At 60.8% G+C, this 112790-nt stretch carries 104 protein-coding genes, 1 tRNA gene and 7 pseudogenes (1 of these 112 running past the window's edge); 50 read left to right on the forward strand and 62 right to left on the reverse strand.

The window, feature by feature from the left end; translation table 11 throughout:
* Positions 1 to 225 (forward strand): hypothetical protein (locus AC0L2Z_RS16970; protein ID WP_473628835.1); only part of this gene is annotated, 225 nt, incomplete at its 5' end.
* Between the two features lie 102 nt (positions 226 to 327).
* On the opposite strand, the gene AC0L2Z_RS16975 is transcribed toward AC0L2Z_RS16970, so the two are convergent.
* The 3 genes from AC0L2Z_RS16975 to AC0L2Z_RS16985 form a co-directional block, all read right to left on the reverse strand.
* Positions 328 to 1173, reverse strand: coding sequence for an ATP-dependent DNA ligase (locus AC0L2Z_RS16975; RefSeq protein WP_473628836.1), 846 nt, complete (start codon positions 1171 to 1173; stop codon positions 328 to 330).
* Positions 1174 to 1878: 705 nt separating this feature from the next.
* Positions 1879 to 2127, reverse strand: coding sequence for a hypothetical protein (locus AC0L2Z_RS16980; protein WP_473628837.1), 249 nt, complete (start codon positions 2125 to 2127; stop codon positions 1879 to 1881).
* 101 nt (positions 2128 to 2228) lie between these two features.
* Positions 2229 to 2435 (reverse strand): KTSC domain-containing protein, encoded by a 207-nt coding sequence (locus AC0L2Z_RS16985; RefSeq protein WP_473628838.1) that lies wholly within the window; start codon positions 2433 to 2435, stop codon positions 2229 to 2231.
* Between the two features lie 1450 nt (positions 2436 to 3885).
* On the opposite strand from AC0L2Z_RS16985, the gene AC0L2Z_RS16990 reads away from it, so the two are divergent.
* Positions 3886 to 4311 carry a hypothetical protein gene (locus AC0L2Z_RS16990; RefSeq protein WP_473628839.1) on the forward strand — a complete coding sequence of 142 codons (426 nt, stop codon included), beginning with the start codon at positions 3886 to 3888 and terminating at the stop codon, positions 4309 to 4311.
* A 93-nt stretch (positions 4312 to 4404) separates the two neighbouring features.
* Entirely contained in the window at positions 4405 to 4647 is a 243-nt protein-coding gene (locus AC0L2Z_RS16995; RefSeq protein WP_473628840.1) for a hypothetical protein, read from the forward strand.
* 15 nt (positions 4648 to 4662) lie between these two features.
* Here AC0L2Z_RS16995 and AC0L2Z_RS17000 read toward each other — a convergent pair whose 3' ends face one another.
* The 7 genes and pseudogenes from AC0L2Z_RS17000 to AC0L2Z_RS17030 all read right to left on the reverse strand — a co-directional run bounded on the left by AC0L2Z_RS17000 (position 4663) and on the right by AC0L2Z_RS17030 (position 12811).
* Positions 4663 to 4869, reverse strand: a complete 207-nt coding sequence (locus AC0L2Z_RS17000; protein WP_306454983.1) for a hypothetical protein — start codon at positions 4867 to 4869, stop codon at positions 4663 to 4665.
* A gap of 782 nt (positions 4870 to 5651) precedes the next feature.
* Positions 5652 to 7424: an adenylate/guanylate cyclase domain-containing protein gene (locus AC0L2Z_RS17005; protein ID WP_473628841.1), complete on the reverse strand. Its 1773-nt coding sequence runs from the start codon at positions 7422 to 7424 to the stop codon at positions 5652 to 5654.
* Between the two features lie 340 nt (positions 7425 to 7764).
* On the reverse strand, positions 7765 to 8565 hold the full coding sequence (locus tag AC0L2Z_RS17010; protein WP_128245071.1) for an endonuclease/exonuclease/phosphatase family protein: 801 nt from the start codon (positions 8563 to 8565) through the stop codon (positions 7765 to 7767).
* 153 nt (positions 8566 to 8718) lie between these two features.
* Positions 8719 to 10179 carry a phospholipase D-like domain-containing protein gene (locus AC0L2Z_RS17015; RefSeq protein ID WP_473628842.1) on the reverse strand — a complete coding sequence of 487 codons (1461 nt, stop codon included), beginning with the start codon at positions 10177 to 10179 and terminating at the stop codon, positions 8719 to 8721.
* Positions 10180 to 10321: 142 nt separating this feature from the next.
* Entirely contained in the window at positions 10322 to 10540 is a 219-nt protein-coding gene (locus tag AC0L2Z_RS17020) for a DUF3072 domain-containing protein (protein WP_473628843.1), read from the reverse strand.
* A gap of 122 nt (positions 10541 to 10662) precedes the next feature.
* On the reverse strand, positions 10663 to 11313 hold the full coding sequence (locus AC0L2Z_RS17025) for an ATP-dependent DNA ligase (RefSeq protein ID WP_473628844.1): 651 nt from the start codon (positions 11311 to 11313) through the stop codon (positions 10663 to 10665).
* A 578-nt stretch (positions 11314 to 11891) separates the two neighbouring features.
* Positions 11892 to 12811 (reverse strand): annotated as a pseudogene (locus tag AC0L2Z_RS17030) (helix-turn-helix domain-containing protein).
* Between AC0L2Z_RS17030 and AC0L2Z_RS17035 the strand changes: the two are divergent.
* From AC0L2Z_RS17035 to AC0L2Z_RS17050, 4 genes are all read left to right on the forward strand, one after another.
* The gene (locus AC0L2Z_RS17035) at positions 12731 to 12919 is read left to right on the forward strand and encodes a hypothetical protein (RefSeq protein ID WP_473628885.1); all 189 of its coding nucleotides are present in this window, start codon (positions 12731 to 12733) and stop codon (positions 12917 to 12919) included. The pseudogene AC0L2Z_RS17030 and the gene AC0L2Z_RS17035 overlap by 81 nt on opposite strands.
* Before the next feature lie 331 nt (positions 12920 to 13250).
* Entirely contained in the window at positions 13251 to 13553 is a 303-nt protein-coding gene (locus AC0L2Z_RS17040; protein ID WP_473628845.1) for a hypothetical protein, read from the forward strand.
* An 85-nt stretch (positions 13554 to 13638) separates the two neighbouring features.
* The gene (locus AC0L2Z_RS17045; RefSeq protein WP_023801795.1) at positions 13639 to 13872 is read left to right on the forward strand and encodes a hypothetical protein; all 234 of its coding nucleotides are present in this window, start codon (positions 13639 to 13641) and stop codon (positions 13870 to 13872) included.
* Between the two features lie 700 nt (positions 13873 to 14572).
* Positions 14573 to 16612, forward strand: coding sequence for a family 16 glycosylhydrolase (locus AC0L2Z_RS17050; RefSeq protein ID WP_473628846.1), 2040 nt, complete (start codon positions 14573 to 14575; stop codon positions 16610 to 16612).
* A 71-nt stretch (positions 16613 to 16683) separates the two neighbouring features.
* Here the strand turns inward: AC0L2Z_RS17050 and AC0L2Z_RS17055 are convergent, their stop codons facing one another.
* From AC0L2Z_RS17055 to AC0L2Z_RS17065, 3 genes are all read right to left on the reverse strand, one after another.
* Positions 16684 to 17478, reverse strand: a complete 795-nt coding sequence (locus AC0L2Z_RS17055; protein ID WP_473628847.1) for an ATP-binding protein — start codon at positions 17476 to 17478, stop codon at positions 16684 to 16686.
* Between the two features lie 107 nt (positions 17479 to 17585).
* Entirely contained in the window at positions 17586 to 18110 is a 525-nt protein-coding gene (locus AC0L2Z_RS17060; RefSeq protein WP_287067154.1) for a plastocyanin/azurin family copper-binding protein, read from the reverse strand.
* Positions 18107 to 18520, reverse strand: coding sequence for a DUF5602 domain-containing protein (locus AC0L2Z_RS17065; RefSeq protein WP_473628848.1), 414 nt, complete (start codon positions 18518 to 18520; stop codon positions 18107 to 18109). Before AC0L2Z_RS17065 ends, AC0L2Z_RS17060 begins: the two co-directional genes overlap by 4 nt.
* 431 nt (positions 18521 to 18951) lie before the next feature.
* Between AC0L2Z_RS17065 and AC0L2Z_RS17070 the strand changes: the two genes are divergently transcribed.
* On the forward strand, positions 18952 to 19476 hold the full coding sequence (locus tag AC0L2Z_RS17070) for a PTS sugar transporter subunit IIA (protein ID WP_128170639.1): 525 nt from the start codon (positions 18952 to 18954) through the stop codon (positions 19474 to 19476).
* On the opposite strand, the gene AC0L2Z_RS17075 is transcribed toward AC0L2Z_RS17070, so the two are convergent.
* Positions 19388 to 20107 (reverse strand): Fic family protein, encoded by a 720-nt coding sequence (locus AC0L2Z_RS17075; protein ID WP_287259999.1) that lies wholly within the window; start codon positions 20105 to 20107, stop codon positions 19388 to 19390. The two genes, AC0L2Z_RS17070 and AC0L2Z_RS17075, sit on opposite strands and share 89 nt — an antisense overlap.
* A gap of 214 nt (positions 20108 to 20321) precedes the next feature.
* Between AC0L2Z_RS17075 and AC0L2Z_RS17080 the strand changes: the two are divergent.
* Positions 20322 to 21901 (forward strand): annotated as a pseudogene (locus AC0L2Z_RS17080) (alpha/beta hydrolase).
* A gap of 318 nt (positions 21902 to 22219) precedes the next feature.
* Here the strand turns inward: AC0L2Z_RS17080 and AC0L2Z_RS17085 are convergent.
* From AC0L2Z_RS17085 to AC0L2Z_RS17120, 8 genes are all read right to left on the reverse strand, one after another.
* Complete coding sequence (locus tag AC0L2Z_RS17085; RefSeq protein ID WP_287378052.1) at positions 22220 to 23206, reverse strand: DUF2950 domain-containing protein; 987 nt, start codon at positions 23204 to 23206, stop codon at positions 22220 to 22222.
* A gap of 19 nt (positions 23207 to 23225) precedes the next feature.
* Entirely contained in the window at positions 23226 to 24566 is a 1341-nt protein-coding gene (locus AC0L2Z_RS17090) for a DUF3300 domain-containing protein (protein WP_128170637.1), read from the reverse strand.
* A gap of 452 nt (positions 24567 to 25018) precedes the next feature.
* A complete protein-coding gene (locus AC0L2Z_RS17095; protein ID WP_287260004.1) occupies positions 25019 to 27151 on the reverse strand; it encodes an adenylate/guanylate cyclase domain-containing protein in 2133 nt (710 codons plus the stop codon).
* A gap of 217 nt (positions 27152 to 27368) precedes the next feature.
* On the reverse strand, positions 27369 to 27488 hold the full coding sequence (locus AC0L2Z_RS17100) for a DUF2950 family protein (protein ID WP_287260005.1): 120 nt from the start codon (positions 27486 to 27488) through the stop codon (positions 27369 to 27371).
* On the reverse strand, positions 27485 to 28453 hold the full coding sequence (locus tag AC0L2Z_RS17105) for a formylglycine-generating enzyme family protein (protein WP_473628849.1): 969 nt from the start codon (positions 28451 to 28453) through the stop codon (positions 27485 to 27487). The genes AC0L2Z_RS17100 and AC0L2Z_RS17105 overlap by 4 nt, the downstream gene beginning before the upstream one ends.
* A gap of 17 nt (positions 28454 to 28470) precedes the next feature.
* Complete coding sequence (locus tag AC0L2Z_RS17110; RefSeq protein WP_128170635.1) at positions 28471 to 29472, reverse strand: HAD family hydrolase; 1002 nt, start codon at positions 29470 to 29472, stop codon at positions 28471 to 28473.
* Complete coding sequence (locus tag AC0L2Z_RS17115; RefSeq protein ID WP_128170634.1) at positions 29469 to 30026, reverse strand: hypothetical protein; 558 nt, start codon at positions 30024 to 30026, stop codon at positions 29469 to 29471. The genes AC0L2Z_RS17110 and AC0L2Z_RS17115 overlap by 4 nt, the downstream gene beginning before the upstream one ends.
* A 72-nt stretch (positions 30027 to 30098) precedes the next feature.
* Entirely contained in the window at positions 30099 to 31736 is a 1638-nt protein-coding gene (locus AC0L2Z_RS17120) for an arylsulfatase (RefSeq protein ID WP_128170633.1), read from the reverse strand.
* A 634-nt stretch (positions 31737 to 32370) separates the two neighbouring features.
* Here AC0L2Z_RS17120 and AC0L2Z_RS17125 point away from each other — a divergent pair.
* The 4 genes and pseudogenes from AC0L2Z_RS17125 to AC0L2Z_RS17140 all read left to right on the forward strand — a co-directional run.
* Positions 32371 to 32663: pseudogene (locus AC0L2Z_RS17125) on the forward strand (hypothetical protein); the annotation flags it as partial.
* A 118-nt stretch (positions 32664 to 32781) separates the two neighbouring features.
* Entirely contained in the window at positions 32782 to 34857 is a 2076-nt protein-coding gene (locus AC0L2Z_RS17130) for a mechanosensitive ion channel family protein (protein WP_128170632.1), read from the forward strand.
* A gap of 657 nt (positions 34858 to 35514) precedes the next feature.
* A complete protein-coding gene (locus AC0L2Z_RS17135; protein WP_287320915.1) occupies positions 35515 to 36042 on the forward strand; it encodes a hypothetical protein in 528 nt (175 codons plus the stop codon).
* Positions 36043 to 36476: 434 nt separating this feature from the next.
* Positions 36477 to 37190, forward strand: a pseudogene (locus tag AC0L2Z_RS17140) (mechanosensitive ion channel family protein); the annotation flags it as partial.
* Between the two features lie 70 nt (positions 37191 to 37260).
* On the opposite strand, the gene AC0L2Z_RS17145 reads toward AC0L2Z_RS17140, so the two are convergent.
* The 9 genes from AC0L2Z_RS17145 to AC0L2Z_RS17185 form a co-directional block, all read right to left on the reverse strand.
* Positions 37261 to 37539 carry a HupE/UreJ family protein gene (locus AC0L2Z_RS17145; protein WP_473628850.1) on the reverse strand — a complete coding sequence of 93 codons (279 nt, stop codon included), beginning with the start codon at positions 37537 to 37539 and terminating at the stop codon, positions 37261 to 37263.
* Between the two features lie 35 nt (positions 37540 to 37574).
* Complete coding sequence (locus tag AC0L2Z_RS17150) at positions 37575 to 39131, reverse strand: DUF1254 domain-containing protein (protein WP_287260007.1); 1557 nt, start codon at positions 39129 to 39131, stop codon at positions 37575 to 37577.
* 919 nt (positions 39132 to 40050) lie between these two features.
* On the reverse strand, positions 40051 to 42003 hold the full coding sequence (locus AC0L2Z_RS17155; RefSeq protein WP_473628851.1) for a DUF3604 domain-containing protein: 1953 nt from the start codon (positions 42001 to 42003) through the stop codon (positions 40051 to 40053).
* A 59-nt stretch (positions 42004 to 42062) separates the two neighbouring features.
* Positions 42063 to 43178: a hypothetical protein gene (locus AC0L2Z_RS17160; protein ID WP_287260009.1), complete on the reverse strand. Its 1116-nt coding sequence runs from the start codon at positions 43176 to 43178 to the stop codon at positions 42063 to 42065.
* 21 nt (positions 43179 to 43199) lie between these two features.
* Positions 43200 to 44243 carry a HupE/UreJ family protein gene (locus AC0L2Z_RS17165; protein ID WP_473628852.1) on the reverse strand — a complete coding sequence of 348 codons (1044 nt, stop codon included), beginning with the start codon at positions 44241 to 44243 and terminating at the stop codon, positions 43200 to 43202.
* Positions 44240 to 45148 (reverse strand): peptidyl-prolyl cis-trans isomerase, encoded by a 909-nt coding sequence (locus AC0L2Z_RS17170; RefSeq protein ID WP_287260010.1) that lies wholly within the window; start codon positions 45146 to 45148, stop codon positions 44240 to 44242. The genes AC0L2Z_RS17165 and AC0L2Z_RS17170 overlap by 4 nt, the downstream gene beginning before the upstream one ends.
* Before the next feature lie 219 nt (positions 45149 to 45367).
* Positions 45368 to 46648: an alpha/beta hydrolase gene (locus tag AC0L2Z_RS17175; protein ID WP_287260183.1), complete on the reverse strand. Its 1281-nt coding sequence runs from the start codon at positions 46646 to 46648 to the stop codon at positions 45368 to 45370.
* A gap of 62 nt (positions 46649 to 46710) precedes the next feature.
* Positions 46711 to 47523 carry a porin family protein gene (locus tag AC0L2Z_RS17180; protein ID WP_473628853.1) on the reverse strand — a complete coding sequence of 271 codons (813 nt, stop codon included), beginning with the start codon at positions 47521 to 47523 and terminating at the stop codon, positions 46711 to 46713.
* A gap of 314 nt (positions 47524 to 47837) precedes the next feature.
* A complete protein-coding gene (locus AC0L2Z_RS17185) occupies positions 47838 to 48149 on the reverse strand; it encodes a hypothetical protein (RefSeq protein WP_128169549.1) in 312 nt (103 codons plus the stop codon).
* Positions 48150 to 48513: 364 nt separating this feature from the next.
* On the opposite strand from AC0L2Z_RS17185, the gene AC0L2Z_RS17190 reads away from it, so the two are divergent.
* The 5 genes from AC0L2Z_RS17190 (at position 48514) to AC0L2Z_RS17210 (ending at position 53793) form a co-directional block, all read left to right on the forward strand.
* Entirely contained in the window at positions 48514 to 50229 is a 1716-nt protein-coding gene (locus tag AC0L2Z_RS17190; RefSeq protein ID WP_473628882.1) for a hypothetical protein, read from the forward strand.
* 566 nt (positions 50230 to 50795) lie between these two features.
* Positions 50796 to 51020 carry a hypothetical protein gene (locus AC0L2Z_RS17195; RefSeq protein ID WP_128169547.1) on the forward strand — a complete coding sequence of 75 codons (225 nt, stop codon included), beginning with the start codon at positions 50796 to 50798 and terminating at the stop codon, positions 51018 to 51020.
* A 640-nt stretch (positions 51021 to 51660) separates the two neighbouring features.
* Entirely contained in the window at positions 51661 to 51894 is a 234-nt protein-coding gene (locus AC0L2Z_RS17200; protein WP_023801823.1) for a hypothetical protein, read from the forward strand.
* A gap of 118 nt (positions 51895 to 52012) precedes the next feature.
* Positions 52013 to 52222, forward strand: coding sequence for a hypothetical protein (locus tag AC0L2Z_RS17205; protein WP_023801824.1), 210 nt, complete (start codon positions 52013 to 52015; stop codon positions 52220 to 52222).
* Between the two features lie 419 nt (positions 52223 to 52641).
* A complete protein-coding gene (locus tag AC0L2Z_RS17210; RefSeq protein ID WP_287260015.1) occupies positions 52642 to 53793 on the forward strand; it encodes a hypothetical protein in 1152 nt (383 codons plus the stop codon).
* Here the strand turns inward: AC0L2Z_RS17210 and AC0L2Z_RS17215 are convergent.
* From AC0L2Z_RS17215 to AC0L2Z_RS17240, 6 genes and pseudogenes are all read right to left on the reverse strand, one after another.
* The gene (locus tag AC0L2Z_RS17215; RefSeq protein WP_473628854.1) at positions 53774 to 54334 is read right to left on the reverse strand and encodes a hypothetical protein; all 561 of its coding nucleotides are present in this window, start codon (positions 54332 to 54334) and stop codon (positions 53774 to 53776) included. The two genes, AC0L2Z_RS17210 and AC0L2Z_RS17215, sit on opposite strands and share 20 nt — an antisense overlap.
* Positions 54310 to 54903: a hypothetical protein gene (locus tag AC0L2Z_RS17220; RefSeq protein WP_287174818.1), complete on the reverse strand. Its 594-nt coding sequence runs from the start codon at positions 54901 to 54903 to the stop codon at positions 54310 to 54312. The genes AC0L2Z_RS17215 and AC0L2Z_RS17220 overlap by 25 nt, the downstream gene beginning before the upstream one ends.
* Entirely contained in the window at positions 54900 to 55385 is a 486-nt protein-coding gene (locus AC0L2Z_RS17225) for a hypothetical protein (RefSeq protein WP_128172544.1), read from the reverse strand. The genes AC0L2Z_RS17220 and AC0L2Z_RS17225 overlap by 4 nt, the downstream gene beginning before the upstream one ends.
* A 342-nt stretch (positions 55386 to 55727) precedes the next feature.
* Positions 55728 to 56084 (reverse strand): VOC family protein, encoded by a 357-nt coding sequence (locus AC0L2Z_RS17230; protein ID WP_473628855.1) that lies wholly within the window; start codon positions 56082 to 56084, stop codon positions 55728 to 55730.
* 29 nt (positions 56085 to 56113) lie between these two features.
* A pseudogene (locus AC0L2Z_RS17235) lies at positions 56114 to 56511 on the reverse strand (SRPBCC family protein).
* A gap of 68 nt (positions 56512 to 56579) precedes the next feature.
* Entirely contained in the window at positions 56580 to 57374 is a 795-nt protein-coding gene (locus AC0L2Z_RS17240; protein WP_473628856.1) for a helix-turn-helix domain-containing protein, read from the reverse strand.
* Positions 57375 to 57690: 316 nt separating this feature from the next.
* Between AC0L2Z_RS17240 and AC0L2Z_RS17245 the strand changes: the two genes are divergently transcribed.
* The gene (locus tag AC0L2Z_RS17245) at positions 57691 to 58377 is read left to right on the forward strand and encodes a TerC family protein (protein ID WP_023801832.1); all 687 of its coding nucleotides are present in this window, start codon (positions 57691 to 57693) and stop codon (positions 58375 to 58377) included.
* Between the two features lie 192 nt (positions 58378 to 58569).
* Positions 58570 to 59883: a 30S ribosomal protein S12 methylthiotransferase RimO gene (gene rimO / locus AC0L2Z_RS17250; RefSeq protein ID WP_023801833.1), complete on the forward strand. Its 1314-nt coding sequence runs from the start codon at positions 58570 to 58572 to the stop codon at positions 59881 to 59883.
* 172 nt (positions 59884 to 60055) lie between these two features.
* Here the strand turns inward: rimO and AC0L2Z_RS17255 are convergent, their stop codons facing one another.
* From AC0L2Z_RS17255 to AC0L2Z_RS17290, 8 genes are all read right to left on the reverse strand, one after another.
* Entirely contained in the window at positions 60056 to 61123 is a 1068-nt protein-coding gene (locus AC0L2Z_RS17255; RefSeq protein ID WP_023801834.1) for a BMP family ABC transporter substrate-binding protein, read from the reverse strand.
* Positions 61124 to 61175: 52 nt separating this feature from the next.
* Entirely contained in the window at positions 61176 to 62096 is a 921-nt protein-coding gene (locus AC0L2Z_RS17260; protein WP_128172541.1) for an ABC transporter permease, read from the reverse strand.
* Positions 62096 to 63208 (reverse strand): ABC transporter permease, encoded by a 1113-nt coding sequence (locus tag AC0L2Z_RS17265; protein ID WP_128169542.1) that lies wholly within the window; start codon positions 63206 to 63208, stop codon positions 62096 to 62098. Before AC0L2Z_RS17265 ends, AC0L2Z_RS17260 begins: the two co-directional genes overlap by 1 nt.
* Positions 63205 to 64782, reverse strand: a complete 1578-nt coding sequence (locus AC0L2Z_RS17270) for an ABC transporter ATP-binding protein (protein WP_473628857.1) — start codon at positions 64780 to 64782, stop codon at positions 63205 to 63207. The genes AC0L2Z_RS17265 and AC0L2Z_RS17270 overlap by 4 nt, the downstream gene beginning before the upstream one ends.
* 229 nt (positions 64783 to 65011) lie before the next feature.
* Positions 65012 to 65989 (reverse strand): quinone oxidoreductase family protein, encoded by a 978-nt coding sequence (locus AC0L2Z_RS17275; RefSeq protein WP_473536545.1) that lies wholly within the window; start codon positions 65987 to 65989, stop codon positions 65012 to 65014.
* 34 nt (positions 65990 to 66023) lie between these two features.
* Positions 66024 to 66860, reverse strand: coding sequence for a phosphatidylcholine synthase (gene pcsA / locus AC0L2Z_RS17280; protein ID WP_023801839.1), 837 nt, complete (start codon positions 66858 to 66860; stop codon positions 66024 to 66026).
* Entirely contained in the window at positions 66857 to 67471 is a 615-nt protein-coding gene (locus tag AC0L2Z_RS17285; RefSeq protein WP_023801840.1) for a DUF1326 domain-containing protein, read from the reverse strand. Before AC0L2Z_RS17285 ends, pcsA begins: the two co-directional genes overlap by 4 nt.
* Before the next feature lie 12 nt (positions 67472 to 67483).
* Positions 67484 to 68422, reverse strand: coding sequence for a DUF2182 domain-containing protein (locus tag AC0L2Z_RS17290; RefSeq protein ID WP_287342571.1), 939 nt, complete (start codon positions 68420 to 68422; stop codon positions 67484 to 67486).
* Positions 68423 to 68484: 62 nt separating this feature from the next.
* On the opposite strand from AC0L2Z_RS17290, the gene AC0L2Z_RS17295 reads away from it, so the two are divergent.
* On the forward strand, positions 68485 to 69696 hold the full coding sequence (locus AC0L2Z_RS17295) for a UbiH/UbiF family hydroxylase (protein WP_473536546.1): 1212 nt from the start codon (positions 68485 to 68487) through the stop codon (positions 69694 to 69696).
* 199 nt (positions 69697 to 69895) lie between these two features.
* Positions 69896 to 70219: a heat shock protein HspQ gene (gene hspQ, locus AC0L2Z_RS17300; protein WP_023801843.1), complete on the forward strand. Its 324-nt coding sequence runs from the start codon at positions 69896 to 69898 to the stop codon at positions 70217 to 70219.
* Between the two features lie 121 nt (positions 70220 to 70340).
* Here the strand turns inward: hspQ and AC0L2Z_RS17305 are convergent, their stop codons facing one another.
* A complete protein-coding gene (locus AC0L2Z_RS17305) occupies positions 70341 to 70970 on the reverse strand; it encodes an invasion associated locus B family protein (RefSeq protein ID WP_023801844.1) in 630 nt (209 codons plus the stop codon).
* 232 nt (positions 70971 to 71202) lie between these two features.
* Between AC0L2Z_RS17305 and AC0L2Z_RS17310 the strand changes: the two genes are divergently transcribed.
* The 3 genes from AC0L2Z_RS17310 to AC0L2Z_RS17320 all read left to right on the forward strand — a co-directional run bounded on the left by AC0L2Z_RS17310 (position 71203) and on the right by AC0L2Z_RS17320 (position 76140).
* Positions 71203 to 73017, forward strand: coding sequence for an extracellular solute-binding protein (locus AC0L2Z_RS17310; protein WP_473536548.1), 1815 nt, complete (start codon positions 71203 to 71205; stop codon positions 73015 to 73017).
* Between the two features lie 23 nt (positions 73018 to 73040).
* A complete protein-coding gene (locus AC0L2Z_RS17315) occupies positions 73041 to 73721 on the forward strand; it encodes a DsbA family oxidoreductase (protein WP_473536549.1) in 681 nt (226 codons plus the stop codon).
* Between the two features lie 514 nt (positions 73722 to 74235).
* Complete coding sequence (locus tag AC0L2Z_RS17320) at positions 74236 to 76140, forward strand: ABC transporter ATP-binding protein/permease (protein WP_473628858.1); 1905 nt, start codon at positions 74236 to 74238, stop codon at positions 76138 to 76140.
* A gap of 116 nt (positions 76141 to 76256) precedes the next feature.
* Here the strand turns inward: AC0L2Z_RS17320 and gor are convergent, their stop codons facing one another.
* The 3 genes from gor to rpiA all read right to left on the reverse strand — a co-directional run bounded on the left by gor (position 76257) and on the right by rpiA (position 79071).
* Positions 76257 to 77645 (reverse strand): glutathione-disulfide reductase, encoded by a 1389-nt coding sequence (gor, locus tag AC0L2Z_RS17325; RefSeq protein WP_473628859.1) that lies wholly within the window; start codon positions 77643 to 77645, stop codon positions 76257 to 76259.
* Positions 77646 to 77789: 144 nt separating this feature from the next.
* Positions 77790 to 78356, reverse strand: coding sequence for a DUF2059 domain-containing protein (locus AC0L2Z_RS17330; protein ID WP_023801849.1), 567 nt, complete (start codon positions 78354 to 78356; stop codon positions 77790 to 77792).
* Positions 78343 to 79071, reverse strand: a complete 729-nt coding sequence (gene rpiA, locus AC0L2Z_RS17335) for a ribose-5-phosphate isomerase RpiA (RefSeq protein WP_023801850.1) — start codon at positions 79069 to 79071, stop codon at positions 78343 to 78345. The genes AC0L2Z_RS17330 and rpiA overlap by 14 nt, the downstream gene beginning before the upstream one ends.
* Before the next feature lie 166 nt (positions 79072 to 79237).
* On the opposite strand from rpiA, the gene AC0L2Z_RS17340 reads away from it, so the two are divergent.
* From AC0L2Z_RS17340 to AC0L2Z_RS17370, 7 genes are all read left to right on the forward strand, one after another.
* Complete coding sequence (locus AC0L2Z_RS17340; RefSeq protein WP_023801851.1) at positions 79238 to 79921, forward strand: phosphoglycolate phosphatase; 684 nt, start codon at positions 79238 to 79240, stop codon at positions 79919 to 79921.
* 128 nt (positions 79922 to 80049) lie between these two features.
* Positions 80050 to 80124 (forward strand) — tRNA-Val (locus AC0L2Z_RS17345).
* 446 nt (positions 80125 to 80570) lie between these two features.
* Positions 80571 to 81833, forward strand: coding sequence for an ABC transporter substrate-binding protein (locus AC0L2Z_RS17350; RefSeq protein ID WP_473628860.1), 1263 nt, complete (start codon positions 80571 to 80573; stop codon positions 81831 to 81833).
* Positions 81834 to 81902: 69 nt separating this feature from the next.
* A complete protein-coding gene (locus AC0L2Z_RS17355) occupies positions 81903 to 82970 on the forward strand; it encodes a carbohydrate ABC transporter permease (protein ID WP_128172530.1) in 1068 nt (355 codons plus the stop codon).
* Position 82971: 1 nt separating this feature from the next.
* On the forward strand, positions 82972 to 83847 hold the full coding sequence (locus AC0L2Z_RS17360) for a carbohydrate ABC transporter permease (RefSeq protein ID WP_128172529.1): 876 nt from the start codon (positions 82972 to 82974) through the stop codon (positions 83845 to 83847).
* 127 nt (positions 83848 to 83974) lie between these two features.
* A complete protein-coding gene (locus tag AC0L2Z_RS17365; RefSeq protein WP_023801855.1) occupies positions 83975 to 85060 on the forward strand; it encodes an ABC transporter ATP-binding protein in 1086 nt (361 codons plus the stop codon).
* 129 nt (positions 85061 to 85189) lie between these two features.
* Complete coding sequence (locus AC0L2Z_RS17370; protein WP_473628861.1) at positions 85190 to 85447, forward strand: PepSY domain-containing protein; 258 nt, start codon at positions 85190 to 85192, stop codon at positions 85445 to 85447.
* Between the two features lie 62 nt (positions 85448 to 85509).
* Here AC0L2Z_RS17370 and AC0L2Z_RS17375 read toward each other — a convergent pair whose 3' ends face one another.
* Positions 85510 to 87402, reverse strand: coding sequence for a L,D-transpeptidase family protein (locus AC0L2Z_RS17375; protein ID WP_473628862.1), 1893 nt, complete (start codon positions 87400 to 87402; stop codon positions 85510 to 85512).
* A 227-nt stretch (positions 87403 to 87629) separates the two neighbouring features.
* On the opposite strand from AC0L2Z_RS17375, the pseudogene AC0L2Z_RS17380 reads away from it, so the two are divergent.
* A pseudogene (locus AC0L2Z_RS17380) lies at positions 87630 to 87716 on the forward strand (TetR/AcrR family transcriptional regulator); the annotation flags it as partial.
* 17 nt (positions 87717 to 87733) lie between these two features.
* Here AC0L2Z_RS17380 and AC0L2Z_RS17385 read toward each other — a convergent pair.
* On the reverse strand, positions 87734 to 88645 hold the full coding sequence (locus AC0L2Z_RS17385) for an alpha/beta hydrolase (RefSeq protein ID WP_473628863.1): 912 nt from the start codon (positions 88643 to 88645) through the stop codon (positions 87734 to 87736).
* A gap of 47 nt (positions 88646 to 88692) precedes the next feature.
* On the opposite strand from AC0L2Z_RS17385, the gene AC0L2Z_RS17390 reads away from it, so the two are divergent.
* The gene (locus tag AC0L2Z_RS17390) at positions 88693 to 89145 is read left to right on the forward strand and encodes a MarR family winged helix-turn-helix transcriptional regulator (RefSeq protein WP_091590958.1); all 453 of its coding nucleotides are present in this window, start codon (positions 88693 to 88695) and stop codon (positions 89143 to 89145) included.
* A 5-nt stretch (positions 89146 to 89150) separates the two neighbouring features.
* Here the strand turns inward: AC0L2Z_RS17390 and AC0L2Z_RS17395 are convergent, their stop codons facing one another.
* Positions 89151 to 89762, reverse strand: coding sequence for a pyridoxamine 5'-phosphate oxidase family protein (locus AC0L2Z_RS17395; RefSeq protein WP_473628864.1), 612 nt, complete (start codon positions 89760 to 89762; stop codon positions 89151 to 89153).
* 64 nt (positions 89763 to 89826) lie between these two features.
* Positions 89827 to 90180: a gamma-butyrobetaine hydroxylase family protein gene (locus tag AC0L2Z_RS17400; protein ID WP_473536591.1), complete on the reverse strand. Its 354-nt coding sequence runs from the start codon at positions 90178 to 90180 to the stop codon at positions 89827 to 89829.
* A gap of 196 nt (positions 90181 to 90376) precedes the next feature.
* Between AC0L2Z_RS17400 and moaA the strand changes: the two genes are divergently transcribed.
* From moaA to AC0L2Z_RS17450, 10 genes are all read left to right on the forward strand, one after another.
* Complete coding sequence (moaA, locus tag AC0L2Z_RS17405; protein WP_027151755.1) at positions 90377 to 91372, forward strand: GTP 3',8-cyclase MoaA; 996 nt, start codon at positions 90377 to 90379, stop codon at positions 91370 to 91372.
* 147 nt (positions 91373 to 91519) lie between these two features.
* On the forward strand, positions 91520 to 92440 hold the full coding sequence (locus tag AC0L2Z_RS17410) for a DMT family transporter (RefSeq protein ID WP_027151756.1): 921 nt from the start codon (positions 91520 to 91522) through the stop codon (positions 92438 to 92440).
* Between the two features lie 61 nt (positions 92441 to 92501).
* Positions 92502 to 93011 carry a molybdopterin-guanine dinucleotide biosynthesis protein B gene (mobB, locus tag AC0L2Z_RS17415; RefSeq protein ID WP_473493228.1) on the forward strand — a complete coding sequence of 170 codons (510 nt, stop codon included), beginning with the start codon at positions 92502 to 92504 and terminating at the stop codon, positions 93009 to 93011.
* 214 nt (positions 93012 to 93225) lie between these two features.
* Positions 93226 to 94008, forward strand: coding sequence for an ABC transporter substrate-binding protein (locus AC0L2Z_RS17420; protein ID WP_027151758.1), 783 nt, complete (start codon positions 93226 to 93228; stop codon positions 94006 to 94008).
* 113 nt (positions 94009 to 94121) lie between these two features.
* Positions 94122 to 94835 (forward strand): ABC transporter permease, encoded by a 714-nt coding sequence (locus tag AC0L2Z_RS17425; RefSeq protein ID WP_287220749.1) that lies wholly within the window; start codon positions 94122 to 94124, stop codon positions 94833 to 94835.
* Positions 94832 to 95665, forward strand: a complete 834-nt coding sequence (locus AC0L2Z_RS17430) for an ABC transporter permease (protein WP_128172519.1) — start codon at positions 94832 to 94834, stop codon at positions 95663 to 95665. Before AC0L2Z_RS17425 ends, AC0L2Z_RS17430 begins: the two co-directional genes overlap by 4 nt.
* A 62-nt stretch (positions 95666 to 95727) precedes the next feature.
* Entirely contained in the window at positions 95728 to 96597 is an 870-nt protein-coding gene (locus AC0L2Z_RS17435; protein WP_128172587.1) for an NAD(P)-dependent oxidoreductase, read from the forward strand.
* Positions 96598 to 96605: 8 nt separating this feature from the next.
* Positions 96606 to 97307: a DNA alkylation repair protein gene (locus tag AC0L2Z_RS17440; protein ID WP_128172518.1), complete on the forward strand. Its 702-nt coding sequence runs from the start codon at positions 96606 to 96608 to the stop codon at positions 97305 to 97307.
* A complete protein-coding gene (locus AC0L2Z_RS17445; protein ID WP_473628865.1) occupies positions 97270 to 97848 on the forward strand; it encodes a GNAT family N-acetyltransferase in 579 nt (192 codons plus the stop codon). Before AC0L2Z_RS17440 ends, AC0L2Z_RS17445 begins: the two co-directional genes overlap by 38 nt.
* A 47-nt stretch (positions 97849 to 97895) precedes the next feature.
* Entirely contained in the window at positions 97896 to 98465 is a 570-nt protein-coding gene (locus AC0L2Z_RS17450) for a DUF3299 domain-containing protein (protein WP_473628866.1), read from the forward strand.
* 11 nt (positions 98466 to 98476) lie between these two features.
* On the opposite strand, the gene AC0L2Z_RS17455 is transcribed toward AC0L2Z_RS17450, so the two are convergent.
* From AC0L2Z_RS17455 to AC0L2Z_RS17470, 4 genes are all read right to left on the reverse strand, one after another.
* Positions 98477 to 98968, reverse strand: a complete 492-nt coding sequence (locus AC0L2Z_RS17455; protein WP_006333679.1) for an Lrp/AsnC family transcriptional regulator — start codon at positions 98966 to 98968, stop codon at positions 98477 to 98479.
* A gap of 120 nt (positions 98969 to 99088) precedes the next feature.
* The gene (locus tag AC0L2Z_RS17460; protein ID WP_473628883.1) at positions 99089 to 99781 is read right to left on the reverse strand and encodes a uracil-DNA glycosylase family protein; all 693 of its coding nucleotides are present in this window, start codon (positions 99779 to 99781) and stop codon (positions 99089 to 99091) included.
* Positions 99721 to 100332: a glutathione S-transferase gene (locus AC0L2Z_RS17465; RefSeq protein WP_473628867.1), complete on the reverse strand. Its 612-nt coding sequence runs from the start codon at positions 100330 to 100332 to the stop codon at positions 99721 to 99723. Before AC0L2Z_RS17465 ends, AC0L2Z_RS17460 begins: the two co-directional genes overlap by 61 nt.
* A 139-nt stretch (positions 100333 to 100471) precedes the next feature.
* Entirely contained in the window at positions 100472 to 101095 is a 624-nt protein-coding gene (locus tag AC0L2Z_RS17470) for a thermonuclease family protein (protein ID WP_473628868.1), read from the reverse strand.
* A 75-nt stretch (positions 101096 to 101170) separates the two neighbouring features.
* Between AC0L2Z_RS17470 and AC0L2Z_RS17475 the strand changes: the two genes are divergently transcribed.
* Positions 101171 to 102691: an ATP-binding protein gene (locus AC0L2Z_RS17475; protein ID WP_473628869.1), complete on the forward strand. Its 1521-nt coding sequence runs from the start codon at positions 101171 to 101173 to the stop codon at positions 102689 to 102691.
* A gap of 72 nt (positions 102692 to 102763) precedes the next feature.
* On the opposite strand, the gene AC0L2Z_RS17480 is transcribed toward AC0L2Z_RS17475, so the two are convergent.
* Positions 102764 to 103759: a nicotinate-nucleotide--dimethylbenzimidazole phosphoribosyltransferase gene (locus tag AC0L2Z_RS17480; protein ID WP_473628870.1), complete on the reverse strand. Its 996-nt coding sequence runs from the start codon at positions 103757 to 103759 to the stop codon at positions 102764 to 102766.
* 181 nt (positions 103760 to 103940) lie between these two features.
* Here AC0L2Z_RS17480 and AC0L2Z_RS17485 point away from each other — a divergent pair, with 181 nt between their 5' ends.
* Together AC0L2Z_RS17485 and AC0L2Z_RS17490 are read left to right on the forward strand one after the other, a co-directional pair.
* A complete protein-coding gene (locus AC0L2Z_RS17485) occupies positions 103941 to 104174 on the forward strand; it encodes a DUF1289 domain-containing protein (RefSeq protein WP_027151770.1) in 234 nt (77 codons plus the stop codon).
* Between the two features lie 7 nt (positions 104175 to 104181).
* Positions 104182 to 104886, forward strand: a complete 705-nt coding sequence (locus AC0L2Z_RS17490; RefSeq protein ID WP_473628871.1) for a TIGR02281 family clan AA aspartic protease — start codon at positions 104182 to 104184, stop codon at positions 104884 to 104886.
* Positions 104887 to 104907: 21 nt separating this feature from the next.
* On the opposite strand, the pseudogene AC0L2Z_RS17495 reads toward AC0L2Z_RS17490, so the two are convergent.
* Positions 104908 to 105225, reverse strand: a pseudogene (locus AC0L2Z_RS17495) (SDR family NAD(P)-dependent oxidoreductase); the annotation flags it as partial.
* A gap of 112 nt (positions 105226 to 105337) precedes the next feature.
* Here AC0L2Z_RS17495 and AC0L2Z_RS17500 point away from each other — a divergent pair.
* Complete coding sequence (locus AC0L2Z_RS17500) at positions 105338 to 107527, forward strand: adenylate/guanylate cyclase domain-containing protein (protein ID WP_473628872.1); 2190 nt, start codon at positions 105338 to 105340, stop codon at positions 107525 to 107527.
* Between the two features lie 138 nt (positions 107528 to 107665).
* On the opposite strand, the gene AC0L2Z_RS17505 is transcribed toward AC0L2Z_RS17500, so the two are convergent.
* Positions 107666 to 109264, reverse strand: coding sequence for an ABC transporter substrate-binding protein (locus tag AC0L2Z_RS17505; protein WP_473628873.1), 1599 nt, complete (start codon positions 109262 to 109264; stop codon positions 107666 to 107668).
* A 559-nt stretch (positions 109265 to 109823) separates the two neighbouring features.
* The gene (dusA, locus tag AC0L2Z_RS17510) at positions 109824 to 110819 is read right to left on the reverse strand and encodes a tRNA dihydrouridine(20/20a) synthase DusA (protein ID WP_473628874.1); all 996 of its coding nucleotides are present in this window, start codon (positions 110817 to 110819) and stop codon (positions 109824 to 109826) included.
* 143 nt (positions 110820 to 110962) lie between these two features.
* On the opposite strand from dusA, the gene AC0L2Z_RS17515 reads away from it, so the two are divergent.
* Both AC0L2Z_RS17515 and AC0L2Z_RS17520 read left to right on the forward strand, forming a co-directional pair.
* Complete coding sequence (locus AC0L2Z_RS17515; RefSeq protein ID WP_473628875.1) at positions 110963 to 111595, forward strand: ABC transporter ATP-binding protein; 633 nt, start codon at positions 110963 to 110965, stop codon at positions 111593 to 111595.
* Positions 111596 to 111669: 74 nt separating this feature from the next.
* Positions 111670 to 112119, forward strand: a complete 450-nt coding sequence (locus tag AC0L2Z_RS17520; RefSeq protein WP_473628884.1) for an NAD(P)/FAD-dependent oxidoreductase — start codon at positions 111670 to 111672, stop codon at positions 112117 to 112119.
* 91 nt (positions 112120 to 112210) lie between these two features.
* Here AC0L2Z_RS17520 and AC0L2Z_RS17525 read toward each other — a convergent pair whose 3' ends face one another.
* A protein-coding gene (locus AC0L2Z_RS17525) for an aspartate aminotransferase family protein (protein ID WP_473628876.1) crosses the window boundary here: on the reverse strand, positions 112211 to 112790 show its 3' portion. Its footprint extends 749 nt past the window's final position; the window shows 580 of its 1329 coding nt (coding positions 750-1329); the start codon falls outside the window, past its right edge — the gene reads right to left on this strand; the stop codon is at positions 112211 to 112213.

Here is a 112790-nt window from a genome sequence, read left to right on the forward strand (position 1 = left end):
GTTGGCTTTAGAGTAATTTCGACAAAAGATTTGACGGAAGAATGGGGACCAATTCTGAAGGAACGACTGGCCATGTATCGGCTGCTGCGTGAAGAAGCCCGACAGGCTGGCACCCCAATGGGGCACGATGCATTCCACGAGTCCTACATCCGATTTGTTGACCTCATTCAAGAGCGCAAAATGGGCGGCGTCAGGATTGTGGCTACGAAGTTGCCGCGTGATTGAGGAACGCCGCGCATTACCGACTCTGCTCGCCCGCGCCGACGAGGTGGAGCGGGCTTACATGCCCCCGTTAAATTGATCTAGGCTGATTTATGAGTACACGGCTTAGCTCTCGTCACTAAAACCCAGCAGCGACGCATGACGTATTTTGCTGTGGTCACCGCGAAGATGCTTGATGCGCAGCTTGACGCCAGGCCCGACCCATTGCGTTGCCGGCCGTTTCTTCATGGCCTCGGGCGGCGGCCCAGCGTGTTCCTGGACCCGCTTCCACAGCCGTTCCTTCATGTCGCGATTAATGCTGATGAACGCCGAACCGACATACTTTCCTGTGCCGGGTTCCGCTAAAAGCGCGAAGGCCGCCTTGCCCGGCTCGCGCTCGACGCCGAGCAGTTCGAACTCGTCGACCGTCCAGCTCTTGGTCTTCAGCCAGTTCGTTGTCGGGCCGCTGCGATATTTGCTGTCGGCCCGCTTAGAGACGATCCCCTCAATCCCGGCCTGGTCGACCAGGTAGAAGATCGCTTTGGGGTCGCCGGGTATAGCCTCGCTGAACTGGATCCGGCTGTTCGGCTTGATGATGCCGTAGAGAATTTCGCGGCGCGCCTTGCAGCCGATGTCGCGCAGGTCGTGGCCATTCAGATGCAGAATGTCGAAGGCGCCGAGATACATGGCATAGGGATCGCTGTGGACGGCTTTCTGAAGCGCAGCGAAGTCAGGCAGACCGGCCTCATTGGTGACGACCGCCTCGCCATCGATGATCGCGTTCTCGACCTCAAGCTCCCTCGCGGCTTCCACGATCCCCGCATATTTGCTCGTCCAGTCCGCACCGGTTTTCGTGTAGACGCGGATATCCTCGGGACTGTTGATGACGATCTGGGAGCGGTGGCCGTCGAGCTTGATCTGGTGAAGCCAGTCATCGCCCTCGGGCGGCTTGGTTACCAGCTTGGGCTCCATCGGCGGAATGAACTCGAGCCGGCGGACGCCGGTACTTACAATTTTACGCACTTATTCGAATGTGGAGACGTTCCACGACCAGCGCATCAGCCAAATGGATGAAACCCGCGCCCTACGGAGGGAAGGACGCGGGCTGATCGGGAGGGGACACCGATCTCGCAGCATTGGTTCACAGGAGAAGATGCTGCAGGAGTCGAACGCCCTCCCTGAGCTGGGTGTTCCATACGAAAGTCAAAAAAGCCCGCCGCACCTTTCGGCACGGCGGGCGATCGTCACCAGGCACAGGGTGCGGGGGGGCGGGGTGTGCCCGGATCGGAGGAAATCCTACGCGCGCCGGCTGCGTCGCGTCTACCAACCGGCGGTTGGCACCTTTAGGCACGGCTGGCTTTCGGTTGGCGAGTGTATGGTGGCGCTTTGCCCCTAAGGAGAGTAGGGTTTCCCGGTCGCCCATACCTTCCGGCAATTGAGCGCTTGAGAGCGAGCAACGTGCTTTCGCCTAATCAGGGAGAAGTACGATGCAGCAGCTATATTCCAACCTCGTCACTCATTATGAGAACGCGGTGTCCTTTCAAAACAGAGTTGTAGAGCATGAGCGCCGGTGCGGACATGTCCTCCCGGAAAGCGAAGCGCTGCTAGACATTCTGGCCGAGAATTTGGCCGAAGCCCGTCGCGCCCTTGATCGTGTGACTCACAGTCACCACTAGCTCACCGGCCAAGCGCTTGTTTCGAGGCCAACAGAAGTTCTTCCTCGTCCACCACTCCGGCCATGTAATTGGCCATAATCCGAGAAGCGAGCGTTTCACGTTGCTTTTCAGATTGAGCCCCAACCTTCAGCCGATCGAACACCCGGCCCAATAGGGCCAACTCGGACGAATTGAAAACACCCGAATCCTCTGCTCTTCCACGAAGCGGCATGACAAACCCCCTTGCCCAGAGATTTTGTTCGTGCAGCATTATTATACACCAAAAAACCGCACCCCGTTGCAGAATCGCAGGTGCGAGAAATGACAGAAACTCTCCGTAGGACTTCGACAGGTTCAGGCCATTGAAGCTCGTTATTGAGCATAAACCAGACGGTATCGGAATTGATTGCGGATGTGGTCGTTGAAGAAGCCGCCCTTGGCGAAGGCGGCGCGGAACTCGGCGAAGGTCTCCGGCGGCACGTCCTCAAACTCGTACCGTTTGCCGCTGGCGACGAACCACACCGAGAGGATTCTGCTGTCGGGATCGTATTCCGTTTTGCGTATCGAAGTGGATGGCATGATGGCCGCCCGATGAAAACCTCAACGATCGGAGAGCTCGTCGCGTTCCCTTGTGACTTAGCTCCCGACCAGCGCACGAGGATTTTCTCCGGGCCACCTCGCGCTCGGCATCGCAAAATGCGGCAGGCACGGTCTTCCGGAAGCCAACCGGAATCACGCCAACACATCTACCACCCCGGTTACGCCGATCCGGCCAATCCAACCATCTCTTCGCCGATCTGCCATAGGCGCCCGCCCCCACCGCACCGACCGCAGCCGCCTATCCGGCCTGCGTCCAGGGCTGATCGTTCGGTCCGCCCATACGGCCAGCACTGAAACCCAGTGTTAACGTCGTTCGCGGGTAAGAAGATGCGGCCGCAGCTTCAAAGTGTACGGTACAGGTTGCTGCCAGCAAGGGAGGCGGAAATGAAATTGCTTCGGATTGCGCTCTTGTGCACGGGCATGATCAGCGTAGCAATGCCGGCCGTTCGCGCTGAGGATCAGCTTGTTCCGCCTAACCACATAGAAGCGCCAGAGCCGGCAGTTCATTGCGAGGGCCAGAACTGCCTTCCACCAGCCGATAACCCTGTCGAGGAATGCAAGGGGCAAGATTGCACGCCGGCTCCGCCGGTGGACCCAGGTCCGCAGATTGAACAGGTCGACTGAACCATCAGCCGAACACCCCAACTACGAAGGTGATCGCAGATCCGTGGAGAAGGTTGGATTTCAGGTACTCTCCCTCCGCCATCTGCCGTTGATTTATCTAAGTAATTCATCGATTTGGCAGAGTTACGCACAAAGCTACGGACAGTGATTTGCAGGCCACCGATGAAATTCAGCCCAAGATGGACATATGCTGCTTCGTTAACCCGGACTAGGCTCCCGCAATTGCGACCCTCGATCCGATCTTAGGTTATGCCGTAATCTGGCGAAACCAGTTCCAAGACTGGATTATGAGATTTGACTCTTTGGGGGAGCACTTCTGGCTACTTCCTCTCCAGCGAATCTATTTTCTACATATGGGCAGCGTGATTATCCTCACTGGTTTGCTTATTTTTTGGGTCTTTGTCCTTTCCAATCAAAGCAAATCCCACACGACGAAGCTATATTGTCGCTGTTCAAGGTGACTGGGATCACGACGAAATGAAGCGGGCACGCGCTATGGTGACAGAGGCTTCAATCCCGGCACAGACCAACCAGGAAGAGTAATCTTGCTTGGGCGTGTACTGGAGAGGGACTGGCTTCTCGGCGCGTCTGGGGGGGAACGCCGGAGCTCCTGTGCTCGCCGGGTATTTCGAGCTTTTGGACCGAAGGTCCCCCGCCCTTTCAGCGTCTTGTCTTGCCCTGTTACTGCTGGGCGGAGTGATATTCCTAATTCCCAGCGTGGAAGTGCTAATACTGGCTCTGAGTAGAGTTGGGCGCATCTTCTTCCAGTAGAGAAGGGCCCGCCACATGAGGCCGGCGAAGCGAAGTGAGCTACGACCTACCGCCCGGGAACACGGGAGCCTTCGATCTGCATTTGACAGACTTGGAGTTCGAAGGACTACTGGCTTTCCTTAGATCTCAACAGAGAATAGGCCGAGCCTGGATTTTCGGCTCCCGGCGGTCTGGTCGGCGCCGGTCAAAGGATGTCGTTAAGCCCGCTGATATCGACGTTGCCGTCGAACTCGTGGACGTTCCTGAAGCAGACACGCTACTGGCGATGTTCGATGTCCGGTTCGCTGCCAGCGATTTTTTCGTGCATGGGCACCCGCAATATGGCCTCTCGACTACGGAAGGTCAGGCTGGCTTTGTTCAAATCGAGTTTCCTGGCAAAGAAGGCCCGACCGTCGCGGCGTTCATCACCGCCGACGGCGCCACCCTGATCTTTGAGCGGGCCGGCTTGCTGCCGGGGTAGCTTACGCGATCAGGCTTGACGCTCTGCCCTGCTGCCACGCGATGCTGAGTACGGCTTGGGGGATCATTTGCTTACCCGCGGTGGGAGGGGAACATGACTCCTGAGTTCTTTGGGAGTTGGCTGCTCCAAGTAGCCGTGATGCTTTGCGTCGTTGCGGGATTGGCAATGACCATCGTTGCGGATCGCACTGGATGGAGCTCCATTGGTTTCGTGATGATCGGCTTTGCCAGGCGAGGCCGACACGAGTACATGCGGTCTGTGTCATCGATGGTCGAGAAGATCCTGACCACGTATCTGCGGGAAAAGGGCTACCTGCCGAAAGGCGCAGCAGAATAGCTATGCTCGTCACCGTCAGCCGGGAGGAGTGTAGAGCGGCTCTCTGCATCGATGAACCAGGCACTGGCCATCGAGCGTCGGCACAAACCCTACCGCTGGGATTTCCGACCAGTCGCACGCATTGCTGTACCGGCGGACGTAGAGGGCATAGGTGTTCGGGCCGGTGGTCAGCACCGCCGAGCCATGGCTCTGGATTAGCGCCTGCGTCTGTTGGCAGGTCATGGCGCGGGGTCCGGCCTGGCCTGGGCGAGGGTTGTGAAGGCAAGCATGACCGCTGCCGAGGTCAACGCAATCCGGCGAATGGACATGACGAGACTCCCATGATGAGCCATTTGGTTGACAAACTCGCATGTCGCAGGGCAGCTGTGCAATGGCGGCCTCCAAATCGGAATTTCCGGACTGGAGCAAACCGCCCGCCCCGTGCGAACCGACGGCGTGCCGCTGGAGCCCGCAACCGAGGACGCTCTCAACTCCATCGCGGCTGAAGTGAAAATTGGCCGGGCGGCCGCACACCGCCGGCATCGATGATGATCTGGGAGCGGTAGCCGTCGAATTTGGCTTCATGCATCCACTCATCGCCTTGGGGCGGCTTGGCGACCAAGGTAGGCATCATTGGCGGGAGAAACTTCAAATGCATGCATTGACTCGCAAAACCGCGATTTCAATTAGCATGCGCTTAATTAGTTCCAATTTTAACGAATCGTTGGGACCGCGCTGTCCCAGAATAGGCGGCGCGGTCAAACCCCAACCCGGGATTGCGCAGGCGGCTCCGCCAATCTAGCTCCCCCGCCTCACTGTCGGAGCCGCTTCCACACTCCTCTAGCATTACCAGCAAAGGTTGCATCTACTGTTACGTTATCGGAACTCCTTCGATTAGGCGGAGACGGCCACTCCCTCCGCCAAATGCACCCTGCCCCAACATTCTCCGGGTCGGTCTAAACCGGCCCGCGAATCCCTTAGCTGAGAACTGCGGGCTTTCAAAGGAAAGCTTGCAACCGCGGAGCCTAGCCGTTTGCCGTGGCGTCATTCGCAGCAGGATCTAAATTCGGCCGCTCGATCCCTTGCGTCTCAACATTGTAGACGCGAACGTGCCCTTCGAGGTCTTTGAACTGGCGAGTACCGAGGTCAACGATCGGCATGTTGCCAGGCAAATGGCGCGTCACGGAAAAATCGATAAGGATTTGTCGATCTTCAGCGGACGAACACAGCCTCGATGCCAAGTTCACGACATTGCCAATTGCGGTGTAGTCAGCGCGGGCCTCATAGCCAATTCGACCCACCGTTGCCCACCCCATAGCGAGCCCCATGCCGAAGCCAATCTCAAAACCACGCTGTCGCCACCCAGATATGAGCTCTTGTGTGGAATCCTGCATGTCGACAGCCATGTTTACGGCATGAAGCGCCGGCTCTTCACATGGAACCGGGGCGTTGACGAGAATCATCAATCCATCCGCCGAAAAACTGGTCAGCGTCACCTCATACCGGGCGATGATCGCGCCGAGCGCCTCGTAGTACTCACGCAAGAGCTGCATGATGTCCTCAGGCTCAGCGTGCGCCGAAAATGCGGTGAAGCCACGCAAATCGCAAAAAACAGCGACCACTTCCGCGCGCTGTCCGGCGAGCATTCTCTCGTCGCCAGCCTTTTCTACGAGCTCCGCCACCTGTGGTGCCAGGAAGCGCTTCAAACGCATCATTCGCTCATCGCGGTCCCGCGATATGGCGAGTTCCTCCGCCATTTGGTTGAACCGCGCAGCCAGCCGCTCAAGTTCGTCTCCAGTGACAATGTCGATCCGGTGATCGAACTGTCCGGCACCGATCTTGAGGGCGCCTTCTTCCAGCAATCGGATAGGCCCGCTCATCCGTCTCGCAAGCCAATAGGCGAGTACCGCCGCAAGGACTGTGGCGGCGAGGAACAACCCGCCGGTTCGCCACAATGAAGCGTACAGGGGTGCAAAAGCCTCTGCCTGCGACTGCTCGACAAATACCATCCAACCGGCCGCGGCAACGGGCGCGCCAGCGGTCACAACGCGTTCATTCTCGGCGTTGCGGCTTGCAATCGCAGTGCCGCCCGCGGCGGCGATCGCATCCCGCAATCCGCGCAGGGCCAAAGCTGCTTTCTCGTCGGCGCCTTGCATCACTTTGCTGATCGCGGGGTGAGCGATGAGGTGGCCGGTCTCGTCGACGACGAGTGCCTGGCCGCTGCGGCCTACGCGGACTTCGGAAACGATGAGCCAGATAGCCTTCAGACTGATTTCGGCGATGATCGTGTTTTCTAGGACTGTATCGTCGTAATTCGCCATCGCCATGGTTGCCGACGGTTCGGAACCCTGGCGGTAGGCGACCGGGCCATAGCAGACCTTCGCGGTCTTGGCGCCCACGACAGCGGGATCGCCCGAGCGGTCCGCCCCGCCTTCCGTCCTGTTTGAGCCAACGCGCGAGACGTGCAGCCGTTCTGCGCCGTCGCCGTCGACGAAACTGATGCTGAGAATTCCCGGGACCTGGTGCATCACACGCAGGAAAAGAAGCCGAAGCTGTTTCACGCTGGCATTGGCCGACACGTCCTCGGGGATCGTGGAGCCGAGCGGAATCTTGATGCCGTCAAGAAAGCTCTCAATTTTGTCGGCCGCCGATGTTGCCTCGGACCGCAGCAGGGCACTGAGGATCGCACGCTGGTCGACATAGCTGAACCACCAGTTGCTGATGCCACCGGCAGCCATCGGAAAAATGGCCGCCGCGAACAAGACTAGAAAATACTTCTGAAATAGCGATCGACGCATGGAAGCGGCTTTGAGATTGGAGAAAGGTCTCCCACATGATGCGACCCGACCATAAGTCGCGACAGCTCAGTCCCAGAAAGGTAACCTAAATTCTTGCGTCTGGGTATGGGCTGAGCCGTTCCCACTCATGGTCGAGTCTCGTGCCTTCCATGAGGCTTGGATGGACGTTTCCCTGATCGGGGAGAGTCGCGTATTCATCAGCCAAGTGGAGCACGCCCCCGAAGGCTCGCCAGGCCCAGCGACCTCCTCCGCAACCAAAGCCGCTGGGCCGCCCCGCTCCGTCAGTCCGGCTAGAGCTTCCCTTTGAACCGATCTCCATTCATGGGGCTCGGCAGCTACATCACAGGCGAACGAATCCTATAAGCGGCAGATGATCGGAGGCGACCCGCGAAAGCGGCGTGTCATGGGCTTCGACGGATGAGATCATTCCGTGTCGATTTGCCATGATCCGGTCGAGAGACAGCAGCGGCAGACTCGATGGAAAGGTGGGGACCGCCGGTGGCGCGGGACCGAAAGTCGTGTGCAGCGTATTCAGCGCGGAACGGTTTCCGAGTCGCCATTCGTTCAAATCGCCGAGCAGCAGTGTTGGTTTTTCGTCCGGTCTGTTCATGATTTCGAGCACGACACGGGCCTGTTCGGAGCGCGATCGGCGCAGCAAGCCGAGATGGGCTGCGATAATGCGCAGAGTTCGTTTCTCGTCCAGATCGATTTCGGCAACCAGGGCTCCGCGCGGCTCCAGCCCCGGGAGCTTTATCTGATGGACATTGCGAACGATGCCCCGTTTGAAAAGCAGAACGTTGCCGTGCCAGCCGTGTCCTTTGCCGTTTCCGGACACCGGCACCGGCACCAGGCCTGTTTCCAATTCGAGACGCAGCAGATCCAGAAGGCCGGCACGATCTCCAAAGCGATTGTCCGCTTCCTGCAACGCAATGACATCCGGACCGATTTCCCGGATGACGCGAGCGATTCGTTCGGGATCGAACTTTCTGTCGACGCCCACGCATTTGTGAACGTTGTAAGATGCGACCAGAGTCCCCGCAGGGCGTGTCCCTTCGGACGGCGCAGCCTTCGCCTTCTGCTTCTTTCTGTCGCGAATGGATTTGAGCACACTTGCAGGAAAGCTCTGTCCAGTTCTTTGCATGAGTCTGCTGCTCGTCCTCACTACCTTCAAGACTTAGCTTTGTCTCACTCAAACAGGATCTGCAATCGCTGCTTCCTGCCCTGACGAGATGCGGCGCTCGAAAGGAGCGATGGCTGCGTCGCCCGAATTGCCCCGGGCAGAACGAGAAAGCCTCTAAAGGTAGGGCGATCCCAGCCACAACACTCGGTCGAACAGGCGGACGATGAATGGCCGGGCTCTCAAGGTTTCGATCGTTACAGACGTGGCGGAGGCGATTGCCGATCCGATCCGCGCATCAATCTCCGCGGCAAATCCTGCATCAAGAACCTCTACATCAATCTCAAAATTCAGCCGCAGGGACCGGGCATCAAGATTGGAGGAACCTATATAAGCCCAAACTCCATCGACCGACAGCAGCTTCGAATGATCGAACGAGCCCTGCGTGCGCCATACGCGGCAATAGTGCTTCAGGACCTGATCGAATTGCGCCGTCATCGCCCGGTCTACAAGGAAAAGATTGTTCATCGCCGGTACCACGATGTCGATCTCGACACCTCGCCTGGCCGCGGTCGTCAGCGCGCTGATCAGTTCCCGATCCGGCAGGAAATAGGGCGACATGATGCGGATCGATTTGCGGGCGACGGAAAATGCCCCGATCAGCAAGTTGTGGTTCGTTTCGATGCTGGCATCCGGCCCGGATGCAACCGCCCGCGCCAGCATCGGTTGACCGGGAGCCCCGGGAAGCGTGGCCACTTGCCAGGTGTCGCCTTTCAGGAACTCGCCGCTCACGAAGCGCCAATCTTCGGCGGCAACCGAAAAAAGCTCGGCCACGACCGGCCCGGTGACCTGAAAATGCGTGTCCCTCGCGCTGGAGGAGCCGGCGAACTCGGCTGAGAATCCCTTTCGGATGTTCATCCCTCCGGTGAACGCAATCGTGCCATCGACGACCAGGATCTTCCGGTGCGTTCTGAGGTTGGCGTAGGGAAGACGCAGGCCCATGACAATGTTGCCGTTGAAGAGGTCTGCCGGGATTCCCGCCTCTCGCAGGCGCCCAAGAATGCTGGGGACGGAGTAACGCGCCCCGACGGCATCGATCAGCACGCGAACGCTGACACCCCGCTGGACGGCTCGCGCGAGAGATTCCACGAAAAGCCGCCCGACATCGTCATTGTCGAAGATGTAGGTCTCGAGAAGGACAGTGCGTTGAGCGCCGTCAATCGCTCGGCACATTGCGGCATAGGCCTCGTCACCTGTCTCCAATATCGCAATCGCGTTTCCCGAGGTCAGGGCACGCCGGGCCACCCTGTCGCCCAATGTCTTCAGGCCGGTGAAGCGTTGGCCGTACCGCTCGGCAATCAGTTCCTCGGCGGCAAAGTTGCGCTCATGTTTTGCGGAAGCCGCCTCGCTGGAAAGGGGCCGCATGGCGCTGATCGTGGCACGACGGATGCGGTTTATGCCGGCAACGGCGTAGATGATCGCGCCGAGGAATGGCGACAGGAACATCACGCCGACCCAACCCGTGGCGGCGCGGACGTCTTCCTTCGTCATTATGGCGTGGACGATGCCGATGGCCGCCATCACCACCGAAATGATCGCGAGGACCTGGGGCCAATGAGTCAATAAGGTCTGCAACATCGCCAGGACTATCCAGCGAGCGGTTGCAGAACGCAATGCAACTCATCCCCCGGGGTCAGACCACGGTAACAAACTGGACAGAGCCGCTGTCGGGTTCGATGGAACGGCCCCGTCGCCGGAGGCCAACAGCCACGAGCGGGCACTACAGGCCTAACTTCTCCCGGAGTGCATCGATGCGTTTAGAGGCTTCCGCCTTGCTGAGGCAGTCAGCATAGGCGTCAGGGTCGTCGGCCTGTTCGGCCAAAGTTTTCAAATAGGAGGCTTGTGCGGGGGTCATGGGATCATCTCCGCTGATCCAATCTTCCGGGTCCTTTTCGACATTTGCCGGTGCCTCGATTTTTGGGTTGTGCCGGTCACCCATGATCAATCTCCCTTGATGATCACCACAATGAGAATGATCATGATTTGTTCCGCCAGATTTGGTATGCGCGTCGCGTCCGCCCGCGTAGGCCTCAAATCGGTGAGGACGCCCGTGAGCAGCGATCAGGGCATTGGAGCCGTGCCTGGCTTATAAACGACCCCCAACTCGGGAGTCGGCTTCTTCAAATTTTTGGCCTTCAGCCACGTGCTCGACAGTCCGCTGCTGTAGCGGCTGTCGGCGCGCTTCGAGATAATTCCATTGAGCCCGATCTTCTCGACGGTGCGGAAGAGCGCCAGCGCGCTGCCCTCGAAATGCTCACTGTATTGGATCTTGCCGAGGCCAGGCTCAATCAGTTGCCACAGCGCCTGCTTGCGCTGCAGCAGCGGCAAGGAGCCTAGATCGTGGCCGTCGAGATGGAGGATATCGAACGCGACGAACACCAACCGGCTCGGCTCGTTCCAGATCGCCGCTTCCAGCGCAGGGCAATCGAAAGCGCTCTGCTCGCCGGGAACAATGACTTCGCCGTCGAGAATGGCAGTCCGGCATGGCAGATCGACGGCTAGTGCGATGGGCCAGTATTTCGTGGTCCAGTCGCGGCCGTTCTTGTTGTAAAGACGCACACCGCCATTATCGATGATGATCTGGGTTCGATAGCCGTCGAGATTGGCCTCGTGGACCCAGCCCTCACCTTCAGGCGGCCGCTCGACCTGAGTCGGGATCTGCGGCGGAAGAAACTCCAGCCGGCCGCCAACGACCTTGGCACGCTTACTCAATGACGCCACCTTTGACCGCGCAGCGGCGGCTATCGGCACAGGCAGCACGACATCTCCCCAACATGATGCCTGCCACCTGTGCCGAGCCCCCGCCAAGCCGCCGAGCCCCCGCCAAGCATTGCAAGCATCTACGCACGAAGCCGATCTGTCGTTAGCTTTGCATCCTAATACTTATCCCGGCGTACATATCTTGCTCGGCGAGGCGCTCTTGCACCGTTCCCGACCGGCTAATTGCTGTCCGGGATCGCCGCCAGCCTACGCAGCCCTTTGCTGGTGAGATAATCCGGGCTAGAGCGGTTCGTCATTTCAAGGAACCGCAGAACCGCTCTATCTCTTTGTTTCTTGACTTGGCAAACATACGACTCGCGGTCTCAACAAGCGTCTTATGCTGCGTAGTTGCAATGTATGCTCCGCTGTGATGGGCGGCGACATCGATTGAACAGTCGGTTAATAAAAGGGGATCGGCTATAATTGATGGCGCGGTGAACGCGACACGAAAATATTCTGGTTCATGAGGCGGCTGATCTTCCCCGCCCTGTTTTAAGCCCGCCCCACTTCAACCATTCCCGATCTTGTACTCAGCTTCCGAGCGCTTTGAGCCAATGTTCAAAGGAAGAGGCCTCCTCGTGTCCGGCATGCGAAACAGAGTGGGCGGGGCGCGGTAACACCACGGAGCTTCGGACTTCGCGGGGGCTGTAGCCGAATTCCTTGCTAAAAGCTCGGCTGAAATTAGCCGCTGAACTAAACCCGACGGCTTCGGCAATATTAACAATGCGCCGGCTGTCCGCCGGATTGCTAAGCGCAACATGGGCTGCCAGAAGTCGGCGACTTTGTATGTAGTGGAGAACACCACCGCTCGGTTCGAACAACTGATAAAGACGAGAGCGCGAGACGCCGAGCGCCCGGCACATTGAATCCGGCGTCAGATGAGCCGCATCCAGATTGTTGTGGACGTATCGACGGGCTCGCTCCATCAGCGCGACACTCACCAATTGTTCGGTGGCCGCGGCATGTTCTGCCGGGGGCGAGAGGCAGGCAATGATCATGCTGCGTGTTGCGTGCACGATGCGAGGCAGATCGTCAGCCGTGAGACTGCGCAATCTTGCTTCGATGTTCTTGAGGTAGTCGAGCAAAAGGTCGGCAAAGTTGCCGGACAGAATTGAATTATTCTTTGCGTCCAGAGTTGCCGCCGCATCGGCGAACAAATCACGCGGCAAATAGAGAAAGAGACTTTGGGATTCCGTTGCCCTCCCGCGAAACGGGTAGCCAAGCGATCTAATCTCTGGTTTTCCGCTACGCGGCGATCGACCTCCGTCCACGACCGGCCAGTATGCGGCAAAGCGATATACCAGTGATCGATCGAGCTGGACCGAAGCTTCCCAGCAGAACGCATATAACTATGTGCCGGTGCGCGCTGTTGAACGATCAGCATGCCGCCGAGGTTCCAAGCCGTGTGGTCGGCGGGAAAGCCATCGTCGAGCGATTTGTCATCCGGCAACTTGATCTCGACAAGCGGAGCCATATGCGCCTGCCAAGCGACGAATTGATCTTCTGGCGCCAGTTCGAGCGTCGAAAAGGGCAAAGGTTCGAGCGCCGGCGCAAGTGACGGGGCAGCCTCATTGTAAGGCTGAGCTTCGCGCGGCCAACGACGTCGATCGCGCTCAAGCGCCTGCCTCGCAAGCGCCTTGTCCTGCCTCTTAGCGTCCATCGCGTAGTGCCGTATCCGATTCCGGTATGCCCATCGCCACCGCAATCATGTGGTGTATCACAGCCATCTGGCAAGACCAGCTGAACGCGAGTCCACAGAGGGCTATCACACTGGGTTACAGCAAGAAATGCATTCCGAGATAAGTTTCTGGATGCGACGATAACGACACTCTTCAACGTGGTGCGTATAGAGTCTGGCACGGTGAAAGCGTAGTTGAGGAGGCAACGAAATGAACGCAAACCTCAAAACAGAAGCTCGTCGCAAGATAATTCTTGATGGATATTTTAATAACGAAGCTTTGAAAGATATTGCAGCCAAGGTCGGATGCTCACTGGCGAGTTTGAAAGTCACCGCCAGTAGACTCGGTTGCACACGAACTCCGAAAGAGGCGGCGGAATTTCGGCGAGGATTTCATGTCCCAGAGCAAAAATTGCGGGATTACCGCCAACTTATGATTGCTGGACAGTATAGAGCTCGCGAGTGCGCCCTGATTTTGGGACTATTGAAAGACCAATTATCGGTCAGCGAGTAAACTTATTCCAATCACGCCTCAGCGGTTCATCGACAAAAAAAGTCCGCCGCAAACACTGGCAACAGGCCCTGAAAGGTTCGCACAGATGCTGCGTCGGCGTTTCAATCGCACCTGCCTCAGCCCTCATGATCTGGCTATTTGCGAACGCGTGTTCGATCAGGTTTGCGCAGATGAACACATGGACTCTTCAAGCCGGGATGCCGAGGCCTTAGCGGTGGCGATTGTCGCAATCTTCCGAAACATTACTACCAAGGAGCGCGAACTGCTGGATGAATTGAGGTCTCTTCGTCTCTCAAAGGGCGCAGAGAAGGCGCACTAGCTGGGCGGCTTTCCCTGACGAATTGTTCTAGTCCCGCGTTGGCGATCGCATCTGCATTGCCCCATTGAGTCCCGCCAGAGTGTAGCCACAGCGCTTGCGAAGGAGATGGAAATGGGTTTAGCCCAAGACTTGTCTGATGTTGCGCTCACATTCGATTGTCCGGATTGCTCGCATCCGGCGGTAAGGAAGGGCTCTGCGCTAAGAACGATCGCGCACTTCAGATGCGACGGGTGCAACGCCAAGGTACGGATCACCTATCCGCAGAAGCTAGCGATCTTCGAAAAGTACAGGCTATTAGCCGCCCAAGGGGCATTGCGATAAGACGATCCGGAAACGCGTCGCCAATGGCGGTCACGTGGACCAGATGCAAGAGGTCGATGCCCTGGTGGGTCCCCGCTAAAGAAATAACGGCAGTAGCGCACGTTCCCGCAGCTGCACTCGGCTTTGACGAGCATGTTGTGCCGGGTCGCCTTGCCGAGCGTATCGATCGGATCATGCGCCATGGAGGATTCGCAGTTTCGAGTCCCGGCTACGTCAACCGATTTGCGACTTCTCCCAAATTTCTCGTGAAGCGCTGGGGGATAAGCGCACTGACCCATTTGCGGCGGAATCGGTGTCCATTACCGTTCCGTTAACAAATGAACGATTAAATATTGGTGGGGTCAACCGCGAAAATGTTGCGAGAACGAGGAGCCCATCAATGGCTGCGATTGCCCTTCCTGGCGATTGGACCGAACAGTACAAAGGATCGGAGCTGAACCTCTCCGGGTTCAACCTCTCCTTTTCCGACGAGTTCAATACGCTTGATGTCGTGCCGAACAACGGCACCGGTAAGTGGTTCGCGCCTGTTCACGCCCCCGCGGGGGCCGCAAAGTACATGCCGCCGGTCGGAGAAACCAACCCGTTCTCCGTCTCTGACGGGCTTCTGACGATAACCATGAAGCAGGTGGACGGCGCCTGGCAGTCGGGAACGATGCAAACGGTTAACAGCGCCGGCGAGGGTTTCGCGCAAGAGTACGGGTATTTCGAGATGCGCGCCGCCTTTCACGGCGGAGCGGGAGCGTGGCCGGCCTTCTGGATGCTGTCGCCCGATCAGACTGTGCCACGCGTCGAGGTCGACATCGTTGAAGCGTATGGCGGCGATCCCGATGCTCATCACCAGGCGGTGCACTTGAGCAATAAGGAAAGCCACGCTTGGGAAAGCAACTATACGGGCCTCGACGGTTCGCTGTTCGACGGAGCGTTTCACACGTACGGCGCGAGGATAACGACTGACTGGATCACCACATATTATGACGGCAAAGAGCTGAGCCGCTTTCCAATGAGCGACTTTTTCCGCACGCCGCTCTATATGCTGGTCACGCTAAGCATGTATTCCTCCGAGCAGGCTTCCGGCACGTACGACATGGTCGTCGACTACGTGCGAGCCTATGCTGCGCCGGACGTGATGGAGCAGCACCCGACCGGGACGGATGCGGCGGATATCCTGAACGGCGGCAATTTTGATGACGTTCTGGACGGCGGAGCTGGTGCTGACAAAATGTCCGGCGGTTTCGGCAACGATACCTACCGCGTCGACAACGCATTCGACGTAGTCATCGAGGCTGACGGCGCCGGCATCGATGTGGTCATCACGTCGATGACGTATTCGCTGTCCGGCCAGCAAATAGAGCAGCTCACACTCACCGGCGTTGCCGACATCGACGCGATGGGTAACGAACTCGACAACACGCTGGTCGGCAACGCTGGCAGCAACCTGCTCGACGGCGGAGTCGGAATCGACAAGATGGAGGGCGGCGCAGGCAACGATACCTACTATGTCGACAATGCGCTCGACCGCGTGGTCGAGGGCGATGCGGCGGGCAAAGATTGGGTGTTCAGCTCGAGCACCTATTCACTGCCATCCTATGTCGAAAATCTGACTCTCATCGGCCTTGCCGCTATCGATGGTCGCGGCAATTCTTCCGACAATGAGCTGACCGGGAACAATGGGAACAACACGCTTGTCGGACTTGCCGGCAACGACACCATAAGGGGCGGGGCGGGTAGCGACCGGTTAGCGGGCTATGATGGCGCCGACCTTCTCGATGGCGGGACCGGGGCCGACCAGATGAATGGCGGAGCCGGCAACGATACCTATTATGTGGACAATGTGCTGGACAACGTCATCGACGAAGCGGGCCTCGACCAGATTTTCAGCTTGGTCACGTACTCACTGGCGGTCGATCGCCGGCTGGTAGAAAATCTGCGTCTGACCGGAAACGCCAACGTCGGAGCCACGGGAAATTCCCTCGACAATGTGCTCGACGGCAACGACAGCGACAACAAACTGGACGGCGGCCGAGGCAATGATACCGTGCTTGGGCGGGGTGGCAACGATGCACTAACGGGCGGCCTGGGCATTGACCGGCTTACTGGTGGCGCCGGCAACGATTTCTTCGTTTTCAGCGCGCCGCTCTCAGTGGCCAACCGCGACATCATCACGGATTTCAACCATACGGCCGATACATTCAGGCTCCAGAATTCGATAATGCAGGGGCTTGGAGCCACCGGAGCCCTCGAGCCAGGGTACTTCTTCGCTGGGACTAGCGCGCACGACGCCGACGACCACATCGTCTATGACAAGGTTACGGGTGCGTTGTTTTACGATTCCAACGGAAACGTCGCAGGCGGCGTGACACAGCTCGCGACGCTGACGAACAGGCCGACGCTGCTGGCCGACGATTTTTTCGTGATCTGATCCGACACCTACAGCGGTGCGCGTGAAAAAGAGATCAAGCACCGCTGTAACTTCTTGTTTGCGCATCGCGTCTAAAGGTCCGCTTGGATTGACGGGAACAGAAGGTCGACCGTTGTTCCAATCCCTCGCTCACTCTTTATCCGGATGCGACCACCAACCATTTGCGCCAATGCCTGCACTTGCAACATCCCTATCCCGGTGCCCTTCTCACCCTTCGTCGTGAAGAAAGGATCAAACACGTTTCGCAAGACTTCCGGAGCCATGCCGCAACCATCGTCCTTGACGCGAACGCATGCGTAGGTTTCGGGCCCGGGCAGGTCAGGCGTCGGGGCCGTCTGCACCGATCGCTCTGTGGTGACGCGGATCTCCCCGCCAGTTGGCATCGCATCTCGTGCGTTCATTACGAGATTAAGCACTGCAGAGTCGAACAGCGCCGGGTCGATCAAGCAGTTCGGGATATCGGAACCAAGCTCCAGCTTGACGCGGACATCGGGGCCTGCGCCATATCTCAGGAAAGGCTCAAAAGACCTGAGGAATTCATTCAAATTGCCAGCGTGGATTTCGAGTTCCTGATGTTTTGCGAAGGCCAGTACCAGTGACGTCAGTTCGATACCTCGATCGATTCCCTGCCGCGCTGCAGCAATGTAGGTCCTCACGCTTTCGGGCTCCTCGGCTCTTATTTCGGCAAGCCTCAGGCCGGATCCGATGACTGCCAGGAGGTTTCTGAAATCATGGGCAATACCGCCAGTCATCTCGCCTAAGGCGGCAAGCCGATGTGTGGCACGCTCACGTTGTTGGGCTGCGGCCCGAGCACCGAGAGGCATATCTACCTGACGCTCGTCGCGCTTCGCTCGTGTTTCGGTCATGATGGTCGCCCCTATCGATCATTGACGACAAACAGGAAACTCGGGCTCCCATTCGCATCGTCGTTTGGGTTCTCCTGTTGCTGGTGTCACGCATCCTGCACGCATGCCTAGGCGCGCCGCACGATCCCTTTGGTCATGATGTCTTCGACCATCGGAAAGGCCTTGACGGCCTCTTCCGGTAGGTCTCCCTTCGCTCCGGTTAGCTTCGTCCAGTCATGCGCCTCGGGCTCGCCGACGACGATACGACCGACCATTCCAGCATGCTCATGCGGAATGCAGTAATAATCATAGACCCCCTGCTCGGTGAAAGTAACCGAAAAGCTTTCGTCGGGCAGTAGATAGTCAGAATCCCAAGATTTTGCCGCTTTGGGCATGCGGAGCGGCCGCTCGAAGTTTGTGGGATTGTATGCCGTCGTCGTGTGCGAATTGCCGGGATTGAGATTGGTCCAGCGGATCGTCTGTCCTGGTTTGATCAGAATGCCTATCGGGTCGAACCAGACGTGTGAACCGTCGTCGCGCCCTTGCATCTTGACTTCGATCATCTCGCCACCCAACACGGCCAGAGAAGAGAGGGAAAGGGCGGCGGCGAGCCCGCCGCCAGCCCCCAGTATCTCACGACGCGTCAGTGTCATTTGGCGACCTGTGCCTCGTCAGCCGCCGAAGCATGCCACAGCACGACATGGACATGCGGCTCTTCTACCCCCGGATGGCCGGCATTGTAGTAGACGTCCACATGGTCGACATTGCCGCCGGGTGAAGCGAGGTCGTCAAAACGCTTGTCCGGATTGAGGTCTTTGATCGGCAGCATGTAAATCGTGCTGACAAGCTCGCCATCGTGGTCATAGGCAAGGAATGGTCCGGCAGGCAATGTCGTCGGATCGACGAAAAGTTGGCCCATGCCCGGCAGGAAGTCGGGCAGTTTCACAAGCTTGCTGACCTGTTCGTAAGGAGCGGCTGGCGGAGCTTTGGTGACCTCATTCGCCGCCATGGCGCAAAGCGAACTGCCCACTGTCAAGGCAACTGCGAGGACGAGTCTTTTCATCACGGCACCTCCTGGTTGAAATAAAAATTGCGACGGTTGAAGATCTGGAAGTCCGTCTAAAAATTCGATTTTCACTTTCTGACACGGCATGTTCGCGCCCAGCTAGCAAGCAGGAGACTGTTCTGTTCGTCAAACGAAAATAACTGGCATTTAAAAGCATTATTTCTGTTAGTCAGGCCCGTACCTGTTTTGCTTGATTTTCAAATATCTTCCACTACCTCTGAATTGCTATGAATATTTTCAGCCTCAATTTCCGGCGGGAGCCTAAACGCCTCAAAACGGGCCATTAGCCCGGACGCGAGAGAGTTCGCGTCCGGGACAGCCAGCCTCATCTCCACTCCTTCAGTCCACTGAGAACTCTGTCCTGCTTGACCAGTGCGGCTGAACGCTCATTTGCGATCGCGTCTGGATCGACACGGAGGTTGACCCTGATGATCTCCCCCATCCTGTCAGAAGAAGACATTTCGCTTGATCTTGTGACGAAGGGAAAGCAATCAGCCTTGTCAAGAATTGCGATCAGGATTGCTCGGAGAAATGGGCTTGACGAGCAGATGGTTATCCGTGGTCTTTTCGACCGTGAGTGTCTCGGCTCGACGGGCATCGGTCGTGGCGCCGCGATCCCCCACGCTCTGCTCGGTATGATCTCTTCGCCTGCCGCGTCTTTGACACGTTTGGCTCAGCCTATCGATTTCGACGGCCCGGACGACGATCCCGTCGACCTCATTTACACTATACTTTGGCCGGCCTCTGCCACGTCCGCCTTCCTCCCTGCCCTTTCCCAAATATGCCGGCTGCTTCGGGCATCTCAGGTTCGGGCGCGACTCCGACAGGCACGGACATCCGATGAGGCGTTGGCGATTCTCGAAGCTAAGCCGGTTCCGGCAATTTCCACCAATTTGCATACTTGCTGCTTCGAGCCTGGCGTTCTGGTGTCCAGGCACCTGAGCAATGACTAGTCAGATGGCCCTGCTCGACCAGCGCCTTCAGATGGTCCTTGATCGTGTTGCGGCTCGCGCCGCTGACCCTCGCGGTCTCGGCCACCCTAGCCCGGCCATGCTCACTCGCCAGTTCGAGGATCGGGACCGATGACTCCGGCAGCGCAGCGAGCATGACCTGCTCGCGCTCCATCTTCTTCTCGAGGTGCTGTTTTTGGCTCTGCAAGGCCTGCAGGAAGAACTCCAGCCATGGGTTCCAGTCCGGCGCATCCATCCGGATCGTCCCCTGCGTCCGCCGAAGCGACAGGTAATAACTTTCTTGTTCTGCTCGATCACGCTCTCCAGCGAGCTTGTAGGGCACGTAGGCATAGCCCGCGCGCAGCAGCAGCAGCGTCGTCAGGTGATGCCGCCATGGCCGTTTGTCCACCTGTTTCCATCCAATTGTCGTTCTACGCAACGCTCCTAACAGAGGATGGCCGGAAGGGGCCGTAGCGTAATCCAAGCGCACCTCTGCGCACATTGCTGGCAAGCATCGCACATCGCGGAATCGCAAGATATACAGTAATCGTTTGTTATCCTTGCGCTTTGTGAGTTGTGGCTTTTCTGTTCCAAACTCCGTTTCTAACCTCCACAAACGATGAAGCTCGGCCATCGTGCCGCGCTGCTCAGTCTCCTTTGACACGCGCGGTGAACGGCGAGCGACCGCACCCCTAAAGTTTGGAAAGACTGCTCCAGAACAAAGACTGCTCCAGATTAGTATCGAGTTCGTGGCGTCGCCGTGGTTCCGCGCAGTTGCGGGTTGCGCCGACGCATCTTGCACGGCAAGCTGCTTCGAAGCACTCCAGCGATCGCACGTGGCCGCTCGAATGAGGCTGTTCTGGATCTTCAGGTTCTGGCGTTCCTTCTCAGCCGCTGGCCTGCTGATCGGAACACTGTTCTTTGCGGCCTCGCTCACCCCTACGCTGCTTCCACGCACGTTTGTGACGCAAGGCGTTCTATCCGGATGTTCTTTCGCGGCCGGATATGGGCTTGGCGTGTTCGGGCGCTGGCTGGCCGACTACCTGGAGTTGCCCAAGCCCACGGGCCGCATCTTGCGGGCCATCAAACTCGTCGCTGCGGCCACGTGCATCCTGGTCGCCGTCGCGTTTCTCTGGCAGGCTTCGGAATGGCAAAATTCGATCCGGCAGCTCATGAGGCTCTCGCCGGTAGACACTGCGCACCCCCTGAAGGTCGGTCTGATCGCGTTGCTGACCTTCGTGCTCTTGATCCTCTTGGCGCGATTGTTTCAGGTCACGTTCCTGTTCATCTCGCGAATGCTTGGCCGGATCATGCCGAAACGCGTGTCATACGTGATCGGCATTGCCGCTGCGGCTGGGTTATTCTGGACGGTGGCCAACGGCGTTTTCTTCAGGTTTGCGCTCCATGCCGCGGATTCGTCGTTCCAGGCATTCGATGAACTGATCGAGCCCGAGACCCAACAGCCGGCCGACCCCAGCAAGACCGGAAGCGATACCTCGCTGATCGAGTGGGACGAACTAGGAAGGGCGGGACGGGAGTTCATCGCGACTGGACCGACGAGCAAGGATCTAGGCTCGTTCCTGGGGATGGATGCGCGTGAGCCGATCCGCGTCTATGTCGGATTGCGGTCTGCGGAGACAGCCGAGGAGCGCGCAAAGCTTGCCCTCGAGGAGCTCAAGCGCGTCGGCGGATTCGATCGCTCGGTGCTGATCGTGGTGATGCCGACAGGCACCGGTTGGATAGGCCCTGCTGCAATGGACACCGTCGAATATCTCCACGGCGGCGACGTCGCGAGCGTCGCCATGCAGTATTCGTATCTCACAAGCTGGCTGTCTCTCCTGGTCGAGCCCGGCTATGGCGCCGAGGGAGCTCGCGCCCTGTTTGCGGAAGTCTACGCGTATTGGACCACGCTTCCCAAGGAAAGGCGCCCCAGGCTCTATTTGCATGGGCTGAGCCTTGGCGCCTTGTGCTCCGAGCAATCCGCCGAGTTGTTCGAAGTGATCGGCGACCCGTATCAGGGGGCACTTTGGAGCGGCCCGCCATTTCCGAGCAGGATCTGGCGTTCCGTCACCGACGACCGCGAGCGAGGATCGCCGGCCTGGCTGCCACGCTTCAGGGACGGGTCGTAGTGCGGTTCACGAGCCAGGAGAACGGCCTGGCGATCCCGGACGCACATTGGGGACCGATGCGGATCGTCTATCTTCAATATGCGAGCGACCCGGTGACGTTCTTCGACTACCGGTCCCTGTACCGACAGCCGGAATGGTTGGCGGGACCGCGCGGTTCCGACGTGTCTCCCGAGCTCAAATGGTATCCGGTCGTGACGCTTCTCCAGCTCACCGTCGACATGGCGATGGCCACAACGGCCCCGATGGGGTACGGGCATGTCTTGCGCCGGAGCATTACATCGATGCCTGGATCGAAGTGACTGACGTTCGGGGACGGACCGCGGAGCAGATCAACCGGCTGAAGCTGGAATTTTTGCGACGGCGGTGAAGGGGCGCGGCTGGCGAAGGCCAGCGCCTGGACGTATGCCGTTCACGACCATCCCGGGCGTTGAAGGCGGTGAGGCCTCACGGCACGGCAGCGAAAAACAAGAACACTGCGAAGATGACCAAGTGTACTATGCCCTGAAGCACTGTGGTCAGGCCGGTACCAAAGTGATCACGCTGACGATAAGCGTCAGAAACCAGCAGGACCTGGTGCCGATCGACTCGAAAATAACCCGGCTTTTGATCCATTTCTCTCAGTCGCCCACGACTTGCCACGTATCGTCCGGATTGAAGCGGTCGATGTATTTGACGATCTGCTCGGTGGTTGGCCCGAGATCGGCCTCGTAGACGACGCCGTGCTGGTTGACGGCGAAGGTTTTTGCGCCTGTCTCGCCATATTTGGCCGGCCAGGCGATAAGGCCGAAGCCGGCGATCATGTTGCCGTTGATGACGTAGTCGTAGGCGCCGCCGGCGATCTGATCGCCCTGGCCGGTCAGGATCTTGTATTTGTAGCCGAAATAGCCTTCGCCCTTGGCCGCGTCCTGAAGTTCGGCCTGATCGATATTGCCGCCGGCCGGACTCTCACCGTTGATGTCGTCGGTCGGCCAGTAGAGCCCGTCGGTCATGCCTTCAGTACTGATAAGCTTCTGCGCGAACTCCTCCACGCCGTCCGCGTCGCGGTCCTGAGCCGCATAGTCCTCCTGCGCATCGACATAAGCGCGCATCGTCTCGATCGCGGTGAGCTCGTTCTCGCCGACATACCGGTTCACGATCTCTTCGAGCCCGGCATAGGTGTCGAAAGCCCACTTGCCATCCTCGCCCTTGACGATCGGAAAAGGCAGCGGCCACAGCTTGTCGCCGATCTGCAGCGTGCGGCGGTCGCCCTCGCCATCGAGGACAAGCTGCTTGGCCACACCCTCCTTGATCGCCGCCAGCGTCTCGTCCGCGTTCTCGTCGGCCTTCAGCTTTTCCGCATCGAGGCCGAGTAGGGCCGCAACCGCACCGTTGCCGGCGTCGTTGAGCGCCTGCTTGAATGCTTCGACCGCTGCCTCGGGCGTATCGAAGACAGGCGGCTCGGCGGCGGCCGCAAAGGCGGTGATCTCCGGCGCATCCGGCGCATCCTGTGCAGCGGCTGGCTGCGAGACGGCGATGCCCACTGCAAGCGCCACCGCGCAGACAGAGCGGAGAAGGATCGTATGCAAAACTCCCGTGTGACGGGTGGTGCTGAACATCTGTGTCATAATCCTGTCCTCCGTTCCGTTAACGCCCGCGTCCGCCGCCGCCGCGCTTGATCTGCTTGTGGCCGCCACCGCCGCGCTGGCCGCCGCCCATCGACTTGTGGCCACGGTTGGAGCTGACCTTGGTCGCCTTGCCGCGATCGACGTTGCCAAGCCCCGACGGTTTCTTCGGCCGGTTGTCGACCCTTGCCGCAGGTTTTGGCTTGCCAGCCGGACGGTTCACCTTGGCCGGCTTCGCCGCCGGGCGGTTGGCGGTAGGCCTGGCCGCAGGTTTCTGGATGTTGGCGGGCTTGGCGGGGCGGGTCACGTTGGCGGGCTTGGCCTTCAGCCCGTCGAGCGTGCTCTTGCGCACGTCTCTCGTTCCCGCCGTCTTGCCCGGCGCCCTGTTGGCGAGGCTGTCGTTCTTCTTGATGTCGCGGGCGCGGTCGCGGATGGCGTTGTCGCCATTCTTCTCGATCCTGTTCTTGATGTTGTTCTGGTCGAACTTGTTCAACTGATCGCGGTCGATCTTGATCTTGCTGCGATCGACATTCTTCCAGTCGACGTCGTTGATGTTGATATTGCCGTTGAAGTCGCGGTTGTTGAAACAGTTGTTGCAGTCGATATCGATGTCGTTGCCGTTCCAGCCTCCACCCCATACCCCCCAGTCGTCCCAGTCGACGGCGGCGGCCCAGATGGCGCCCGTCACCGCCCCGGCGAAGAAGGTCGCGCCCGGATACACATAATAGGGGTAAGGATCGGGATAATAGCGGATCGGTTCCCACACGTAATCCGGCTCATAAAACATCTGCGGCGGATATTGCGGGACGTAGATCACTTCGGGGCTCGCCGACTTGATGACGAAATTGTCGTTCTCCTTGACCACCTGGATCTTGTCGTCGGTCTTGATGACGCCCTTGGCGACCGCCTCGTCGCGCAGCTGCTGGATGGCAACCAGCACGTCCTTCTGCTGGTAGGCGATGGCGTCGCCGAGCGTCTGCGTCCATTCGAGGTCGTCGCTCATCATCTTGACGATGCCGGGATAATTGAGCAGCGACACCACGGAGCCGTCCCAGCTGTCCTTGGGTTTCAGGCTCTTGTCCTTCTCGTAGCGGTCGAGGAAGCGCGCCGCCTCGACGATCTGCAGCGGATAAAGCGCAGCCGCAGTGATCACCGCGATCAGCTCGTCCGGATAGAGCGCAATCCGCGCAACCAGGACCTCCATCTCGTCGGCGCTCAACGGCTCCGGCGAGGCCGCCGCATCGCCGGATGCGTCAGCCGCCGCGACCTGTTCTTGTGCAAGGACAGGATGCGCCGAACCAAACCCGGCAAGCAGCAGCGCCAGCGCCGCAGCGCCGATCTTCAACAAGTCATTGCCCGTCATGCTCGATCCTCCCTGTCGGTCTCTGTCCGGGCAGCCTTTGCGCCGAAAGGCCGGCACCAACGAGGACGCCTGTCCGCAGGCTGAAACGATGCGCCAATAGACCCTGCTGCACCAGCGACTCTATGTAATTTACGTCGAACGCGAGCAGCCAAATGCGGGCGACCGCACAATTGGCGGTGAGCGGAAAACTGCATCTCGCCGGTGCCTACTCTGGATCCAATGCTCGACATATTGCGCCGATAAAAGATGTCCCGCAGAATACTCGGAGCGTCGAGAAGGCTGGTTCGAAGCCGCCTCAAGCGTCTGGTCGAGACCGCCCGTGTGCTCCCGGCGGGATAAGTCGCCACACCGCATAGGGCTTGTAAAACGGATCGAGATGGATGTGCTGAATTTTGCCGTGCCAAGTGAAGCGGCGGCCGGTGACCATGTCCTCCACTTCGATCGAGGCGACTCTACAACCTCAAGAGCCACGCCTCTACTTTCCCTTTGCCCTTGACTTCTATAGCGCCGCGCGGCTCGAAAACGAACTGGTCCTTAAGCCGCTCGTAGACGGCCCGCGTCACCTGAACCGCGTCGGGAATGCTACCTGATTCCATGCGGCTCGCGAGATTCACCGTGTCACCCCACAGGTCGTAGATGTACTTGCTCTTGCCGATGACGCCGGCCACCACCGGCCCGCTGTTGACGCCAACCCTGAGCTTCATCGGGACGTTGTGCTCCATGGCGTGCTCGCGGGTAATGTGGACCATGCGGATGGCCATGCGCACCATGCGCTCGGCGTGGTTGGCGACCGGCGCGGGCAGGCCGCACACCGCCATATAGGCATCGCCCACAGTCTTGATCTTCTCGATGCCGAGATCGTTGGCCGCGGCATCGAAGCGCGTGAACAGCCCGTTGAGAAACGTCACGACCTCCTGCGGCGGCATCTCCGATGTGAGAGCGGTGAAACCGACAAGATCGGCGAAGGCCACCGTGACCTCCGCGAAGCCGTCGGCGATCCTCTCCTCGCCGCCCCGCAGCCGGTTGGCGATCGGCGCCGGCAGGACGTTCAGCAGCAGCTCCTCATTCTCGCGGTTTTTGTTCTCGATGACGACATTCTTTTCACGCAGTTCCTCGACCATTCCGTTGAAAGCTGCGCACAGCTGGCCAATCTCGTCGCGCGTGCGCACTGGCACGCTCGCGCGATAGTCGCCGGCAGCGAAGCGTTTTACCCCGGCCGTGAGCTCGCGCAGCGGTCCGAGCAACGCGCGCGACAGCCAGGCGGCGGTGGCGGCCACCGCCAGCAGCGCCAGGCCGCCGACGATCAGTAGATCCCGGCGCAGCCGGGCGATCGGTGCAAAAGCCTCGGCGCTGTCGATCTTGGCGACGAGGGCCCACTTGACGCCGGGAATCGCCAGCGGCCCCCACGAAGCGAGCGTCGGGACACCACGGTATCCGATGATCTCGCCGGTACCCTCGACACCGGCCAGTGCCGCCTGAGTGGCCTTGGTGTCGATGCGCTGATGCAGCACCGGCGTCCCGTAACGCTGAATGGCGTCGAGCTCCTCGTCGCCGGCGCCGACGGACTTTAGTTCGGCGAAATAGCCCTTCCGGTTCTCGTAGAACGCCCGCGGGCCGGAGCGCACCAGATGATCGGGCCCTACGAGATAGGCCTCACCCGTTTCGCCGAATCCTTCCTGCCGCCAGCGGCGACCGCCGGTGACGACGTCGTCGATCTCCTCGTTCGACAATTGCGCCACCAGCACGCCGATGACGACGCCCCGGTCAATGACAGGAGCCCCCATGAAGGCAATCGGCGCGCCGCCAGAGGGCGCATAAGGAGCGAAATCCTCGAGACAGACGGCCGATCGGTCGGCGCTCTCCGCGCAGCGGGCGACGACGGCGGCGGCGTTGGAGCGGCGGTACGGACCGAACTGGAGCGACGTGGTGAAGTCGGCCTCCTTCTGGACGGTGTAGATCAGGCGACCGGATTTGGGATCGGCGATCATGAAATCGAAAAAGCCGACGGTCTTAGCCGCGGCGCGCATCAATGGATGATAAACGGCGTGCAGCCCGCTGTAGTCGCTCCCGTCGCCGGCATCGTCCAGAAGCTTGCGCCGCTCCGCCGGGTTTGGATTTTCCACAATGTAGTGATACTGCAGATGGTAGGGGGCGCCACCGACCGGCAGGTAGTCCGACAGGGCTGGTTCCCTGCCCAGGATACGCGTCATCTGGGGGATGACGTTCGCGGCGTACCAGTCGCCGACCTTCTTCTGCAGTTCGGGCGGCACGCCCGCCCGGTCGAGTTGGTCGACTGCAATCCGGAACTCGCGCGTCGCATCGACCACCATCTTGGAGGTGGCGAGCAGGCGCAGATCGGCCTGTATCGTACGGAAGTAGGTTTCAACCTGGCGCGTCTTGGTCTGGCGGGCGGCCGTGAGCTGGTCGAAGACTGCCTTTTCGAGAGCATTCTGTGCGCGGAAGTAACCGAGCACCCCGGTCACCAGCACCGCGATAGCGCCGAGCAGGACGAGGGTTGTAAACAGCTTCGCCGCCAAGCCCCAGCGCGCGGGTCGAAACGATCCAGCCGCCTCCATAGAAGACATCAGTTAACTCGCTAGCCCGCCGCGGCAGAAATGACATCTGCAGCGCGAACAGGGAATGTGAGCATGGCGCTGCCAGAAAAATAAAGAACAAGGCGCTTCATGTCAGATCGCATTGGAGACCTCTTCTGCCACAGCACAGCGTTTTACCGGTCGACTCGAAAATAATCCGGTTTTCGATACATTGATATTAGCGTTGGCAGATGGAACGCGGTTTTCCTCAATCGGGCACCACTTCCCAGATGTCGCCGGGATTGAAGCGATCGATATGTTTTACAATCGCCTCGGTAGCCGGGCCGAGATCGGTCTCGTGCCGGGCCTTTTTGGCAGTGTTTGTCACGTTTTGCGTGCAATGCAGCGGAACCCCACATGGCACGTCGACGTGTCGATCGGCTGCGCCATCCGCGCGGCCGGGCGGTAGCGCCGGCAATAGTTGGGCGCGCAAAGATGCGATCCGCCTTTCATCACCTTGCGCGGGATTCTGATCTGCGGCTGCCGTGGATCGAGGCTGTCGTCCCGTTTGGCACCGCGGGGGTTGTCAACCGTGCAGCACGGGTTGTCGATCTTGCCGTGTTCCTGGTACCAGTCCGTGGTCCACTGCCAGACATTGCCAGCCATGTCGTAGAGGCCGTAGCCGTTGGCGGCAAAGGAGGCGACGGGTGACGTCCCCTCGTAGCCGTCCTCGCAGAGATTCTGCCATGGGAACTCGCCTTGCCAGGTATTGGCCATGTGTCGGCCATCGGGCGCCATTTCATCGCCCCAGACAAATTCGGCCGCGTCGAGCCCGCCACGCGCCGCGAATTCCCACTCGGCCTCGGTGGGCAATTGCTTGCCCGCCCACGATGCGTAGGCTTCGGCATCCTCAAAGTTCACATGCACGACCGGATGGTCGGCCAGCCGCTTGATCGAACTCGCCGGGCCGCGCGGATGGCGCCAATTGGCGCCGCGGACATAGACCCACCAATTGTAGTGATCGCGAAGATCGACACGCTGTTTGGCCTTGCTGAACACCACGGACGATGGCGCCAGCATGTCCGGCTTCGCTCCGGGATAATCGTCGGGATTTACGGGACGTTCGGCCGAGGTGACGTAACCAGTTGCGTCGACGAAGCGAGCGAACTCGCGGTTGGTGACGGTGCAGACGTCCATCCAGAAGCCGCCCACTGTCACGCTATGCGCCGGGGCTTCTTCGGGATAGTGCTTGTCCGATCCCATGAGGAATGTACCGCCGGGAATCCAGACCATGTTCAGGAATGGCTCTTCGACCTGTGTAGATTGAGCCCGGCGTTCCACAACTTGACGCATCGTCTTGCTCCGAATCCTTACTTCTTGAAGGCGAACACCCGGTTCCAATCCTTCTTCATATCGACAACCGTCCAACCAGAATCGGCTGCAGCGTCGAGGCCCTTGTCGAGGCGGCCGATGTGCGACTCGCGGTCGTAGGCCCATTCGCGCTCCGCGTCTGTATGATGGACATACAGGCAGAAGCGCGGGGCTGGTCCGGCGCAGGTCCATTGCAGCATCTGCAGATCGCCGTCGGAATTGCCGAAGGCCGCGATCGGCCGCCGCCCAATATGCTTTTGGATGGCCACCGGCTTGCCCGCCTTGTCGTCAATGAAATCAACTTCCGGCAGCTTGTTGAGAACAATCTGGTCCCCTTTCAACTCGAATTTCATTTTGCCGCTGCTGCCGATTACCTGCTCGGGCGGAATGCCATAAACCTGCTCGCTGAATACTCGCACGAACTCGATGCCGCCGCCCGAGGCTACGAATGTCTTGAAACCGTTGGCGCGCAAATAGTCCAGCAGCTCCAACATCGGCTGGTAGATCATCTCCGTGTAGGGTTTGCCTGTCTTCGGATGCTTTGCGCTCGCAAACCAGTCGCGGACGATCTGTTCGAACTCGTCGGTCGTCATACCGGAATGCGCGGCCATCACGATCTCCAGGATCGCGTGTTCTCCGCCAGCTAGCGCCGCTTTCACATCGCCCTTCAACAGCGAGGCAAAGGGCTCCTGCGTGTTCCATTCGGGATGTTGGGGAGCGAGCGCCTTGACCCGGTCGAGCGCGAACAGAAGCTGAAAATACATGGGCTGTTCGCCCCACAGCGTTCCGTCATTGTCGAACACCGCGATGCGTTCGGGGACGGGCACGAAATCCGCCGACCCTTCCTTGGTCACGCTTTCGACGAACCGCACGATGGATTGCTTCGCCTCGCCTTCGTTCCATGACGCGAGTACTTCCGCGCCTTGCGCGGAAGGCGCAATCGCCATCAACAGAAAAAGGGGCAGCAAATAGCGCCTGGCGGCGCGAGCGAGAACGGTCATGGCTTGACACCTTTGCTTTCTGAAATTTGAGCGGGACGGTGTTCGAACAGCAGCGTCCAGAGCCTGCCTTCGCCGAGGGCGACATTCAGTTCCCTGGACGCCAAATAGGGGATCAATATCAGCAGCATGATCAGGCTTGTCGCCAGCGTCTGAGGCAGCTTGGCGCCTCCGAACTCAGCGAGCGAGGCGGCGACCGATCGCCCATGAATCAAACCGACGACGACTTCCTCGAGGACCGAGAGAACGAGAAGCAGGATCAGATAGAGCAAGGCCTTGTAGGCTATAACGTAGGCGATTCTGCCTCCTCCACGCCGGTCTCCCAAGCGGATCATCTGTCCGAGCATTATGAACTTCGCCAGGATCAGTGCCTTGATGGCCGCCAGACCTGATGGCAGATAGCCGATGCCCTCCTCGCCAAGGATCGCTGCCTTGTAGAGAATGAGCGCACCAAAGCAGACGAATAGATACAAGGACAGGAGCGCGTACTCGCGCAGTTCGTTCTTTGCCCGCTGAGCAATGGTCTCGGTCGAGGAATTGTTGTTCGCGACTGCCATTGATCTGCTTCCGAGTTAGCTTGGGGGCCGCGCCTGCCGATAGTGCGAGCGCGGCCTGTTCAGAGCGAAGACTCAGTTTCTGCCACCCTCCTGCAGTTTCGCCAGGACCTGGTCGAGCGCGAAGCTGCCGGGCCTCTGCCGCGGCGGGAACTCGACATAGGTCTGCAGGTGTTTGGCGACATAAGCCTGCGCCGGCACGAGCGCGAAGGCGTGCTCGACACGCCATCTGTCATATTCCCCAGCGTCCGTCTGCGCCCGTTCGAACGGGTCACCCTTGATGTCGAAGAGCTTCGGGAACCGCAGCGGAATCAGCGGATTCTCCCACACGGCAAGCCCCTCCTCGCGCTGCTCGAGGAAGACCATCTTCCAGCGTTCGTAACGCAAGCCGGCGAGATTGCCGTCATCGGTCCAGTAGAAGTATTCGTGGCGCTTGCCTTCGCCTTCGCCAGCCAGCACATCGCGTTGATTGTAGCCATCCAGATGCACCTTGAAGCTCTTGCCAGCGGCTTCGTATCCGCTCAACAGCTTAGCCGTCACGTCCGGTTCGCCTGCGGCGGCGACGAGCGTCGGCACGAAGTCTTCATGTGACGTTATGTGATTGATTTCGGTTCCGGGCTTGATGACGCCGGGCCAGCGCATCATGCACGGCACGCGGTAGCCACCTTCCCAGTTTGTGTTCTTCTCGCCTTTGAAGGGCGTGGTGCCGCCGTCCGGCCACGAGAAAACCTCCGCGCCGTTGTCGGTCGTCCAAAGGACGATGGTGTTGTCGGCGATGCCGAGGTCATCGAGCTTGCCCAGAAGCTGGCCGACCATGCCGTCCATCTCCACCATGGCGTCCGCATAGATGCCCAAGCCGGTCTTGCCCTTCGAGGCCTGCTTGAGAAACGTGTAGATGTGGGTCCGGGTCGAATTGAACCAGCAGAAGAACGGCTTCCCGTCGGCGTTCGAGCGGTCGATGAAGTTGAGCGCGCTGCCGAGGAACTCTTCGTCTACGGTTTCCATGCGCTTCTTCGTCAGCGGACCGGTGTCCTCGATCTCCTGTTTGCCCACCCGCCCGAAACGCGGATCCTCGGTAGGATCGTCGGTTGCACTGGCCTTGCATTTCATCACGCCGCGTGGACCGAACTTGGCCTTGAACTCGGGGTTCTTCGGGTAGTCGGGATGCTCCGGCTCGTCCTCGGCATTGAGGTGATAGAGATTGCCGAAAAACTCATCGAAGCCGTGAACGGTGGGCAGATGCTCGTTGCGGTCGCCGAGATGGTTCTTGCCGAACTGGCCGGTCACATAGCCCTGCGGCTTGAGCAGTTCCGCAAGTGTCGGGTCCTTCTCCGACAGCCCTTCCTTGGCACCCGGCAGGCCTACCTTCAGCAGGCCGGTGCGGAAGCAGGATTGGCCCGTGATGAATGCGGCGCGCCCGGCTGTGCAGGACTGCTGGGCGTAGTGGTCGGTAAAGATCGCCCCCTCGCTGGCGATACGATCGATGTTCGGCGTGCGATAGCCCATCATGCCCCGGTTGTAGGCGCTGAGGTTCCAATAACCGACGTCATCGCCGAAAATGACGAGGATGTTGGGTTTTGCACCGGCTGCTTGAGCTTTCGCGCTCGTGGCTATTCCGGATGCGACAGCTGAAATGGCGAGCACAGATCCTCCGGTCAGCAAAATGTCGCGCCGGTTCGGTTGTCGGTCTGGATTCGCTTGCCTATCACTCATCTGACGTCCTCCTTGATTGTACCGCTTTTCCAAAATGAGCCGGGTTTTCGGTTCCTTGGCGAGAAAAACATGCTCCGCGTTCTGTCGACGAGACGAAACTCGTGGCAGGACGCTTCAACCATGCCTTCGACAAAATCGTCCTTCGTGAGGTTTGCCTATTGCCGCTCGGGGCGGAAGGTAATTAACGGTAACCTACTGGCAGAATCCGCTCGGTTGCATCGAAAGCGGGCTATCCAGGATACGGCTAGCTCGATGGGACAAATGGCAGTAGGGAGATCCAATTCCCGGCGCCGATATACCGCGCAATGGCCTTGGGTCGGATCGGGAAGACATTGCGGGTTCTTTGAGGACCGCTGCCACAAGCGTGTCAATCCTCGGCCATCGGCGGATACAGCTTCACCAAGCAACAGTCCGACTGCGTAACTTACATACCGATACTGGCACCATCAAAAAGACTATGCGCATTCTAGCGCATAAGGGATGGCGCTATGGCAGCAAACGGCAAAACTCCTGGCAGGGAGCAGTGATATTCGGCGGCAAGCGACGCCTGCCAAATGCCGAATTTGCGATCCGCAAATGAGGCATTCCGCGACAGTAGGGTGTGGACGGTCGACACCGACGTCTCCTTCAGTGAAGCGACGGCGCAGCCTGGGTGGATGCCACGGCCGGTCGTCGCTGAAACTATTCGGTCAGGCCCGAAGTCTATTCTGGCCGGTGGGGCTCGTCGGCGCCGGCGAAGCCGACATCGACTGGATGTCGCCGTGGCGATCGGCTATCGTTTCAGCGATCGCGTCTCATCGGTCATCGGGTACCGGGCATTGGGCGTCGACTACAGCAACGACGACGGTTTCCTCGATGTCGCAGCAAGGTCCGATTCTGGGACTCGTTGTCCGGTTTTTGTGGCACAAGGAGTCCGATGGATTTTGACTTCGCCCTTAGCTTGCAGCCACTCTGCCCGGAGACGTAGCATGCAGCCAGAACAGTTGCCCATAAAAGGGCGAGGAGCCAATATGTGCAGCTGCGGCATTCAAAACTCGAGGCACTCATGAATTACAAGCTACGGCTCGGGTTCTTGCCAGTTATCGTCGTGCTCTTGCTAGCGCTCTTGCAGGGAACTTCGCTAGCTCAACAGCCCTCCCCAGACCTTCCGCCCGAAAAGGCAAAGCAGTTCCTCGAGCTTTTGTCCGATCCGCAACTAAAGGCGTGGCTCGAGGGAAAGATTCCAGCGGCCACGTACGAGCCCGGCCTGTCCATTTCCGAGGACATCTTGAGCTTGGAGGCGGGTATTCGTGCCCGTATCGGTGCGCTCGGCGCCGCGATCCCGCGCCTGCCGGAAGAACTGTCGCGCGCCGCCAAAATTGTCTCGCGTGACGTGAACTCCGGCAGGCCAGGGCTGGTCATGGGCATCCTGGCGGTCTTGATCGCGGTCGGTTTCGGAGCCGAGTGGGCGGTGCGACGAGCGCTCGCCAGGACGAGGAGCGCGGTTGCTCAGGAAGACGCCGGACAAGCGATCCTCTTCGAGACTGTCGCCCTGCTGACTTTTGCGCTCGCCAGCGCCGGTTCGTTCTTGGCACTCGGATGGCCACCCCTGCTCCGCAGGATCATTCTGACCCTGCTTCTTGCGTTCATAGCGTTCCGTATCGTTCGCGCGGCAGCCCGATTGCTGTTTGCGTTCGGCGGTGCGACGAGCGCTCCCTCGGACAGGCCGACTCCGCTTTTCGAAAGCGAAGCTTCGACCCGTTTCTGGCGGTGGCGAGTCAGCCTTGTGGCCGGGTTCCTGTTGTTCGGCTGGGCGATTGCCAGCCTCATGCCTGGCCTGGGCTTCTCTCCCGAGGCTGCAGAGCTCGCCGCCTTCCTGTTCGGGCTTGGCATTCTGGCAACCGCAATCGACGTCGTCTGGCACCGGCCCGACGTGCGAGGTTCTCTGGTCAAGCAATCGTTTCTCACCTTGTTCCTGATCGTGCTATGGGGGGCTTGGGTCGCCGGCCTGCTCGGCGTCCTGTGGCTTGGGATTTTCGCCCTGGTGCTGCCGACAGCCTTGCGCGGGGTCGGCGCCGCGGCACAGGCCTTCGCCGGCAGGTCGAAGCGCAGCGGCGCGATGGGCGTCGTATTCAACGTGCTCATTGTCAGGGGCGCCAGGGCGGCGGTCATTGCCGCGGCGGTCGCATGGCTCGCCCATATCTGGCGGCTCAGGGCCGCAACTTTCGCCGGCAGCGAGACCGGCGGCTTCCTGATAGCCGGGCTGCTCAACGGCATCATCATTTTGCTCATCGCCGACATGCTTTGGCAACTGTCGAAGGCATTGATCGAATATCGGATGAACCTCGCGCCGACGGATGGGAACAGCGCCGATGAACTGGCTCGCAGCGGACGGCTTCGCACGCTGTTGCCGATTTTTCGCAACGCCCTTGCCGTGTTCATAGTCGCCGTCACCATTCTGACCGTCCTCGCTGGGCTCGGCGTGCAGATTGCGCCGCTGATTGCGGGTGCCGGAATTTTCGGCGTCGCCATCGGCTTCGGCTCGCAGACCCTGGTCAAAGATGTGCTGAGCGGCGTCTTCTACATGATGGACGACGCCTTCCGGGTCGGTGAATACATCCAGAGCGGCAGCTACAAAGGCACGGTCGAATCCTTCAGCCTGCGTTCGGTGCGTCTGCGGCATCATCGCGGCCCCGTCTACACCGTCCCATTCGGTGAGCTCGGGGCGGTCCAGAACATGAGCAGGGATTGGGTGCTCGACAAGATGATGATCAACGTTACCTACGATTCCGACGTGGATCTGGCGCGCAAGCTCATCAAGAAGATCGGCCAGGAACTGGCAGCCGATCCTGAATTTGCGACCGACACGATCGAACCGCTCAAGATGCAGGGCATCGACAGTTTCGGGGACTATGCGATCGTTCTGAGGATGAAGTTGATGACGAAGCCCGGGACCCAATTCGGCATCAAGCGGCGCGCACTCATGATGATCAAGGCGGCATTCGCGGAAAACGGTATCAAGATCGCGGTTCCCACCGTTCACGTCGAGGGTGGCGGGGAGACTGCGGCGGCTGCTCATCAGGCAACCCAAACCCTGAAAAAGAGCAAGGCCCCCTTGGAGGCGGTGAGGGACAGGCCATAGAGCTGCGCGGTCCTGTCCACGTCATCCGAACTCGGCCTGACCTCTCTGAGAAAGGCATCGATGTTGACCGTGTACGTGGCTCAGATTTCAGGACGTGGGATTGTCGCCTCGACGCGGCGAACGAAGACGAAGCTAGAGCGCGGCTGGCAGACAGGACAATTCGGCGGGACCTGATTGTGTTTCCAAAACCAAGATCGTCCCCTTTGGAACGGCGTCTCGCAGCTTGCCCCCGATCTATCGGAGCCCTTCAAGAGCAAAGGTATTGCCGATCTCGAGGACGGCACCCTTATCATTCGGGCAAAGTTCACGGCGAAACCGGGCAAGCAATTCGCGATCTGCCGGGCGGCACTGAAGGCGGTTCACAACGCATTCCGAGAGAACGGAATTCGGGCCGTGCCAAAGCCGACCAAAGGACAATGGCTATCGCGTGACAGTCCCATGCCGTCGTCGATGGCGTCGAGGACTGAACGGTCCGCAGTGCGCTGGCCAGCATTAGCCCGTAGATTACAGTTATTTACGTTGCCTGACGTGAGCCGATCGGCCAGGGTCACTCACAGCGCGTAATATCGCCTCGTCCCGCAAGAGAACAGCAGCCTCTGAGCAATCGAAATTGGGCGCCCATAGCCAGAAACAATCCTGCACACAAGGGGAACATCAATGCGAAAATTCATGACACTCATCGCGGCAACGTCAGTAGCACTTTCGTCTGCGATGGCAGCCTACGCACAAGATCAAAACCCCCTTCCCAAGGCCAGCGATGTGCTTGTCCGACAAGGGAACGACATCGAGGGCTGGACGGTCTATGCCAATCAAACCCGCGGAGATTGCTTGATCGTGCGCCAAGATGGGCCAAGTGCGGTGCAAATGGGCGTTACCGCAAATCAGGAGGTCGGGTATCTTGGCGTGTTCACCAAGGAGGACATCGGCCTTCAGAACGGGAAGACGTCAGATATCTTCGTCTCTATCGACGGCCAACTCTTTAAGGGTGTCGCCACTAGCACGAGCGGCGAACTCAAGGGCGGATATTCTGGCGGCTACATCTTGACAGACGATCCGAAATTCAAGCGCGCCGTGGCGAAGAGATATAAAATGACCGTGTTTCCGGAAACCAAGGGGGCCTTTGTCGTCGATCTGAAGGGGACTTACAAGGCAATGGCAATGGGCCGCAAGTGCCTCACGCAGTGACCCCGCTCTGACCAGTCATTTGCCTTTCATGGGTCCGGAACGCGAGGTTGGCGTTTGAAACAGAATTGGCAATTCTGTTTCACCCGACGCCTAGTTGAGCACCGGGCGCGGGTGTATTTCTTGGGTGGGGCGGAGCACCGTGGTCCGCCGATCTGCGGGCAGAAGATAGGTGCAATTCCAACGCCGTCTTGAGCGTCGCAGGGTGGAAGGCCGTCGTCGGCCTCGTCGATCAGAACCGGCAGGAAGCGCCAAAAGCTGCCGTAGCGCCAGCGCGCAGGCGACCCTCGCCACGCACCCGGCAACTGGACGACGGCATAGGGTAGATGGCACTAGCCGTCAAGTTTTCGGAGGAAATCGATTATTCGAGACGCGGCTTCCTCCGGCTGCTCCAAGGGTAGGAGATGCGCCGCCCCGGGGACGTTGACGAGCGTCCCCTTGCCTTGTTCATAGCCGCGGTCACCGTGCTAACGATCCTCGCCGGGCTCGGCGTGAAGATACTCCCGCTGATTGCCGGCGCCGGCATCTTCGGCATTGCCATCGGCTTCGGCTCGCAGACCCTGGTCAAGGACGTGCTGAGCGGCGTGTTCTACATGATGGACGACGCCTTCCGAGTCGGTGAATACATCCAGAGCGGCAGCTATAAAGGCACGGTCGAATCCTTCAGCCTGCGTTCGGTGCGTCTGCGTCATCATCGCGGCCCCGTCTATACCGTACCGTTCGGTGAGCTCGGGGCGGTCCAGAACATGAGCAGGGATTGGGTGATCAACAAGATGATGATCAACATTACCTATGATTCCGACGTGGACCTGGCGCGCAAGCTCATCAAGAAGATCGGCCAGGAGCTGGCGGCAGACCCGGAATTTGCGGCCGACACGATTGAGCCGCTCAAGATGCAGGGCATCGACAGTTTTGGGGAATACGCGATCGTTCTGAGGATAAAGTTGACGACGAGGCCCGGGACCCAATTCGGCATCAAGCGGCGCGCATACATGATGATCAAGGCGGCATTCGCGGAAAACGGTATCAAGATGGCGGTTCCCACCGTTCACGTCGAGGGTGGCGGGGAGACTGCGGCGGCTGCTCATCAGGCAACCCAAACCCTGAAAAAGAGCAAGGCCCCCTTGGAGGCGGTGAGGGACAGGCCATAGAGCTGCGCGGTCCTGTCCACGTCATCCGAACTCGGCCTGACCTCTCTGAGAAAGGCATCGATGCGAGCATTCACCACGGGTCAGAGCCTTCGTGTGGGTCGGATCGCTGCTCGGATTTCATTGTACCCTTGGGGTCGCCCCACGCCCGCTCCATGAACATTGAATCAAGGCGCTCAATGCTCCAGAACGCTGCGGTCGTCCCGATGACATAGGCTGAGACGACAACCGCCTGCCGCGGCAATTCATAAACGCGCTGGACTAGATGGATGGCGACCAGCACGACGGCAATAAACATCAGCTGGCCAAGTTCGACGCCGACGTTGAATGAGAAGAGCGCCAGCGGGACCATGGGATCCGCGCCCCATGGCCAACCGTACCCACTTGTCAGGGGAGGAGTTCGATCTCGCCCGGCTTCCAGGTCTTGTCGAACCACGGCTGCAGCGGACCATAGAGGCGAAGAAGAACGTTCCAGCCCTTGCCGGGAACTGTCTGGACCCAGTTGGCCTCATGGCCTTCCGGCGCCGTCGGGCCGAACCAGACATCGACCGAGGAGTCCGCGTTGATCACGATGTCTTTCTTGTCGCTGCCGATGCTAGGGAATTGCTGGTCCGTCTGCAGCATCGAACGCGTCTGATTGTCATACAAGACGAACGACCAGAAATTCTTTGCCGGAATGTTTGGCGGCAGATGCACCTTATAGGTCTTGCCGCCATCGAACGGCTTGCCGTCCTTGTCGGTGGTGGCGCCTGCGTACTGCGAACCGATACCGACGCGCTTTATCGCCATGGCCGGCGTGATGCCCGTCGCATAGTAGTGGAACAGGACACGCGCATCCAGATAGCGCACGCCGGGCTGCAGAAGAAACTCGTAGCTGCCGCCGACAAAGCCGGTGAACCAGGCACTGTCCGGATAGTAGTAGGCATCCTTCATGCGGGTCTTGAAGGTGATGGTGCGCGCCGTCGCGTTGCCGACGGCTACGGCTTCGGTGAGGATCTTTTTCATCCGCTCGTCCGGCGCGAAGGGTTTGCCTTTTACGATGCCGATGGCGGCGAGTTGTCCCAACACTTCCGGGTGATAGGACTCCTCCGGCTCGTACTGGACGATGCCGTTCACTTCCTCGTAGAAATGAAAATCATTGGCATGGATGGTGTTGAACTCCTTGCCGGAAGAATTGATGATCTTCATCGGCGGCGGGTTGTCAGCTTCCGAAAGAGGATAAACCTTGGCGAATTTCCTGGTGTTTTCGACAGCAGTGGCGGTGCTGCCGTTCTCGAGGAAGCCGCGCCAGAAGAACAGGTTTCCGTAGGTTGACGTCTTAAACACGAAATACCCTTCGGGTATCTCGCCTTGGTAACCCGGCGGCAAAAGCAGGTATTTTCCGCCCTTGCCCTTGTCCGGTCCGGCATTGCCGACATCGCCGACATATTGGAACCAGTGGTTGTCGATCATGCCCAGGATATTGGGCGGTGTCTCGATGACCAGCGGGCCAGCCTTGGTGTCCAGCCACATGAGATTGTAGATGCTTTCGGTGTTGGCCGTCAGGAACAGCGAATGCGAGTCCGCCAGGTTTTCGAACACCAGGATGGTCTGGTTGTTGTCGGCTCCCTGGCTGGCAAATCCAACCCGCATAGCTTCGACGGATGCACCAGGCATGGCGTTGAGAAAAGCATCGACGCCGCGCATGAAATCGAGATTGTCGTAGATCTTCTCCGAAGTGGCGTCATCCGGGAAGCCATCGAAAAAATTCAGTTTGCCAATCCTGGTGTCCACACTTTCCGGCGTGACGATGGAATCCGGTATCGGCGTCGTCATCTTCATCTTCGGCGCTTCGGCGGAAGCGGTGCTCATGTCGATCAGTACCGCCGCGGCGGTGGCGCAAAGCAGTCTCGTCGTGCGTGCAGCGGTCGCAGTAGAGCCGGCCAATTTCAGGTAGTGTTTCATGGCTTTTCATCCTTCACAGCGGTTCAGGCCGCGGGGCGGCCGGTCTTCTCATTTTTTCGGGAACAGAAGCGTCCGGTCCATCAACCGACGGATCGGGAACCGACGCGCTGCGCTGAAAATGCTTTTCTTGCCTTTTGGCCGATACTCGCTGGCATTGCGCCACGTTATTCAAAGCAACCTAGGCTCGGCATTCGTGCCGTGCCAGCCGCAGTATGTAAATTACGTGGAGCAACCCGTAATTGACGAAAAAACGAGGCGCGGGCGGTCGAAAACCTCAACACGCGGGGGTACGGTGATCCGGGCGGATGCCTCCGCAGTAAGGAAGTTCAATCCCCTGCGCGGAAAGACTGTCGTGCCCAAGTCCACCGGATCGCGGACGGCATACCGGTGGCGCTCGTTCCCAAGGCCAGCGCTGGAGCACGCGTTTGCCTTGGATGGTCGGGCGATTTCCTAACTATGCGACTGCCTGGGCCCCCTGCTGGCTCAAATCACCATCGACGAAGTCCGATTCACGCTTTCCGGCTGCCTCCGCCTCGTCGTCGGCGGTCGGTCGTGCCCTGGCCATCGCCCGGCACGCGGTGGAGTTGGATCCCGGCAAATGTGTGCGCTCTGCACGCCGAAATGTCCGCTCTATCAGCAAGGAATTCAGGGCGAGAGCCGTCGCGACAACTGGCGGCGAGAGCTCCAGGGCCCAGACAAGATGTTCGACGGGACGCGGGATGACGTCAGCCTTCGCGGAGATCACAGCGTCGGTCACAGATGACAATGTCCGCAAGATTAACGAGGTCGCCTGGCGCGAAAGCTGCTCTCGAAGCCAAGTCATCATTTGAACCAAAGCCGTGTTTGAGCCTTCTTGTCTTGGCAGGCGGCGCACGATCCGCCTGCCCCAACACCAGCCAAGCAAAATCCGGCGTTTCCTTTAGCCGGCCGGATTGTACCAGATCGGCGAGGTGTACGCGCGCTCCTGCATCTCCATCGTCGCTTCCGGCGGCATTTTTACGCCGAAATATTTGGCGTCGTAGGCCGTCCAGCGCGGCGTCGGGATTTCCAGCACGCGGCCGTAATAGAACGCCCGCTGGGCCGGATCGAACTCGGGATCAACCCAGACGGCGATCAGTTCCGGCGCACCTATCGTGTTGGTCCAGGTGGCATTGGCGACATCGACAGTGTTCCCGACCGAAGGCACCTTGCCGTCAGCGCCCGGCCTGCGATCGCCCGACCACGCAACGTTGTAGACCTTCTCCTGCACCTTTCCGGCAGCATCCAGCCACCCCTTGACGATCTGGTAGCGATCGAGGTTGGCGCCGATCGGATCCTTCAGCGCTGCAACCAGGAAGGTCGGCGCCTTGCCTTCCGGCGCGGCAGTGAGATCGCCGCCCATCGGTACGCCCTTCGTATAGCCGATGAGAGCAGGGCTGCGGGTATTGGCGTCGGCTTCAACGAAATCGAAGCCGCCGAAGAGCCGCACCAGCATCCGCGATCCGGTCGTGGCATAAGTCTCCCGGCGTGCCATCGCGTCGAAGATCGCCTCGCGGGTGTTCTCGGTCGCCCAGACCGCCGCGTAGCCGGAAGCGGTCTGCTCCCAGCCCATAATGGTCGCCTTCTCGGTCTTGACGAACGGGTGCGTGGCGCGGGCCGGCCCCGGCTCGCTGCTGGATGTCTTGCCAAAGAAATTGTCCTCCTCGACGGCAGCCAGCCCGGTGTGCGCGTCGGTCGAGCCGACCATGCCGAACTTGTAGGGGTTCACCCCGAGCTCCTGCTCCAGCTTGAGCCCATTCTTCAGCGCCGAGCGCGCATATTCGAACTCCAGCATATCGGGCGTCTTTACGACGGTCAGGTCGAGATTGCCCTTGTCCCAGCGCTCGAAGTTGGCGAATTCGTCATTTGGCGACAGGAAGGGGTGCGTTTCGCCGTCGCCCTTGATCTGTGAAGCCTCGTAGAGACGCTCCCACTTGGCACGCGTCTCGGCATATTCGCGGTCTATCGGCTTGTCGACGCCCGGCTCGATCATCGGGAACATGCGGCCATTGGAAAGGTTGCCATTATGGGCGATGGCGAGCACGTCGCCGCCGGTTTTCTCCTCATAGTCCGCCATCCACTTCCACAGATCGCGGGGATTGTCGCTGCCCGGTGCGAGCACGGTGAAGGGCACGGTCTGGCGGGCGAGATCGCCATTGTCGCGGAAGATGACGTTGCGATGCAGGTTGTTGCCGCCCGTGTTGGAGGTCCATTCGTAGCCGATCACAGCAGTGAAGCGGCCCGGATCGTTCGCCTCCTCCGCCGCGTCAATGGTCTCCTGCCATGCCGAGCGATAGGGGGCGGAGTCGGGCGAATAAAGCAGCGGCCCGGTGAGTTGCCCTGCCCCGAAGGCAGTGATGAGCTCGATCGCGGCAGCGGCGCCCTGGCCGGACTGGATCATGTCGTACCACCGTCGTCCCTTGGGGTCCGCCAAGATATCAGACTTGCCGGCCAACAGGTCGTTGAAGAACCCCATATTGTCGGAATGGTCGGTGACGACCAGGAAATCGAGCGGTCGAGACAGCTTGGTGAGCTGTCCCGAGGAGGCCATGATCTCCTCACCCTTGCCGAAGCGATAGGCATCGCGCGGTCCAAGGCGCGCACCAAAGGCGCCGGCATCGAAGGAGAAAGATGTGTGGGTGTGCGTGTCGCCGAACAGCGGCCTCGTCGGGAAGTTTCGTCCGGCCCAGGGAGAATAGGCCCGCTTGGCCGGATAGAGCTGGTCGGCGGTTTGCTTGTCCAAGGAACCGGAATCCAGCACGGAATCCTGCGCTGCAGCGGGCAGCGCGCCTGTCAGGCTCGCAGCTACAAGAGCGGCGACTGAAACAAACTGCAAAAGTCCGAGCGTTCTCATCATAGTCCTCCTCCAACTGTTTGGTGCATGCCGAAGCCAATTATTCCGAGGAAAACTGCTCATCGGAGACCACCGGACCGCGTGAACACGGCCTTGGAACTCCCGCCTTCATCAGCCCTTGAAAGGTACATAGCGATCGCGAAATGCGATGCGTCGTCCAGACCAACGCCCGCATTCAGAATTTCACGCAGCCTGGGCACGAAACGAACCACTTTCCAATCGGACAGGTCATTTGCGACATTCCCGGCAAGCTCGGGGTGATGCGCGAGCAGGCGACCGTAAGCTTCGATGATCGCTGACCGCAGTTCGACTGCCCCGCCCGTCCCCTGTACCGACAGTGCTTTCACGATTTCGACCAGCTCTGCATGACTTCGGACCGGCTCGACGAAGTATTCTTCCGCGAGCTGCGTCACCCCGTCCGCGCCGGTCATCTCGATGAGCGCAGTGGCGTAGGCACCGAGGTTGATCGTCAGCCCATACTTTGCCGCGGTCTTTAGTTTTCCGCGAACGAAGGCGATGTCGTCCGGGCGGTCCGACATGCCGAGCATGAGGATGTAGAGCCCATGCCATTCGACATGAAACAAATCGTTGACGATTCGAAAGATGTCGTCGCGCGCAACTCTTGTCTTGAGATCGCGCAGCGTTGCGTAAGGCGCGCGCGCGACCTCGAGGAAGGCCAGTTCGGCGAGCCTGCGATCTTCGTGCCGGAGGTAAGTAGCGAAGAACACCGCGCGTTCGGCCAGCGTCTTCGAGCTCTTGTTCCATTGCGCCACCTGGCGCATTACATTTTGATACTCGCGCCCCGCCATGCCAAGCGCCCTCCACGCCCCGCCGGGGCCGTTCTGGACAAGAATAACCTGGAGAGCCGGATACAGCTGGAGGGCGCGGGCCGTCGTCGAATCGAGGAACAGAGGGATGGCGCTGCCGTCGTAGCGTCCCTTGAATGTTTCCAGCACCACGTAGGAGAAAGGTCTTGCCGGATTCTCGCGCGCGAAGACCGCCGTGCCGCTCGCGACGACCTGGTCGGCATTCGTCACCTTGGGATAGGGCATACAGAGCACACAAGCATGCACCGGCGTCGCGGTCAGTAGGAACGCCGCGGCAATCATGCACATCAGCGATGCCAGTGCTGCGCTTGTCAGCCCGGTTCGCCGATCCCTGCGCGAGGTGTTCATATGCCGCCCTTCCCGACAATCTCAAAAGGTCGCCACACGTTCGATCACCCAGAACATTGCAATCGTGCCGATAGCGTATGGCGGCACGAGATCCAGCCAGGCCGGCAGCGATCGCCTGCGGACCTGGATCAGTGTGACAAGCGCAAGTACGGCTCCGACAAAAAGAAGCTGTCCGACTTCCACTCCGAGGTTGAAGAACAGTAGCGCAACGGGAATCTGTCCCGCCGGCAGTCCAATCTCGCTAAGGGCGCCGGCAAAACCGAAGCCATGGAGAAGCCCGAAAGCAAATGCTACCAGCCAGGGTGCTCGAGCGGCTAAACTTCTGCGCCCCTGCCGTACGTGGACGATCTCGACTGCGACGAACGCGATCGACAACGCAATCACCGCCTCGACCGGCGGCGAGGGTACGCTAACAAAGCCGAGCGTCGCCAGCGCCAGCGTGATGCTGTGCGCAACGGTAAAGGCGGTGACCGTCTTGACGAGCCGCCACGAGCCCTCGGTGATGATGAGCAGGGCAAGCACGAAAAGCAGATGATCGAAGCCTGACAGAATGTGCTCGACGCCAAGTTTGAAATAAGTGGCGGCCGTAAACCAGCGGCTTGGAGTTGCAGGAACCGTCGCTTCCGGGGCGCCGGGCGTCAGCCGCTCGATCCACACGTCGCCGCTGGCGAACTCAACGCGCACGAGCGCATCGGTCATCGTGTTTTGCAGGCCGTCAATCGATACCACCTGGCCTTCCAACGGCTCGACCGCGCGCATCTGCCAGGTCTGCACCATTGCGTCGCCGGTCGGGCGCGAGACGACCGGCGTGAGGTTCTCGACCTTGCCCGAGAATGCTGCCGACAGCGCCAGACGCGCGTCACCCTGCATCGGTGTCTTGAACAGCACGCTGAACTCGTTCGGCGCCTCTTCCTGAACGCTGAGGTAGGCTGGGCGCACCTCGTGCGCCGAGGCAACCTGCGAGAACAGCATGGCGATGGCCGCTGTCAGCACGACCAGCCGAACGCACCCCGTCGCGGCGCGGGCACCTCGGACGAGTGCAGACCATTTGGTCAGCGGGTTCATTGCGTGGCCACTTTCGGTGCGGGCTCGGGCCCCAATACCGCTTTCGTGGTGTCGTCCAGCTCGACGCCAAACTTGTTGCGCAGCGCGATCAGATAATCGCGGCTGACCTCGGTCTGCTTCGCAGAGCGCCACTCAGAAAGGACCGCATCCCTGACCGTCTCGAAGGGCTTCAGGGTGGTCGCTGTACGCTGCGTGACGAGCACCAGATGAAAGCCATAGCCGGATTTCGTCGGCCCCTGCCATCCGCCGGCTTCGAGTGCAAACACCGCGCGCGCAAAATCGGCACCGAACATTCCGGACAGTGCCAACTCGTCGGTATCGGCGAAGCTGTCGCCGAACAGCAGCCGGTCGCCCGCGGTCGAACCGTCCTCTGTATTCGCTGACAGCGCACCCAGCGCGGCGGTCGCGTCCGCCGCGGCATCCTTGCGATGCTCCGGGTTGAAGTAGACCTGCCTGAACGAGAGTTTTCCGGGCGTCTCGAAGGGTGCAGGGTTGGCCGCATGGAACTGCCGCAGTTCCGCTTCGGTCGGCTCGGCAAGCTGGGCGGTGTCCTCAACAAGGAATTTCAGCTTTTGCGCCAGGCGGCGGCGGATGATGGTGTCGTCCTTGTCGAGGCCTATCTCCTGCGCTTCGCGCGCCATCACTTTCTCATTCAGCAGATCGTCGACGAGACCCTTGAGCTCATCGGCGGTTGGCTCACGCAGCCATTGGCTCGACCAAGTCTGCTTGAGCCAGCGCACGTCGCCTTCACCGATCCGGATCGGCTCGGCGGCTGTCGCTTCGGTTTGCCTGTCGTTCAGCCAGGAATAGCCGCCAAACAGGATCGCACCGATGACAGCAAAATGTAGCAGAGGCTCCCTGAGCAATATCATACGCTTTCCTGCGCCCCCTGCCGTCGCATCCATGGTTCGGTCCAGGACGACAGCAACTCGCATCAGAGCCCTTCGAGTGTGATACCTCGACGACTACTTCTTTCGCTCTGCATGGATGGTAGGCCCAAAAATCCGGGGCGGAATGTAATTTACGTGGGCAAGCACGTAACAGGGCAACAACAAAGCCGCAGCCGAGCGTTTGAGGAGTCGTGCGCCAACCTCGAAATTACTCCGCGCAGGCCAACCGAGGGCCTACTTCTTGCAACCTTTTGTGGCGGAGCCAACGCATTCCTTGCCAGCACTCGATTTCTGGTTGGCCTGGGAACCCGTCAAGGCGCCGATGTGATTGCCCAAATTTTCCCTGCTGTTTTGATCGACCGCTGCAACAGGTGCCGCAATCACCAACCCTGCCGCGCTGCCCGCCGCTGCCGCCACACCGGTCGTTGCGTGAATGATGGTATCGCCCAGGCCTATCCTGTTGTCGGTCAACGTCTGGCCGCCGGCCATACGCGCCCCAATCAGTTGAACGACCTGCGGTGACGAGGCGAACTTGCCGTGATGCAAAGGATCGCCGGATTTGACTTTCGTCAGATCGATGACGGTTATGTTGTTGCTGGCGAGATCTTCCTTGTATGGAGCTTGTTCCGGATCAATCGATCCGAGCCGGGGGATGTCGCCCCAGACCCGTCGCGAAACTTTGAGCGCGCGATCGTCCTGCGAGACAAAGAGGGTGAACTGCGGGTGCTGTTTGCCCATGTCGGCAATCTGAGTGCGAAAAACATCGACGTCGACGTCTGGCGCGGCCAGCATGACGTTCTTGAACTTCGCCGGAAGGCCGCCATTGCGGATGGCCATCTGGCGCAAGCCTTCCAACGCAAGCCAGTTGCCCATCGAATGGGCGAGGATCGAAACTTCCTTTATCTGGGGATCGCGTGCAAGATATTGGAACAGCAGTTCAAGCGCATTTCGCGTGTAGTTGGTGCTTTCACGATCGTAGCCATAAGCCAGCGCACTGCCTCGGGAGGGCCATGTGACCAGGATCGGGACGCTCTGCGTGTCGGTGTCCTTCGCGATCTGCGCAAAACGGTAGACCGCGTCTTCAAAGCGATTGTTGAATCCGTGAATGAAGACGAGGACGCTGTGATCCGGGCTCTTCCTGACAGAGGCGCTAAGCCACCCCTTCGCTGTCTCGAGCGTCAATTCCTGGGCCTGCACGACGGCAAAATCGGTCGCCGGGTTTGACGGCAGCTTCTTGGGCCATGCGACCTCTCCAACCTTGCGGACCGAAGGCGGAGGGATCGAAACCGTGATTTCCGCGAACGAGGGGGCCAGTCCGCGCTCGCCCGTATACATTTGTGCCGGATTGGAGGAACGACTGCGTGTCGTTGCGACCAGCATCTCCACCTTGCTGGAGGAAGGCGAGGTATCGGCCACGGGCAGCAGCACATTCGTCGGACGGGACGCGCACCCCGACAGCAGGCCAACCAACGCCGACGCCAACAAGACGTTGCTGATACGCCTGACTTGGGACAGGCTCACGAAACAGTTTCCCAAACTCTTCTCCCGTTTCGAAGTCGTCTCAGGCGCAGAGCCAATCAGAACCGGAACCTGGCGCCGATGATTGGTCCCTGCATTGCTATGTCAAACACAAATCCGTCGTCGTCGTAGTCCACGGCAAGGTAGCGATAGCCCGCTTCCAGCGTGACCGAATCACTGTACCGGTATTGAAGCGTGCCCTGCACTTGCCAATCGAGGTCGGCGCCAAGGCCGAAGCCACCGACATCCGCCTCGCCATGGAGTCCGAATCCGTTACCAAGAGCGACATCGCCGGCCACGCCAATAATGGGGTCGACCCAAGTCTGGCTGCCGCTGGCCTCTCTTACGGCGAGAGGGCCAGTAACGGTCAGATCCGCATAGAGGTGCCAAAGCCGTCCGCCGGCTAGAACGTCCAAGGTCGCGGTGCCATTGTCGAAGACCCGATAGGAGCCGCCGAAGGTCCACACCACCGTGTTCATGTTCGCTTCGGCCGAAAAAAGAGCCAACGGGCCGGGCGACGTGCCGTCGGCCTCGAGGCCCAGGTAGATGAAGTCGGTGAACAGAGCGTAGCGGCCATTGCGCGCCTCACCGGCAAGCATGACCGGCGGGGGAGACCAATCGATGTGGTCAAAGATCTGGCCGAAATCGACGTCGATATCGACCGGCGGCAGGCCCCTGACGCCGACCCTGCCCTTCATTCCTGCCATCCAGAAATAGGGTTCTGCGGTGAAGGTCCAGGCCGGCGCGGCTTCAGCAGGCATGGGCGCGGCTTCAGGAAGTTGCGTCGCAGCATCCGCAGCGATCGCCGGCACTGCAACCAGCGCTGCCGCTGTTCCAGCCGAAGCCAACACGAGAGCTCGGATGATTCCCATATCGAAGTCCCTCAAATTCCGTCTTTTACTTCATGTCCGATGCGATCGTCTTGCACCCGCAGTGACAATATATATCTATTCGCGCCGCTCAGCTAATGGATATCGGTTGCCGATCGTCTTTCATGTCGACAGCGGTTCATTTATTGCTGTCACGGATGGACAGTGCCGGGCCTACTTCGGGAACAGCAGTCCCGTGCGCAATCGAGCCCGTCGGGTCCGCTAGGGCTTACCGTGACGACAAGCCGGGCCGGAAGCACGGCTGCTATAGTTTGTAGAGCTCGATTGCCAGACAGAAATTCCAAGCCGGCCCCCGCTTAGTTCTGGCGTGGCGGCCAAGGCGTGAAATGCGGTTTCCTGCCGGCATCCGCGTGCAGCACCGCTCCGACTTCCCCAACCAACCGATCCACCAGTCCCTGCCATTCGGCTCGTCTGGACTCGCGGAATGCCGGCGGGACCATGTCGATCCTCGAGAGTGCAAGCTCCGCTTCAGCAAGTTCCTCGCACATATCCTGAAAACCCTCACTTCGGCCCATCAGCCGATGGATCGCCAATTCAAATTGCGGAAACCGACGCACCGCCGCCGAGACCGCTCTTTTTTTATCAGCTGGTTCGTCGTCCATCCTCATGGCGCAGATTCGTGTTTTCCCTGGACCACCGTAACCTATCGCATGGAGGCGGCTGTGGAATGTAAGTTACGTGGGCGACAGGGTAATTTCTCAACATCCATAGCGAGCTTGGTCGGCACCAAGCCTGTAAAATCGCAAATTCAAACTGCGCTGCCGGCGAGGCCGCCTAACTCTTTGATCCGTTGTCATCCGCCGGCGCATTGCGCGAACCGTCGCCGTCGTCCCAGCGTTATCCGTTCAGACTACTGGGAGTATTGCAAGAACAGGCTCGCGGATATAAATTGCGCAGCGAGGGTAACCGCCGAAAAATGAAATATAACTGGGAGTGGTCACCCCCAGAACGTCAGGTGAGGGAACCAACGTGATCCGGGCGGAACCAGCCGTAGGGAGGGAGCATAGGCTCGCCCCAGAGGATTGTCGTGCCCAGCTTGCCCGGATCCTCAACAGCGCGGACTTCGATGCAACCGGTCGCGAGCGCCGCTTCCTCAGCCATGTGGTGGAGGAGACGCTGGCGGGTCGCGGTGATCGTATCAAGGCCTATTCGATCGCAGTCGAAGTGTTCGGACGCGATATGTCTTTCGACCCGCAGACGGATCCGATCGTCCGCATCGAGGCTGGCCACCTCCGGCGCGGGCTCGAGCGTTACTACCTGACTGCCGGACAGGACGATCCTATTCTCATCACGATCGCGAAAGGCGGTTACGTTCCAACGTTCTCGGTGCGATCGCCCCTCGAGACCATTGAGCCGGCCTTGCCGCTCAATCGGGCAGAGAAAGTCCCGCCCCCTGCTCGATGGATGAAGGCATCATGGCTGACGGTGGCTCTTGCGGCAATCGTCGCGGCATTGGCTGTTCTGGCATTGGGATTGGCGAGGAGCGACGTTCGCCCGACTTCGCCTGAGATCCCGCGACTGCTGGTCGAGACGTTTGACGACCTTTCAGGAACGGAAGCCTCCAAGGCCATCGCCAGTGGATTGAGGCAGGAAGTCGTCAGCCAGCTTTCCAAGTTCAAGGATATCGTGGTCGTGGAGTCGGCCGCAAAGGGGGAGGATCCATCGATCTCGCCGGCACGATTTGTCCTGGCCGGAAGCGTGAACCTGTCGACCGATGCCTTCCGGCTTCGGGTCCGGCTGCTCAACCGGGCGGACAACTCGGTTCTGTGGGCAGAAAGCTATGATGGCGGGCTGAAAGTGGCGCAGCTTGTGGAGGTCCAGACGGACATCGCGCGTAATGTGTCATCGAGCCTGGCCCAGGCATATGGCGTCATCTTCCAGGCAGACGCCAATCTCCACGTCGTCAATCCGCCCGACGATTGGGCCGCCTACTCTTGCACGCTTTCTTTTTACGCATATCGGGTCGGTGTCGATGCAGAAAGCCGGTCATCGGTACGCGCGTGCCTTGAGACGGCGGTGGACCGCTTTCCGACCTACGCCACCGCTTGGGGTCTTCTCTCGCTGATCTACATAGATGACTACCGATTCGAGTTTTCAGCCGACCCCGCTGAGTCCGCCGCTGCGCTCGATCGCGCCTTGGCGGCGGCAAGGCGATCTGTGGGGCTTGATCCTGTCAACATCCGGGGACGCCAGGCGGAAATGGTTGCGCTCTATTTCCACAAGGAGATCGATGCCGCATTGAAAGTGGGCAAGCAGACTTTGACCATCAACCCGAACGACACCGAGTTTATGGGCGAATATGGAGAGCGCCTGGCGGTTTCTGGAAATTGGCATGACGGATGCCAGTTGATCGCGGAGGCGCGTCAGAAGAACCCGGGGCCAGGCTACTATGACGTGGATCTGGCCCTTTGCTCGTATTTCAGCGGGGATTATCCTCAGGCAGCTATGTGGATCAACAAATCGCCATTTCCGTCGAATCCGATCTATCATTTGCTTGCCGCTGCCGTTTTCGGTGAGGGAGGCTACAAAATCGCGGCTGATCGCGAGGTCGCATGGCTGAACCAAAATCAACCTGATTTGGTGAAGAACATGCGCCAGGTGGTTTCGGCGCGGTTGGCCCGTCCGCAAGATGTCGAGTTGTTCCTCGGCTCGCTAAGAAAAGCGGGCCTTGGCGTCGCAGACGACTAAGAGGTCAGCGGCGCCCGCCCCTCACCTGCCCTGCGTCGAAGCCGGCATCAAAAACAACGAGATCTGGATGGACGGAAGTGTTCGTTCGAATGATGCTATTGCGTTGTCTTGAGCGCAGATTTTGCTCAGCCAGCACAGCGCCTCCTCTTAAGCCCGCTGGTCTTGGCCCGGCGGCCTGCTGACAGTCCCCCAGTAGAGCTGCCGGGCCACTCGAACTTGCTCAATGGAAGGCGCGGACTTCCAGGATTAGAACCAACAAGCACACCAGAGGCATCATCTTTGGTGAGTTGCTGCATCATTGTGCACTTGCCAATGAAGAACGCAAAAAAGCCCCGCCGCTCCATTTGCGAAGCGGCGGGGCCCCCACTCGCCCCCCATCAATGCCCATGCATTGCGGTGCCAGACATGTTGACCCATTGCGGCGCACCTTATGCCACGACGGCCTGTCGCAGTTGCGAGGGCTGTATCGAGCCGGTCGATGGAGTATCGACTTTTTTGCCGCAAAAGCCTTCCCGCCGGAACGCTTGCTCGTCTGGATGGTTGGTTGGGATGCAGGAGATGCAGGCGTGGCCAAGAAGCTGTCAATCGCGCAAACGTTGCGACGAACCTCCGACCAACTGAAGAGGATCCGCAAACATGTCGCCAATGGCGGTCATGTGGACCAGATGCAAGAGGTCGACGCCCTGGTGGGCCTCGCCAAAGAAGTGGCCGACCGGCAGTTGGCCGGGTTTGAAAGCCCGGCAGATGAAAACGATGGCCCTGTGCAAGACGATGACGATGCAAAGGACTGAGCGTTGTCGACCGGCTCGTGACATTCCGCGATAACGGAATTACTTGATTTGCCAAAATCGGTACTATCCAACGGCGGCGGACCCCCAATCCGCCTGGCCGGCGCCGTCGAGCGTTCTTACCCCACGCCCCCCAAGCGGCGCCGGCCGCTCGGCTGCGCACCCTCGTGTCCGGCCCCGAGGGCATGCTTTTGGGCAACATGCATTGGACCAGGAGACGCGCGGGTTTGACGGGTTTTTTCTGCAACTTGCGGCGATCTGTACACGCGCCACGCAATCGGCAGATTTCCATCGCTCTCGGCGGCCTTTAATACCCGATCTGCGATATCGCAGCGGATAATGGGATCGTCTGTTAGATGATCCATTGAATTCTGTGGATTCTGTTTGAAAAACATCTCCGCCCCCGCGCTTGGCGCTGAGAATGCTCAACGGATACCGCTTTGAACAGTCGTCAAATGACGACCACAGACGGATTTATACGCCATCCCACGACGCACGTTGGCGTAATTGCGTGGAGGCGAGATGCGGATCCTGCCGGTGGTCGGTGCAACAGAAGCTTGCAGCCGGGAACAACCACTCGACCGTTCGCGTTTGTGCAAAGGCCCGCTTCTTTTGCACGGGCAGCGAGCCTCGAAGGTTCGCAATGCCGCACCGGCGTTTCAATCGCACCCGCCTCAGCCCTCACGATCTGGCTATTTGTGAACGCGTGTACGATCAGGTTTGCGCAGATGAACACATCGACCCTTTGAGCCGGGATGCCGAAGCCTTGGCGGTGATGATTGTCGCAATCTTCCGAAACATTACGACCAGTGAGCGCGAACTGCTGGAGGAGGTCAGGTCGCTTCGTCGTTCAAAGGGCGCAGAACAGGCGCGCTAGCTTGGCGGCTTTCCCTGACGAATCTTTCCAGTCCCGCTTTGGCACAGCCGGATTGGCATCGTAATTGCCTTTTGAGTCTCGCCACAGCGTAGCCACAGCGCTTGCGAAGGAGATGGAAATGGGTTTGGCCGAAGACCTGTCTGATGTTGCCCTCACATTCGCTTGTCCGGATTGCTCGCATCCGGCGGTAAGGAAGGGCTCTGCGCTGAAAACCATCGCCCACTTCAGATGCGACGGGTGCAACGCCAAGGTGCGGATCACTTATCCGCAGAAACTGGCGATCTTCGAAAAGCACAAGCTATTGACTGCGCACGGGGCATGGCAATAACTCAACGCAGTTAAGAGCCAGGTTCGATTTCCACGTGATTCCAAAGGGTTTTGGCGAATTGATGAATTGATTTGGACGATGACGGGATCCCCGATCGCCCGGAAACAACTTGGCCGAGCATGGCTGCGCCATGAACGGATTTGACGGACGCCAAATGCCATGATTGAACCGCAGCTGCCATCGCCTGCAAGGCGGATGAGGTGAACTTGCGATACCTCCGATCGTATTCAACCCCAGGTGGTTTGAATTTGATCGCAACGGTCTGAAGGCGGACCGTTTGGTGAAACAAAAATCCAGGATCGGACTACGAAACCGACGCGATGACCACGGCAATTGAGGACATATATCGGCCGCTTGCTTTAACCGCGAGATTGCTTGTCCAGTACTGGCCGCAGCTATTGCTTGTCGGCTGCCTGGGTATGATCGCTCGTGGTCTGCTGCTTCAGGGCGCCGTGACGATCGGCCTCCAATTCCCGCTAGGCGGAATGGTCATGCTGTCGCTGGTGGTCCTCGCCAAGCTTACGGTGCTGGTCATGATGTTCGTGGTGCTCCGGCCGCATATGCCGGCGGTGGCGGCACTGAGGCAAAAAGCCAAAAAGGCAGTGGACGAAACAAAGCGCGAGCCGGTCCTGGCGATTACCGCCGCTGCGATCCTGCCGTTCTTCGCCTATTATGCCGCCTGGGGTTTTCTTGGCGATACGGTTCGCGAATATTCGCGCATGGCGCTCGCCCAGGCCGATTTCGGCAAGAGCGTCGACATCTTCGCCATTCTTCAGTCAAGCGGCGTGGCACTGTCGATCGTCATCTGCTGGCTGGTGCGTTTTGCCGCCAAGCGACTGGATGCGCGGGCGTCTCATCCCTACTGGCGGCTGCTGATCGTAGCGACGGACGCAACCTGGGTCTTCATCGGCCTCTACGCGCTCGGCGTATGGAAGGACCAGTTGATCCGCTGGCTTGGCGCAGGCGCCGCGCTGCAACAGCTCAGCCTCGATTTGCTTGCGCCGGTAAGTCAGGCGGTCGCAGCCGGCCAGTTCGTTCCCGTTGAATTCCGGCCGCTTCCCTTCGGCGAGCAGCTTCAGAATCTATTCTTTTTCGCGTTGCTGCCGATTGTCTGGCTGGTGATGGCGGCGATCATCAACGGCTATGAGCTTTCCGCGCCGGCCGCTCCCGGTCCTGCGCCATCCCGAGCGAGCTCCTGGCAGAAGTGGCTGAAGGATTTCGCGTCTCACTTCGTTGGCGGTTACCGCAGCCGCTATTCGCCGGTCTGGACTTGCGTCAAACTGACGCTCAGTGCCGGCCTGGCCACGCTTGTCGCCTTCGTCATCGCCTATCAGGCCATCTCGTGGGCCGGCGCCTGGACATGGTATGGCCTGACCAGGCTGATCGGAGCGCACGATCTCGGGACCTGGCAGATCTTCGCCGATGCCATCAGCCTGTTCATCGGCAGCCCTAGCGACCTCGACGGAGGAATCCTGCTCGATCCGGTCCGGGTCGCGCTGCTTGCAGCCGTGCTCGAGACCGCGGTCGCCATGGCTGGCGAAGCGAATGGCGTCAGGTCCGCGGCTCGCTGACGCTGAGATAACTCGGCAGCCCCGAGTAGAGGGCGATCGACAGCCTGAGGCCGCTCGCCGCAGGTGGGATCGAAAAACTGGCAGCCATCCGTGCCGGTTTGCCGGGCTCCGTCGCGGCGAATGCCATGCCGCCGCACAGGGACCGTTGCTCGTGCTCCGGATACTGTTTCCTGACCACCGGATCGGCAAACAGGGTTGGCCGCCATTCGCGACTGCTGCCATCGGAAAGCCGCACCTCGCAAGGTACCGAGCCGAGCGCTTTCGGGTCAGCAGCGAGAGCTTCGAATTCGGCAAGCACGACGGCGCTGCCCGCGCTGCCTGCCAGTCTGGTGAAGCGTGTCACGGTCCAGCTGGCGCCGGCATAATCGACCGGCTGCCCCAAGCTCGCAGATAGCGGCTGGCGCAGATGTTGGGAGCGCCAGTCCTTGATGCTTCCCCACGTCTGCACGGCCAGCGCGGCAGGCAGTGCGACCACCAGCGCCATCATGCTCAGCCAGTAGCCTCGGCGCGTTGACGTCACCTTTGCGGGAGAACTGTCCATGGCGGCCTTTCTTCGTTGCGGCGGATGGTGATCGCCGGCTCGATGTCTTTGCCCGAAATGTTCGTGGCGATGCGGATCTCGTCGTCGAGCGGCAGCAATTTTGTGGGTGCGACCACGACGGTGCCGTCGGCGACGGCATCCTCCGGCACTTCGAACACCAGAAGGACCCGGCGTGGCAGCCCGGGCTGGTAGACATCGCCCGGCATCATTTCGATCGTCGCCCACAAGCGGTCGGTCAGGACATAACGGATGCCGCTGCGGCTCAGCCACTCGCCCGATGTGAGTCCCAGGGTCTCGAATTTCGCCTCGGCCTCGCCTTCGACCACAACCCATACGCCGGAACTCGTGTAGGTCTTTGACTTGCCGAAGGTCTCGACGTTGAGAACACGCGCCACCCTGGCGCTGTCCAGCGAAAGCGCGAAGGCGCGGGCCTCCACACGCTTGTTCATCCCGCCCGAAGCGACTATCGGCGATGTAATGTCGCTGTACAGCGGGCGCGTGTGCTGCATGCCGTAGAGCACGGCGGCAGCCAACAGCAGCGCCAGCGCCGAACGCAGCATGCGCATCATGGCGCCTTCTCCACCGGCAGGTCGACCGTCGCAACCGGATCACGGTCGAACCACCCGCTTGCGCCGTAGACATTGTCGCGCAGCTTGTAGATCTGGCCGGTGACGGTGATCGTCACCTTGTCGGGCACGGGCACACCGGCCGGCCACTCCCAGGCCATGGTCAGGCGTTCCGGCATGTTGGGATTGAAATATCCCGCCAAATACTTGTCACGATCGAGATAACCCGTTGGCATCGGCAGCTTTTGCGCCGGCGCGCTGAGCGTGACGACGCGATGGAGCACGTTGTTGGGGGTGGCGGAACGGTTCACCACATCCATGTCCACCATCACAAGCTGCACGGGCCGCGATGGGGGAACGCCTGTCGGCGGCACGGTTCCGACACGTGCCGTTCGCAAGGTCACAAACCAGCGACCGGCATCGATTTGCTGGCCTGCCTGCACAACCGGCACCTTTGGCGGATGGGCAGCTTCGTAGAGCGTCATTGAAAACGAGATTGCCGATGCGGCCAGCCCGCCCAGGCCTGCAATCAAAAAAGCATACAGCCTTTGCCGTATTGTCGTTCGTGTCGGTTCCGTCATGCGCCGTGCGGTATGCGATGGTCCTCAGGCCAGCCTTATACGATGCGAGATCAATTTGTTACAACAGCAGCGGCAGGCATCTCCAAGGGGTTCAGCGCAGGGACACCAGCCGCGCAATCGGATCGTTGGTGGCTCGCCCGGTCAGTGTTCAATCCCCGCTCCTGGCGCCGAGCGCGGCCCGCCTAAACCATTCGCCCCCAAACCATTCGAGAGGCACCGGACTCGGCTCGGCGCCCCTCACCTTCTTCACTTGTCCGACCACACGGCCAGCTCGTAGCCGTCCGGATCGGAGAAATGGAAGCGGCGGCCGCCCGGGAAGAAATAGGCGGGCTTGACGATCTTTCCGCCGGCCTCCTCGACATGGCGCTGGGTCTCGTCGAGCTTGTCGGCATAAAGGATCACCAGCGGTCCGCCTGCCGCCTTGCCCTGGCCACCCAGAGCGAAGCCGCCGGTCAGGCGGCCGTCGTTGAACTCGCAATAGCTCGGCCCGTAGTCCTTGAAGGACCAGCCGAACGCCTTTCCATAGAAGTCGCGCGAGCGCGCGATGTCGCCGACGGAAAACTCGACATAATCGATGCGCTTGTCGTTGCTGGATTTGGCCATGATCTTCTCCTTTCGCGGTTTTTGGATGCTCAGCGCTCGAGCATTGCCTTCAGGCTGTTGAGGTCGCGCTGCACGGCCTCGGCGTCGGCAGCGAATATCTCCTCCGTCATGTCCGGCGTCCTCAACAGCACGAACATGACCTCCGCGCCGGTCCCGTTAGGAACCACGCGCACCGCATTGCGGGTTTCCTTGTCATCGGCAAAGACGATGTGATCGAGGACGCCGTATTCGTTCGGCCGGGAGAAGCGGATGCGGATGGCCCGGCCGTCGGGGTCCTCCGCGGTCCATTCCTCGCCCGATCTTTCGAAGCGCCTGCCGAGGCCTGCCGCCCAGCGCTGGAATTCTCAGGGATGGAGGCGAAGTCATAGACTTCGCGCCAGTCCCGGTCGATGGACACGGTGATGATGCGGGATTTGTAGATCGTCATATCTGCCTCCTTTCAACGAAGGCAGACTAGGCCGCGTTGGCGGTGGCGTATTGAACGAAACGGCCAGCTCAGGCGCCGAGCTGCCGCAGAACCGTCGCCGGCGAGAAGCCCGACAGGCGCCGCACCTCGCGCGTCAGATGCGCCTGGTCGGAATAGCCCGCCTCGAACGCCAGACCGGCCAAACGCGGCTCGGTGGACTGCCGCGCCAGGTTCAGGAACCGCTGGAAGCGGAGGATGCGGTCGAGCGTCTTCGGGCCATAGCCGAAAGCCTCCTGGCAGCGGCGGCGAAGCGTTCGCGGGCTGACGCCGAGCCGGTCGAGGATCACCGCCATGCCCGGACCGGCGGATTCGGTTTTCAGCGCGTTGAACGCAAATCCCGTGTCCGCAGGCGGCGGCTCGACATCCGGCGCAAGCCTGCAGAGTGCCGCTTGCATCGCCCGCATCCGCTCTATCGTCGAGGACGCCTCGCCAATTTTTTCGGCGATTTCGCGCGCAAGCGCTCCCCAGAAGTGGCTGAGCGCCACCCGGCCGCCGACGATTTCCGACATCGGCAGGCCGAGCCATCGGCTTGCCGCACCCGGTCGGAAGCGGGCGCCGATCACCGTAGAGCCAGGTGTCAGAATAGAGAGGGCAACGGCCACGTCGGGGCCCGCCACGACCAGATGGCCGTCGATCCAGGTGATGTCGACGCAGCCGTCGGGGACCACGGCCGACAGGCTCGCCGCGTCCGGGCGCAATGTATTGGACCAGGCACACTGGAAATGCCCTTCGAGTGCGGCCGCAGGATCGAACTCGCGGTACTCCCCGATTGCCCCGGAAAGGATTGGTGCCCGGGAAGGGACGGGTGTGTTGTCGGACGTCACGAGCCTCTCCTGTGAGGAACTTTAGGCATCGTACCCTTCGGTCCCCGAAATCTATTGCGCTGGCGGCGGGCTTCAACCCTGTCCTCTGTGCTCCAACCCTCGTTTGGGGCCTGCACTGTGAGCGGGCGTCTGCGGTGCAATGCGTCTTGACGACCGGGGCGCTGTTCGATTGGCAGCTTTCACCGGCTGCTGGAGATGTCGCCCTCGGTAGGCAGTTTGCCGTCTTTATCGCCATGGAGCCTTGACGCACGGGAACCATACACGTTAGGGCGTCCGGGCACGAACGATTGGCGACCAAGCAAGGAAATTCCAGCTGATGGAAATTTTTACCGCCGCCGGCCTCGCGGCCCTGCTCCAGGTCATTGCCATCGACCTTGTGCTTGCCGGCGACAATGCCATCGTCATCGGCCTTGCTGCGGCGGGCCTGCCGTCGGATCAGCGCAAGAAGGCGATTCTCGTCGGCATTGCGGCGGCCACCGTGCTTCGCATCTTCTTCGCTCTGATCACCCAGTGGCTTCTCACCATCGGCCCCATTCTCCTCATAGCCGGCGGCCTGCTGCTGCTTTGGGTGTGCTGGAAGATGTGGCGCGAGTTGCGTGTCAGCTACGAGCAGGAACATGACGCGACGGAAGCGTTGTCGAATGTCGATTATGACAAAAGCGGGACGATTGGCGGCAAGGGGCCGCGCAAGACCTTCGCTCAGGCAGCCTGGCAGATCGTCATTGCCGACGTTTCGATGTCTCTCGACAACGTCCTTGCAGTCGCCGGCGCGGCGATGGACCATCCGACGGTCCTGATCATCGGCTTGGCGCTGTCGATTGCGCTGATGGGCTTCGCCGCTTCGTTTGTCGCTCGCCTCCTGCATAAGTACCGCTGGATCGCCTATATCGGCCTGGTGATCATTTTCTATGTCGCCGTGAAGATGCTTCTGGATGGTGCTGTGCAGCAGTGGCCCGAACAGTTTGCGTTCCTGGCGCCCTGGTTCGGGCCGGGCGGCCATTGAAACCTGAGCAGTGCCGGTCTTAGCGTGCAGGCCCGCCCGAGGCGCCAAGCCATTCCTCGGTTTGCCTGATTGCGGAACTATGCTATTGCGCCGTGCGAATTGAGCTTCTGCGAAAGTTCAAAAGATCAACATGCATCGAGACTTCCGGGCCGGGCCTAAGGGTTTCCGGCCCGCGTCCATTGGAAACCGCAAATGTCTGCCCCTCGCGTCAGTTTCGTCAGCCTTGGATGCCCCAAAGCCCTCGTGGACTCGGAGCGCATCATCACGCGCCTGCGCGCCGAGGGCTATGAGATCGCGCGCAAGCATGACGGCGCCGATCTGGTCGTCGTCAACACCTGCGGCTTTCTCGATTCGGCTCGCGATGAATCGCTCAATGCCATCGGCTCCGCCCTTTCGGAGAACGGCAGGGTCATCGTCACCGGCTGTCTCGGCGCCGAACCGGACGTCATCCGCGAAAAACATCCCAACGTTCTCGCCATCACCGGTCCGCAGGCCTACGAGAGCGTGATGGCTGCGGTGCATGAGGCCGCGCCCCCGAGCCACGATCCCTATGTCGACCTTTTGCCGCCGCAAGGCGTCAAGCTCACGCCGCGCCACTATGCCTATCTCAAGATTTCGGAGGGCTGCAACAACCGCTGCACGTTCTGCATCATCCCGGCGTTGCGCGGCGATCTCGTTTCGCGGCCGGCGGCCGACGTGCTGCGCGAGGCCGAGAAACTGGCCAAGGCCGGCGTCAAGGAAATCCTGGTGATCTCGCAGGACACCAGCGCCTACGGCATCGACATCAAATACCAGACCAGCATGTTCGGCGATCGCGAAGTGCGAGCCAAATTCCTCGATCTGTCGGAGGAACTCGGCAAGCTCGGCGTCTGGGTACGCATGCACTACGTCTATCCCTACCCGCATGTCGCCGATGTCATCCCGCTGATGGCCGAAGGAACGATCCTTCCCTACCTCGACATTCCTTTCCAGCACGCCTCGCCGCGAGTGCTGAAGAACATGCGTCGGCCCGCCCATGGCGAAAAGACGCTCGACCGCATTCGCGGCTGGCGCGAAATCTGTCCGGATCTGGCGATCCGCTCCACCTTCATCGTCGGCTTCCCCGGCGAGACGGACGACGATTTCGAGATGCTGCTCGACTGGCTGGACGAAGCCAGGATCGACCGCGCCGGCTGCTTCAAATACGAGCCGGTCAGGGGCGCCCGCTCCAACGACCTCGGCCTCGAACAGGTACCGCAGGAGATCAAGGAGGCGCGCTGGCACCGTTTCATGCAGCGCCAGCAGAAGATCTCGGCAACGCAACTCGCCAGGAAGGTCGGCAAGCGTCTGCCAGTGCTGATCGACGAGGCGCATGGCACCTCGGCGAAGGGCCGCACCAGATACGACGCACCCGAAATCGACGGCTCGGTGCATATCCAGTCGCGGCGTCCGTTGCGCGCCGGCGATGTCGTCACCGTCAAGATCGACCGTGCCGACGCCTACGATCTTTACGGCTCAGCGGTCTGACCGCATCTCGCCCTACGGCGCCGCGTCCTTTCGGGCGGCAAAGGACGCCGCATAACATAACACCTGATTTTGCGCATGACCCTTCCCGAAATCGATCCCTATTTCGGGCTCTTGCTAAACGAAAGGGCGCCGCGCGGCGCCCTTCCTGTCAAGATTTTGGCCCATCTTGCGCTTACTGCGGCAGCTTGTCGTCGACGCCCTTGACGTAGAAGTTCATGCCGAGCAGCGTCGGGTCGTCGGCGACTTCGCCTTCCTTCAGCCACGGCGTGCCGTCCTGCTTGGCGATCGGGCCGGTGAACGGGTTCCATCCTTCGACGATCTTCTTCTCGGTGGCTTCCGCCATCGCCTTCACGTCGTCGGGCATGTTGGTGTAAGGGGCCATTTTAACGGCGCCGTCCTTGATGCCCAGCCAGACATTGCCGGGTTTCCATGTGCCGTCGAGCGCGGCCTTCACCCGGCCGATATAGTACGGGCCCCAATCGTCGACGATCGAGGTCAACTGCGCCTTGGGGGCGAACTTGATCATGTCCGAAGACTGGCCGAAGCCCTGCAGTCCGCGCTCTTCGGCGACTTGCAGGGCAGCGGTCGAGTCGGTGTGCTGGACGATGATGTCGGCGCCCTGGTCGAACAGAGCCTTGGCGGCATCGGCTTCCTTGCCCGGATCGAACCATGAATTGATCCAGACGATCTTCGCCTTGAAATCCGGCTTGATCGACTGGGCGCCGAGCATGAAGGAATTGATACCCATCACCACTTCGGGAATCGGGAACGAAACGATGTAGCCGGCGACGCCCGACTTCGATTGCTTGGCGGCGATCTGGCCGAGGATGTAGCGGCCTTCGTAGAAGCGTGCGTTGTAGATGCCGAGATTTTCTGATGTCTTGTAGCCGGTCGCGTGTTCGAACATCACGTCGGGGAATTTCTTGGCGACCTTCACTTCGGGGTCCATGAAGCCGAAGGACGTACCGAAAATGATCTTGCATCCTTCGCGCGCCAGGCGCTCGAAGGCACGATCGGCATCGGGACCCTCGGAGACGTTCTCCAGATAAGCGGTCTCGACCTTGTCGCCGAGCGCCTTCTCCACGTCCAGGCGGCCCTGGTCATGCTGGTACGAATAGCCGAAATCACCGATCGGGCCGGTATAGACCCAACAGGCTTTCAGCTTTTCCTGCGCTTCGGCGGTCGCCGCCAGCGACAATGCCGCCGCCGCGGTCATCAGCGCAATAAGCAGTTTTTTCATCGTGTTACCTCTCTGAGTTAAGCCTTGGAGCTTCCCGTTTGTCTTTTTATCGTCAGCGATCCGGAACGAATGGCTGCCCCAAGGAAGCCGGTGTGTTCATCATCGTCAAACGCTTGTTGCGCGAGATTAGAACGAGAACCACGATGGTTGCCAGATAGGGCAACGAAGAAAGCAGTTGCGAGGGAACCGGAATGCCGAAAGCCTGTGCATGAAGCTGGCCGATCCAGACCGCGCCGAAGATATAGGCGCCCGCCAGCACCCGCCATGGCCGCCATGATGCGAACACGACCAGCGCCAGCGCAATCCAGCCGCGCCCGGCGGTCATGTTCTCCACCCATTGCGGCGTATAGACCAGCGACAGGTGGCCCCCGGCAAGGCCCGCACAGGCGCCGCCGAAGATCACTGCCAGATAGCGGTAGCGGATGACCTTGATGCCAAGTGCATGGGCCGATGTGTGGCTGTCGCCGATCGAGCGCAGCGTCAGTCCGGTGCGGGTCTTGAACAGGAACCACATGACGGCGGCGGTCAATGCAATCGAGATGTAGAAGATCGGGTCCTGGCCGAACAGCAACCTGCCGACGATGGGCATCGCTGTCAGGCCGGGAATGTCGAGGTTTGGCAGCCTCGCGCCGGGCTGGCCGACAAAGCTGGTGCCCATCATGCCGGAAAGCCCCAGGCCGAGCAGTGTCAGCGACAGGCCGGTCGCAACCTGGTTGGTGGCCAGCGACAAGGTCATGACGGCGAACAGCAGTGAAAACACCGCACCCAGGGCGATCGCCGCCAACAACCCGATCCATGGCGATCCGGTGAGATAGCCGGCGCCGAAACCGCCGACCGCCCCCATGATCATCATGCCTTCGACGCCGAGATTGAGCACGCCGGAACGTTCGACCACCAGCTCGCCAATCGCCGCGATCAGCAAAGGCGTCGCCGCGGTTGCGATGGTCAAAAGAATGTTGACGGTGATGTCCATCAGCGGGCCTCCTCCAGCTTCGGCGCGGCTTCAAGCGTCGGCGCAGCCAGGCCGATCAGACGAATGCGGTAGTGAATGAGCGTGTCGCAGCCGAGCACGAAGAACAGGAGCATGCCCTGGAACACGCGCGCCACCTTGTCGGAGATGCCGAGCGCGCTTTGCACCGCCTCGCCGCCAAGATAAGTCAGCGCCAGCACCAGGCCCGCCGCGACAATGCCTAATGGATTGAGCCGGCCGAGGAACGCCACGATGATGGCGGCAAAGCCGTAGCCGGGCGAAATCACCGGCTGCAGCTGGCCGATGGCGCCGGAGACTTCCGAGATGCCGGCAAGTCCGGCCAGTGCCCCCGACAGCATGAAGGCGAAGAACACCATCCGGTGGATGCCGAAGCCGGCGAAGCGCCCTGCCCTGGGGCTTGAGCCGAGCACGCGGACCTCAAAGCCTTTCAGCATGCGGCTCATCAGGATCCAGACCAGCACCGCCGCGACCAGCGCGAACACGAAACCCCAATTGGCGCGGCCGGAGGCCGGCATCAATTCCGGCAATATCGCCGAGTCGTTGAACTGTATCGTCTGCGGGAAATTGAAACCCTTCGGATCGCGCCACGGCCCGCGCACCAGCCAGTCGAGGAACAGCTGCGCGACATAGACCAGCATCAGGCTGGTCAGGATCTCGTTGGTGTTGAAGCGCGCCTTGAGCAGGGCGGGAATGGCGGCGTAGGCGGCACCGCCGACCATGCCGAACAGCAGCATCAGCGGCAGCACCAGCGGCCCTTCAAACTGCGGAAACAGCACCGGAATGCTCGATCCGACGATGCCGCCCAGGATGAACTGGCCTTCCGCGCCGATGTTCCAGATGTTGGCTCTGTAGCAAACCGACAGGCCGACCCCGATCAGGATGAGCGGTGCCGCCTTGATCGCCAGCTCATGCAGCTGCCAGACCTGACTGACAGGCTCGAGGAAATAGATTTGGAACGCCTTCAAGGGATTGACGCCAAGCAGCGCGAACAGGATGGCGCCGGCAATGATCGTCAGCACGAATGCAATGAAGGGCGACAGCGCCGAGAACAGCATCGAGCGCTGCGGCCGTTTGACGAGTTCGAGGCGCATCATGACGTCTCCAGAGCGTGTTCGGCGTGGCCCGGCTCGGCCCCGCCCATCAGCAGTCCGATCTTTTCGAACGTCGCCTCGGCGATCGGCAAAGGCTTCGACAACTCGCCATTGTGCATCACCGCGATCGCGTCGGATATCTCGAACAATTCGTCGAGATCCTGGCTGATGACCAGCACTGCCGAGCCGCTGCGCGCCAATTCGATAAGCGTCTGCCTGATATGGGCGGCCGCACCGGCGTCGACGCCCCAGGTCGGCTGATTGACGACCATGACGCTTGGCCTGCGGTCGAGTTCGCGGCCGACGATGAATTTCTGCAGGTTGCCGCCTGAAAGCGCTGCCGCCTCCGGGTCCGCAGAGCTCTTGCGCACATCCATCGCCTTGATGATGCGTTGGGCAGCTGCATAGATCGCATCGCTTTTGACCATTCCGCCGGCGCCGACAAAAACCTTGCCGTCGGTGGCATGGCGCGACAGCAGCAGGTTTTCCGAAAGCTTCATGCGCGGTGCTGCACCGTGGCCGAGCCGCTCTTCCGGCACGAAGGCAGCGCCCATCAGCCGTCTGCCGGTGATGCTGAGGTGGCCGGCGTCCTTGCCGCGGATACGCACCGAGGCGGCATCCTGCTGCGGCACCTCACCGGAAACGGATTCGAAGAACTCGCCCTGGCCGTTGCCGGCGACGCCTGCAATGCCGATCACTTCGCCGGCGCGTACGGCCAGGTTGATGTTTCTGAGCGGGATCGAGAACGGCGTTGCGGGCTTGCGGCTGAGCGCGCGGATTTCAAGCAGCGGCTGCGCAGTCTCGATACCCTGGGCCGGCGCGCGCACCACGGCTTGCACGTCGTTGCCGACCATCATGCGCGCCAGCGATGCCGCGGTTTCCTTGCGCGGATTGCAATGGCCAACGACCTTGCCGTGGCGCAGCACGGTAGCGCGGTCGCAGATACGCTTGACCTCTTCCAGCCGGTGCGAAATGTAGAGGATGGACTTTCCTTCCGAGCGCAGCCGTTCGAGCGTCTCGAACAGCTTGTCGGCTTCCTGCGGCGTCAGCACCGAGGTCGGCTCGTCGAGGATGATGAGCTGCGGCGTCTGCAGCAGACAGCGGATGATCTCGATACGCTGGCGCTCACCGACCGAGAGGTCGCCGACCAGCGATTGCGGATCGAGCGGCAGGCCGTAGCTATAGGAAAGCGCCCTCGCCTTCGCGGCGATCGTGCTGATCGGCGAACCGTCGTCCAGCGACAGCGCGATGTTCTCGGCCGCCGTCAGTGCCTCGAACAGCGAAAAATGCTGGAACACCATGCCGATGCCAAGCTTCTTCGCAAAGCCGGGATTGGTGATCGTGACCGCCTGGCCGTTCCAGAAAATCTCGCCCGAATTGGGCTCCAGCGTTCCGAACAGCATTTTGACGAGCGTCGACTTGCCGGCGCCGTTCTCGCCGAGCAACGCATGGATTTCGCCTTTTGCGACGATGAGATCGATATGGTCGCACGCTGTCAGTGTGCCGAACGTCTTGGTAAGGCCACGAACCTCAAGCAGGTTGGCGTCGTCCTGATTTGCACTCACAGTGCCTCCCATCTGGTTTGCCAGATATGTTCTGTGTTCCCGCAGGCATGGTATGCGTGGCCTGCTGTCATCGCAAAGCGGCACCCGTCTTGAAAGAGCTTCAAGAATTTCAGCGGAAACCTAACGCATCGGCCGGAAAATCGAAATCGATTTTCGGAAAGCACGATGCGCAGATTCAAAATGTCAGAGCGTGCTTTTGTGCGTCCAAGTGGACGCAGGTCGCTCCAAGCGATGGCAAGGCTCAGGGGACAAAAATGGTTGTCCCGGTCGTCCTGCGGCCTTCGAGGTCGGAATGCGCCCTGCCGGCGTCCTGGAGCGCGTAGCGCTGATTGATCTTGATCTTGACCGCGCCGCTGAGCACGATTTCGAACAGCGCGGCGGCGGACGCCTCCAGGTCTTCGCGCCTGGCGTTGTAGACGAACAGTGTTGGACGGGTTGCAAACAGCGAACCTTTCTGCGCCAGCAAGGACATGCTGAACGGCGGGACCGGTCCCGACGATTGGCCGAAGCTGGCGAACATGCCGAGCGGCTTCAGGCAGTCGAGCGAAGCCGGAAAGGTGTCGTTGCCGACCGAATCATAGACGACGTCGCACTTCTTGCCGCCGGTGATGGCGAGGACGCCGGCGACGAAGTCCTGCTCGCGGTAGTTGATGACGTGGTCGAAGCCATGCGCCTTGGCGAGCTCGATCTTGTCGGCGGAGCTGGCGGTGCCGATCACGGTTGCGCCGAGATGCTTGGCCCATTGGCCGAGGATCAGCCCGACGCCGCCGGCCGCCGCGTGAAACAGGATCGTGTCGCCCGCCTTCACCTTGAAAGTACGGCGCAGCAGGTATTCCGCCGTCATCCCTTTCAGCATCATGGCCGCCGCCTGTTCGTCGCTGATACCGTCCGGCACCTTGACGACGCGATCGGCCGCGATCACGCGCTGCTCGGCATAGGCGCCAGTCGTCACGGCGTAGGCGATGCGATCGCCCGGCTTCAGCCAGTCGACGTCCGCGCCCACTTCCACCACCACCCCGGCCGCCTCGCCGCCGGGTATCAGCGGGAAACCGCCTGGCGGCGGGTAAAGGCCGGAGCGATGATAGACGTCGATGAAATTGAGGCCGATCGCCGTGTGCCTGACCAGGATTTGCCCCGAGCCGGGTTGGCCCGGATCGGCGTCCTCATAGGTCAGGACCTCCGGACCGCCATGGGCGTGGATGCGTATTGCTTTGGACATTGATGAGGCTCTCTTGGGACCAGACTCTATGGGATCAGGTTTTCTTGGCGCCGAGCGTTGGAAAGAGCTGCATGATACCGCCGATGCATGCGAGGTAAAGTCCGGTGACCGTGATGCCGATCTTGGTGAAGACACTCACCTGCTCGCCCAGGACGCCGATCTGGTCGTAGAAGGCGGCAAGAGCTGCTTGCGCCAGCGCCAGCGCTCCGAAAGCGCACCATAGCAGCGTCATGCCAAGGTTGATCGGCCGCAGCCGCGCCACCCGCACCGGGTGGATGAAATTGATCGGAACAAAGGTCAGGATGCCGGCCACCACGACCACGGCGAAGGAAACCCATTGTCCCGGCTCGATGACGAACAGCGTGAACACCACCATGTTCCAGACCACGGGAAACCCCTTGAAGAAATTCTCCTTGGTCTTCATCCCGGTGTCGGCATAGTAGATCGCGCTCGACACGACGATGATCGCCGCCGACAGGAACGACAGGCCCTCGCCCATGAAGCCGCGCTGGTAAAGCGCGAAGGCCGGTATCAGCACATAGGTGACGTAATCGATGATGTTGTCGAGGAGTTCGCCCGACCACGTTGGCAGGATTTCCTTGACCTCGAGCTTCCTTGCGATCGGCCCGTCGATGCCGTCGACGAACAGCGCCAGCCCCAGCCACCAGAACATCGCCGTCCAGCGCTGCTCGCTCGCCGCCACCAGCGACAGGAACGCCAGGAACGAGCCTGATGCGGTCAGCAGATGCACCGAAAACGCGCGCGCCTGCGGCCATGTGACTTTCTTCTTCGGCCTCGGAATCTTGTCGGCGATTTTCCTGGCCGTGATTTTTCCGGCCGTGATTTTTCTGGCCGTTGTTTTTTTGCTCACGGGCCCCGCCAGTCCAGCTTGCAGATTTCGGCCGAGCGGCCGGCAAAATTCCAGTTGCGGCCGAAGGCCCGCATCTTGCTCTTGTCGGACCTGGCGACGATGATTTCCGGTGCGATCCAGTACTCCGAATTGCTGATCACCGTATCCTTGTCGCGGTCCTTGCCGGAAATCGGCGTTACGGCTCCATCGATGATCTTCGGGATCTGGAAGATTCGGGTCCTGTCGCGCGTCTCATAGGTGATCGGCGCCTGCTCGACGCCGAGGAACTTTCCGACCAGGATGGAGAGCAGCGAGGTGGTCCCGCCAGCCTTGCCGGTGAAAATCCTGGTCAGCGCCTTTACCGCGTAGACTGAGGCGCGCTTGTCGATGAACAGTCCGGCGGTCCAGTTGCCGCGGCTCATATAGCCGGGGATTTCCATGACCAGCCCAAGATTGAGGCCGGAAAGCTCGACCTCGCCGAAATGGCCGGCGTCGATGCGGAACCCCGCCCAGGTCTGACAATAGCCCTCGGTCGGCGGATGACTGCCGAGAGAGAGCACGCAAGGACAAAAAACCGTGCAATTGCAGGAGAGCACCAACTCTCCTTTCATTGCCCAGCCTTGATCCGCCATAGAATTCTCTCCCTATGCCGAGACTACTAGCAGGGCGGTTGCCCAGACAAGCAGTATCGCACCGGCGACCCGGGTTGGCAGCCTGCCCGCCGTCTGTTTTTCGATCAAGGTGAACAGGCCGATCAACGCCAACCAGAACACGTTCATCACACCGACGGCGAACATCACCAGCATCAGCGCCCAGCAGCAGCCGAGGCACCAGACGCCCTGCTCCATGCCGAGCCGGAAAATGCGGCCGGGCCTCGCGCTCCAGTTCGAAAACAGGATCGAGAACGGGCTTTTGCATTTTGTCAGGCAGGCTTCCTTCAGGCCGCTGAACTGATAGAGGCCAGCAACCAGAAGCGCAGCCGCTCCTGTCGCTCCGACCACCGGATCGAGCATCTGCACAGATGAGGCGAAGGCGTGAACGATGAGCGTCAGCGCCGCAAACACTGCCGACGCAGCCAACCACACGCTGAGGTAACCGGCGACCAGGATCAGCGGATGGACGACCGCTTCGCCCTTGATCCGCGCGGTATCGGCAATCTCGCAATAGGTGCGGATCATCGGTGCCGCCGAAGGCAGCATGGTGGCGACCGCCATCAGGAACCACATGACGATGAGCGCTCCGGCCTGCGCGCCGACGCCGCCGTCGAGCGGCGCAGGTGCAAGACAAAGGCTGAAGAAGCGCTCGAGAAGATCCGGCAGCGGCAGCCCCGGCAGGTGCCTGAGCATCGTGTCGCCGGGTGCATCCACGCCCGGAACCCGGCTTTCGGCGCCACGTATGGCCATGGCGCCAAGCAGCAGCCATGCCAGGACGACGGCTGCGCCCAAAACGATGTTCACCGCCAGTCGAGGATTGCGCGAGACGCTCGCCGCTGCGCGGCCGAAACGGTCGAGATGACTGAAATCATGGTCTTCGGCGGTCATGGCAGTCGAATGGGCCGAATCGCCGCGTTGATCAAGCCGCATGATCTGATCTATATGCTCCTCAGGTCGGACCGACCGCCTCGCATCGCAACCGGGAAGCCGAATTGGACCGTCGGGAAACAGCACGGATACTGGTGGCCGGCAGTGGCCCGGCAGGGCTGATTGCAGCGCTTGGTTTCGCAGACGCCGGCTTTCCCGTGACGCTCGTCGGACCCGAGGCAAATGGCCAGGACGGCCGCACGACGGCCCTGATGAACCCGGCCCTGAAGATCCTCGAGCGGTTGGGCGTCCTCGATGCGGTGAGGTCCCAGGCCGCACCGCTGAGGGTGATGCGCATCGTCGATGCAACCAGCCGGCTGATCCGCAGCCCGGTGGTCATTTTCCGCGCCAGCGAAATCGGCGAGCAGCAGTTCGGGCTGAATTTACCCAATAGTGCGCTCAACCCCGCACTTGCCCGTGTTGTTGCCGCCCATTCCGGCATCGAATGGCGAAAAGCGATGGTGGAGACCTGGCGCCTGGACGGCGACCATGCGCATGCGATCCTGCCTGACGGCAGCGAGATCACGGCATCGCTGGCCGTCGCTGCCGATGGCCGTTTGTCGCCGGCCCGCGAGGCTGCCGGCATCTCGACGTCGGCGCGGTCCTATCCGCAGGCGGCATTGGTTCTCAATTTCGGCCACCGCAGCGACCACTCTTTCACGTCGACCGAGTTCCACACCGAGACCGGCCCGTTCACCCAGGTTCCCCTGCCCGGCAACCGGTCCAGCCTTGTCTGGGTGGTAGAGCCGGAAACGGCGAAGGAACTCGCCGCACTGGACGACGCGGCGCTTTCGATGCGCGTCGAACAGCGGATGCAATCGATGCTGGGCCGGGTTTCCGTCGAACCCGGCCGGCAGATCTACCAGCTTTCCGGCGTGACGCCGCGGTGCTTCGCGCGCAACCGGGTCGCACTTGTCGGCGAAGCCGCCCATGTGTTTCCGCCGATCGGCGCACAAGGTCTCAACCTTGGTATCAGGGATATCGATGATCTGATTGGAATTGCTTGCAAAAACAGGGATGACCCGGGCGCCGTCAAGGCCCTCGCAGCCTATGATTTCAAGCGCCGGCCCGACATCCTGGCGCGCAGCAATGCGGTCAACCTGCTCAACAAATCGCTGCTCTCGCAGATGCTGCCGGCACAGATGGCGCGCAGTGCTGGCCTTGGCGTGCTCGGCGGATTCGCGCCGCTCCGCGCCTTTTTCATGCGCGAGGGGCTGCGGCCCGGCAGTGGTTTTGCAGCGCTCGCCGGCGGCTTAAGGAAACAGATCCGGCGCTAGCACAGGGCGGGCTGGCCCGTAGTTGGCGTGGCGTCAAGCGTTCGGCATTGAAATCATGCGGCGTCTGCGTCAAATAGGTCAGGTATCAGCCATAAGTCGGGCTCGATTTTTTGAAGCGTAACGCGTAAATTCAAGGTCTTAGGGAGTCTTTGCGCATTCCAAGGACGCGGCACTCTAGGACTTAGTGGTGAGTACCATGATGAAAACAGCCAAATTTTCGATCGGACAGGTGGTCCGCCACCGGCTGTTTCCGTTCCGCGGCATCATTTTCGATGTCGACCCGCAATTCGCCAACACCGACGAATGGTACGAGGCGATCCCGGCGGATGTGCGGCCGCGCAAGGACCAGCCCTTCTACCACTTGCTCGCCGAGAATTCGGAAACGGAATACATCGCCTATGTGTCTGAGCAGAACCTGCTCGAGGACCGGTCTGGTGAACCGGTGCGGCATCCGGAGATCGGCGAGATGTTCGACAAGAGGCCGGACGGACGCTACGAGCCGAGACGCCAGTCAAGACATTGAGCTGACGAAAATCGCGGGGACCTGACGCGATTGCGGGCCTAGAAATGGCCGGACGGAACAAAAAAGCGGGGCATGACCCCGCTTTTTGTTGGCTTGAGAAATTGTCTTGTTTGCTCAGGAATCAGTTGGCGGTCTTCGCCTTGTCCTGTTCTTCCTTGAGCTTCTTGGCGAAGTCCTGGTTGTTCTTGGCAACGAAATCCTGAAGCTTCTTCTGCCGATCCTCGATGTCCGACTGCTGCAGCGGCGGCCCGTCGAAGGCGCCGCTGAAGCCGGTCAGAGCGACCTTGATCGGGTTCGGCTGGTTCTGGAAATTGACTGAGGTCAGCGTCAGGTTCGAACCCTTCTTGAAGGAACTGATGAGCTGATCGGTCAGCGGCACTTCCGCCACGCAGCGGTCGGGGAAGCAGATCACATAGTCGAGCTTCTGCGCCTTCGCGGTGTCGATCTGGAGGCCAATGCCGGGAGGAATCAGGCGACCGCTCGGAACCGTCACCTGGAACACCTTGCGGTTTACCTTGCCCTTCAATTCGATCAGGCTGACGCCGGTGACGAGCTGGCCGTTGCCGGCGGTGGTGATGTTCTGGACATTGCAGATGTCGACGTCTTCCTGCTTGGTGCAGGCTTTGAACCAGCCCTGCGGAATCTGCTGTTGCTGCTGCGCAAGAGCAGCGGGAAGCTGTGCGCCCAAAAAGCCGACCACGCCAGCGGCCATGACCGACAGGCGGTACGCGTTGCTGTTCAGGCTCGTCATATCGTGCACTTCCTCTCAAATGATCCCGGGACCGGCTTCTTCGCGCCGTGTGGTCCAGCTAACTGTTGTCGAAATGAGGCAACAGAATGACTTCGAACGGCGTGTTACACTGCAAGCGGTGCCGAATCCAGCCCGATGCCCGCAATTCTTGAGCTGGCGATTAGCCGGGAGGCGGTCGGCTCATGTTAGGGTGCGCTCCGAATCATCAAGCCGACCCGGTAAGGAGACGGTCATGGGCCGCGTTCTTGTTTGGCTGATCGCCGCGATTATCACCCTTTCGCCCCAGCCGGCCTTGTCGGAGCCGAAACACGCGATCGCCATGCAGGGCGAGCCGGCGCTGCCGGCCGACTATGCGCATTTCAACTACGTCAATCCCGATGCGCCGAAGGGCGGCAGCATCACCTATTGCGTCGTTGGCAGCTTCGACAATCTCAACCCGTTCATCCTGAAGAGCCTGCGCACGACGGCACGCGGCATGATCGACAGGATTTTCGGCAATCTCGTCTTCGAGCCGTTGATGCAGCGCAACGACGATGAGGCCTTCAGTCTTTACGGCCTGCTTGCCGACACTGCCGACATTGATCCGGAGCGCAAGAGCATCGAATTCCACCTCGATCCGAGGGCCAAATGGTCTGATGGTCAACCGGTGACTGCGGAAGACGTGCTGTTCACCTACGACGTCTTTACCGAGAAAGGCCGGCCACCCTACAGCGCCCGCATGAGCATGGTCGCCAAACTGGAAAAGACCGGCGACCGCAGCGTGCGCTTTAGATTCAACGACAAGGCTAATCGCGAGACTCCGTTGGTTATCGCGATGACGCCGATCGTGCCGAAGCACGCTTTCGACAAGGCGACCTTCGACAGGACCACGCTGAAACCGGTGATCGGCAGCGGCCCCTACACCGTGGCGCATGTGGCGCCTGGCCAGCGCATCGTGTTCAAGCGCAACCCGAATTATTGGGGCAAGGACATCCCCGCCAAGCGCGGTTTCGACAATTACGACCAGATCACCATCGAATATTTCCTCAACGCCAACGCCAAGCTGGAAGCTTTTAAGAAAGGCATCTGCGCCATCGCTGACGACAGCGATCCGGTCAAGCGCGAGCGAGATCTCGACTTCCCGGCCTTCCACAAGGGCGACGTGATCGCCGAAACGTTCGACACCGGCATCCCGCCAGTGGTGACGGGGTTCCTGTTCAACACGCGGCTGCAGAAGTTTTCCAATCCGGTGGTTCGACGCGCGCTCGGCATGCTCTACGACTTCGAATGGGCCAACAAGAACTTGTTTGGCGGCAAGTACATGCGCACCATGAGCTATTGGCAGAATTCCGAGTTGTCGGCACTCGGCCATCCGGCCGACGACAGGGAAAAGGCGCTCCTGGCGCCCTACCCGGGTCGTGTGCCAGCCGATGTCATGGACGGCACCTGGCGGCCACCTGTCACCGACGGCTCGGGCCAGGACCGCAAGGTGCTGAAAGCCGCCTTCGACATATTCAAGGGCGCGGGCTATGCCTTGCAGGATGGAGTGATGCTCGATCCCGAGGAGAAACCCTTCGGCTTCGAGATCCTGACCGCCTCCCAGAACGAGGAGCGCCTTGCCGCCATCTACCAGCGCACGCTTGCGAAGATCGGCATCGATGTCACCATCCGCAGCCTTGACGGCGACCAGATCCAGTCACGTAAGCAACGTTTCAATTTCGAGGTGCTGATCGGCGCCAGCGGCTTCGAGAACTCGCTGTCGCCGGGCATCGAGCAGTTCGGGCGCTGGGGATCGGCTGCCGCCAATGCCGAAGGGTCGTTCAACCTTGCCGGCGTCGCCGATCCGGCGATTGATGCAGCACTTGAGGCGATTGTCGACGCCCGCAGCCGCGAAGATTATGTTGCCGCCGTCCGGGTCCTCGACAGGTTGTTGATCTCCGGCCACTACATGGTTCCGATGCAGCACAACACGCAGCAATGGCTCGCCTACTGGAGCTATCTGGAACATCCGCGAAAGACCCCCATATCCGGTTATCGACTGCCGACATGGTGGCGCAAGCCGAAGTGACCTCTTCGGAACAGGAGATCAAGATGAGCGACGAGAAGTCGATTACCGTCGATGTGGTCTCCGACGTCGTCTGCCCCTGGTGCTTCATCGGCCAGAAGCGGCTCGACAAGGCGATCGCCGCGGCAAACGAGGTCAAGGTGCATATTCGCTGGCGGCCGTTCCAGCTCGACCCAACCATCCCGCCCGAAGGCAAGGATCGCCGCGAATACATGATGGCCAAGTTCGGCAGCGACGAACGCGTCAGCGAGATCCACGCCCGCATCGAGCCATTGGGCGAAGCCGAGGGCATCAACTTCGCCTTCGCCGCCATAAAGGTCGCGCCCAACACGCTGGACGCGCACCGCGTCATCCGCTGGGCTGGTGCCGCCGGCGAGGTCATGCAGAACCGGCTGGTGCGACGTCTGTTCCAGTTGAATTTCGAGGAAGGCGCCAATCTCGGCGATCATGTCGTGCTGATCAACGCCGCCCGCGAGGCCGGCATGGATGCGTCCGTCGTCGAGACGCTTTTGCCGACGGACGCCGATGTCGAGGCGGTGCGCACCGAAATCGCCACCGCATCGAGCATGGGTATCACGGGAGTGCCGTGCTTTCTGCTTGAGGGCAAGTATGCGGTGATGGGCGCGCAAGACGTTGACACGCTCACCGACGCCATTCGCCAGGTTGCGGCGGCGAAGGCGCGGGGCGAGTTGGAGAAAGCGAACTGATGGACGTCCTTCCATAGGCGCCTTTGGCGACATTGCCAAAGCAGCCACGCCCTCCGGGCCAACGCCCTCCGGTCACTTTCCGGCTGCCGCCAGGTCGATATGGCAACAAGGATGACGGCGCGCTTTGCGTCGATTCGTCTTCCGCAGCATAAAAATCGGCCGATCGATCACGCTCTTCCCATAACAAAACTGTGCAAAAAGCTTTCCCTTGGGGAAGATGCTGACGCTTGCACACGTGAATCAGCAACTCATTGATATTAGACGGATAATCTGCGTCGAGGGCGACCTCGCAAGGCGTTGCCGCTGTTGCTTAATGGCAACGGCCAGGGGTTCATCCTCCACAAGCCCGAGAAAAGATAATTGAAAATGATCAATTGGTGTTACTGTCTGTAACAAAACTAAAAGAGGGTTGGGCGGGATTGTGATTCGGGTCGGTAGACCAGGGCGACATTCAATATCGGAAAAATGGCTCCGCGGTGCCGCAAGGCCGCCGCTCCTGACACCAGTTTCCTCGATGCGCAGCTTCTGGGGACTGATGCGGGCCTACTGGTTCTCGGACCGCTGGGTGGAGGCCTGGACGCTGACGCTGGTCATCGCCCTGTTTACCGCGCTCTCCAGCAAGGCTGGCGTCTGGTTCGCCGAAGCATCCGGGGAACTGGTCAACTCGATTGCCTTCTACCACGATGCCGCGAACACCACGCCGCTCGCATCCCTGCTCACCAACGCCGGCGTGCTCATCCTTCTGGTCGTGCTCAAGGACGCGGGCTTTACCGGCATCCGCACTTTTGTTTCCGCGACGCTGCATCGCAAATGGCGCGCTTGGCTGGACAGCCGTTTCAACGCAGCGCTTCTCGACACCAATCACACGCATTTCCATGCTCAGCACGGTTCCTCCGGCGCTGCTGCCCCCGACAACATCGACCAGCGTGTCCAGGAATCGATCAAGGACATGACCGGCGGAGCCATCGGCCTCGCCATCGGGGTGATGGCTGTCGCCACATCGCTTTATTTCGTCGGCCGGAAACTGCTTGAAACCTCGGCAGAGGTGAAAGGGCTGGAGTTCCTCGGCAGCTATGGCAGCGCGGTCTTGGCTTTCCTGGCGGTCGCCATTTACGTGCCGCTGAACACCTGGATCGCGGTGAAGCTCGGCAGGTTGCTGGAACGGATCAACATCCGGATGCAGCAATCCGAAGGCAGTTATCGCGGCGAGCTGACCACGTTCCTGCGCCGCAGTTTCCATGTCGCCGCCTCTCAGGGCGAGAATGTGCAAAAGACGATGCACGAACGGCTTTATGTCGACATCGACCGCACCTGGGCAAGGCTGAACATCGTCCACACCAGCTATCGTTCTTTCGAGCTGGTCTACACTTTCATCGGCGCCCGCATTGTCGCCTATGCGCCGGGCCTGGTGCCCTATATCCACAACCGTTTCGACCTCAAGGGCTACATAACGGGCTCCGAGATGGTCAACTCACTCATCAATCAATGTTCGTGGTTCATCCATGTCATGCCTTCCATTGCGGCGCTGCGCGCCAACAGCCTACGCGTGACCGAACTCGCCAACGCGATCGAAAACGTCCAACACCCGCAGGAATTCTACAGTCTCACCGGCTGTTCCGATTTCCGCTACGACCGTCAGAACCCGGTTTTCGGCTTGACCATCCAGAAACTCGAGCTGGCCCACCAGGGCGAGGACGCCACCCCCTTCCTGAGTGCTGCGAATTTGCGCTTCCGGCGTGGCGAGTGGACGTTCCTGAAGGGCGAATCCGGCTGCGGCAAGACATCGCTGATCAAGGCGATCAACGGCCTGTGGCCCTATGGCCGCGGCTCCATCGTCTTCCCGGAAGGGGTCGAAAGTTTCTATGCCGCCCAGGAGGTCAAGCTGCAGCAGGTCTCGCTGAAGCAACTGGTCTGCCTGCCCGGTTCAGAGCGCGATCACACCGACACGCAGGTTGCATCGGCTCTGCACAAAGCCGGCCTTGGCGATTTCATCGAACACATGACCGATGAAAGCCGTGACGGAATGAGCTGGGACCAGGTGCTTTCGGGCGGCCAGAAACAGAAGCTGGTTGTCGCTCGTATCGTGCTGCAGCAGCCGGGGCTGCTGTTCCTCGACGAAGCGACCGGGGCGCTCGATCCGGAAGGGAAGATTGCCTTCCATCAAGCGATCAAGGACAATTGTCCAGATGTCATGGTGATCTCGATCATGCACGAGGCCGTGCCGCCAAGGTCGCTTTCAGGCGCCGAATTCTACCACAGCATCGTTGCCATCGCGGACGGCGTCGCGACCAAAAAGCCGCTGGCGCCGAGCCTGCCGGTCGAGCTCACCACCATTCTCGCGCACCCCAGGCCAGTCGAGGAAACAAGGCCGGTCGAGGAAAGATGGCTGCGCTTCCCTCGCCGCATCAGGCAGAAATAGCGGCGAACAGAATATCGTTGCACAGTGTCGCATCGGATTGGTGATCTGCGGTCGAGTGGCGCTGCACCATTGCCTTGGTGCATAGATGCACCATTGGTGACGATACGGGCAAAACGTCAGGCGCGCTCGCCGTCCCTCACCCGGTAGGTCGGCTTGTACATGGTGACGAGTTCTTCCGCCGCAGTCGGGTGCACGGCCATCGTGCGATCGAAGTCATCCTTGGTCAGCCCGGCCTTCAGCGGAATGCCGAGAAGCTGTGCCATCTCGCCGGCATCAGGCCCGAGGATATGGGCGCCGAGCACCTTTTTCGAGGCGCCGTCGACCACCAGCTTCATCAGCATCTTTTCGTCGCGGCCCGACAGCGTGTTGCGCATCGGCCGGAAGCTGGCGCGGTAGACCTCAACGTCGGAAAAACGCTTTATGGCCTCGTCTTCCGACAGGCCGACCGTGCCGATCTCGGGCTGCGAGAACACCGCGGTGGCGATCGTTTCATGGTCGGGCGAGGTCGGGTTGTCCTTGAAGGCGGTCTCGACGAAACACATCGCCTCATGGATCGCCACCGGCGTCAGTTGCACGCGGTTGGTGACGTCGCCGATCGCCCAGATGTTGTCGATGCTGGTGCGCGAATATTGGTCCACATGGATAGCGCCGGTCCTGGTTATCTCGATGCCGACGCCCTCAATCCCCATGTTTTCGGTATTGGGCAGACGGCCGATGGCGAGCATGACCTGATCGACCGTCAGCACCTTGCCACCGGTGACGACAGCGTCGAGGCGCCCGTCGGGACGCTTCCTGACCCATTCGGACACGGCATGGCAGAGGATTTTTATCCCCTTCTTTTCCATCGTCTCGTGCAGCATGCGCCTGAGATCCATGTCGAAGCGAGAGAGGATCTCCTTGCCGCGATAGACCAGCGTTGTGTCGACGCCGAGGCCGTGAAAGATGTTGGCGAATTCGACGGCAATATAGCCGCCGCCCTCGATCATGATCGCGTCAGGCAATTCCTTGAGATCGAAGGCCTCGTTGGAAAAGATACAATGCTCATGGCCGGGCAGAGCCGGGTGCGGTGCCGGGCGGCCGCCGGTGGCGATGAGAATCTGGTCGGCGGTGACGGTGCGGTCCTCGCCGAGAAGATGCACCGCATGCGGATCGACCAGCATGGCGCGTGACTGAAACGTCTCGCCGCCGGCGCCTTGGACATTTTTCCTGTAGATAGCTTCCAGCCGGCTGATCTCGCGATCCTTGTTGGCAACCAGTGTCTGCCAGTCGAAGCTCGCCTGCGGCACGGTCCAGCCGTAACCGGCGGCGTCGGCAAAGTGCTCGGGAAATTGCGAGGCATAGACATAGAGCTTTTTCGGCACGCAGCCGCGGATGACGCAGGTGCCGCCATAGCGGTATTCCTCGGCGATGCCGACGCGCTTGCCGAGTGCCGCCGCCACGCGCGCCGCCCTCACCCCGCCGGAGCCGCCGCCGATGACGAAAAGATCGTAGTCATAGACGGCCATGGCGCGGCTCCTTGCCCTTCAAAATGTCTGAGACAGGTAGGCTGCAAACCGCCAAAAGAAAAGCCCGGACGCCGCGCATCCTGTCGGACGCGCAACGGAGGCGGGCTTTCCGGTCCAGCAGCGATGACGCCGCCGGAAACAGGCTCAGTTCTTCGGTGCTTCCGGCTGCGTGCCATCAGCAGGAGCCGCGGCATTTGACGGTGCTGTGGCCTTTGCCGCCGCGGCCAGCGTTTCGCCGACCTGCTGGGCGAGGTCGCGAGCGAGGCCGTTCTGCCATATCTCGGCGGCCTTGAGCAGCTCACGCGTCACGGCCTGGCCGCTGTCGAGCAGTTTCTTGCCGGTATCGGAATTGTAGAAAGCGGCGATTTCGGTAAGCTCTTTTTCGGAAAATACCTTGGCATAGGCCAGGGCCGCTTCCTTCTCGAGATCGGCGCGGCGCGAGGCCAGCGCCAGAGCCTTTTCGCTAACCGTTCTGCCGATCAGCTCCTGCATGTCCGGGTTCTTTTGGATAAGCTGCTGCTGAAGCGCGGCGGCGGCCTGCGGCAGGATGTTGTCGAACGGGTCCGTCGCGTCGATCGCCGCGACTGCGGCGCGGGCTGCCTTAAGATGCCCTTCGCTGACGTCCTGCGAGAACGCCGGCGATGAAAACGCAAAGACGGCTGAAGCTGCCAGAATTGCAGAAAAACGGCGAACCCGGTTATGCAACATCATGATCGATAGAACTCCCTGGTTTTCGGGCGGCATGGACGGTTTGGACGCCGTCGCCGGCTATGATGGCCGCTGATGCCAGCCCGATGAAAAGACCATGCTCGACCACGCCCGGAATGGCATGGAGAGCATTCGAAAGCGCTCTTGTATCCGGAATGCGGCCAAAAGATGCATCGAGGATAAAATGGCCGCCGTCTGTAACAAAAGGCTGGCTTCCCGTCATCCTCAATGTGACGGGGCCGGAAAGGCCGAGCCTTCCGGCTGCCGCGGCGACGGCGATTTCCGTGGCACGCAGGCCGAACGGGTTGACCTCGATCGGCAGTGGAAAACGGCCGAGCGTCTCGACCATCTTCGAACGGTCGGCGATGACGATCATGCGGGCGGAAGCCGCCGCCACGATCTTTTCGCGAAGCAGCGCACCGCCGCCGCCCTTGATCAATGTCAGCTCCGGATCGATCTCGTCGGCGCCGTCGATGGTAAGGTCGAGCTCGGGCGTTTCTTCCAGCGTCGACAGTGGCACGCCAAGCTCGCCGCAGAGGATAGCGGTGCGCTCCGAGGTCGGCACGCCGATAATGGTAAGGCCGGTGGCGACCTTTTCGGCGAGCAGCCGCACGAACTCGTCGGCCGTCGAGCCGGTGCCGATGCCAAGCCGCATGCCATCGCTGACATGGGCAAGTGCCGCCCGCGCGGCCTCGACCTTCAGTTGCCTCGCATCCATGCTTTGCCCCGGATTTCGCTTGTTTCGGCGCTCCTAGCATCTTTGCCCGTCCGGTCAAAGACTTTGCCCTGTGGATTGACGCCCTGTGGATTGAGTTGGCACGGCTTGCCTGGATGGGCTGCAGCGGCTATCGCCTGCGGGCAGCGCAATCGTCACAGGACATGCCATGACCCGACCGATCATCGTGTTCGACCTCGACGGGACGCTGGTCGACACAGCGCCGGACCTGCTCGACAGCCTCAACCACAGCCTTGCCGCCAGCGAACTCGCAGCCGTCGACGAGGCCGGCTTCAAGCGCTTCGTCGGCCATGGCGGCCGGGTGATGATCGAGCGCGCGCACGCAGCGCAGCAGAGATCGCTGGTGGTAGAGGAACACGACCGATTGCTAAAGCTGTTCCTCGATCACTACACCGACAACATCCCGGGCAAATCGCTCCCCTACCCCGGCGTCGTCGAGACGATCGCGCGATTCGAGGCGGCTGGCTATCTCCTGGCCGTCTGCACGAACAAATACGAAGCCAACTCGGTGGCGCTGATCGAGGCGCTCGGCCTGGCGAAGCATTTCGCGGCGATTTGCGGTCAGGACACGTTTGCGTTCCGCAAGCCCGACCCGCGCCATCTGACCGAAACCATCGTGCTCGCCGGCGGCGATCCGCACCGCGCGCTGATGGTCGGTGATTCGCAGACCGACATCGATACGGCGAAGGCGGCCGGCATTCCCGTGGTGGCGGTGGATTTCGGCTACACCGACCGCCATGTGCGCGAATTCGAACCGTCGGCGGTGATCTCGCATTTCGATGCGCTGACGCTTGGTCTGGCCGAACGCCTGATTGCCGCTGCCGGGCACTGAGCGCGACGGCGACCGGACCGCTCCCGGCGTGGTTGCATTCGGTCTTCGTCGGAACGCCAGCACATCGCCTTGACTTCCCCGGCCGGCCTCCCTTATATCGCGGCGCGCTTGGCCTTCGGGCAACGAGCGGGCGATTAGCTCAGCGGGAGAGCACACCCTTCACACGGGTGGGGTCGCAGGTTCAATCCCTGCATCGCCCACCAATACCCGCTTCCGGTACAAAGCTACCATCCGCTTCGGAGCCGCCTACGCTTCGCACTTCCGCCTCATCGCCAGGTTTGCCATGACTTGGTCATACGACTCGCCAGGCAGCCGGGGACACATCCCAAGGCGCTCGTTACCCTTGGAATCGCTCAAGCTGCACATTGAACGCGGCCGGGAGAAAGTTGACGGACGATAAAATCGTCCTAGGTGAACTGCTATCTCAGTGGCCCGGGAACTGACGAGGGGAAATCGCCGTCGACCTCCTGCTCCGACCAGGTGAAACTGCGCAATTGCAAATGCGTCCGGCTTCCGCGAACATTGCTGGGCCCCATCAAGGGCCCGTAGCGGCCGACCCGAAACTGAGCGCTGGCTTCCCGGCCCGCTGTCTTGGCGGCCTCGCCTTGGATCCAGCCAGCGTCCTTAAGTCAAAAGGGAGGAATATCAGATGAAACTGACAAAACACCTCACCGGTGTGGTGATCGCGTCGACCTGTCTGTGTGCACCCGCGCTGGCGCAGACCAAGTTGACCATGTGGTATCACGGCGCCGGCAATGAGGTGGAGTCGCGAATCCTCAACCAGATCATTTCCGACTTCAACACCAGCCAGTCCGACTGGACGGTGACCATCGAGAGCTTCCCCGAGAAGAGCTACAACGATTCCGTCGCGGCGGCGGCCCTGGCGGGCAACCTGCCCGACATCCTGGATGTGGACGGGCCGGTCATGCCCAATTGGGCCTGGGCCGGCTATCTGCAGCCGCTGCCGATCGACGAGAGCGAGTTCGCCGACTTCCTGCCCGGCACCAAGGGCGTGTGGGACGGCAAGCTCTATTCGGTCGGTCTGTGGGATGCGGCGGTGGCGCTTTTTGCACGCCAATCGACGCTGGACGAGCTGGGCTTGCGCACCCCGACCCTCGACAAGCCCTGGTCGAGAGAGGAATTCATGGCTGCGCTCGAGGCCGCCAAGGCATCCGGCAAGTTTGAATTTGCCCTTGATCTCGGCATGAACGACCAGGCCGAGTGGTATTCCTACGCCTTCTCGCCGTTCCTGCAGAGCTTCGGCGGAGACATTGTCGACCGTTCGATCTACAAGACCGCGGAAGGCGCGCTGAACGGCGAGGCTGCGCAGGCCTTTGGCAAGTGGTGGCAATCATTGTTCAGCGGAGGCTATGCGCCTGGCACCAGCGAGGACCCGGCCGATCAGCAGACCGGTTTCATCGGCGGCAAGTTCGCCTTCCAGTGGAACGGCAACTGGCGCGCGGTGGCGACGATGGAAGCCGTGGATGACGTTGTCTTCCTTCCAGCCCCCGATTTCGGCGCCGGCAACAAGATCGGCGCGGGATCCTGGCAATTCGGCGTGTCGGCCAAGTCAAAGCATCCGGAAGGCGCTGCCGAGTTCATCAAGTTCGCCGCGCAGGACAAATACCTGGCCGCCTTCTCCGACGGCATCGGCCTGATCCCGCCGACGCCATCGGCGGCGCAGATGACGAAGAACTACAAGGATGGCGGCCCGCTCGCGGTGTTCTTCGACCTCTCCAAGGCACAAGCCCTGGTGCGCCCGGTCACCCCGGGCTACGTGGTCCAGGCCAAGGTCTTCACCAAGGCACTGGCCGATATCGCCAATGGCGCCGACGTGGCCGACACGCTTGACGCGGCGGTCGACGAGATCGACGCCGACATCGAAAGCAATGGTGGCTACGGTCACCGCTAGTTCTGTCGCGCCGGGGTCCTCGCCAGCCGCGGACTCCACCCTCTCTGGCTTGCTGGGCGGATACCGCGAATGGCGTCGAAACTGACCCTGTCGAACCGGGCGGGCTGGACATTCGTCCTGCCGGGCTTCGCACTCATCTTCACATTCATCGTGCTGCCGTTTTTCTTCGCGATCGGGCTGTCATTGACAAATCAGCGGCTGCTGTCACCAAACCCCACCCAGTTCGTCGGGTTGGAAAACTATCGGCAGCTCCTCGGCCTTGCGGTGGTGACCCTCGAGCCAGAGCGCAACGATGCTGGCGAAATGATCCGAAACGAGGCCGGCGAAATCCAGTATCCCCGCCTGCGCGAGATCACCCGTAGCGACGACTATCCTCAGTATCGCGGCATGCGCGAGTGGTTTCGCTGGCAGTCCGGCGAGAACGTCATGGTCGTCATCGCCAACGACGTTGTGTTCATGAAGGCGCTGGTAAACACCTTCCTGTTCGTTTTGGTCGTGGCGCCGGTACAGGGCAGCCTCGCGCTGATGCTTGCTTTGCTGATCAACCACAAGGTCAGGGGCATCAACCTGTTCCGGACCATCTACTTCATGCCGGTGGTGGTCTCCATCGTCGTGGTCTCGCTCCTCTGGCGGTTCATCTATGACGGCCAGAACGGGCTGTTGAACAGCATCCTCCAGGCCCTCACCTTCGGCCTCTTCCAGCCCGTCGACTGGCTCGGCAATCCCTCGACGGCGCTGTCCGCAGTCATGGCCATGTCGATCTGGCAGGCCGTCGGCTTCCACATGGTCATCTGGCTAGCGGGGTTGCAGACGATCAGCCCCACGCTCTACGAGGCCGCCGCCATCGAGGGGGCTTCGAGATGGCAGACCTTCCGCTATGTCACCTGGCCGGGCCTGCGCAACACCGCCGTGCTTGTCCTTGTCGTGATCACCATGCAGGGCTTCGCGCTTTTCGCCCAGATCGACGTGATGACCAATGGCGGTCCGCTCGACAGCACCCAGACCCTCGTCTTCCAGGCGGTCGAGCGCGGCTACGGCAAGCAGGACATCTCCGGCGGCTCGACCATCTCGGTCATCCTGTTCGCGATCGTGCTGGCGATCTCACTCATCCAGCGCTGGCTGACACGGGAGCGTTAGGATGGCCTTCGATCCCGACAATTACGGCCTCAGGCTGTTCGTCCGCTATCTGGTGCTGTGCTTGATCGCGCTGATCTTCGTCTTTCCGCTCGTGTTCATGATCAACTCGAGCTTCAAGCCGGACAGTCAGCTTCTCGCGGACACTTCCAGCCTGCGTGCATTCCTGCCCGTCGGGGACATCAGCCTCAACAACTATTTCGGTGCGTTTCGGCGGGCGCCTGTCGGCCTGTTCGTCCTAAACTCGGTTCTGGTCACCGGGGTGACCGTCCTTCTCTCGCTGCTGATCTGTTCGCTGGCCGCGTTCTCCTTTGCTTTCCTGCGGTGGAAGGGGCGCGATGTCCTGCTCTCGATCGTCATCGCGACGCTGATCATCCCTTTCGAGACCATCGCTATCCCGCTCCTGCTCCTGGTCTCGAAACTGCCCTGGATCGGGCTTGATGGGCTGCATTGGGGCTGGCTCAATACCTACCGGGTGCAGATCATCCCGTGGATCGCCGACGGACTGACGATCTTCCTGTTCGTGCAGTATTTCAAAGGGCTGCCGGGCGAACTGATTGAGGCAAGCCGGGTGGAGGGCGCGAATTGGTGGCAGGTCTACTATCGCGTCGTCATGCCGCTTTCAGGGCCGGTACTGGCGACTGCCGCCATCCTGAAATTCCTCGTCATGTACAACCAATATCTCTGGCCGCTGATCGTGGTGCAGCAGGAAGGCTATCGCCCGGTCATGGTCGGCCTCGGCTACTTCTTTCAACTCAACGTCGCCTGGGGCGAAGTCATGGCTTATCTCACCCTTATCACCGTCCCGGTGCTGGTCTTCTACCTGTTGCTGCAGCGCGCCTTCATCGCGTCGATCGCCTCGACCGGCGTGAAGGGCTGACTGCATGGCTCTCGCGCTCAAACGCAGTGGATCTGGGACGGCCGGTCAGCCCCATTCCTCAAGGCCGACCAATCGATCGGAGACCCCGAATTGCCGCACATGAATCAGAAAACGGGAGCCATCGCTCATGGCTGAGGTCTCACTCAAGGGCGTCAAGAAATCCTTCGGTCGCGTCGAAATCATCAAAGGCGTCGATATCCACATCAACGACGGCGAGTTCGTCGTCTTTGTTGGACCGTCGGGCTGCGGGAAGTCCACGTTGCTGCGCATGATCGCCGGACTCGAGGACATAACCGAAGGCACCCTCGAGATCGGAGGCCGGGTGGTCAACCAGCTGCAGCCCAAGCAACGCGGTGTTGCGATGGTGTTCCAGAGCTATGCCATCTTTCCGCACATGACCGTGCGCGAGAACATCGCGTTCGGCCTTACGATCGCGGGCGCTTCCAGGCAGGAAAAGCAGCAGAAGGTGGCCGAGGCCGCACGCATCCTGCAAATGGAACATTTGCTCGACCGCCGGCCAAGTCAGCTTTCGGGCGGCCAGCGCCAGCGCGTCGCCATCGGGCGCGCAATCACCCGGAAACCGGCCGTATTCCTGTTTGACGAGCCGCTCTCCAACCTCGACGCCGCACTGCGCATGGACATGCGCATGGAAATCGGCCGGCTGCGCAGGCAACTGGGCACAACGATGATCTATGTCACCCACGACCAGGTCGAGGCGATGACGCTGGCTGACAGGATCGTCGTGCTGAAGGACGGTCAAGTCATGCAGATCGGAGCGCCGATGGAGCTCTATCACGAGCCGGCCAACAGGTTCGTAGCCGGCTTTCTGGGAGCCCCGTCGATGAATTTCCTGAACGTCGACGTCCTCGCCCTCGATGGCGAAGCGGCAATGGTTGGCAACCAATCCCTGGAGCCGATCAGGGTAGCGACCAGAAGGCGCGCCTTCCGGAAAGACGGCAAGGCCATCCTGGGTGTCCGTCCGCAGTACCTGCGGCCGGTGCAATCTGGAAAAGGCTTGCTGCATGGCATCGTGGCACATGCCGAGCGATTGGGCAGCGAGACGGTCGTCGACCTGACCCTTCGCGATAACAGCGAACTCATTGCGGCCTTCAATGAAGACAAGGTCTTTGAACCGGGTGACGCTCTGGAGCTCACGTTCGACACGGCCTTGGCCCACCTCTTCCCCGACGAAGGTGAGTTGCAGACGCATTAGCATGAGCCAACGACAACAAGATGCGTCGGCGCAATTCACGGGTGTCCATTCCGGAACCCGGAACAAACCTGCCCGGAACAAACCTGCATGGCCGCGAGTTTCTACTTTTGCGAGAAGCGAGGGAAAGCCATGTTCAGACTTGTTTTGGCGACAGGCGTCGTAGTTCTCCTTTTCGGTGAACCGGCCCTTGCCGCAGACGGAAGTCCGTTGCCGCCGCAGAATGCCAGGAAACTGTCGGAAATAATCGCCAAGGTCGAGCACCGCGACGACTTCCGCTACGTCGACGAGGTCGCCTGGGACAGCGGCGCCTACACCGTTACTTATTACACGACCGACAAGGCGAAGGTCGAAATCACCTACGATCCGGTAACAGCCGAGCCCAAATAGATCGCCGCATCCCTTGGCGGCGCGGCCGGTTCCTGCGCCCGCTCTCCCCTGCGTTAGCGTCCTCAGATCGCCGGCGAGCGCACGGCTTCCGTGCTGTCGAGTGCCTGCTGCAGCCGCGTGTCGCGGTCGTAGACGTCGCTGAAATATTCGACTTTGCCGGACATATCAGGCCAGGCGGTGAAATAGGCGACATAGACCGGGATCCTGCGCGCTACCTTCTCCGTCGCATGTCCGTGCTTCAGCTTCTCCGCGATGTCGTCGACCGAGGTGCCGAGCACGGCCGCCGCCATGCCGCGCGGATCCTGCAGGCGAACGCAGCCATGGCTGAGCGCGCGCATGTCACGCTGGAAAAACGTCTTTTGCGGCGTGTCGTGCATGTAGATGGCGTGCTTGTTGGGGAACAGGATCTTCAGTTCGCCCAGGGCATTGGCCTCGCTCGGCAGCTGGCGCACGCCATAAGGTATCTTCGCGCCATAGGCGCCCCAATTGACCGAGGAGGAGGGAATGCGTTTGCCGCGCGCGTTGACCACTTCGTAGCCGGCGCGGTCGAGATAGCCGGGATCCCTGCGCAGCCGGGGCAGCATCTCGTTGACGAGGATCGACTGCGGCACGCCCCAATAGGGGTGGAAGTCGACCTGCTCGAGCTGGTCGTAGAAGAAGGAAGTCTGGTTGGTGGTCTTGCCGATGACGACGCGGGTCTTCAGCTTCTCCTCGCCATTCTCGATGTAGCTCGCCGTAAATGCCGGCTGGTTGATGAAGACACGCGGGCTGCCGAGATCGGATGGCAGCCAGCGCAACTCTTCCAGCGCGACATGCACCTTTTGAATCTTGTCGGCCTTGGACGTCCCGACCAGCGCCGCGACGGTGCGCGGACCGATGACGCCGTCGCCCTTCATGCCAGCCTTTTTCTGCACCGCCTTGATGACCGGCACCAGTTCCGGGGCATAGACCTCGCTGGTGGCGAGCCTGGCCAATATCTCGCCATAGGCGCCGCCCATCTCGTCGTCGAGATTGCGCGCGATCTTCGCCAGAAGCTTCGGTAGTTCGGGGCTGGTCTCCCCCGGCTTCAGCAACAGCTTGGGATCGACGACGATCTCGTCGTCGGCGCTGGCCTGAAGTGATTCCAGTTCGACGCGCAGCGCCTGATATTCGGCGTTCTGCGGATGCCGCGATTCGAGATAGGTGCGCACTTGCTGGGTGCGTGTCAGCGTTTTCAGCACGCCTTCCATGTCGAGCGGCTTGACCGGGAAATCATAGTAGCCGGTGATGCGATTGGGATCGACGCGGCCGCTTTGCGCGTCGTGGACATAGCGCAAGACGCGCGCTGACAGCGCCATCTCGAAGCGGACGAGTTCCTTCAGCCGCGCATCGGCGCTGCCGGTCGATGCGCCGGCGGCAGGCACTTCAACCGTATAGTCGGCCGGCGTGAGGCCATAGCTCGTCGCCTCGCCAAGCACCCGCACCGCATCTTGCGCGCGGCTGTTGGCATTGGCTGCCGTCACCCAGATGAAATCCGGATTGGCCGCGTAATAGGCGACGAGCGCCTTGGCGATGTCCTTCTCGGCGTAGAGCTCGTAATCGTCCAGTCCGGCAATCGCTTCGCGGAAGGCAGCGCCGGTGGCGGAAGATGGCTGGAATGCGGCGTCCTGTGGCATTGCCGGCTCCGGCGCTGCCGTCAGCGTCGAGAAGTCGACGCGCACGAGCGGATCGCTCTTGTAGGTGTAATAGGACGGGCTGCGGATCCGAGAGGCAGCGGGTGCTGCTGCATATGGCTTGTATTTCGGCCTCTGCCTTGATGGCGGCAGGGGGTAATCACCTCGCGGCGAATGCCTGACACCACCGCCGAAGAGCCTCTCGAAAAACCCTTGCGCGTCTGCCTGCGGCACGCCGAAGGCCAGCATTGCCGTGACCGCCGCAAGCGGCATCACGGTTGCTTTGTTTCCGAGGAATTTCATGGAATCACCCGATCCGGCTGCAACCGGCTCCCGTTCCGCATCGCTGACGGTCTCGCCACCGCATCATGGATGTAGGGCGCGACTACACCGATTCATACTGATTTCGTTAAGCTTTCATAAATTTCAGGAGGTCTGTTGCAGAACAGTTTCACAACGCTGGCAACCGAAGCGAATTGGGTCCGCTCCGGTTCCAGCAAATAGCGCTCAGTTCGGCGTTGGCGCCGCCGGCGATGGGAATCAACTCGACCAGCCCCTACGCCGCATTCGGCTGCAAGGAAGCGCTCTTCCTCGAAGCGGTCGATCTCTGCACGCAGGTCGAAGCCGTCGCTGTTTAATGCAGCGATACCGGCTCCCGGTGTTCGGCAACGAAGCCGACCGCACGCTCGACCACGCCCTTGTCGGCGAGGATGCGGCGGTGGCCGAGCCCGTCGGCCCAGTACAGCCGCACATGGTCGCCGGCCCCGGCATAGAGCCTTGCATGGTCAGCGGACACCTCGCGGTCGTCCGGCGCATGGATGACCAGCGTTGGCACCGGCGTGCCGGCAAGCTGGCGGTCGCCGGTGAATTCGTGCAGCGGCCGGCCGGCGATGCGTTCGACCCGGTCGGCCATGGCGGCCTGCGAGCGTGGGCCGACACTGAGCATGCGGCTGAAATCGTTGAAGATCGCCGGCAGCGAACTCGGTGCCGCGATCAGCACCAGCCGCTCGGCCGCCAGCGGCGGAACGTCCTTGACCGAACCGACGACGGCATTGGCGGCCACGGCACCGCCGAAGGAATGGCCGACGACCGCCACGAACGGGCCGAACCATTCGCCAGCGAGTCGGGCGGCCTCTACAGCGCTGACCAATGTGAGCCGGCGTCCCTGCGATTGGCCGTGGCCCGGCAGGTCGAGCGAGACAACCTTGTAGCCGGCGCCTCGATAGGCTTCGATCAGCGTGCGCATATATTCGGTGCGCGAACGCCAGCCATGGATGACGAGCACCGTGCCGGCGGCCCGCCTGCCCGGCTCTGGCCTGAATTCATGCACCATGACGCAGCCGTTTTTGGTCTTCAGCCGATGATGGCGCGCCTCGGCCATGAAGCCGGCGGCGCGGTCGACGGCGCGTCGCTCGCCGTCGCTGAGAATTTTGGCGTTCGGCGTGCGGCAGAACAGTTCGAATGCCGCGCGCCCGGTAAGGCGGGGAGCCACATGTTCGGCGGCGGCAAACACGCCCCGGATGACCTTCAATCCAAATGATGCCATAGTGGCGATCCATCCATTCGTTCAAGCATGAACATAATAGTTCAAACATGAACATTAAACAAGAGCTGCCCTGGGACAACCCGCGTTTTCGCAACTGGGTCGCGGTGGCGCGCGCCTGCCATGTCCTGGAGCGCACGCTGGCAGTGAAGCTTGCGCCGCTGGACCTGAAGCCGGCGCAGCTCGACGTGCTGATGAATCTTTACCGCCATCCCGGCATGTCGCAGCACGATCTCGCCCGCCGGCTGCTGGTCGGCCGTTCCAACATCACCATGCTTTTGCCGCAACTCGAGACACGCGGCCTGCTGCGCCGCGAAGGCGATCAGAAGGACAAGCGCGTGCTGCGCCTGACCCTGACCGAAGCCGGCACGGAACTGCTGATGCAGGCGCTGAAGGTTCATATGGCGCTGATCGAGAAAGCGATGAGCCAGTCGACGCCGGAGCAATGCGACATGATCGGCGAGCAGATGCGCAAAATTGCCGACGTGCTCAAGGAAGCGTGACCCGCTCACCACATCGACTTTTTCGCGCGCTCCGGCCATTCCCTGTCGTAAGCCTCGCCGTCGATGCCTTTCCGGCTGGTTATTTCCAGGATTTTTCCGGGTGTCGGCAGCGACTTCGGGTCGACATGCCTCGCCGGGTTCCACAGTTCCGATCGGACAATGGCGCGGGCGCACTGGAAATAGACCGAATCGACATCGATGACCGTGACCGAACGCGCCGGTCGGCCGTCGACGCTGAACGAGGCGCACAGCGCGGCATCCGTGGTGATGTGGGCGCGGCCGTTGACGCGCAGCGTCGTGCCGCAGCCTGGGACCAGGAACAACAGGCCGACGCGCGGATCGCGAATGATGTTTTTTAGCGAATCGGCACGGTTGTTGCCGCGCCGGTCCGGCATCATCAGGGTTTTCGGATCATGGATGCGGACGAAGCCGGCGAAATCGCCGCGCGGCGAACAATCCAGCCCTTCCGGCCCGCTGGTCGCGATCGCGGCAAAAGGCGAGGCCTCGATGAAGGCGGCGTATTCGGGAATCACATGGTCGAGCTCCTTGACCAGCGAGGTCTCGCCGGGCAGGCCATAGAGTGCTTCGAGCTGTTCGACCGTGGTGATGATGGACATGCTTCGTCTCCGAGTATCCGCAGCCGCTACTCCAAATCGGTGACGCTTTGACGACGGGCCGGAGCTACCGATCGCGGCTCAGCCCCTTCTCTTCCAGCTCGGCGAGATAGGCGGCCCAGCGTGCGTCCTTCTCACGGCCCAGCGTATGCAGGTAGTTCCAGGTGAAGATGCCGGTATCGTGGAAATCGTCGAAGGTGATGCGGACGGCATAGTTGCCGACCGGTTCGATCTTCAGGATGGCAACGTTGCGCTTGCCGGGAACGGTCACGCGCTGTTCGGGCGAATGGCCCTGCACTTCGGCGGATGGCGAGGCTACCCGCAAAAGCTCCGCCGGCAGCTCGAACGGCTGATGGCCAGGGAACGTCACGGTTAGCAGCCTGCGGTCCTTCGAGACCCTGAGTTCCTTCGGCGCCGTCATGGTGATAGGTTCCGCATCATCTGTCCTTTCCCTACGCCGCTTCGCGCAGCGGGAAAAGGCCGCTTCGAAACTTCCGACACGATCTGTCGGCGCGATGTTGCCCAGGATCGAAACTTCTTGTCTTGAATGGCAGGTTGGATCGTATCACATAGCCATATATAACGATGCCGTTCGCAACCACGGGAAACGGACCAGCATGGACATGATCGATCCTTTTGGTCGCACGATCAGCTATCTGCGCGTTTCGGTCACCGACCGCTGCGACTTCCGCTGCACCTATTGCATGGCCGAGGACATGGCGTTCCTTCCCAAGAAGGATTTGCTGTCGCTGGAAGAACTCGACCGGCTATGCACGGTTTTCATCGAAAAGGGCGTCAGGAAACTGCGTCTTACCGGCGGCGAGCCGCTGGTGCGCAAGAACATCATGCATCTTGTGCGTCAGATTTCGCGTCATCTCGAAAGCGGCGCTCTGGAAGAATTGACGCTGACCACCAACGGCTCGCAGCTTTCGCGCTTTGCCGCTGAACTCGCCGATTGCGGGGTCAAGCGCATCAACGTCTCGCTGGACACGCTGGACCCGGAAAAATTCCGTCAGATTACCCGCTGGGGCAATCTCGACAAGGTCATGGATGGCATCGACGCCGCGCAGGCAGCGGGACTGAAGGTGAAGCTCAATGCGGTGGCGCTGAAGGATTTCAATGACGCCGAACTGCCCGAGATGCTGCGCTGGGCGCACGGCCGCGGCATGGAGTTGACTGTCATCGAAACCATGCCGATGGGCGAGATCGACGCCGACCGCACCGACCAGTATCTGCCGCTGTCGCTGCTGCGCGCAGCACTCGAGCGGCAGTTCACGCTGACCGACATCCCCTACAAGACCGGTGGCCCGGCCCGCTACGTCCACGTCGCCGAGACCGGTGGCAGGCTCGGCTTCATCACGCCGATGACGCATAATTTTTGCGAAAGCTGCAACCGCGTCCGGCTGACCTGCACCGGCACGCTCTATATGTGCCTCGGCCAGGAAGATGCCGCCGACCTGCGCGCACCGTTGCGTGCATCCGAAGGCAACGAACTGGTCGCCGACGCCATCGACGAAGCCATTGGCCGCAAGCCGAAGGGCCATGATTTCATCATCGACCGCCGCACCAACCGTCCGTCGGTATCGCGGCACATGAGCGTCACCGGCGGCTGATTTTCCTGGTCGCACCGCCGAAATAAATCCTGCCGCTCTTGCGAGGAGGTTGTAACGAGCCGCCGAAGGCCGTGGACCAGCCCTTTGACGTTGCTGTCTTGCCGCCGGCTGGTAGAGGCTTGATGCAGGACCACAGTGGTAACGCCTTTGCTTTTTTCCCCAAATCTTCGCGGTGCACTGTTCATGGTGGTGGCGATGAGTGGTTTCACCCTCAACGACGCGATCACCAAAGTCGCGTCGGAATCCATGAACATGGCGCAGGTCATGCTGATCCGCGGCGCCTTCGCTTCGCTTTTCGTAGGCCTGCTTGCCTGGCAACGCGGTGCGCTTGCCCTGCCCGGCTCGATGCTGCAGCCGATGGTGGCGATACGCGTGATCGGCGAAGCCGGCGCTACCGCGTCGTTTCTCATCGCCCTTGCCCATCTGCCGATTGCCAATGTCTCGGCCGTGCTGCAGGCGCTGCCGCTGGCGGTGACGATGGGCGCAGCACTTGTGTTCAAGGAAGGCGTCGGCTGGCGGCGCTGGCTGGCTATCGCCATCGGCTTTGCCGGCGTGCTGATCATCGTGCGGCCCGGCTTCGAGGGGTTCAGCATCTATTCGCTGCTGGCGCTGGCCTGTGTCGCCTGTTGTGCGGTGCGTGACCTCGCCACCAAGCGGATACCGCAAGCCATTCCGACATTGCTGGTGTCGACCACCACGGCACTCGCCATGACAATGCTCGGCGCGGCGCTGCTTTTGCCGATGGGCGGGTGGACACCGATGACGGGGGAAAGCACGGCGTTCCTGGCATTGGCGGCAGTGCTCGTGGTCATCGGCTACCAGTTCATCATCATGGCGATGCGGGTGGGCGACATCTCGTTCATCGCGCCGTTCCGCTACACGGCCCTGCTCTGGTCGATCCTGCTTGGCCTGTTCATCTTCGGCGACGTTCCCGACCTGCCGATGATCCTCGGCGCCAGCATCATCGTCTGCTCCGGCCTCTACGCACTTTACCGCGAACGGATCGTCGGCCGGCGCAAGACAGCCGCCGAAAGCGCTGGACCTGATATGGCGCCGGACGGCATATAGGCTTGCCGTTCGCCACGAGTGACCTTGTCCGTGTCGAGGGTCTGTTGCAGAGCATGAAGCTATGATGAGACGCGTCTTCGGTATCACCGGCTGGAAGAATTCCGGCAAGACGACACTGACCGAAAAGCTGGTCGCCGAACTCGTCCGGCGTGGCTGGAAAGTCTCGACGGTAAAACACGCCCATCATGCCTTCGACATCGACAAACCGGGGGCGGACAGTTTTCGCCATAGGCAGGCCGGGGCCACTGAAGTCGCCATCGTGTCGGACAGGCGCTGGGCGCTGATGCACGAATTGCGCGGCGAGGACGAGCCGACGCTGGATGCGATCCTGTCGCGGCTCGGCACCGCCGACATCGTGCTGGTCGAAGGCTACAAGCGCGAGGCGCACAGCAAGATCGAGACGCGGCGGATGGAGGCCAAGGACTGGGCACCGCTTTCGGCAAATGATCCGCACATCGTCGCCATCGCCGCCGACTTCGCCATAGCCGACGAAAGCCTGCCTGTCTTCGATCTCGACGACACCAGATCGATAGCCGACTTCATCGAGCGCGCGACAGGTTTGACGCGCTGAGGGTACTGCCGAAGAAGCATCGGCCGCCCCCTGTTTCCCCGTTGCTATACCTGCCGCAGCGTCAGCATTGTCCGGCAATGCGAAACCCGCAAGCAACGGTTTTACAGTTGCTTTTTCTTGGGAAAGAATGGGAGTATCGCGCCAGCGGGCGGTCAACAGAACCGCCCACAGAGCCGTTCGGAACGACGGCCGGGGACATACAGAGAGGATTATCATGCGTACTGCACTGCGTATAGCGCTCGCCGCATCGGCGGCGCTGCTGACATTGGGCGTTGCCCAGGCTCAAGAGAAAACCTTGAGGATCGGCTCGGAGGGAGCCTATCCGCCGTTCAACAACCTGACCGCTGATGGCCAGCTCGTGGGCTTCGACATCGATATCGCCAAGGCGCTTTGCGACGAGATGAAGGTGACGTGCACTTTCGTCGCGCAGGATTGGGACGGCATCATCCCGGCGCTTCAGGCCGGCAAGTTCGACGCCATCGTCGCCTCGATGTCGATCACGCCGGAGCGTGCCGAGAAGGTCGACTTCACCAACAAATACTACAACACGCCGCCGGCCATCGCCGCGCCCAAGGACAGCGATATCAAAGGCGTGACCAAAGAGGACCTGGCCGGCAAGACGATCGGCGTGCAGGCGTCCACCACCCACTTCAATTATTCAACCAAGACTTATGCCGACAGCACAATCAAGCCGTACCCGACCGCGCAGGAATACCAGCTCGATCTCGCCAATGGCCGCGTTGATGCGGTCAACGACGACATCACTGTCATCGAAGGCTGGCTTGCCACGCCGGACGGCGCCTGCTGCAAGCTGATCGGCGCGATCACGCCCGACATCGAGATCCATGGTCCGGGCGCCGGCATCGCGGTACGCAAGGGCGATACCGCGTTGGTCAATCAGTTCAATAAGGCGATCGACGCCATCCGCGCCAACGGAAAGTACAAGGAAATCAACGACAAGTACTTCAAGTACGACGTCTACGGCGGCGAGTCCTGATCCTTCCGGGTTGACGGCGAACGGCGGGACATCCCCGCCGTTTGCGCAAGACGCGGCGCGCCAGGGCTGACGCCGCGCTCTCAAAAAAAGCATAGAGGAGAACAGGCAGGCGGATGCAAAGCGTTTGGACGCTGCTCAGTTGGGGACCCGAAGGCTGGCTCGACGACATCGCCTATGGTGTTTTCATCACCGTTTCGCTTGCAGCCGCGACCCTGCCTCTCGGTCTGGTGATCGGCTTTCTGGTTGCGCTGGCCAAGCAATCCAACGAGCCGTCGCTGCGGCTGGCCGGCAATATCTACACCACGATCTTTCGTGGATTGCCTGAGTTGCTGACCCTGTTCATCATCTTTTACGGCGCGCAAATCGGCATTCAGCAATTGATGCGCCTGTATGACCCGACCGCCGCGGTCGAAGTGAATGCTTTTGTTTCCGGCATGATCGCGCTCGGCGTCGTCTTCTCGTCCTACGCCAGCGAGGTCTTCCTCTCGGCATTCCGCGCCATCCCGAAGGGACAGTATGAGGGCGGCTATTCGGTTGGCCTGTCTGGCTGGCACACGATGCGCCTTGTGGTGCTGCCGCAGCTTATCCGTATCGCACTGCCGGGTCTTGCCAATCTGTGGCTCATCCTTCTCAAGGATACCGCCCTGGTTTCCGCCATCGGTCTTACCGACATATTGCGGCAAGCGGGCGTCGCCGCCCGCGTCACCAAGCACGCCTTCCTGTTTTTCGGTGTTGCCGCGCTTATTTATCTGCTCCTCGCCATCATATCGTCCTTCGGCATCAATGCGATCGAACGTGCGGTCGGCCGCCAGCAGGTGCAGCGATGAGTGCGGCAGCAGCCGACGTGGCGAGGAAGGTCGAAAAACCGCCAGCAATCCCGCACGGCTGGCCGCGCCAACGTATTCTCGGCTACGCGCTGGTCTGTATGTGGATAGCTTTTCTCGCCGGGATTGCTGCGTACCTCATTGTCGCCTGGAACGGCGAGCTTTTCGCGAAGTATGCGCCATCCTATGTGACAGGACTAGGTGTGACGCTTTTGCTGGTCGCCATCTCGATCGTGCTTGGCGCGGTCCTGTCGGTGCCGATCGCCTATGCCCGCATGTCGAAAAACCGGTTTCTTTCAGGTCTTGCCTACGCCTATGTCTATTTCTTCCGCGGCACGCCGCTGCTGGCCCAGACCTTCCTTGTCTATTACGGCGTAGGCTCGTTCCGGCCGCAGCTCGATATGATTGGCCTCTGGGGTTTTTTCCGGGAGGCGTTCAACTGCGCAATCTTCGCCTTCTCGCTCAATACTGCCGCCTATCAGGCTGAAATCCTGCGCGGCGCGATCGAGAGCGTGCCCAGAGGCCAGTGGGAGGGCGCCGCCTCGCTCGGCCTGCACAAATTGCAGACGATGTGGAAGATCATCCTGCCGCAGGCACTGATCGTGGCGCTGCGTCCCTACGGCAATGAGATCATCCTGATGATCAAGGGCTCGGCGATCGTAGCCATCATCACCGTCTATGATCTGATGGGCATCACGAAGCTCACCTATTCGCGCACTTTCGACTTCCAGTCCTATGTCTGGGCGGCGATCATCTATCTGATCATTGTCGAGATACTCCGCCACGCGGTCGAGTGGATAGAACGGCGCATTACCATACATCTGCACCGCTGACTCCCATAGCTTTGCCTGATCCGCTAAGAAGGCCGGAAACAGGATTGAAGGGATTCGAAAACATGGCATCGGTGGCATTTCTCGGTCTTGGCGTCATGGGCTATCCAATGGCCGGACATCTCCGGAACAAGGGCGGCCACGACGTCACCGTCTACAACCGCACCAAGGCAAAGGCCGAGCAATGGGTTGCCCAGCATGGCGGCAGTGTTGCCGGCACGCCGGCTGAGGCCGCCGACGGCAAGGATTTTGTCTTTTGCTGCGTTGGCAATGACGACGATTTGCGCGCGGTGACGATCGGAGCCGAGGGTGCGTTCCAGTCGATGAAGAAGGGAGCCATCTTCATTGACAACACCACGGCCTCGGCTGAAGTCGCGCGCGAACTGGCGGAGAAGGCGCAAGTTCGCGGTTTTTCGTTCCTCGACGCACCGGTCTCCGGCGGTCAGGCCGGCGCCGAAAACGGCATCCTGACCGTCATGGTCGGCGGCGAGCAGAAAGCCTTCGAGCAGGCGAAGCCTGTCATCGATGCCTATGCCCGCATGGTCGGGCTGATGGGCCCGGCCGGCTCCGGCCAACTCACCAAGATGATCAACCAGATCTGCATCGCCGGCCTTGTCCAAGGGCTGGCCGAAGGCATTCATTTCGGCAAGAAGGCCGGGCTCGACATCGAAAAGGTCATCGAGGTGATCTCCAAGGGCGCGGCCGGCTCATGGCAGATGGAGAACCGCCACAAGACGATGAATGCCGGCAAATATGATTTCGGCTTCGCAGTCGACTGGATGCGCAAGGATCTCGGCATCTGCCTGGCGGAGGCCGACCGCAACGGCACCAAGCTGCCGGTGACGGCACTTGTCGACCAGTTCTACAAGGATGTGCAGGGGATGGGCGGCAAACGCTGGGACACGTCTTCGCTGCTGGCGCGACTGGAGAAGTAGGTTTTGTCGTGGCCGAGCTTTCGCCTCAATCCAGCGCCGGGGAGATTGTCGCCCATCTGCGCTCGATCGGCTCGCAGGAGAATCGCCTTGGCATGCTGCGCTACGGCATCAAGATCGAACGTGCGCTCGGTATTTCGCATGGCGTGCAGCGACAGATTGCCAAGAAGATCAAGCGCGACCATGAACGTGCCTTCGAACTATGGCAGTCAGGCATCATGGAAGCGCAGTTCATCGCTTCCGTCACAGCCGATCCGAAGCGGTTTTCTGCTGCGGATGCAAGACGATGGGCGGCGACTTTCGACTCGTGGGATATCGTCGACGGCGTCTCCGATCTCTTTGTCGATACGGATTGCTGGAAGGAACTGATAGAAGAGTTCGCGGCCGACGAACGCGAGTTCGTTCGACGCACGGCTTTTGCCATGATGGCCTGGTCGGTGGTCCACCGGAAGAAGGAGCCAGAGGCGACCTTCCTCGACTTCCTGCCGATCATCGAAGCGCACGCCAGCGATGCCCGCAATTTTGTGAAGAAGGCAGTGAACTGGGCGCTTCGCTCTATCGGCAAGCGATCGGTGAATTTGCACCGCGCCGCCCTCGCCTTGGCGCAGAAGCTGGCCGGTTCGACGGACAAGACGGCGCGCTGGATCGGCAAGGACGCTGCACGGGAGCTTTCCGATGCCAAGACGCTCGAGCGGCTCGCCAGGAAAGGCTGACCGGAGCCAGATCCGCTTTACTGAGGTGACGCGATCCACGCGCGCCGATTTCGAGAACCTGTTCGAGCAGCCTGGCGGCCCGAAATATTGCTGGTGCATGGCCTGGCGACAGCTCGAAAACCGCGAGCACGCGTCAAACGACGCGAGGAGACGGGCCATGCTGGCGCTTGTCGACGCCGGCACGCCGGTCGGTATCGTCGCCCATGCCGAAGGCAAGATCGTCGGCTGGTGCTCCGTGGCGCCACGCGAGACCTATCGCAAGCTGTCGCAGGAGCAGGACGACAGCGAGGCGGGCGTATGGTCGATCGTCTGCTTCTATGTGCCGAGGGCGTCGCGCGGCCGTGGACTGGCAAGCGCCCTGCTCGACGCGGCCATCGATCACGCTTTCGCCAACGGCGCCAGGACCATCGAGGCCTATCCGGTCGACCAGGCGTCGCCGAGTTACCGCTTCATGGGCTTTCGAGAGATGTTCGTGGCCCGCGGATTCCACGAGATCGGCATGGCCGGCTCGCGCCGGCATGTGGTGCGGCTCGAACGTTGACGCTGTCGGCGACGGCAGCTTTACTCCTGTCAAATGGAGAGCACACGGTGAGCAATCGTTTCAAATCGAGAGCGGCGCTGGCGGCCGTGCTGATTTCCATAGTGGCGGGCACCGCTTCCGCCGAAACCGCGCGCATATTCTGGAAGGACCTGCGCCCGGCGACCCAACCCGCTGCCGAAAGTGTCGGATTGCCGATGGGCGCGGCAAAAATGCCTGACCGCGGCGAGACGCTGTCTGTCAATTTGCGAGACAAGGCCGTCCAACTGGCGGGCTACGCGCTGCCGCTCGATCGGGACGGCGATCTAGTCTATCAGTTCCTGCTGGTGCCGTGGACAGGTGCGTGCAGCCACATGCCGGCGCCGCCGCCCAATCAGATCGTCCTCGTCACGCCCGCCCGCCCCTACAGGATGTCGCAAGCCTATCAGCCGGTTGCCGTGACCGGCGCGCTGGAGCCGGGCATGGAGAAAAGTCAGCTGTTCATCCTCGACGGTGTCAGCGTGATCCAGTCGGGTTACACCGTGCGCAAGGCGGAGGTGACGGATGTCGATCTCGTGCCGGACACGATCACGCTGCCGGCAAACTCGCCGTGGAGTTTCCTCAACAAAAAGAAGAACTAAGCAACAACTCCTCAGGCAGCGTTGGCGCCCGATTCCTTGTCCAGGACCATGTAGTCGAGCGGCATTTCGGTCGTGTATTTGATCTGCTCCATGGCAAACGACGACGAGACGTCGCGGATCTCGATCTTGGCGATCAGCCGCTTGTAGAAGGCGTCGTAAGCAGCGATGTCGGGCACCACCACGCGCAAGAGATAGTCGACGTCGCCGCTCATCCGGTAGAACTCGACCACTTCCGGAAATTCCTGGATGACCTCCGAAAAGCGGCGCAGCCACTCATGGCTGTGCGAATTGGTGCGGATCGACACGAACACGGTGACGCGCACATTGACCTTTTCATGATCGAGGATGGCGACGCGCCGCTTGATGACGCCTTCCTCCTCGAGCTTCTGGATGCGCCGCCAGCAGGGCGTGGTCGACAGTCCGACTTTCTTGGCGACATCGGCGACCGCGAGCGTCGCGTCCTCCTGCAAGAGGCGGAGGATTTTTCTGTCAAGGCGGTCCATTTGGGTGCTCCCACGGGGATAGATCAGGAATAGATTGGCTATAGTCCTTCTTATTTGGGCCATTCACAAGAAAGAAATTCTGTCAGATGGCGCAAAAGCGAGTGATTTCTTGCTTACGCGTCAGCCGAGGCGATAGCGGATTTCCGATCTCAGAAACGGCAGCAAATCCATTTCAAACCACGAATTGCGCTTCAGCCAGCCGGTGTTGCGCCACGATGGATGCGGTAGCGGCAGCACTTTCGGGGTGCTGGGCGCATCCCAGATGGTGCGCCAATCCATCACCGTCTCCGTCAGCGAGGGCCGGCGCGCAGCGCCCATGTGCCAGGATTGCGCATAGAGGCCGATCGTCAGCACCAGGTCGATGCGCGGCATCAGCGCCATCAGCGGCGCACGCCAGGCCGCTGCACATTCGCGGCGCGGCGGCAGGTCGCCGCCCTTGGCATCCTGGCCGGGAAAGCAAAAGCCCATCGGCACGATGGCGAATTTTGTCGTGTCGTAGAATTCTTCGCTGCTGACCCCCAGCCAGTCCCGCAACCGATCGCCGGAAGCGTCGGTGAACGGCATGCCTGACATATGCACCTTGGTGCCCGGTGCCTGGCTGGCAATCAGGATGCGGGCGCTCGACGACGGCCTGAGCACAGGGCGCGGCTCATGCGGCAGCGGCTGGCCGACCGGGTTTTCGACGCAGATTCGGCAGGCGCGTACCCTCGCCGCGAAGTTTTCCAGGTCTCGATCATGCCTGGGGCTCATCCTCAGGCGGCGGCGCTCGGCCGGCTGGAGATCGCCTGATGCCAGCGCAGCACGTTGACACAGTCTTCCGGCACCTTGATGCGCGCCGGCTTCATGAAGTCGATGGCAATCAGCCCGGTGATGTCGGCGATCGAATAGGCGTCGCCGGCAACGAATTCGCGGTTCGCCAGCTCGTCGTCGAGGAGTTTCAGGAATGCAACGGCTTTCGGCTTGTTGGCCTCTCCCCATTCGGGAATTTGCGGGATCTCCCATTCCTTCATCGCCGGATGGACGTGTCGGAACGCGGCGCTGACGCAATTAAGCAAGTTGAGCTCCATCCGTCTCTGCCACATCTCGACCAGCGCTTTGCCGAGCGCGCCGCGGCCGAACAACGCCGGTTCCGGGTGCAGTTCCTCGAAATAGCGGCAGATGGCGACGGATTCGGTGATGACGGTGCCGTCGTCGAGTTCGAGCACCGGCAGGCGCTGCAACGGGTTGCGCGAACTGACCGGCTGTTCTCTGTGCTCCAGCGCGCCCATGTCGACGGGCACCAGCGGAACCTCAAGCCGCTTTTCGGCGAGGAAGACGCGAACCCGCCGTGGATTGGGCGCCCGGCCGCCGTCAAAGAGTTTCATCCCATCCTCCTTTCGCCTCGGCCCGACAACCGGAATCGATTGCCGGAAAGCACGACGCGAAGATTCAAAAATCTCAGCGCATGGCTTGTGCGTCCGACTGGACGCACGTCGCTCTGTTGCAACACTATAGGATTGACCATCACCAGAAGCGAAAAATTTCTCGTAAGCCATCGCCGATCGAAGCCAAGCGACCGTGCTTTCTTTCGACCACTTCGTGATTGCGGCTCTCGCGCCAATCGTGCGGCTCGTCGAAAGTGCCGGCCCAGATGCCAGCCTTGCCTGATCGGGCAGCGGCCTCCTCGGTTTCAAAATCGCCATAGGCAACTGCCCAGCCGGCCTCGACCTGGGCGCGGTTGAGATCCCTGCCGCCGGCGTTGCAATCGCCGAGCAGCCGGCGGTATCGGTCGCGCTGCCAGCCGGTGCAGGAGACGGGTTTGCCTGCTATCAGACGTACTAGCGACTGCCGCGCTAGCTTGCCGCAGGGATAGCCGGCGCCGTCCTTGCGGCAGATCTGCGAATATTCTGGCGCATCAATGCCGCGCATGCGGATGCGCTCGGTACCGAGCGTGATCGTATCGCCGTCATTGACGACGGCGGCACCCTCAGCCTTGCGCGTCTCGATCCGATCAAGGCGCGCCGCCAGAAGGATCAGCAGACCGAGGACAAGCACGGCCAGTGCATAGTCCACCAGCCGGCGCCAAAGGCTTCGCGGCTGCGGCGGGACGTATCGCAGTCCCGGCCGCCGCGACCACGAACGGCTCATATGGCAAACCGTTGGTTAATCATTCGAACGTAGCTTAACAATTTGAAACCGCTGCCCGCATAAATTGAAGTCTCCATGCCCTCGCAACGTTCGACCACAGCGGACAAGTTTATTGTGGACCGCCGGAAACCCCATCGCAACAGCGATGTGGCGCGCGCGGTGCGCAAGACGCGCGACCGTCTTTCGCAGCAGGCCGGAAATCCTGATTTCGACCGCGAGCTGTTGAAACTGCACGCCCGTGCGATGATAGGCGGCGCGATCATAGTTCCGCTTCTCGTCCTGGCGACCGCCGCGACCGGTCTGTTTGCTGGCGTCGGCAAGGCAATTGGCGTCTGGGCGCTTCTTATACTCATCTGCTACGCCATCGTCGTGTTCATGGCGAGGCGCGTCGACCGAACGGAAGCTGCCGAACTCAACCCGCTGCAAACGCACCGTGATTTCCTGATAGGCCATTTCCTTTGCGGCCTGGGCTGGGCCTGGTTTGCCTGGCTCGGTTGCGACACCTGCCAGGTCGACCGGTTCCAGTTGATCAAGGCGGTGGTGCTGCTGCTTGCCATGGCGGCGACGGCGATCACGGCGTCATCGTTGCGCGACGCGTTGCTGGCGACTTTCGCCGTTCCGGTGGCCGCCTATGCCTATGCCGGCGCCAGGCAGTGGATGCCGGTCGAGTTGATCATGGCCGGGTTGCTGATTGTCTCGCTGCCCTTCTTCGCCTATGTGGCGCGCCGCCTCAATCGCTCGTCCTTGATGCTGCTCTCGTTCCGCTCCGAAAAGGACGCGCTGATTGCCGAATTGGACACGGCGAAATCGATGTCGGACGAAGCGCGCCGACGGGCGGAGGACGCCAACCTGGCAAAGTCGCGGTTTTTGGCCTCGATGAGTCATGAGTTGCGGACGCCGCTCAACGCCATTCTCGGTTTCTCCGAGGTGATGGCGAACGAAGTGCTCGGACCGATGAGCAATCCGACCTATCGCGACTATGCTCGCGACGTCCATGACTCTGGCCAGCACCTGCTCGACCTGATCAACGAAATCCTCGACCTGTCGCGCATCGAAGCGGGCCGCTACCAGCTCAACGAAGAGCCGATGATGCTGCTTTCCGTCGTCGAGGATTGCTGTCACATGATGGAGCTGAAGGCGCGCAACAAGGACATCCGCATCGTCCAGGATTTCGAAAACGCCTTGCCGCGCCTGTTCGCTGACGAACGCGCGGTGCGCCAGATCGCGCTCAATCTTTTGTCGAACGCCATCAAGTTCACCGGAACTGGCGGCGAGATCCGCGTGCGCGTCGGCTGGACGGCGGGCGGCGGCCAATACCTCTCCGTCAAAGACAATGGGCCCGGCATTCCGGAAGACGAGATTCCGGTCGTGCTGTCCGCCTTCGGCCAGGGCTCCATCGCCATCAAGAGCGCCGAGCAAGGCACCGGGCTTGGCCTGCCGATCGTCCAAAGCCTGCTCGCCATGCATGGCGGCGAGTTCGAACTCCATTCCAAACTGCGCGAAGGCACCGAGGCGATCGCCATCTTTCCGTTGAGCCGGGTGATGGAGGAATTGCCGGCGCTGCCGACCAGGGCCGTTGCTGCGCGCCGGCGATAGACGCTTAATGCATGTCGCCGCAAAACAACAACCTGAGGCGCGTCGCATGAGGCGGGTCGAACGCGACGCGCTTTAATGCAGCGCCGCTGCCATGCCCGAGGCGGTGAGCGCAGCGGCTTTGACCAGGCCGGCCGCAAGTGCCGCCCCTGCCCCCTCGCCGTGGCTGACGCCGAGATCAAGCAGCGGGCGCAAGCCGAGCCGCTCGGCGGCCCGAGCATGCGCAGGCTCTGGCGACAGGCTGGCAAGCAGGCAATGATCGAGCGCAGTGGCGTCTGCGGCATGCAGCGCCGCCGCAGCGGCTGTCGCCACCAACCCATCGAGCAGGACGGGGATCTTCTGCGTCCGGGCGGCGAGGATGGCGCCGGCAATCGCTGCGAACTCACGGCCGCCAACCCGGCGCAACGCTTCCAGCGGGTCCCTGAGACCTGTGCCGTGGAAGGCTAGCGCGGCATCGACCACTTCCGCCTTGCGCACCCGCATCGATGCATCGGCGCCCGATCCGGATCCGACCCAATCTGCGCCACTGCCGCCGAACAGTGCGGCAAGCAAGGCCGCGGCGACGGTGGAATTGCCGACGCCGAGGTCGCCAAGGCAAAGCAGATCGGCGCCGCCGGCGATCGCCTCCATGCCGAAGGCCATGGTGGCGGCACAGCCGCGTTCGTCAAGTGCCGCCTCCTCGGTGATGTCGGCGGTTGGAATGTGCAGCGCAAGATCGAACACTTTCAGCCCGAGATTATTGGCGATGCAGATCTGGTTGATCGCCGCACCGCCGGCCGCGCAAAGCTCGACGGCGTTCGCCGTGGCAGCGACGGGCCGTGGCGAAATGCCGTGACGAGCGACGCCGTGATTGCCGGCGAAGATCGCCACCAGAGGCCGGTTCACTGCCGGCGGCGCGCGGCCGCTCCAGGCGGCCAGCCAGGCCGCGATGTCCTCGATGCGGCCGAGCGAACCCTTGGGTTTGTCGGCCGTGGCGAACAGCGCACGGACGCGGGCTTCGGCTGCCGCGTCGGCCTGCGGCAGGGTCGCCAGAAGATTGCGAAAATCGTCGAAGGGCAGCGCGCTGGTCATGTCGTCGATGATCGTTCCCGGAGTTGGTGAGCGGCATAGCCGCCTTGCTCGGCCGGCACAACTGCCTGCATTGACGCGAACGCGGCTGCCGGCGGCGCATTCCGGAGGTCTTGCATTGGCCTTGCCGTTACACCATGTGGAAGCGAGACAAGGGATTCCTTGGGAATCCTGAGAGATAAACATGACGGCCATCGAATCCCCATGCGTCCTGGTCTGTTCGATCGATATGAAAACCGGCTTCTGCTTCGGCTGCGGCCGTACGCGCGAGGAAATCGGCGCCTGGATCGAGATGACCCCTGAAATCCGCCGCAGCGTGATGGCCGAGCTGCCGGCCCGGCTGGAAACGGTTGAACGCAGACCGCGCCGCGAAACCCGCCGCACCCGCCTCGCGCGCGAACGCGACGCTCTCTCGTGAGCCACATATGAACCGGGTTTTCTGGGTTTTGATGATCCTGATCGGGGTAGGCGTTGTCCTGCTCATGCTCAATGATCCCGCCGGCAGCACATTCGGCGTCGAGAATTACGATTTCAGCCGGCTGATCTGGCTTGCCGCACTGGTTGCACTCATCGCCGCCGGCTTACTCAGATCAGGCAGACCCTTGGGCACGATGGCCCGCAGCATGGGTGCCTGGGCCGTCATCGTGCTCGCACTGATCGCCGGCTACCAGTATCGTTATGAATTGCAGGATTTCGCCAGCCGGGTAACGGCCGGCCTTGTTCCCGGCAGTCCGCTGGCGTTGGGCCTTGAGGACGGCCACGCCACGGTGACCCTGGACAAGGCCGGCAATGGCCATTTCGAAGCACGAATCATGGTCAACGGCACGCCGGTCCGGGCCGTGGTCGATACCGGCGCAACCAGCACCGTGCTGACCGCGCAGGACGCGCAAGCGGCCGGCTTCAATCCAGCCGCTCTCAATTTCACCATCCCGGTTTCGACCGCCAACGGCATGGCGCGCGCCGCCGTCGTGAGAACCGACGAATTGGCGATCGGCGGGATCGTGCGCAAGGACATGCCGGTCATGATCGCCGCGCCCGGCATGCTCGGCCAGAGCCTGCTCGGCATGAACTTCATCGGCTCATTGTCCGGATTCGACGTGCGCGGCGACCGCATGATCTTGCGCGATTGAACAGTCAGGCCACTGCGCCGCTCAGTGAGCGTTAAGCATCTCGACCGCTTGATCAAACCGGCCGTCCCGCTCCGCCCAGCGCAGGAAGCCCACGCACTCCACCAGGATCTCCTTCGGCGTCGGCTCCCGGCTGAACAACGCCATCGCTTCGTCGACAAACGCATCGAGCGGCATGTAGTCGTCGCGCCTCGACTGGCCGGGCGTGAGTTCAGTGCGAACCGCTGGCGGCGCAAGCTCGATCACTTCGACCTTGCCCCTGAGTTGCTCGCGCAACGACACCGTATAGGAATGGATCGCCGCCTTGGTGGCATTGTAGGTCGGCGTGCCACTCGGCGGCACGTGATCTGGGAACTTCAAGGGCAAATCGTGACCCAAAGCCGACGAGAGCAGGACTAGGCTCCGAAGCGATACTCTTTTATCATGGTACAGTTGCCCAGCGCCGGAAACTACCATGGAGCGCAGGCTTGCGGCGATACTTGCCGCTGACATCGTTGGCTACAGCCGCCTTATGGAAGCCGATGAGGCGGATACCCTCGCGCGCCTGAAGAGTACCCGCGAGAACCTGATCGATCCGAAGATCGCCGCTCATAAGGGGCGCATCGTGAAGCTCATGGGCGACGGCGCGCTGATAGAATTCTCCAGCGTGGTCGACGCGGTCGGCTGCGCCGTCGAAATCCAGCGGACTATGGCGGAGTGCAACGCCGAACTGCCGAAGGAAAAACAACTCGAATTCCGCATTGGCGTAAACCTTGGCGATGTGATTGTCGAAGGGCAGGATATCTATGGCGACGGCGTGAATGTCGCAGCGAGACTGGAAGGATTGGCGGAACCCGGGGGCGTCCTTATTTCAGGATCGGCATTCGATCAGGTCGAGAGAAAGCTGGATTTTGAGTTCGAATTCTTGGGTGAACAAAAGCTCAAGAACATCGAAAAACCTATTCGTCTGTATCGGATAGGCCCGCGGGAACGCGCCGCATCCGGAACAGTTCCAGCAAAACGCAAGCGCTATATCGAATGGCGCCGGCCGGCGGTCGCGGCGACGGCGCTGATCCTGATCGCCGGAGGTGTAGCACTTTGGAAGGTCGTCGGCGACGGTTCAGGACCGCCGGTCGAGGTGGCCTCCAGGGAAAGAATGGCGCTCCCGCTACCGGACAAGCCATCGATCGCTGTATTGCCATTCACCAACATCTCGAGCGACGCGGGCCAGGAGCACTTCGCCGACGGCATGACCGATGACTTGATCACCGACCTTTCCAAGCTTTCCGGCCTCTTCGTGATCGCGCGAAACTCGACATTCATTTACCGCGGCAAGCCGGTAAAAATCAGCCAGGTCGCCGAAGAACTTGGCGTGCGTTACGTTCTCGAGGGAAGCGTACGGCGAGCCGGCGAGCAGGTGCGAGTCAACGCCCAGCTCATCGATGCCCTCACCGGCGGGCATGTGTGGGCGGACAGGTTCGATGGAAACGTCGCCGATATTTTTGCGGTCCAGGACATTTTTGTCGCAAAGATCGTCGAAGCGTTGAAGGTCAATCTCACCACCACCGAAAAAACGGAAATTGCCCGCGCCAAGCCGGACAATATCGCAGCCAAGGAAGCTTTCGAAGAGGGTTGGAGCCTTTATCTCCGTTACAACGCAAAGGACACAGCTGCCGCCATCACTTCCTTGAAAAAAGCAACCGAACTTGATCCCGAATATGGGCGAGCTTATGCCGCCCTGGCGCTGGCCTACTTCCGCGTCGTTGACTCACTCTGGGGTAAAGAACTCGGTAGGAACGAACCATATTTCTGGTGGGGAGCTCACGATTACGTAGAGCTGGCCAAGAAATATCCAACGTCACTGTCTTATACGGTCGAGGCATTGCGGAACGTTTATCAAGGTCTGGCCAAAGATGCACGCAGGAATGCCGGTCGAGCGATTGCATTGGATCCCAACGACCCCGAAGCACACATCGCAATGGCTTGGGCGCTGACGATCTCAGGCGAACCTGCCGAGGCGCTGAATTTCGTCGCGACCGCCATGCGGCTCAACCCGACCTATCCAAGCCACTACGTTCTCGCTCGTGGATTGGCGCTTTTTGCAATGGGCGATCTGAAACAAGCGGCTGAGGTGTTCGGAGACGGCGTCAGGCGAAACCCAGACGCAACTGCGCTCTTTCTACCACTCAGTTCCGTGCTGGCGCAGCTCGGGCGCCGGGAAGAAGCCAGGCAAATGCTCCTGAAGTTCCGACCGGGTGCAGACCAGAAAGGGCTCGAAAATCTTCCCGACACCTATATCTTCTCGTTCCAATGGGATTATGAACACGCAGGCGTGCGGGAGCGCCTGTATGATGGTCTCCGTATCGCTGCGCTGCCGCTGGCCATCACCGTTACGAGCCTGGAAACAGAGCTTGAGACCGGCAATCCCTTTTCCCAGCAATATGCGGCAGAGCGACTGGGCTGGTTTGGACCAGCGGCAGCACAAGCCGTTCCGGCTCTGGTTGAAGCGCTTAAGGTTGAATATCTCCGCCGGGATGCCATCGAGGCGCTGGGAAAGATCGGGCCTCCGGCACGAGCTGCGATACCTGCGCTCGTGGCACTCCAGAATGAAGCTCTAATTGGCATTCACGCAAAGGACGCACTGTCCAAAATCAGAGGCAATTGATCGACCCTGGACGCGCGCCCGGGATTTCCGCTTGTGGTCCAACGCGGACCTGCTGCGATGTCCGCTCGGGAGCCGCTGGTGGGGGCAAGGAGACATTAGACGCGTCCAGTCCGCCATCCCAGTTTATGAGTAGACGGCCTAGGCGAACCACCAGCGTTCGGCGATCTTAAGCCCGTCCATCGGCCAGTTCGACGCCACCTCGCCATGGGCGAGAGCCTTGGTGTGGGCATCGACATAGGAGTTGAAGACGACATTAATGAGCCCGCCGTCGTCATGCAGCAATTGCTGCATTTCGGCATACATGCCGGCACGCTTGGTATCGTCGGTCTCCGAGCGGGCGGCGACGAGCAGCTCATTAAAGCGCGGATTTTTCCAAGACGTTTCGTTCCACACCGCTTCCGCCGCATAGGCGATGGTGAACATCCAGTCGCACGTCGGCCGGCCGGCCCAGTAAGAGGCGTAGAACGGCTTCTTGAACCAGACATTGTCCCAGTAGCCTTCATTGGGCTCCCTGATCACATTCAGGTTGAGCCCGGCCGCCCGGGCATGCTCCTGCCACAGGAGAGCCGAGTCGGTCGCACCCGTGAACCCGGCATCCGCGACCGACAGGTCGAACTGGGTGTTCTCGGCCCCCGCCTTCTTGAGAAGGCTCTTGACTATATCGGGGTCGTAGACATGCTTCGGCTGCGGATCGATCGCGAACTTGACGGTCGGTGCGACCGGATTGTCGTTGCCGACGGCGCCGTGGCCGAGAAACACCTTCCGCACGATCTCGTCGCGATTGAGCGAGTACTTGATCGCATTGCGCACATCGGGATTGTCGAAGGGCGCCTTCTGGACGTTCATGACATAAACGTAGTGGCCGTAGCCCGTCGTCTCCGAGATCACGAGATCGGGGTTCTGCCTCAGGATGTCGAGCGTCTTCAGATCGCAGCGATCCATGTAGTGGACCTCGCCGGTGTTGAGCGCGTTGGTGCGCGCCTTCACATCGTTGATCGCCAGGCATTCGACACGGTCGAACCAGCCCTTGTCGGATTTGAAGTAGCTCGGGTTCTTGTTGAAGGTGGCGATGACGCCGGGCTCGAATTTCTCGAGCATGTAGGGGCCGGTGCGGATGCCCGACTCCCAGTCGACGCCGCCCTCTTTCGCCGGCATGACCGGGATGTCCGACATGATGTAGGGGAAGTCGGCATTGCCGCCGTCGAGTTCGAACACCACCGTCTCGGCACCGTCGGCGACGACATTCTTGACCGAAGCCAAGAGCGATTTCATTACCGATTTCGTGCCCTCGATGCTGTGATGCCTGACAGAGGCCACGACATCGTCGGCGGTAACCGTCTTGCCATTGTGAAAGGTGGCTCCTTTCCTCAGTTTGAACACCCACTTCTTGGCGCCGTCTGACGGCTCAAAGCTCTCGGCGAGGTCGGGGACCACATTGCCCTTGGAATCGATTTCGGTCAGGCCGTTCGACAAGGTTCCGAATAGCGCGGTGCCGGTGAACGGGTTGACGTTGGTACTACCCGGTTCCAGTGTATCGGTGGCGGCGGCATCGCCGATGCCGATCTTCAAGGTGCCGCCCTTCTTGGGCTCGGCGTGCACCGCCTGGACGAACATCGCATTGGCGGCCGTGGCGGCAAGGCCGGCGGCGAGCGCCAGCTGAACAAAGTCGCGACGCGAAACCCTGCCTTTCGCGGCAAGCTTGGCGGCCAACGTCAGTTTCGTTTCAAATTCCGTCACAGATGCTCTCTCCCTCGAACGGGAAGATCATGCGAGACCCTCGGCGGCCCGAGAGACTTTAGGACGATAGCACAACAGGCATTCCCGAGCTAACGAGGAACCTCGACAGCGCCCGGTCGGACTCGCGTCCTCTCGCTTGCTCCCGCGCCGACTTGGGCCTCGCCCGGAGCGGATGGATCGGTCGATATCCAGTTCGTTGGCTGCGACGGAAAGATTGCCAACTGTATTTCGATTACACCTGGCTGGAGTTACTGGGTTCGCCTCTATCACCCGCCCACGCCAATTTTAGATCGCACATGGGGATTCCCGGAGCCGAAGCTGATGAATTGATATGAGGATGTCGAATGTCCGCTCTTCCAAAGCTGCCCTGGAATCGCTTTCGCTAAAGTCCGTTTCTGGTGCTACCTGCCCGTTCAGGTGGCCGCTACAGTTGATTGCAAGCGACCCTGGGCAGCCTTTCGAAACGAACGCCCAACAGAATCATCATTTGTTCTCGCTTAGCGTTGTTTGGCGGACCTTTAACGCGATGCCCTCCACATGATCTTGCGCGATTGGACAGTCAGGCTGCTTCGGCGTCCGTCCCGCTAAAATCGACTGCGGCGAAGGCCGCCTTCAGCACATCGGGTCCGGCGCCGGGCCTTGTCGCATCGGTCGAAAGGATCTGCCGGTAGCGGCGCGCACCGGGCAGGCCGTGGAACAGGCCGACCATGTGACGGGTGACATGGCCAAGCCGCCCGCCCCGCTCGATATGGCGTGCCGCATAATCCGCCATGGCATCGATCAGCGCGGCAAAATCGAACGTTTTGGGTTCGGCGCCGTAAAACGCCGCATCGACGCCTGCCAGAATGCCCGGCGTGTGATAGGCGGCGCGGCCGAGCATGGCGCCGTCGACATGATCAATGTGGTCAAGTGCCTCTTCAAGGGATTGAATGCCGCCGTTTATACCGATGAATTTGTTTGGATTTTTTGCCTTCAGCCGATACACTCTGTTGTAGTCGAGCGGCGGGATGTCGCGGTTTTCCTTCGGGCTCAGCCCTTCCAGCCACGCCTTGCGGGCATGCACCCACAGCGCGTCGGCGCCGGCCGCGAAAACCCCGTCCGCCAGCGTATCGAGCGCCGGCTCAGGATCCTGCTCGTCGACGCCGATGCGGCATTTGACGGTAACCGGAATGCCGACAGAAGCCTTCATCGCCGCGACGCAATCGGCGACCAGGTCCGGTGCTTTCATCAGGCAGGCGCCGAACGTACCCGACTGGACGCGGTCGGACGGGCAGCCGACATTGAGGTTGATCTCGTCATAGCCGAAGGCTTCGCCGATGCGGGCCGCCTCGGCAAGCTTCTGCGGATCGGAGCCGCCGAGTTGCAACGCCACCGGATGTTCCGTACCATCGAAGCCCAGCAAGCGCTCGCGCTCGCCGTGGATGACCGCGTCGGCGACGACCATCTCGGTGTAGAGCAATGCCCGCCGCGTCAACTGGCGATGCAGGAACCGGCAATGCCGGTCCGTCCAGTCCATCATAGGTGCGATGGCAAACTTCCTGCCTAAGTCGTTCATTTCGTCACGCTTTTTCTCAGTCGGTCCAATACCCCATTGGCCCATCTGATAAGAGGTTCCCATATGATATCCAAAAGCACGCTTAACAGCGACGGAAGCTTTTGAGAAGCGCTTCCGGGATCACCTCGCTGATCGGCGACGTCGTGCTTGCGGGGCGCGGCCTCGCCAAAGCGTTCGGCGATCATGCCCTGTTCAGGGATTTCGACGTCGAAGTGCGGGCGGGCGAGATCGTCGCCGTCACAGGTCCCAGCGGTTGCGGCAAGACGACGGTCGGCAACATCCTCCTCGGGTTGGTTGAGCCGGACACGGGAAGCGTTGAGCGGCGCAAAAACCTGTCGCCGCTGCGATTTCAGAAGCTCTACCAAGATCCGCCGGCAGCCTTCCCGCCACACCAGACAATACGGAGGGGCTTGTCGGATCTTGCGAAACTGCACCGGCTGCAGTGGTGCGACGTGGAGAAACTGCTCACTCGCCTTCGTCTCCACCAGAATCTGCTCGACCGCTTGCCGAGCCAGATTTCGGGAGGCGAGCTGCAGCGCTTCGCGATCGTGCGCGCCCTGCTTCTCGATCCGGTCTTCCTGATTGCCGACGAGGCTACATCCCGCCTCGACCCGGTCAGCCAGAAGGAGGTGATCGATTTTCTGATCCAGACGGTGCGCGAAACCGGGCTTGGGATTCTTCTCGTCACGCATGACCGCGCCTTGGCCGAACGAATTTCTACAAGAACGATCAATCTGGCCGGGCACGAAAGTCGAGATCGCTTGCATCTGGCATAGGGACGAACGCCGCCGACCGGGCAACGGACCAAGGTTGCTGACTCCGCGGCAGACATGGCCGAGCCGACAGGTGGATTTGCGACCAGCCGCACATCGCCAATTACTTCCGGCTCACCCCGGACAACCGACTCTTGTTCGGCGGGCGCGCGAAGTTCTCGGCTGCCTCTAACCAGAAGACAGACGCGCGTTCCGGCGAGCTTTTGCGCAAGCAGATGCTCGATGTGTTCCCGCAACTGGACGATGTCGAAATCGACTATTGCTGGGGCGGTCTCGTCGGCTGCACGCAAGACCGCTATCCGCGCGCCGGCACCGCCGATGGCCTGATCTACGGCATGGGCTATTCAGGACATGGCGCGCAGCTCTCGACGCTGATCGGAAATGTCCTGGCGGACATTGCAATGGGCCGCACGGATACCAATCCAATCGGCGGCATGGACTGGAATGCCGTCCCGCTGCATACCGGCAAGCCGTGGTTCCTGCCAATGGTGGGCACCTATTATCGGCTGAAGGATATGCTTGCCTGATCCAGCCGACAGGCCCCAAAGCGGCCGACCGGAACCGCCATCTCGGCACGAATTGAACCAGGACCTGGCCACCTGGTCGCAGGCATGCGGTCTAGCCTGCGACCTTGATGAGCGCCCGCTCCATGGCTGCAAGGAAGAGGTCGACATGCTCGGCCTGGCAAACGAGCGGCGGGCGCACTTTGAGGGAATCCTCGTTGGCCCCTGTCGTGCTGACAAGGACGCCGTCGTCGCGCAGTGCGTTCACGACATCCAGCGCCATTGCCCGCCGGCTTGCCACCGGGGCACCCTCAGGCCCGATGTCGATGCCAAAGAACAGACCGGCGTTTCGGATAGCGCGAACTCCATATGGCTGCTGTGCGATTTTCTCCAGCCCGGCTCGGAGGCGCTGGCTCATGGCAAGCGCTTTCTGGGGGATCTGGTCGCGCTGCAGGATCGCCAGCACGGCGTCGGCGGTCGCTATGCCAACCGTATTTCCGGCGAACGTGTTGGAGTAGCGAGCGGTTGCGCCAAATTGCTCCATCGGTGCTTTGCGACCAACGACCGCGCCAATTGGAAATCCGTTGCCCATCGGCTTGCCGAGGGTAGCGAGATCGGGAACGATCCCGTGCCGTTCAAAGCCCCACATATGAGCGCCGGTTCGCCCAAAACCCGGCTGAACTTCGTCGGCGATG

It is taken from the genome of Mesorhizobium sp. WSM4850 (genome assembly GCF_055811735.1).

Excerpts from the sequence above, each read along its gene's own strand:
- AC0L2Z_RS17220 (WP_287174818.1), bottom strand. The coding sequence starts at position 54,903 with ATGATGCGCATGCTGCGTTCGGCGCTGGCGCTGCTGTTGGCTGCCGCC.
- AC0L2Z_RS17340 (WP_023801851.1), top strand. The coding sequence starts at position 79,238 with ATGACCCGACCGATCATCGTGTTCGACCTCGACGGGACGCTGGTCGAC.
- AC0L2Z_RS16975 (WP_473628836.1), bottom strand. The coding sequence starts at position 1,173 with ATGGAGCCCAAGCTGGTAACCAAGCCGCCCGAGGGCGATGACTGGCTT.
- AC0L2Z_RS17005 (WP_473628841.1), bottom strand. The coding sequence starts at position 7,424 with ATGCGTCGATCGCTATTTCAGAAGTATTTTCTAGTCTTGTTCGCGGCG.
- AC0L2Z_RS17170 (WP_287260010.1), bottom strand. The coding sequence starts at position 45,148 with ATGGATGCGACGGCAGGGGGCGCAGGAAAGCGTATGATATTGCTCAGG.
- AC0L2Z_RS17270 (WP_473628857.1), bottom strand. The coding sequence starts at position 64,782 with ATGGGAGGCACTGTGAGTGCAAATCAGGACGACGCCAACCTGCTTGAG.
- AC0L2Z_RS17160 (WP_287260009.1), bottom strand. The coding sequence starts at position 43,178 with ATGAACACCTCGCGCAGGGATCGGCGAACCGGGCTGACAAGCGCAGCA.
- AC0L2Z_RS17365 (WP_023801855.1), top strand. The coding sequence starts at position 83,975 with ATGGCTGAGGTCTCACTCAAGGGCGTCAAGAAATCCTTCGGTCGCGTC.
- AC0L2Z_RS17350 (WP_473628860.1), top strand. The coding sequence starts at position 80,571 with ATGAAACTGACAAAACACCTCACCGGTGTGGTGATCGCGTCGACCTGT.
- AC0L2Z_RS17260 (WP_128172541.1), bottom strand. The coding sequence starts at position 62,096 with ATGGACATCACCGTCAACATTCTTTTGACCATCGCAACCGCGGCGACG.
- AC0L2Z_RS17500 (WP_473628872.1), top strand. The coding sequence starts at position 105,338 with ATGGAGCGCAGGCTTGCGGCGATACTTGCCGCTGACATCGTTGGCTAC.
- AC0L2Z_RS17330 (WP_023801849.1), bottom strand. The coding sequence starts at position 78,356 with ATGATGTTGCATAACCGGGTTCGCCGTTTTTCTGCAATTCTGGCAGCT.
- AC0L2Z_RS17470 (WP_473628868.1), bottom strand. The coding sequence starts at position 101,095 with ATGAGCCGTTCGTGGTCGCGGCGGCCGGGACTGCGATACGTCCCGCCG.
- AC0L2Z_RS17305 (WP_023801844.1), bottom strand. The coding sequence starts at position 70,970 with ATGACGAGCCTGAACAGCAACGCGTACCGCCTGTCGGTCATGGCCGCT.
- AC0L2Z_RS17060 (WP_287067154.1), bottom strand. The coding sequence starts at position 18,110 with ATGACACTGACGCGTCGTGAGATACTGGGGGCTGGCGGCGGGCTCGCC.
- AC0L2Z_RS17230 (WP_473628855.1), bottom strand. The coding sequence starts at position 56,084 with ATGGCCAAATCCAGCAACGACAAGCGCATCGATTATGTCGAGTTTTCC.
- AC0L2Z_RS17245 (WP_023801832.1), top strand. The coding sequence starts at position 57,691 with ATGGAAATTTTTACCGCCGCCGGCCTCGCGGCCCTGCTCCAGGTCATT.
- AC0L2Z_RS17050 (WP_473628846.1), top strand. The coding sequence starts at position 14,573 with ATGGCTGCGATTGCCCTTCCTGGCGATTGGACCGAACAGTACAAAGGA.
- AC0L2Z_RS17395 (WP_473628864.1), bottom strand. The coding sequence starts at position 89,762 with ATGTCCATCATCACCACGGTCGAACAGCTCGAAGCACTCTATGGCCTG.
- AC0L2Z_RS17425 (WP_287220749.1), top strand. The coding sequence starts at position 94,122 with ATGCAAAGCGTTTGGACGCTGCTCAGTTGGGGACCCGAAGGCTGGCTC.
- AC0L2Z_RS17205 (WP_023801824.1), top strand. The coding sequence starts at position 52,013 with ATGGGTTTGGCCGAAGACCTGTCTGATGTTGCCCTCACATTCGCTTGT.
- AC0L2Z_RS17180 (WP_473628853.1), bottom strand. The coding sequence starts at position 47,523 with ATGGGAATCATCCGAGCTCTCGTGTTGGCTTCGGCTGGAACAGCGGCA.
- AC0L2Z_RS17355 (WP_128172530.1), top strand. The coding sequence starts at position 81,903 with ATGGCGTCGAAACTGACCCTGTCGAACCGGGCGGGCTGGACATTCGTC.
- moaA (WP_027151755.1), top strand. The coding sequence starts at position 90,377 with ATGGACATGATCGATCCTTTTGGTCGCACGATCAGCTATCTGCGCGTT.
- gor (WP_473628859.1), bottom strand. The coding sequence starts at position 77,645 with ATGGCCGTCTATGACTACGATCTTTTCGTCATCGGCGGCGGCTCCGGC.
- AC0L2Z_RS17040 (WP_473628845.1), top strand. The coding sequence starts at position 13,251 with ATGAACGCAAACCTCAAAACAGAAGCTCGTCGCAAGATAATTCTTGAT.
- AC0L2Z_RS17455 (WP_006333679.1), bottom strand. The coding sequence starts at position 98,968 with ATGGACCGCCTTGACAGAAAAATCCTCCGCCTCTTGCAGGAGGACGCG.
- rpiA (WP_023801850.1), bottom strand. The coding sequence starts at position 79,071 with ATGGATGCGAGGCAACTGAAGGTCGAGGCCGCGCGGGCGGCACTTGCC.
- AC0L2Z_RS17435 (WP_128172587.1), top strand. The coding sequence starts at position 95,728 with ATGGCATCGGTGGCATTTCTCGGTCTTGGCGTCATGGGCTATCCAATG.
- AC0L2Z_RS17085 (WP_287378052.1), bottom strand. The coding sequence starts at position 23,206 with ATGACACAGATGTTCAGCACCACCCGTCACACGGGAGTTTTGCATACG.
- AC0L2Z_RS17320 (WP_473628858.1), top strand. The coding sequence starts at position 74,236 with ATGCGCAGCTTCTGGGGACTGATGCGGGCCTACTGGTTCTCGGACCGC.
- AC0L2Z_RS17115 (WP_128170634.1), bottom strand. The coding sequence starts at position 30,026 with ATGGCAGTCGCGAACAACAATTCCTCGACCGAGACCATTGCTCAGCGG.
- AC0L2Z_RS17200 (WP_023801823.1), top strand. The coding sequence starts at position 51,661 with ATGCCGCACCGGCGTTTCAATCGCACCCGCCTCAGCCCTCACGATCTG.
- AC0L2Z_RS17110 (WP_128170635.1), bottom strand. The coding sequence starts at position 29,472 with ATGACCGTTCTCGCTCGCGCCGCCAGGCGCTATTTGCTGCCCCTTTTT.
- AC0L2Z_RS17445 (WP_473628865.1), top strand. The coding sequence starts at position 97,270 with ATGCCAAGACGCTCGAGCGGCTCGCCAGGAAAGGCTGACCGGAGCCAG.
- mobB (WP_473493228.1), top strand. The coding sequence starts at position 92,502 with ATGATGAGACGCGTCTTCGGTATCACCGGCTGGAAGAATTCCGGCAAG.
- AC0L2Z_RS17375 (WP_473628862.1), bottom strand. The coding sequence starts at position 87,402 with ATGAAATTCCTCGGAAACAAAGCAACCGTGATGCCGCTTGCGGCGGTC.
- AC0L2Z_RS17135 (WP_287320915.1), top strand. The coding sequence starts at position 35,515 with ATGCGAAAATTCATGACACTCATCGCGGCAACGTCAGTAGCACTTTCG.
- AC0L2Z_RS17075 (WP_287259999.1), bottom strand. The coding sequence starts at position 20,107 with ATGGCCGAGCTTCATCGTTTGTGGAGGTTAGAAACGGAGTTTGGAACA.
- AC0L2Z_RS17465 (WP_473628867.1), bottom strand. The coding sequence starts at position 100,332 with ATGAAACTCTTTGACGGCGGCCGGGCGCCCAATCCACGGCGGGTTCGC.
- AC0L2Z_RS17020 (WP_473628843.1), bottom strand. The coding sequence starts at position 10,540 with ATGGGTGACCGGCACAACCCAAAAATCGAGGCACCGGCAAATGTCGAA.
- AC0L2Z_RS17000 (WP_306454983.1), bottom strand. The coding sequence starts at position 4,869 with ATGACCTGCCAACAGACGCAGGCGCTAATCCAGAGCCATGGCTCGGCG.
- AC0L2Z_RS17045 (WP_023801795.1), top strand. The coding sequence starts at position 13,639 with ATGCTGCGTCGGCGTTTCAATCGCACCTGCCTCAGCCCTCATGATCTG.
- AC0L2Z_RS17055 (WP_473628847.1), bottom strand. The coding sequence starts at position 17,478 with ATGACCGAAACACGAGCGAAGCGCGACGAGCGTCAGGTAGATATGCCT.
- dusA (WP_473628874.1), bottom strand. The coding sequence starts at position 110,819 with ATGAACGACTTAGGCAGGAAGTTTGCCATCGCACCTATGATGGACTGG.
- AC0L2Z_RS17225 (WP_128172544.1), bottom strand. The coding sequence starts at position 55,385 with ATGACGCTCTACGAAGCTGCCCATCCGCCAAAGGTGCCGGTTGTGCAG.
- AC0L2Z_RS17130 (WP_128170632.1), top strand. The coding sequence starts at position 32,782 with ATGAATTACAAGCTACGGCTCGGGTTCTTGCCAGTTATCGTCGTGCTC.
- AC0L2Z_RS17285 (WP_023801840.1), bottom strand. The coding sequence starts at position 67,471 with ATGGCGGATCAAGGCTGGGCAATGAAAGGAGAGTTGGTGCTCTCCTGC.
- AC0L2Z_RS17165 (WP_473628852.1), bottom strand. The coding sequence starts at position 44,243 with ATGAACCCGCTGACCAAATGGTCTGCACTCGTCCGAGGTGCCCGCGCC.
- AC0L2Z_RS17400 (WP_473536591.1), bottom strand. The coding sequence starts at position 90,180 with ATGACGGCGCCGAAGGAACTCAGGGTCTCGAAGGACCGCAGGCTGCTA.
- AC0L2Z_RS17420 (WP_027151758.1), top strand. The coding sequence starts at position 93,226 with ATGCGTACTGCACTGCGTATAGCGCTCGCCGCATCGGCGGCGCTGCTG.
- AC0L2Z_RS17390 (WP_091590958.1), top strand. The coding sequence starts at position 88,693 with ATGAACATTAAACAAGAGCTGCCCTGGGACAACCCGCGTTTTCGCAAC.
- AC0L2Z_RS17105 (WP_473628849.1), bottom strand. The coding sequence starts at position 28,453 with ATGCGTCAAGTTGTGGAACGCCGGGCTCAATCTACACAGGTCGAAGAG.
- AC0L2Z_RS17210 (WP_287260015.1), top strand. The coding sequence starts at position 52,642 with ATGATCGCTCGTGGTCTGCTGCTTCAGGGCGCCGTGACGATCGGCCTC.
- AC0L2Z_RS17265 (WP_128169542.1), bottom strand. The coding sequence starts at position 63,208 with ATGATGCGCCTCGAACTCGTCAAACGGCCGCAGCGCTCGATGCTGTTC.
- AC0L2Z_RS17370 (WP_473628861.1), top strand. The coding sequence starts at position 85,190 with ATGTTCAGACTTGTTTTGGCGACAGGCGTCGTAGTTCTCCTTTTCGGT.
- AC0L2Z_RS17155 (WP_473628851.1), bottom strand. The coding sequence starts at position 42,003 with ATGAGAACGCTCGGACTTTTGCAGTTTGTTTCAGTCGCCGCTCTTGTA.
- AC0L2Z_RS17360 (WP_128172529.1), top strand. The coding sequence starts at position 82,972 with ATGGCCTTCGATCCCGACAATTACGGCCTCAGGCTGTTCGTCCGCTAT.
- AC0L2Z_RS16980 (WP_473628837.1), bottom strand. The coding sequence starts at position 2,127 with ATGCTGCACGAACAAAATCTCTGGGCAAGGGGGTTTGTCATGCCGCTT.
- AC0L2Z_RS17095 (WP_287260004.1), bottom strand. The coding sequence starts at position 27,151 with ATGTCTTCTATGGAGGCGGCTGGATCGTTTCGACCCGCGCGCTGGGGC.
- rimO (WP_023801833.1), top strand. The coding sequence starts at position 58,570 with ATGTCTGCCCCTCGCGTCAGTTTCGTCAGCCTTGGATGCCCCAAAGCC.
- AC0L2Z_RS17485 (WP_027151770.1), top strand. The coding sequence starts at position 103,941 with ATGACGGCCATCGAATCCCCATGCGTCCTGGTCTGTTCGATCGATATG.
- AC0L2Z_RS16995 (WP_473628840.1), top strand. The coding sequence starts at position 4,405 with ATGACTCCTGAGTTCTTTGGGAGTTGGCTGCTCCAAGTAGCCGTGATG.
- AC0L2Z_RS17490 (WP_473628871.1), top strand. The coding sequence starts at position 104,182 with ATGAACCGGGTTTTCTGGGTTTTGATGATCCTGATCGGGGTAGGCGTT.
- AC0L2Z_RS17430 (WP_128172519.1), top strand. The coding sequence starts at position 94,832 with ATGAGTGCGGCAGCAGCCGACGTGGCGAGGAAGGTCGAAAAACCGCCA.
- AC0L2Z_RS17145 (WP_473628850.1), bottom strand. The coding sequence starts at position 37,539 with ATGGTCCCGCTGGCGCTCTTCTCATTCAACGTCGGCGTCGAACTTGGC.
- hspQ (WP_023801843.1), top strand. The coding sequence starts at position 69,896 with ATGAAAACAGCCAAATTTTCGATCGGACAGGTGGTCCGCCACCGGCTG.
- AC0L2Z_RS17275 (WP_473536545.1), bottom strand. The coding sequence starts at position 65,989 with ATGTCCAAAGCAATACGCATCCACGCCCATGGCGGTCCGGAGGTCCTG.
- AC0L2Z_RS17310 (WP_473536548.1), top strand. The coding sequence starts at position 71,203 with ATGGGCCGCGTTCTTGTTTGGCTGATCGCCGCGATTATCACCCTTTCG.
- AC0L2Z_RS17215 (WP_473628854.1), bottom strand. The coding sequence starts at position 54,334 with ATGGACAGTTCTCCCGCAAAGGTGACGTCAACGCGCCGAGGCTACTGG.
- AC0L2Z_RS17090 (WP_128170637.1), bottom strand. The coding sequence starts at position 24,566 with ATGACGGGCAATGACTTGTTGAAGATCGGCGCTGCGGCGCTGGCGCTG.
- AC0L2Z_RS17120 (WP_128170633.1), bottom strand. The coding sequence starts at position 31,736 with ATGAGTGATAGGCAAGCGAATCCAGACCGACAACCGAACCGGCGCGAC.
- AC0L2Z_RS17315 (WP_473536549.1), top strand. The coding sequence starts at position 73,041 with ATGAGCGACGAGAAGTCGATTACCGTCGATGTGGTCTCCGACGTCGTC.
- AC0L2Z_RS17475 (WP_473628869.1), top strand. The coding sequence starts at position 101,171 with ATGCCCTCGCAACGTTCGACCACAGCGGACAAGTTTATTGTGGACCGC.
- AC0L2Z_RS17070 (WP_128170639.1), top strand. The coding sequence starts at position 18,952 with ATGATCTCCCCCATCCTGTCAGAAGAAGACATTTCGCTTGATCTTGTG.
- AC0L2Z_RS17255 (WP_023801834.1), bottom strand. The coding sequence starts at position 61,123 with ATGAAAAAACTGCTTATTGCGCTGATGACCGCGGCGGCGGCATTGTCG.
- AC0L2Z_RS17150 (WP_287260007.1), bottom strand. The coding sequence starts at position 39,131 with ATGAAACACTACCTGAAATTGGCCGGCTCTACTGCGACCGCTGCACGC.
- AC0L2Z_RS17065 (WP_473628848.1), bottom strand. The coding sequence starts at position 18,520 with ATGAAAAGACTCGTCCTCGCAGTTGCCTTGACAGTGGGCAGTTCGCTT.
- AC0L2Z_RS17010 (WP_128245071.1), bottom strand. The coding sequence starts at position 8,565 with ATGCAAAGAACTGGACAGAGCTTTCCTGCAAGTGTGCTCAAATCCATT.
- AC0L2Z_RS17185 (WP_128169549.1), bottom strand. The coding sequence starts at position 48,149 with ATGAGGATGGACGACGAACCAGCTGATAAAAAAAGAGCGGTCTCGGCG.
- AC0L2Z_RS17015 (WP_473628842.1), bottom strand. The coding sequence starts at position 10,179 with ATGTTGCAGACCTTATTGACTCATTGGCCCCAGGTCCTCGCGATCATT.
- AC0L2Z_RS16985 (WP_473628838.1), bottom strand. The coding sequence starts at position 2,435 with ATGCCATCCACTTCGATACGCAAAACGGAATACGATCCCGACAGCAGA.
- AC0L2Z_RS17385 (WP_473628863.1), bottom strand. The coding sequence starts at position 88,645 with ATGGCATCATTTGGATTGAAGGTCATCCGGGGCGTGTTTGCCGCCGCC.
- AC0L2Z_RS17290 (WP_287342571.1), bottom strand. The coding sequence starts at position 68,422 with ATGCGGCTTGATCAACGCGGCGATTCGGCCCATTCGACTGCCATGACC.
- AC0L2Z_RS17480 (WP_473628870.1), bottom strand. The coding sequence starts at position 103,759 with ATGACCAGCGCGCTGCCCTTCGACGATTTTCGCAATCTTCTGGCGACC.